Below are 115,343 nucleotides of genomic sequence, written 5' to 3'. Positions count from 1 at the left end.
GGCGACCCCGACCGGAACACCCTCGCCCAAGGCGGCGTGGATTGCGTTCCAGCGAGAGGTGCAGCCTGCCTACGAGTCGCTGCTGCTGACGCTGCGCGGCGTGGTCGCCGCGCCGCCGAGCGTCAGGCCCACGAACCATGTGCGCAGCCTGTGGCACGTGGGCATGGGGCTCCTGGTGCTCGGGCTGATCCAGCTCCTGCCGGAGCGCGGCTGGCTCGTGGCCGCGAGCGGCGCGTTCGTGGTGGCGGTGTGGTCGATGGAGATCGCCCGCCGGGTCAGCGAGCGGGTCAATGAGCGGCTGATGGGGGTCTTCCGGCTCGTGGCGCACCCGCACGAGCGCTACCGGGTGAACTCGTCGACCTGGTACGTGACAGCGCTCTTCTTGCTGGCGCTGTTCGGGACGCGGCTGAGCCAGTCGCTCGCCGTGGTGGTGCTGGCGGTGGCCGATCCGGCGGCGGCCCTCATCGGCCGCCGCTTCGGCCGCACGCGGCTGCGCGACGGCCGCTCGCTGGAGGGCACGCTCGCCTTCTTCGCGGCGGGCGCGCTGAGCGCCCTCGCCGTGATGTGGGCGCTCGGTCCGGCGTCGCTCTCCTCGCGGCTCCTCCTGGCCGCCGTCGCGGGCCTGGCCGGGGCGGCGACCGAGCTGTTCTCGACGCGGATGGACGACAACTTCACGATCCCGGTCGCCGTGGCGGCCGCGGTGACGGTCGCCGGCGCGGTCTGACGTCGTCTGACGTCAGTTGGCGTCAGCTTACGTCAGCTCACGTCAGGCCCCATCTCGCCGCCGATCTCCAGCGCGAGGCGAGCGAGGTACTGTCTCATGAACTCCGCGCGTCGCGCGCCCTCGCGGCGCCCTGCGGCCGTCGTGAGGCTCTCGGCGGTCTTGAACAGCTTCACGTGGAAGTGGTCGATCGCGTTCACCCGGTCGTCCCACGGCCTCCGCTCGGCGAACGGATCCCCGGGATCGTAGAACCGCACGCCGAGCAGGCCGCCCACGGCGAAGCAGCGGGCTATCCCGATCGCGCCCAGGCCGTCGAGGCGGTCGGCGTCCTGGACCACCCTGGCCTCGAGGGTCGTCGGCTCGATCCCTGCGCTGTAGCTGTGGCTCTCGATGGCGTGGGCGATGTCGGGGAGGAACGCCTCGGGGTACTCGACGCTCCGCAGGAACCGCAGCGCCTCCTCCGCGGAGAGCCGCGACGCCTGGGAGCGCCTGGGGTCGTTCTTGGGGACGTTGACGAGATCGTGCAGCCACGCCGCGGGGACGACGATCTCGAGCCTTGCCCCTTCGTCCGCCGCGAGCGCCTTGGCCGTGGCGACCACCCTCGCGAAGTGCGCCAGATCATGGGCCGGATCCTTGCCGAGGTCGGTCTCCTCGAGCTTCTTTGCGAAGAGCGCTTCCCAGTCCTTCATCTCCCGCCTCATAGACGCGGACCCCGACCCGCGCAACGGCTCTGCGCGGCGCCCGAGTCACCGGCACACCTCGAATTGCCCGAGGGGGTGCGCCACGCCGTTGACCATCACATCGATGCTGTGGCGACCGGGATAGTGACGGCGGGTCGTCAGCTCCTCGAAGGAGACCTTGCCGGTGATCTCGGCTCGACCCGACGGCGGCAAGACGAGCTTCCGCAGCTTGAAGACCTTTGGCCGCGTCGCGCCGTTCGCCTTCACGAAGTGCACGGCGCAGTCGACGATCAGCTCCTGGTCGCGCGGGGCCGTCGACGCGAGCTCGAACGAGAAGCGTAGCTCTCCGCCGAGCTTCACCGATCGCGGGGACAGCGCCGCCGAGGCGATCGCGACGCTCGGCGCCGCGCCGAAGCCGAGCGCGTCGAGCGCGCCGCGATCACCCTTCTTGACGAGCGAGCGCAGCGCGTGGCGCACGATCCATTGCCGCCCGGGTGGCGCTCCGTCGAGCCAGCGCCGGCAGAGGCTCGCCGCGACGTCCGGGTGGTCCTTGCCGATGTCATTGATGTTGTTGGCGACGGAGCGCTGCACGTAGCGCTCCGGATCGTCCTTCAGGAGCTCGAGCAGCTCGATGACCGGCCCCGGATCCTGCTGGAAAGCGCGGAGCCGCGGGGCCCACGGCAGCCGCGGGCGCGTCCCCTCGGAGACGAGCCGGCGCACATGGACGTTCGGGTCCACGGCCCACGTGCGGAGCCGGCGGAGCGTCGCGTCGGGGTACCTCGTCAGGAACGCGCGGATGCTGAACTCGGCGGAGAACCGCTTCGTCAGCTCGACTTGCGCGGTCATCGCGTCCTCGAAGTGATCGAGACCGCGCTTCGCCACATAGAACACGTGCGGCATGTACTGCAGCGGCGCGAGGCCGAACACGTCGCTCCGATCGAGCTCGGGCCCGAGGGAGGCGACGATCACCCGAGCTGCCTCCGGAAAGGGCTGCGGAAGATGGTGGTGCATCACGTCCGCGATGTGGGAGGCGCGGCCCGTCAGCTCGAGATCGGAGAGGCCGGCCAGGCAGTCGCGGGCGAAGCCGCGCTCGTCGAGGCCAGGGTGCGCCGAGCGGAGGTTGCGGGCGATCGAGCGGACGCACCGCTCGTCGAAGAGGTCCTTCAGCCGGTCAGCCATGGGCATCTGTCGGTGCGAGGACGACGAGGCCGATTGGCCAGGTTTTCGTCAGGTTGGACATGGGCGTTGACTAGCGTGAGACCCTGACAGATTCTGTCACCATATGTCGCGCGCCGTCCGCGTCATGGAGCTCTCCGACCTGCTTCGCGCGCGGGGAGCGACGACCGTCGGCGAGCTGGCCGCCGCGCTCGGGGTCAGCGCCCGCACCGTGCGCAGGGACCTCGCGACGCTGAGGGAGCGCGGCCTCAACATCGAGGGCGAGGCCGGCCCCGGCGGGGGGATCCGGCTCGACGCCGGCCGGGGCGTCACCGCCGTGCACCTCTCGGTCGCCGAGATCGTGACGCTCTGGCTCTCCGCGCGCCTCTCTCAGGCCGCGAGCGACCTTCCGTGGAGCGACGCTGCCAGCTCCGCGCTGGCCAAGCTGCTCAGCAGCCTTCCTCCTGAACGAGCGCGAGAGCTGCGCGCCCTCTGCCGCAGGGTCATCGTCGGCGATCCGGCGAGCGGGCCAGTGCGCGCCGGAGCCGGGGCGCCCCCTGCAGAGCTGGTGAGGCTCTTCGAGGAGTCGTTCTCCGCCGGCGTCGGCCTCGGGTTCGACTACCAGGACCGCGAGGGGAGGACGTCGAGGCGACGCGTCGAGCCGCACGGCCTCCTGATCCAGAGCCCTGTCTGGTACGTGCTCGCCCTGGACACGGGGAAGAACGAGCCGCGAATGTTCAGGATGGATCGCATCTCGACCCCCCGCGTCCTGCGGGAGATCGCGTTTCGTCCGAGCGCCGATGTCATCTGGACGCTCCTGCCGGAGGAGTGCGCGTGGCGGCCGCTCCTCGGCGACCGACCATGAAGCTCGGCCAAAACGGATGGACACCGTTCAGGCTCCGATCCTGTGCCCCCAACGGTTCGACCCGGCGGAGCCTGGGAGTCCCGGTGTCGTATGGTTGCGCGCATCGGCTCTGCCTGATAGCTTAGGTTTGATACAACACACGACATCCTGGCGAGTGACCAGAACGAAGCGCGACGTCCGGTACACGGGGTGTGTGCTCGATTCCGGGCGATTGCAGAGAGAGCTCCCGCCGAGCAGTGACCAGCGATCGATGGCGCACGGCCCTCATGCCCCCTGAGGCCGTGCTCGCCTGCGTGCGGTGGCCGGTGTCGCGCGGGTAGATACGGGCTTCGTGCTCGCCGAGGTTGTTGATCCACGCCTCTCGTCGCTGGATGGCCCCCCATCCAGTCGACGATCAAGGGGACATTGTGTGTGATGGCCATCCTTGAGGACTCGAACCAAGGAGCTTGAATGAACCGTTCAGCCGCGAGATGGGCGACCATCTCCTTCGCTGCCCTGACTGCCTCTCTGTTCGGCGGTCCGGCGTCCGCGCACGTGCCGGAGGGAGATCCGCCGGACAGGGACGCGGTCCTCGACTGGAACGCCGTCGCTCTGGACGCGGTCGCGGAGGACACCGCCCGCGCGCGCGGGCGGGACCAGCGCGGGCCGACGCGCGTCTCACGGGCCCTCGCGATCGTCCATGCGGCGATCTTCGACGCCGTGAACTCGATCGTCCCGAGGTACGAGCCGTACTCCATCCTCCTCGACATGCCGGATGCGTCCATCGATGCGGCGGTGGCCACGGCAGCTCACCGCACGCTGACGGCTTTGTTCCCGAGGCAGAGGGCGCTGCTCGACAGGAGGCTCGAGGAGTACCTGGCCGAGATCCCGGAGAGCGACGCCAGGGAGGACGGTCGCGCGCTGGGCGGCGCCGTCGCCGACGAGATCCTCGCGGAGCGGGAGAACGACAGATCAGACGCCCCGATGCCTTACACCCCAGACCTCGCCCCCGGCCGGCATCGCGTCGATCCGCTCTATCCCGATCAGGGGTACTTGACCCCGAGGTGGGGGAGGGTTCGGCCGTTCGCCATCGAGAGCGGCGCCGAGTTCCGGTCTCCGCCGCCGCCGCCGCTGTGGAGCCTGGAGTACGCGTTGAGCTTCTATGAGGTCTTCCTGCTGGGTGGCGACGGCCAGCGCACCCCGACCGCGCGCACGCCGGAACAGACCGTCATCGGGATCTTCTGGTCGTATGAAGCCGCCCCGCGCCTCGGGGAGCCGCCCCGGCTCTACAACCAGGTCGCGCGGGTCCTCGCGGTCGAGGAGTGCAACTCGGAGGTCGAGAACGCTCGTTACTTTGCGCTGGTCAACGTCGCGCTGGCCGACGCCGCCATCGCCACGTGGGAGACGAAATACCACTACGAATTCTGGCGGCCGATCGTCGCGATCCGTCGGGCCGACAGGGATGGCAACTCGCTCACCGTAGCTGACAGGCGGTGGACGCCCCTCGGATCCCCCGGCAGCAACCAGGGCCCGCCGCGCATGACCCCACCGTTCCCGGCGTACACCTCCGGGCACGCGAGCTTCGGGGCTGCCATGTTCCAGGTGTTGACCCGCTATTACGGGACGGACCGTATCCCCTTCTGCTTCATGTCCGACGAGTACAACGGGGTAACGACGGACGAGCGGGGCAACGTCCGCCCCGAGATCACGCGCTGCTATTCCAGCTTCGAGGAGGCGTCCCGGGAGAACGCGGTCAGCCGCATCTACCTGGGCGTCCACTGGAGGTTCGATGGCGAGCAGGGGATCCGTCAGGGCAAGCGCGTCGGAGACGCCGTCTTCGACGGGATCCTCCAGCCGCTTCCTTGACGAGCTCGCCAGGGGAGCCGCTCGATCCATCGAGAGGAGATCCGTCGCCTCACCGCGGGTCTCCCCGGCCCCGGCCAGCCTCTCAGTTCATGAGCCGGGAGCGAGCGGGGGCCCACCGCTCGGGCCGCGGCGCGGAGAGCGGACCCGCGTGGTGGTGGACCATCTTCCATTGCCCGTCTTCGAGGACGAACACGTTGGTCGCGCACAGGTGTGCAGGCTCGTCGCCGCTCGCCTCGTAGCACGTGACGAAGGCGAAGTCCCCGAAGAGGTGCGCCGAGGCGCCCTGGCAGCGCATGCGCAGGGGCGAGGTCTGGCGCAAGAGCTGGCTCCAGCTCTCGAGCACGCTGGCGCGCCCCGAGAGCGCCTCCATGCCGGGATGGGCGCAGGCCAGGGGCGCCCGCTCGGCCCACACCCGGCACATCGCCTGGTAATCCCCGGCGCGGAACGCCTCGTAAAAGGCCTCGTTTGCGGCCAGGACAAGCCGTTCCGCCGCGACGCGCTCCTCGACGCTCATGCAGCGACCATGCTCCCCGGCCAGCGCGGGCGCAAGGGCCTCGACGGCGTCGTCTCGGCGCCTCGCCCGTGTAGCGGAGCATCGACGAAAGGAACCGCGCGAGCGCCTGATCCAGGTGCGTCCTGGTCAGGGCCGTGACGGCGAACCGGTACGCCCATTTGCTCGCGAGACCACCCGCGGCGAGGATGATGATGGCGGTGGCGATCGCCCTGAGCGTGGCGGCGGAAGGTACGAATTCCTCGGGGTGCATGGTGCGGCGTGCGCGCCGCCCGGGCGTAGAGGATCTGCCCGCCGGCCTCAAGGGCTGCCGAGCAGCGCGCCGCCGCGCGCGCGGCCGACGCGCGGTCGACAGCGCGTCAGGCCGTCGGGTGAATCTCCGAGCCCGCGGCGCGGTGGGGAGGCGCCGCCGCGAGCTGGTTGATGTGCACGTGCTGGCTCGGTACGGGGAGCCCCAGCTTGCCGAGCTCCTCGCGGATGATCTTGGTCGTGGCGAAGTAGACGTCCCAGTAATGATCGGTGTGGCAGAAGGGCCGGACGGCCAGCACGGGCCCGGCGAGCGTGAAATCCAGGATCTCGACGCTGGGCGCAGGGGTCTTCGCGACGTTGGGGATGAGCGCCAGGTGCGCCTTGAGCCGCGTGATCGCCGCCTCGTGATCCGCGCCGTGGGCGAGCTGCGCGGTGCAGTCGACGCGGCGGACCGGGTTCGTGCTGAAGTTCTGGATCGTGTCGCTGAAGATCTTGTTGTTGCCCACGATGGTGCGGACGTTGTCGGGCGTGTCGAGGGTGGTCGCGAACAGGCCGATCGAGTGGACGGTGCCCGTCACGCCGCCGGCGGTCACGTAATCCCCGGTCTTGAAGGGGCGCAGGAGGATCATGAAGATGCCGGCCGCGAGGTTCGACAGGAGGCCGGACCATGCCATGCCGACGGCGATGCCGATCGCGGCGAGCAGGCTGGCGAAGGTGGTCGTCTCGACGCCGAAGACGCTGAGCACGGCGATGACGAGCAGGATATTCAGCAGCACGGACGCCGCCGACTCCAGGTAATGAGCCAGCGTCGTGTCGAGCTTCTTCAGCGCGGAGCTGCGCTGCATCATCGACAGGATCCCCCGGATGATCATGCGGCCGATGACCCAGACCAGGATCGCGCCCACGATCTTCCCGCCGACGCTCACCCCGAGCGCTACCCCCATGTCCACGTACCGCTGAACCCTCTCGTCCATCTCAAGCCTCCTGACGACGTATGCGCCGCTCGCGGGGGCGTCCGTGCAAGGCGCATGCGCGACACGCCTTGCTGGATCTGCCCCCCGGCGGCCAGCCTTATCACACCGGCGGGCCGCTCCGCGAGGGGCGTGAGCGAGATTTTCGAGCCTCAGCGCTGCGGCCTTCAGACATCAGGCGGCCGCGGAGCGGATACCTCGTTGTAGCGAAGGAGCAACGGGCGGCGGGGCCGCGCACCAGGCGGGCGTGTCCAGCCAAGGAGCAGGCCGAGGCGATCTTCGTCGCCGCCGAGGTGATGCTCGACGAGCGGAGAGCGGCCGCGGGCCAGCGGCATGGGCAGAGAACGGCGTGGCCGGCGTACGGGGCTGTGAACCGGCTCAATGAAGACTATGTCCAAAGGCCCTCGGGTTGATCGGGAATTTCAAACCAATGACCAGCCCGTACTCCGTGCCATACGAAGGTATCGTCGCGCCAGCTCCCCCGTCGAACGGAAGGGCGAGTCGAAAGCCCGCGTAGGCGATGGGGAGCGCGATGAAGGGGACGATCTGCGCCCCATACGTCCGGGCGTTCGACCGGCCCGCGCCCTCGGTATACATCGAGAGCTCGGCGCCGACCGGGCCGAACCCACCCTGGAAACCGAGCGCCAACCTCTCGTGGACCTGCCGGTCGGCGACGAGCTGCGCCTGCACGACGGCGCCTATCCAGGCGAACGAGCGCTGTCCGTACCACGCGAGGCTACCCTCGACGCCGGCGCCAACGGCGTCATCGGCGTTCTCGCGGCCAGTATAGCTGAAGAGGCCCCCCACGCTCACGACCGGGTCGCCAGGGCGCCCCACATTGGGCCAACCTTCCGCGGGAACCACCACGGGGGGAGGGCTCGTTGCGGGGGGCACGCCGTCCGCCTGCGCCGATGCGGAGCCAACGAGAAGGCAAGCGCCGACGAGGACCGCCGTGACCGACGACTGGTTCATGCATCTGTGATCTAGCCCATGCGACTCGGCCCGTCACGATGCAGGCGCAGGCGAGCGGAAGACGCGCTCCGGGAGCGCCGTGCTAGGCTCTCCTGCCATGGTGCAGCTCTCGCGCGCGGAGCAGGTCGCGGCGCTCGCGCGGATGATCTCCGCGCTCGACGCCCGGCCGGCGCCGCACTTCGACGCCTTCGCGGCCCTGTTCCACGGGAAGAGCCTGCGGAAGGGCGAGGCGTTCGTGCGGGCGGGCGAGGCGAGCGACTCGGTGGCGCTCGTCAACTCCGGCATCGCGAGGATGTTTTACACGCGGAGCGATGGGAAGGAGTTCAACAAGGGGTTCATCTCCGCGCCGGACTTCATGTCGGTGCTGGAGGCGCTGATCACAAGGGAGCCCGCCCGGCTGACGATCCAGGCGCTGACCCCGATGCAGCTCTTCGTCGCGCCCTACTCGCGGCTGAGCGAGCTCTGTGAGCGCGACATCTACTGGGAGCGGGTGAGCCGCCGGATCGTGGAGCGGGTGTACCTGAAGAAGGTGCGCCGCGAGGCGTCGCTGCTGATGGATCCGGCCGCCGAGCGCTATCGCGGGTTCCTCGCAGAGCACGGGGCCGTGGCGCGGCGCGTGCCCGACTACCACATCGCCGCCTATCTCGGCATCACACCCGAGGCCCTGAGCCGCCTGAAGCGCGCGGCGACCAGGTCCGCTGCTTCTTGACCTAGGTCAAGGTGCGATCTCGCTCCGCTGGTCATGGTCTCCCGCATGACGACGGAACGAACCAAGCGAGACGGCGAGCGCACAGCGACGGAACCCACGCGCGGCCCGGAGCGCCGCGGAGCGCCGCGGGGCGCGGCCCGAAGGACGGCGCTGATCGCGGGCCTCGCGGTCGTGCTCGCCGGCTCGGCGCTTGTCGCGTGCGGCGCGGCGGCGCCGAGGCTCCACCCCGTGTTCCCCGAGCGCCCGGCGGCAGAGAGACCCAGAGGGAAGATCCTGTTCGTCCTCAGCGCCGCGCGAGAGCAGACGCTCGCCGACAGCTCGAAGCGCGCGACCGGCACCTTCCTCGGCGAGTTCTACGAGCCGTACCTGGCCGTCACCGGCGCGGGGCACGAGGTCGTGTTCGCGACCGACGGCGGCGCCGCCCCGGCGATCGACCCGGAGAGCCTCGACGAGCGGTACTGGGGAGACGGAGCGCGGCGCGCGCAAGCGCAGCGCTTCGTCGAGCGTGCCCCGGAGGTCCGCGCGCCGCTCAGCCTGAAGGCGGCGCGCGCCGCGGCCGACTCGTTCGACGGCATCGTCGTTCCCGGCGGACAGGGGGTGATGGTCGACCTGCTCGACAACGCGGATCTGCACGCGCTGCTCGCTCACTTTGGCGCGAAACACCAGCCCGTGGGGCTCATCTGCCACGCGCCGGCGGTGCTCACCCGCCTGCGGCAGCCGCATCCGCTCAGCGGTCGGACGGTGACGTCGGTCTCGTCGCTCGAGGAGTTTTATATCGAGACCTTCGTGATGGGGGCCGACGCCCAGGTCCGGGGCATCGGCGAGCAGCTCGAGGACCACGGTTACGAGCACGAGGCCGCATTCCCCGGGAGCGCCTATGCGCAGCGGGATTGCAACCTCGTGACCAGCCAGAATCCCTTCTCCACCGATCGGTTCAGCGCGCTGTACCTGGAGGCCCTGGCCGACTACCGGCGCGGCGCTCGCTGCGCCGAGGATGCCGGCGAGGGCCATCGATAGGCCTGCTCGGCGGAGCGAGGGCCATGGATCTCCCTGGCCCGTTCGGGCGCCGGCGCTGCGCTCGCGCGCCGCGATCTCCTCGCGCGACTCGCAGATCACCCGCTCCACATCCCGCAGCGCCTGCACCGCCGGGATCGACCCAAAGCCGAGGTGGACGCGGAGCTTCAGCTCCACGGGCGCCGCGGTCGCGGCTGGGAGCGCGCGGGGAGCGGGCCGCGCTGTTCAGTTCAGCGGGAGCAGCAGGCGATCGGAGTTCACCGCGGGATTGCCGCCCTGGAGCGGCGGAGCCTCCGCCGGAGAGCGGCCCCCATCACAGCGAGGTAGAAGGCGCTCGCGCCGTTGCCGGACGCCCCTTGACCCATGGTGCAGCCAGTGTCTGCCGGCTCGTCCACTCCGGGGCCGCTCGAAGTGCTCGTCGGACCCGGGGTTTCATCGCCGCCGGCGCCGGCAGCGCTGCTGGATGCGGTCGCCGTCCCCGAGCCGCCATCGCCGCCAGCGCCGGCGGTGGTGCTCGTCGAGCTTCCGCTCGCCGAGCCGCCGCCCTCGCCTCCGGCGCCAGCATCGCCGCCCCTGCCGCCTGCACCAGCGACATCGCCGCCAGCGCCGCCCATGCCGCCAGAACCGGACTCACCGCCGCCGGCGCCGCCGGAGCCGCTGGTCCCGGATCCACCGCTGCCAGCGCCGCCAGTCGTGGACGTTCCGCCGCCAGCGCCGCCAGTTCCCGGCTCACCCCCGCCAGCGTTGCCAGCGCCGCCAGCACCGGAATCACCGCCGCCGACGCCGCCAGTTGCCGGCTCGCCCCCGCCAGCGCCGCCCGCGCCGCCAGCACCGGGAACACCGCCGCCAGCGCCGCCCTCTCCGCCAGCGCCCGTGCTGCAGCCGTTGTCCCCGGGGCCGTGCCATCGAGGATCGTACAGCTCCGCGTCCCTGTTGGGGCCGACGATGAGGACATGGCCGCTCGGCAGGAGCGCGGACGTGGAAAAGCCGTGCGAGAGCAATGTCGACGGCGCAGCTGTCCAGGAGTTCGTCGCGGGGCTGTACATCTGCGCCGTCGTCCCTGAGATGACGAGCACCTCGCCTGTCGTCAGCAGCGTGGCAACATGGCTGACACCCGACAGCTGGCTCATGGACCCTGTGGGAGTCCAGACGTTCGTCACCGGGTCGTAGGTCTCCGCGGCTCCCCCGACGACGAGCACGCGACCGTCCAGGAGCCGCGTCGCCGTGGGCTTGCCCCGAGGCACCGTCATGGGCGCCACGAGAGACCAGCGCCGGGTCGCGGGATCGTAGATCTCGGCGCTGGCGATCGGCTCGGCGGTCGAGATGTCGAAATCGTCGAATCCCTGTATCCCGCCGACGACCAGCACCCTGCCGTCGTTCAGCAGCGTCGCCGCGTGCTCCGCCCGGCTTGCTTTCATCGGCTCGAGGGTGACCCAGGTGTCGTCGGCTGGACGATACAGCGCGGCCGATCCGGTCCTGCGGACGCGGAACGGCTCCATCGGGTAATCCATCACCGCGCCTCCCGCGATGAGCACGTCGCCGCTTCCGAGCAACGTCGCCGTGTGGTTGGATCGACGCTCCTCGTCGGGCGCGGCCAGCGTCCAGGCATCCGCCGCCGGGTCGTAGATTTCGTTGTACAGATCCGTCTCGGAATCATCGAAGCGGCCCCCGCTGATCAACACCCTGCCGTCGGCGAGGCGTGTCAGGTCGGGGAGAGACCGCTCGAAGCTCAGAGGCGCCGCCAGGGAAAACGTCGTGCTCGATGGATCGTAGAGCTCGGTTGTCTTCGTACCGGCGTTGCCGCCCGCGACAAGGATCTTCCCGTCCTCCAGCTCCACGGTCTTCGCGTAATTCCGCAAGGCGTTCAGGGGGCCGAGCTGCGTCCCCGAGGGCGCGACCGACGGGTCATAGATCTCGGCGCCCGGCGCGGTCGAAGTCCCGCCGACCAACAGGACCCGTCCATCCGGGAGCAGCGTCGCCGTGGCGCTGCCGCGGCTCACTTCGCTCCTGGGCCCCGTCGAGAAGGTCCGCGTGCTCGGATCGTAAAGGTCGGGCGGCTGGTTGCCAGAGACGAAGACCCGCCCGTCGCACAGCCGCGTCGCCGTGTGCCAGCCGCGCCGAAAGCTCATCTTGTTCTTCGCGAGCGTCCATGTGTTGGCTTCCGGATCGTAGGTCTCGGCCTCGGAATCCCAGTCATAGCCGGTCACCAGCACGTCACCGTCCTCCAGCAGGGTCGCCGTGAGCATCCACCTGGCGCGGAGCATGTTGGGCCCCGGGGTCCACGCGCCCGTCGCGGGATCGTAGATCTCGACGCTCGACACCACGCTGGCTCCGATGATCCTGCCTCCGGCGACCAGCACGCGGCCGTCCTGCAAGCGCCTCGCCGCGTGCTCCCTGCGCACGACCAGCGCCGCGGGCGTCGGCGTCCAGGCGTCCGACACGGGATCGTAGAGCTCGGCGGCGGCCGCTGGTGCGGCGCCAGCCGGAGCGCCCCCGGCGACGAGCACCCGCCCGTCCGCGAGCTCGGTCGCTGTGTGTCCGGAGCGCTCCGAGGTCATGGTCGCGGCGGGGGTCCACGAGTCGGTCGTCGGATCGTAGAGCTCCGCGGTGGCGACCCACGCGGCGCCGGTCATGGCGCCGCCCGTGACCAGCACCCTGCCGTCGGCGAGCAGGGTCGCCGTGTGAGCCGACCGCGGCTGGCTCATCGGAGCAGCGGGCAACCACGCATCGAGCGCGGGATCGTAGATGGCCGCGCTGGCGAGGTGGTACTGGTCTGACGAGCTGAGCCATCGCCGCCCGCCCGTGATGAGCACCCTGCCGTCGGGCAGCGAGGTCGCGGTGTGCTCGTGGCGGAGCGTCGCCTCGGAGGCGGCCGTGACGGTCCATGACGGGTCCACGAGGAGCGGCGAGCCCGTCTCCTCGACCCAGAGCGAGATCTCATCGCCTTCTACCTCCAGGCGCGTCGGGACGCGCTGGAGCGGTGACGCATAGGCCTCGGGAGCCGCCACGATGATCCGCGGCTCCCCTGCCGCGTCGAGGACCTCCACGTTCGCGCCGCGGCGGCGGAGGCGCGCCCCCTCGACTTGCCATGACGCAACAGGTCCCGCGGCGGGCGCACCGTCGGGGAACCAGAGCCACTCTTCCGCGCCGTGCCGCTGCGCCGTCCAGAGCGCGAAGCCGCCCGCGCGCGGGTACGCGAGGGCAGCGCCGATCTTCTGGACCTCACCGAGCGCGCCGCGCTCGCGCACCTCGATGCCGAGGCCACCCGGCAGGTCGAATCGCATGGCGCCGCTCCCGTCCGCGGGGAACGCGAGCGTCAGGCCGCCGCGCGACGGGCTCGCCGCGAGCTCGAAGCCCGCTGGGGTGGGCACGAGCGCGTCGTCGCCGCGGAGCGCGGCGCGGGCGCGCTCCGCGAACTGCGCCTCCAGCGCCTCGACGTCGAGCGCCTCGCTCGAGGGCGCCGCGCAGCCGAGCGCGCATATCAGATAGACGATCCAGAGCAGCGCCACGCATCGCGCGGAGCGCCACCCAGCCCAGGGAACCTTGCTTGAGCCCATACCCTCCTCGATTCTCGCGAGCGAGCCTCGTGCGAACCCATCGGCCTGTCGCGCAGCGCGCCCGGCGCTCCGTGGGGTGCAGCTCGCATCGCAAAAATTCAGAGGTTCGCGACGGAATGTTGCAGCGTTCGCCGGAACGTTCGACTTGTCGCGCCTGCTCGAGGTGGGTGGCATTCAACCGCGCAGGAGGGGGGCGGAGGCCGCGCGGGAGAGCGCCGCCTCCGCTTTTCGCTACGTCGTGAGCGACAGGCCGCGCACGTACTCGGCGAGCGCCCGCTCGGCGCTGGCCACCGCCTCCCGCGCGCCCGGGAGCTTCGCCGACACCGCCGCGATCCGGTCTTCCTGCTCGCCCAGCGTCTTGAGGTAGCGCTCGTGGAGCGCGCTCCCCGGAGGCACGACCTTGAGGTTGTCGCGCACGCGCGCCTGCTCGGCGCGCAGCGCCTCGATCTCGGACTTGAGGGCCGAGAGCGCGCGCTGCTTTTCGGCGAGCGCGGCCCTGAGCTCCGCGAGCCGCGCGAGCGCCGCGCGCAGCGCCTCGGGGATCTCGCGCGACGACAGGACCACCTCGAGCTGCTCGCCGGAGAGGCCCGAGAGCGCCACCGTGTGCGAGATGGGCTGCTCCAGCGCGACGGTCACGCGCGCCGTCTCGCCCGCGGCGACCTCGCGCCGGACGCGGTAGCGGTCGCGCGTCGCCTCGACGCCTTCCCTGGGCTCGGCGAGGTCCCAGCCGGCGATGCGCGGGTGCTCGATGAGCAGGACGCGCGGCTCGCGCGCCGCGCCCACGATCGTGTAGACCGTCACCTTGCGGGCGGTCCTGACGATCTCGAGCATGCCGCCCTGGATCGTGGCGCGCGAGAACACCTCCTCGCCCCGCTCCTCGCGGTCGATTCTCACCTTCCGGTCCACGGCGAAGCTCACGATCCGCGATTCGCCCGGGGGCAGCGGCGAGAGGCGCGCGTCGCCGACGTAGGTGACGATTCCCCGGCTCGAGCGCTCGTAGACCGTGATCGCGCCGGCCGGGAGGGTCGTGTCACCGTCGTTCCTCAGGCGGACCGAGGCGAGCGGGCTGCGCGCGCTCGCCTCCGGCTGATAGAGCCACAGCCGCTCTGCCGGGATCTCGCGCTGGACGATCGGGAGGAGCGCCGTCTGCCCGCTCGCGATCGTGAGCGGCGCCGGGAAGTGGAACACGACCTGCGTCGCCGCCTCCGCGGGCTCCGGCTCGACCTTCTCGGAGGGCACGGTGACCGCCGCGGCGGGCGCGCGGGCCTCGTCGGCGCCCCCGCCGGCGCGGTAGCCCATGCGCCGCGCCGCCCTGGCCGCGAGCCCCGCGGCGCCCTCGTCGAGCCGCGGCAGCACGCGCTCGGCGACGTCGACGGGCACCTCCGGCCGGGCCACATAATAGATCTCGTAGAGCGCCTGGCGGAACGTCACGGGGTCTCCCGACACCAGGGTGAAATCCACGTTCTGCCAGTCGCTGCCGCTCTGGTTCTCGACGACGGCCCACCCGGCGAGCGCCCCGGTCTTCGTCTGCGCGTCTTCCGGCACCGTGAGCCGATACGTCGTCTTCCAGAGCGGCACCTCGATGACGTAGGCCACGCGGACCACCCGCTCGCCCTCGCCGGCCGTGCGCACGACGAGCTCGCGGCGGTTGCGCTCCCGCCGGCTCGAGAGCCCGACCAGCGCCGCGCCGACCTGCTGCCGCAGCCGCTCCTCGACGAGCTCCACGCTCTCGAGCTCCTCCAGGACGACCTGCTTCAGCGCGCCCTCCGACATCAGCGAGAGCCGGTGCCGGTCCTCCGAGCCGCCGTGCGGCAGCGCCGCCTGCGCCGTGGTGACCCCGACGATGCGCCCGGCGATGGCCCCTTGCGCCCCTCGCGTCCGCACCTCGGCGCCGCGGAGCGCGTTCAGCAGGGCGGCCTCGGACTCGAGCGCGCCCTCGTCGAACGGGAGCTCGCGGAACAGATCGCGCAGCGGCTCCCTCCCGGGAAGCGTGATATTCCCCGTCACGCCGCGATCGTCATAGACAACGATGCTCTTCAATACATCGTCGACCTGATCGAGCCGCACCTCGAGCCGGAGCTCGGCGTCGCCGCGCACGCGCGCCTCGTGCTCGAAATATCCGACTCCGCCCGTCGAGAGCACCACCCGCCTTAGCAGCAGCGTGTCCGACGAGGCCCCCGATCGGGCCGGATCCATCGCGGCGGCCCGCAGCGTCGCTGCGGTCCTCAATCCATGGTTCATCGTCGCCTCCCCCGGCGGAGGCGTGCGATGGCCCCGCCCTGCGGGTGTCCATAACGCCCCTCCGGGGGGCGTCAACGACGGTGGCTGGCCGGGAGTTCGGGCGCGGCGCCGCGCGTCAGCCGCGCGAGGCCTCGAGCTGCTTCACGACCGCGAGCGCCTCGTCGACGTGGCGGGTCGCGCGGAGCTGGGAGGAGAAGGCATGTCGAACGATGCCGTCGCGATCGATGACGAACGTCACGCGGCCCGGGAGGAGGCCAAAGAGCGACTTGACGCCGTAGCGCGCGGCGGTCTCCCCGCCAGGGTCGCTGAGCAGCGTCATGGGCAGGCGGTATTTGTCGGCGAATTGCTGGTGAGACCCCGCCGAGTCGGCGCTCACCCCGAGGACCTCGGCGCCCGCCTCCGCGAACGCATCGTAATGGTCGCGGAACGCGCACGACTCCGCCGTGCATCCAGGGGTGTCGTCCTTGGGATAGAAGAACAGGACAACGGTCTTCTTGCCCCGGAAGTCGGAGAGCTTGACCGTCTCCCGCTTCTGCGATTGCAGGCTGAAATCAGGGGCTGTCTCACCGACGGACAGGGTGGATTTTCCGAGCATGGTGTCTCCTCTACCCGATGCGCCGCGCCGCGTCCAAGGCCCCCGCGGAGCGCGGCGGCTCGCCGGCGAGCCGCCGCGGGCCGCCTGCCGTGACGGCCTCCTGCGCCCTGGATCACGAAGAACTTGAGGAAGCGGTCATGAACGCCCGCTGGGCGCGACGGACGCCGGCCGCGGGCGGGAGATCGGGTTACCCTGTGCGCCCCATGGCCACCACGTTCGCTGCGTTGATCTTTCGACCCGCCGACATCCCGGACCGCGCGCTGTCCCAGGGCTTTGCCGTGGCGCTCGGTGGCTGGGACGTCGCCTCGCCGCGCCTGTTCATCGCGCCGCTCCCTGGCGTGCCCGGGCACGCCGCCGCGTTTTACTCGAGCGGCGAGCCCGCCGGCGCCGGGGACGACGAGCTCGACCACCTCGCCGAGCTCTTCGAGGACGAGCTCTCTCCGCCCGTCGCCGTGCTCGACGCGGCCGCCGAGCTCGGCCACCCCGGCGCCACGGTCTTCGCGCTCGTGTTCTCGGAGGACGTCGTCCACGACGACGGCTGGCGCTTCGAGGCGAGCGGGTTCGTCCGCCATTTCGTGAGGGAAGGGGACGAGGGCGTCGAGGCCGGCGTGGAGGCGCCCGACCGCAGCGACATCGTCGAGGTCGACGTCGACCTGCCGGAGGGCGCGACAGCGGCGGAGGAGCGCGAAGCCATGGACCGGGCGATCCGGCCGCACCGCGGCTCGACGTTCCTCGCGGCCGAGCTGGGCGCCCCGGTGCTGGGCGCGCTCATGGGCGGCTTCTTCGCGCCCGAGCGCCGCCTCCAGGTGCACCTCGTCGCGCCGGGGCCGGGGTCGATCGCCGACGAGGTCGCGCGGCTCAACCGGGTGCTCCGCCGCGAAGACGGCCGCGGCGCGCCCGCGTCCCCGCCGCCCGTCCGCGGCGTCGCCCCGCCGGCGACGTATGCGGCGTTCGTGCGCGCGTACGACTGGGCCGATCCTGCGGATCCGGAGGACCTCTACCGCGAGCTCGCGATCGGATCCATCGAGGGCACGCTGCGCTTTCTCCGCGAGGGCGAGCTCCTGGGCCACGACCGCGAGCCGGGCTGGGAGGCGGCGGCGGCGCGGCAGCTCTACCCGATCGCGCGGCTCTCGGGCTCGGCGCTCGGCGGCGGCGCGGCCCATCGGTCGGTCGTCGCGCTCGGGGCCGACGGCGAGCAGCTCTGGGTCGTCCGCGGCGGCACGAGCGCGGCGCCGGCCGGACCGACGTTCGGCGAGCTGCTGCGCTACCTCTCGCTGGGCTGGTCGCGCCGGAGCGACGCGGAGGAAGACCTCATCGGGGCGCTCATGCTGCGCGCGCGGCTCAGGTCGCTCGGGGGTTGAGCCCGCGCCCCGGCGTGGGATCCGCCTGCCGGGGTGAGGCGCTTTGCCTCGCGACGCGCGCCTCGGCTCAAAACGACGTGTCGTACACGTGGTGCCGGTGGGCTTCCGTGTGGAACGACGTCATGTGCGGGTCGTCCAGGACCAGATGGAGCAGGCCGACGTCTCGCTCGCTGCGCGCGAAGACGCTCACCAGGATCCCGCCCTGCCGGACGCCGGCCTGGTAGCGTTCCGCCCAGTGCCTCGGGACGCCCGCGGTGATCAGGATCTCGCGCAGCCCGCCCGTGATCCCGGCGCCGACCGCGCTGGCCACGACCGCGGCCAGCGGCCCGGCGACCACGAACCCGAGGTCGGGGACCACGACGCTCATCGCGACCGCGGCGCCGAACGTGTTCGACGGCGGCGCCACGTCCGGGCTCGGAAAGCACCTGTCGCGTGTCGCCTCGGTCATCAGCAGGCTGACCTCCTGTCGTGTGTAGCCGCAGTCGATGATGCGTTCCGCCGCGGCTTCCGCCTCGTCGTGCGTCTGCACCAGGCCAATTACGAGCTTCTCCATGGAAGAGACCTCCTTCGCGTTGAGCGCGTCCCGCTCTGGGCCCCGGCGACGGATACCGCACGCTCTGTGCCAATCCGAAATTCTCACGCCTCGATGCGTTCGCGCCGATTTCTGTGCCCCTTCCGCTGGAGGAGCGAGGCGGGATGTCGCAGTGCGCCCCGTGGGCCTCACCTTCCGATGTCGACATCGCCCGTGCCAGCGCGGTTGATTCCATCTTTTGCCGTCGAGCGGCGCGAGCGCCCCATTTCAACGGGCTCCGTCTGACCAGGTCGTCCGAAGGCCGCGTGCATGGGCGCCCGGGGCGGCCGGTGCGCGATGAGGCCGGAGCCGCGTCAGAAGCCGATCGTGTCCTCGACCGGCGCGGGCGGCTTCGTCCCCGTCGGGCGGCCCGTCGACGCCTCGCGCGGCGTGGGGCGGCCGCGCCCCTCCGAGGTGCCGCGCGGCGCCGCCGTCGCACCCGGCCTTGCTGCCGCGCCGGTGCGGGCAGCGCCCGCCGGCTGCGCGGTCGCAGCCGTGGCCGCCGGCTGCGCGGTCGCCGCCGTGGCCGCTGGCTGCGCGGTCTCGGCCGCGGGCGTCGCGCTCGCCGGCTCTGCCGGCACCGGCGCGGCGGCGCTCGGCGGCGCCGGCACCACCGGCTGCGCCGGGACGGGCGCGGCCTGCCGGGCCGGCGCCTCCGACGAGGGGGTCACCTCGGCCGTGGGCGATTGCTTCGTTGCCAGGAAGACGACCGCCGCCACCAGCGCCCCGAACGCGAGCGCGGCCGCCAGGATGGCCGGCGCCCACCGCCGGGCCCCGTCCGTCCCCGAGGTCGCCATGCCGGCGAGCGTCCGCCCCGGCGCGCCGTCCGTCGAGAGCCGCGCGCCCGGCGCCGACGACGGCGGCGTGCCGGTCGTCGAGAGCCGCGCGCCCGGCGCCGGCGGCAGCGGCGTCGGCTCCCCGAACAGCACCGGCTGCGACGCGCTCCCGTGGAGGGGTCGCTCCCCCGCGGACGAGGGCTCGGTCGTGAACGCCGTGCGCGCGATCCCGAGGACCGCGCGCTCCAGCGCCTCCGCCATCTGCCGCGCCGACGAGAAGCGCGCCGCCGGATCGTGCGCCAGCGCCTTCTTCATCCAGGCGTCGATCGCCGGAGAGAGCTCCGGCCTCACCTCGCTCGGCGGCGTGAAGATCCCGGTGTGGAGCACCACCGACAGCGCGCCGAGCGTCTCGCCCCGGAACGGTACCTGCTCGGTCAGCGCGTGGTAGGCGACCACCGCGAGCCCCCAGAGATCCGCGCGGAAGTCGACGTGCTTCGCGCTGAGCAGCTGCTCGGGGCTCATGTAGAGCGGCGTGCCCAGCACGCTCCCGGTCGACGTCATGCCGAGCTCGCCCTGGACCCGCTTGGCCACCCCGAAATCGAGCACCTTCACGAACAGCTCGCCCTCGACGTCGAGCAGGAAGATGTTGTCCGGCTTGATGTCGCGGTGGACGATCCCGACCTGGTGGGCCCGGCCGAGCGCCTTGGCCGTCTGCGACACGATCGTGGTGACCTCGACGGGCGGCAGCGCGCCCAGCCGCTGCATGCGGCTCTTGAGGTCCTCGCCCTCGAGCAGCTCCATCACGATGAACGGCACCCCGTCCGGCGTGACGCCGTGGTCGAAGACCTGCGCGACGTGCGGGCTCTTGATCTGCGCGGCCGCCATCGCCTCCCGCCGGAAGCGCTCCACGAAGCCGGTCTGGTCCGCGTAGGCCGGCGCCATGAACTTCACCGCCACCTGCGTCCCGAGCGCGAGGTGATCGGCCACCCACACGCTCCCCATCGCCCCCTTCCCGAGCTCGCGCGCCAGCCTGAGCGTGCTCGTCACCTGCTGTCCGGGGTTCATCGGGGGTCCCTCTTCGATCGGCCGAGCCGGCGACCCTGGGGGGCGTCCTGTGCGGGCGGCGCGGCGCTCTCGGTGTTGGCGCGTGTTGGCGCGTGTTGGCGCGTGTCGGTGCGTGTCGGCGCGCACAGCGTACAACAAACACCCTGGACCGTCACCACCGAGCGCTCGCGCCGCGCACCTGACGGGAGCTCTCGGATAAGCTGGCACCATGCGCGAGGGCACGCTGGTTTCCGGCCGGTTCGAGGTGCACCGCCTTGCCGGCGCCGGCGGGATGGGCACGGTCTACCGGGCGATCGATCAGCTGACCGGGCGCCCCGTCGCGCTCAAGGTCGCGCCCCCGGAGCTCGCCGCCCGCTTCCGGCGCGAGGCGCGCATGCTCGAGGCCGTGCAGCACCCGCTCATCGTGCAGCACATCGCGCACGGCACGGGCGACGACGGCGCCCTGTGGCTCGCGATGGAGTGGCTCGAGGGCGTCACGCTCGACGCGCGCCTCCAGGACGGGGCGCTCCCCGTGGCCGACGCGCTGCTCGTCGCGCACCAGATCGCGGAGGCGCTCGCCGCCATCCACGCGATCGGGATCACGCACCGCGATCTCAAGCCGAGCAACGTGCTCCTGCGCGACGGCAGGGTCGACGGCGTCGTCCTGCTCGACTTCGGCGTCGCCCGGGCGGCGGCGTCGACCTCGCTCGTCACGGAGGCCAGCTCGCTCGTCGGCTCGCTCGGCTACGTCGCGCCCGAGCAGGCGCGCGGCGACGTCGAGGTCGACGCGCGCGCCGACGTCTTCGGGCTCGGCGTCCTGCTCTTCGAGTGCCTCGCCGGGCAGCGCCCCTTCGCGGCCGACGACCCGCTCGCCGAGGTGTGCCGCATCCTCCTCGAGGAGGCGCCGCGCCTCGTCGAGCGGCGCCCGGACGTGCCGCCCTTCCTCGACGAGCTCGCCGCGCGCCTCCTGGCGAAGGACCCGGCGGCGCGCCCCGCGGACGGCCGCGCGGCGGCGTCCGCGCTCGCGGAGGCGCGCGCCCTGCTCGCGCGCGCGTCCAGCGCGGGCGCGGACGGCGCGCCGGCGTCGGTCACGGACGACGAGCGGCGGCTCGTCAGCGTCGTCCTCGTCGATCTGGGCGCCGCCGACCCGGAGCCGGCGAGCGATCGCGGCGTCGAGCGGATCGTCGCGGAGCTCGCCGAGGCGTTCGGCGGCGAGCGCGTGCGGCTCCCGGGCGGCACCCGCATGGTGCTCCTGTCCTCGCAGACCGACGAGGTGTTCTCCGGCCGCGGCGGCGCCGGCACGATGGCCGCCTTCGACCTCGCGGCGCGCGCCGCGCAGTGCGCGCTCGCGCTGAAGGCGCGCCTGCCCGGGCGCCCGGTCGCGCTCGCCACGGGCCGCGCGCAGGTGGGCGAGCGCCTGCCCGCGGGCGACGTGATCGACCGCGCGGTCGCCCGCCTCCGCGAGGCCGAGGGCGACGTGCGCATCGACGAGGTCACCGCGGGGCTCGCGGCGCCGCGCTTCGAGGTGATCGGCGACGGCCCCTCGTTCCTGCTGATGGGCGAGCGCGACGGCACCGAGCCCGAGCGCACGCTCTTCGGCCGCGTCACCTCGTTCGTCGGGCGCGACCGCGAGCTCGCGACGCTGCGCGGCCTCTTCGAGCAGAGCGCCGACGAGCCCGTGGCGCGCGCCGCGCTCGTCCTCGGCGAGGCCGGCATCGGCAAGACGCGCCTCCGCTGCGAGCTCATCCGGGCCGTGCGCGAGCGCGATGCGCGCGCGTCGGTCTACGTGGCGCGGGGCGACCCCCTCGGCGCGGGCGCGCCGTTCGGCATGCTGGGCGAGATCGTCCTCGCGGCCGCCGGCTGCCTGCCCGGCGAGGCGCTCGAGGCGCGCCGCGCCAAGATCCGCGAGCACGTCGCGCGGGCCCTGCCCGCGCCGGCCGACGACGCCCCGCGCGTCGCCTGGTACCTCGGCGAGATCGCGGGCACGCCGTTCGACGACCCCGACGCCGAGCCGCGCGCCGCCCGCGGGGACGCGGTCGCCATGGGCGATCAGGCCCGCCGCGCCGTGCTCGAGTGGCTCGCCGCGCGCTGCGGCGAGGGGCCGGTCGTGGTGGTGCTCGAGGACATGCACTGGAGCGATCACGCCTCGGTCGCGGTGCTGGACGAGGCGCTCCAGGCGCTCTCGGATCGCCCGCTCCTCGTGCTCGGCTTCGCGCGCCACAGCGTGATGGAGACGTTCCCCGGCCTCTGGGGCTCGCGCGGCGTGCAGCACATCAAGCTCGGCGCGCTCAGCCAGCGCGCGGCCGAGCGGCTCGTCCGCAGCGTGTTCGGCGAGGAGCTCTCGCTGCCCGAGGTGGCGCGGCTCGTCGAGCACGCCGACGGCCACCCCTTCTTCCTCGAGGAGCTCATGCGCGCGCGCGCGGAGGGCCGGAGCGACATGCCGCCCACGGTCGTGGCGCTGATGCACGCGCGCATCGAGGCGCTGCCGGCCGAGGCGCGGCGCACGCTGCGGGCGGCGAGCCTGTTCGGCGGCAGCTTCTGGCCGGACGGCGTGCGGCAGCTGCTCGGCGCCGGCACCTCGGCCGAGTCGCTCGACCGCTGGCTCAAGAGCCTGCTCTCGGAGGAGCTCGTCGCCCGGCGCGGCGTGTCGCGCTACCCCGGGCACGACGAGCTCACGTTCCGTCACGCCCTCGTTCGCGACGCCGCCTACGGGATGCTCACGGACGGCGATCGCACCGCCGGCCACCGGGCTGCCGCGCGCTGGCTGCGCTCGGTCGGCGAGACCGACGAGCGGGTGCTGGCCGAGCACGCCGAGCGCGGCGGCGACGCCCCCACGGACGGCGAGGGCCTCGTCGCCCGCGGCCCCGCGCAGGATCGCGGCGGCGGAGGAGGGGGAGGACAGGGGCGCCCCCCGGAGCGCAAATCCGAGCGTGAACGGAAGGAAGCGCAAGGGGGCCAAGGTTGATGAACAACCATTGACGTGATACCCCGCCGCCCGGAGCAGTGAGCATGGATTCTTCTGACCTGGGCGCCGTCGGTCCTTACGAGCTGCTGTTGCAGCTGGCCAGGGGCGGCTCGGCCGAGGTCTTCATCGCGCGTCGCGCCTGCGCTGCAGGCGGAGGGGACGCGGGTCCGGAGCGGGAGTCGCTCGTGGCGGTGAAGCGGATCCGGGCCGATCTGCGGTTCGAGTCGAGCTACGCGAGCATGCTCTTCGACGAGGCGGGCATCGCGTCGCGCGTCGCGAGCCCTCATTTCGTTCCCGTCCTCGATTACGGTCTCGACGAGGGCGCGCCGTACATCGTCATGGAGCTCGTCGTGGGGGTCACCCTCAAGCACCTCACCCGGGCTCCCGAGGCGCTCGGGGTCGGCGACGCGATCGAGCTCATCGCGCAGGCCGCCGAGGGGCTGCACGCGGCGCACGAGGCGCGCGACAGCTCGGGGGAGCTGCTCCAGGTGATCCACCGGGACATCTCGCCATCCAACATCCTTGTCGGCGTCGACGGCCGGGCGTCCATCTGCGATCTCGGGCTCGCCTATGCCCTGCGCCGCACGACGCGGACGAAGACCGGGATGGTGAAGGGGAAGCTGAGCTATTTCTCGCCGGAGCAGGCGAACGCGAGGCCGCTGGATCGGCGCTCGGACGTGTTCTCGCTCGGGGTCGTGGCGTGGGAGGTGCTGGCGGGCAGGCGGCTGTTCGCCGGCGGCAACATGGTCTCGACCCTCCACGCCGTCCTGGAGCGCGAGGTGCCGCCGCTCTCGAGCGAGCGCGAGGGCGTGGGCCAGGCCGTCACGGCCGCCGTCGCGCGGGCCATCGAGCGCGATCGCGACGCGCGCTGGCCCACGGCGGCCGATTTCGCGCAGGCGCTCCGGGCCGCAGCCGAGGAGGAGGGGCACGCGGCGTCGCGCGACGCCATCGGCGCGCGGGTCGCCGAGGTGCTCCCGCCGCCGCTGAAGCCGCTCGCGCCGTCCTACGTCGCGGGCGGGCCGTGCGTCACGGAGGAGATCGTCGCTGCCTTGCAGTCGATGCGCGCGGCGGGACCGGTGGGCGAGGGGGAATCGGGCGGGCTCCTGGAACAGCGGCAGCCCTCGCGCGGCTGAGCCCGCTGCTGCGGTTCCGGCGTCCGCGGGGAGCCCGGAACCTGGGTATTCGCTCAACACCACGACCCGGAGGATCAACACCCTCCGTGCGACGTGGTCGTTGGTCGTGAACGTGGTCGTGGTCGTGGTCGATTACGACACGGTCGTAAACGTGAACGTTCCGCCGCAATGCTTGGTCGACGGAGGGGAGCGGGACGACGGAGCGAGACGTTCACGACCGAGCCGTCGACGACCACGACCACGTTTACGTTTACGTTGACGCTGACATTGATGACCACGGTTCGGCGGCTGCTGTTGACGCGGCGCTCCGGAGGACCGCTTGCCGGCCTTGTCCTTCCTCGGGTTGGCGGACGCGCGCGGAACGGTCGATAGGCGTTGACATCCGGGATGTGAGCGTTCACATTGCAGAGGTATCCTTTCGCTTTGCTCTGGGTGGGTCGCCATGCGTATCGCGAGTTTCGTGGTCGGGTATCGGGTCGATCCTGGTGCCGGTTACGTTCGATCGTTGCGCAGAGGATTGCCGAACGACGGCGGTCGGCGCTTCGCCAGGAGTGAGCCACCGGAGAACGCGACAGACCTCGGTTGTTCCACGATTGTCGTGAAAAATCATGGACGCTGCTCACCGGTAGCGTCGGTGCGCAGGGGGTGGTCCGCGCGAGCGCGGCTACCTCGATGGTCGTGTCACCGCAATCCACATACATCTCGTCATCGTCGTCGCTGATGCCTGCATTGTGAGTCGTTTCCTTACCATCCCGACAGGAGGCCACATGGCTTTGATGACGAGAGGCAGAGGCGGGTGATGGAGGAGCAGTTCACGATGTTCTGGGACCACGAGAACGCCAAGGGCATCACGCTCTGGGGCCACATCCATGGCACGACATGGGTGAGGGAGTCGGGCCTCATCAGGGGCGGCCAGCCGCGCCCCGCCATGCAGTGGTCGATGGATTTTCTCGGCAGGTAGTAGAAATTTCTTCAGGCCGAACTGGCCACGAGCTGTCGCGATACGGGCGAGGGTAGACACCAGATCCCGCCTGCGCTCCACTTTAGCGTGCCCACAGCGGGCGAGGAGAGAGAACATGGTTAGGCCCTCAGATCATGAGAAGGCGCTTCCTCTCCTGGGCTCTCGGTTAGCTGTCTCGATCGCGTTGATCGTGGCCAGCGGCTGCACGGGAGACCTGGGCGGGTTTGGCTCCAAGGATTCCACACCGAACGACCCGAACGACCCGCCGAGCACCTCGACGGGGACGGGGACGGGCACGGGCCCGACGGACCCGGCCGCTTGCGAGGACGGCACGGTGTACCCCGGGCGAGCGCCGCTGCGGCGGCTGACGCGCTACGAATACAACAAGACCGTCCGCGACCTCCTGGGCGACACGACCGATCCAGCCATTTCGCTTCCGAGCGAGGATGTCGGGAACGGCTTCGGCAATGACGCGGACACGCTGTCGGTCTCGGGCCTGCTCGCCGAGCAGCTGGGCACCGTCGCGGAGGGCGTCGCCAAGCGCGCGACCGCCACCCCGGAGGCGCTCGCGAAGCTCGACCCTTGCGCGCGCGGCGTGACGGCGGAGGGCGAGGAAGCGTGCGCGCGCACGATCATCGAGCGACTCGCGCCGCTCGCGTACCGGAGGCCGCTCGCCGACGGCGAGGCGAACGAGCTCCTCGGGCTGTACAGCGCCGGCCGGACGGACGCCACGTTCGACGTCGGCATCGCGACGGTGATCGAGGGGCTGCTTCAATCGCCGGATTTCCTCTACCGCATCGAGTTTGGCGCGCCCGACGCGGAGCGCCCCGACCTCCGCCGGCCCACCGGCGACGAGATGGCGACGCGCCTATCGTACCTGCTCTGGGGCACGATGCCCGACGAGAAGCTGCGCACGGCGGCGCAGGCGGGTGAGCTCTCGACCAAGGAGGGCGTGCGCGCTCATGCCGAGCGCATGCTCGAGGATCCCCGGTCGCGGGCCACCGTCCGGTACTTCTTCGACAACCTGCTCCCCATCAGCAGCCTCGCGGATCTCGAGCGAAAGGCGGAGTTGTTCCCGACCTTCTCGCGGACGATCGGCTCGCTCCTGCACGAAGAGACGCAGCGATTGATCGAGCACGAGATCTTCGAGGAGAACGGCACCTGGGCGTCCGTCTTGACGGCCCCGTACTCGTTCATGAACGGACCTCTCGCGGCGTTCTACGGCGTCTCCGGCGTGACGGGCGACGAGTTCCAGCGGGTGCAGCTCGACACGACCCAGCGCCTCGGGCTCCTCACCCAGGCGGGCGTGATGGCCGGGACGACGCACTCGAACAACACGAACCCCGTGGTCCGCGGCGGGTTCGTGCTCGACAAGCTGATGTGCCAGAAGATCCCGCTCCCCACCGGCGACATCCTGGAGAGGGTGAAGCCGCCGGATCCGTACACCGGCGCGACGGCGCGGGATCGCTTCAGCCAGCACAGCAAGGATCCGGTCTGCGCGACGTGCCACCAGTTCTTGGATCCGGTCGGGTTCCCGCTCGAGAACTACGACGCGGTCGGGCTGTTCCGCACGACGGAGAACGACGTCCCGATCGACGCGAGCGGTGCGGTCCCGGGCACGGACATCAAGGTGAACGGGCCGGTCGAGCTGGTGCAGGGGCTCGCCCAGACCGAGGCGGTGCAGAACTGCTTCGCGACGCACTGGGCCGAGTACGGCTATGGTCTCACGCTTCGCGCCGGGGACGCTTGCACCAAGAAGGCTGTCACGGACGCCTTCAAGGCGTCCGGATACAATGTAAAGCAGCTCCTGATCGAGCTCACGCAGACGGATGCCTTCCACTACATGGCTGCCCAGGAGGAGTGATGGTTATGTCGAACTTTCGTATGAGCCGACGTGCCGTGCTGCGCGGCGCTGGCGCCATCGCCATCGCGCTCCCCTGGCTGGAGATCATGGGCCCCGAGCGCACGGCGAGCGCGCAAGCCACCCCCGCCAAGCGTTTCCTCAGCGTCTACACGCCGGGCGGGACCGTGCTCAACCGCTGGCGGCCGACCGGCAACGAGACGAACTTCACCCTGGGGCCCATCCTGTCGCCGCTCGCGCCGGTGCAGGACAAGCTGATCGTCGTCGACGGCCTCGACATGAAGAGCGCGATCGGTGAGCAGCACCAGGCCGGGATCATCGCCTGGCTCTCGGGCACGACCCAGGCCCCGAACGGCGGCTACGGGGGCGGACCGTCCGTCGATCAGGTGATCGCCTCCCGGATCTCCGCCGGTAAGAAGGCGAAGGCGAGCATCGAGATCGCGGTGCGCTGGGCGACGGGCAAGTCCCACGGCCTGCTGTCACCGATGAACTCCGCGAATTTCGAGAGCGCCGCGCCGTTCAGGCCGATCCCGCCGCGCCTCGATCCGACGGAGATCTTCACCGAGCTCTTCGGGACGCTGGATCCCAGCGCCGGCAACGACGCCGCCCGCCGGCTCGCGCGAAAGAAATCGATCCTCGATTTCCTCGACGGGCGCTACTCCGCCCTGTCCTCGCGGCTCGGCGCCGCCGACGCGCAGAAGATCGACCAGCACCTGACGAAGATCCGCGAGATCGAGAAGAGCCTCGACAGCGTGCCGGTCGAGACGAGCGCGTGCAAGGCGCCGACGAGGGTCGACACGTCCGACTACAACCCGCGCACGGGGCTCAACGCGGACAACGACGGCAAGGTCAAGGACACCTCGACCGACGCGGCGATCCCGAAGGTCGGCAAGCTGATGATGGACATGATGGTGATGTCGCTCGCCTGCGACATCACCGCGGTCGGCACGCTGCAGTGGAGCGACACCGAGGCGAAGCACACCTTCCCCTGGCTCAACCTGAGCGAGCACCACCATTTCTACCAGCACGACGGCGGCTTCAGGGCGGCCGAGTGCGAGCGCATCTGCAACTGGTATTCGCAGCAGCACCTCTACCTCCTTCAGGAGATGGCGAAGATCGACATGGGGGGACACTCGCTGCTCGACGAGAGCGTCGTCTTCTTCGGGTCCGAGCTCCAGGATCCGCCGAGCCACAACAAGTCGAACATGCCGTTCTTGCTGGCCGGCGGCGGCGGAGGCCTGCGCGCTGGACGCTGGCTCCGGTACAACAATCGCCCGCACAACGATCTGCTCGTCTCGATCTTGAACCTGTTTGGCGACAGCCGGAACACGTTCGGCGACCCGAAGTTCTGCACCGGGCCGCTCACGAACCTGACGTAGCCGTCGAAAGGCCGGAGCGCCGGCCGGCGCGAGCTCAACGACGCTGGCCGGCGCGAGCTCAACGACGCCGGCCGGCGCTCCTCGAGGTACTGGCCGGCGCCGTCACGCGACGCGGCGCGAGCAATAGGGTCGCGGGGGGAAGGCGCGACCGCGACGTCGTCTCACCGCAAGAGGTCGCCGATCGCCCCGTACCAGACGTTCGCCACGCGCACGTAGCCGGCCTCGTTCGGGTGGTTCCTGTCCGGGAGCTCCGCTGTCGGAAATCCGGTGTGCGTTCGCCTTTCGATTTCAGCGGAGGTACGGACTCAACGCCTGGAACCAAACCTCGGCCATGCGGTTATACCCTGCCTGGTTCGGGTGGAGATTGTCGGCGAAGAGGGACTGCTTGTAGTTCGTGTCGTTGGTGAACGCTGTGTACATGTCCACCAGCACGATGTGCTGCCCCTTGCTGACGCGCGTCGAAACCAGGTCGGGCATGGCCGCGTTGTAGGCCTTGACGGCGTTGTTCGTGCCGTCCGTTCTCGTCGGCACGATCTGCGCGAGCACCACGAGGATGTTCGGATCACGCATGAAAATCGAGTCGAGCAGCTTGCCCAGGCGATTCGGTGCGTCCGCAAGGTTGATGTTGCCGTTGATGTCGTTCGTTCCGATCATCAACGTAATGATGTTGGGCTTGTAATTCGGAATGCTGGTGCCCACGAGCTTCGCGATGCCGTTGTTGCCCTCGATCGTCCAGCCGCCGTGACCCTCGTGGTCCCTCGGGAACGTCACTCCGTCCACCATGGGCACGCTGTAATCATTGGCGGAACCGACGAAGGTGATGTCGCGGTTCGCTTCGAGCGCGAGGTGGAACAGCGGGGCGCGGTAGCCGCCGGCGACGTTGAAACCCTGCGTGATTGAATCGCCGAAGGGCATGATCTTACAGGGGCCGCTCGCCGGGCAGGGCTGGAATGCCGGGCCGCCGCCCGCGCCAGCGCTGCCCCCTGCACCTCCGTCGCCCGCGGTACCTCCGACACCGTCGGATGCGCCGCCCATGCCACCGGAGCCCGCTCCGCCGGCGCCCCCGGTGCCGCCGTCGCCGCCCGAGCCTGCCGAGCCGCTCGTGGCGACTCCCCCTCCAGCGCTCCCGCTGGTCACGCCGCCGCTCGTCGCCCCCTCGCTGGTCGCGCCCGTCGTAGCGCTTGCGCCGGGTCCGGAGCTGGTCGACGTCGCTCCTTCCGGATCATCGGAACACCCGCTGAACATCGCCACCAGCGCGGCAGTCCCCACCAGCGTGGCCCACCTCGAGCGGCGCGGTCTCCGGATCTCCGCATCGTTCCGCTCGCGCGACCCACACAGCGAACCATTCTCTTGAACCATACGCATCGCATTCCTCCGTCCCACGCACGCCGAAGCGGAGAACCGCAGGATGCGAGCTCCGCTGCGCCGTCGGGATGATCGACTGAGAGCCGCCGAAACGACACGCGACGCCCTCGCGACCTCGCCGTTGCTCGCGTCCGCGACGACCAGGCGAATGGAATCGGCGCAGAGGGCGAGCCCGAGCCCAGGGACGAAGGGCCGGCGCGAACGACGGCCTGTTCAGGGCAACGCGAAAGGAAACCCCGAGGCGCAGAGTGAGCGTTCACACTGCTGGTGTCAAAGAAAATGGACCGGCGCGCGGCCTTCGAGCACGGCGGTCACGCCCGGCGCGTTCGCCAGCGTCGGGGCGAGCTCGTCGCCGGGTCGCGCGCGAAAGTCGCCGCGCGGGGGAGGGGTCTCGGTCTCTTTAGGATGCAGCCATGGCGCGCTTCACCGGGCGACGCGCGGGCGCTCCGTGGGCCGGAGCGCGTAGGCGATGCCGCTCTGCAAGGTGCCCGTCGTGACGATGCCGGTGAGGTCCGCGCCGAGCTCGATCAGGGCGCGCGCCACCTCGGGGCGGATGCCCGTGAGCACCACGCGCGCGCCGAGCATCTGGGCGGCGCGCGCGGTCCGCGTCAGCGCATCGGCGACGAGCGTGTCGACGGCGCGAACGCCGGTGATGTCCAGGATCGCGGTGTGGGCGCGCTGGCTGCTGATGCCGGTGAGCAGCGTCTCCATGATCTGCCCCGCGCGCGCGCCGTCCACCGTCCCGATGAGCGGCATGGCCAGGACGCCGTCGGCGAGCGGGATGAGCGGCGTCGACAGCTCCCGCAGCGCGTCCTGCTGCGCGGCGATGATCTGCTCCTGCAGCGCGGCCCGCTCCGCCTCCGCGCGCCTCAGGTCGGTGTCCTCTCTCACGACGCCGCCGACGCCGATCAGCTCGCCGCGCTCGTTGCGAACCGGGAACTTGACCGTGGAGAAATAGAAATTCTCGCTGCCGTAGTCCAGGACCTCCTGGTACCGCATGGCCTGGCCGCTCTCGAACACCTCCCGTTCCTTCCCCACGATCCGGTCGGCGACGCCGGGCGGCGTGGCGCCGAACTCATGCTCGTCCTTGCCGAGGAACTCGATGGCGTGCCGCCCGAGGGCCCGCGCATAATGGCGGTTGACGAACACGTAGCGCCCCTCCGCGTCCTTGATGAACATGACGTTCGGCGAGTTGTCCACGAGCTGAAGGAGCATCTGATAGCGTTCGTGCAGCAGGCGCTCCCTCTGCCTCGGATCGTCGCCTTCATCCACGATGGCCGCGATCTCTCGGACGTCGCCTCGCTCGTCGCGCAGCACGGCGTAGGTCCACCGGCAGGTGATCTCGTTTCCCTCTCTCGTCCTGCCCGCGCTCGTGGTCGTCGCGAAGAGGCTCTCGCCAGGATCGTGGTTGAACGCCTCCACCTCCTCTGGCGACACCGGATCCGTGGCCACGAGCTCGGAGAGCCGGCGACCCACGGCCTCGCCCTCGCTCCAGCCGAAGAGGTACGCCGCGGCGTCGTTCCAGCGCGTCACGGTGCCATCCTGGCGCCAGTGGATCAGCGCCGGCACCTGCGTGGCGCCCAGAGCGAACGGAGCGTCGAGGTACGCCGCCGCCGCGCTGGCCAACCCTCTCTCGCGCCCGAGCTCGCCGCGCCGACTGGCCAGCTCATTCTCCAGCTCCTCGACGCGCGCGCGCAGCGCCCAGCACGCTGCCTTGTAGTCAATCTCGCCATCGATGCGCGCGGACACCCCGCCGGGCGCGAGGCCCCCGTCGAGCTGGCAGGGCCCGCCCGCCGTGCTCCCTGCGTCCGAGTCGTGGTCCCCTCCCGACCCCCCATCCCCGTCCGCGCGTCCGAACGGTCCGGAGGTCCGCTCGCCCCTGTCGCGACCCATGCTCGCTCCTCCGCGCGCTGATCCACGAGCCCGCCGCCCGAGTCTGGGAGCGCGGGTCGCGCGCCGCACGTCAGTCCATGTTCTTCGACTCGATGGTCCATGCCCGGTCGGTGCACAGGCCGCAATTCGCGCCGACGAACATGCCCTTGCCGGTCGCGCCCATGTCACCCTTCAGCTGCCAGCCCAGCCAGGCGACGCCGACCTTGCCGAAGACTCCGCCGTTGTCCTGGCCGTAGGTGCCGCCGTGGCCCACGTTGGTGCTCGCGAGGACGGCGGGCACGTCGCGGGTGTTCCGGTAGTCTCGGGTCCCGTTCGGGTAAGCGACGTCATCGGGGCCGCCGAGGATGAACGCGATCGGCGCGTGGAGCGCGTCGAGGATCTTCTGATCGGGGTTGATCATCCCGCTGCTCCAGATCACCGCGGTCGTCACGCGCGGGTCACCGGCGGCACCCTCGGCCATCAGTCCGCCGCAGGACCAACCCATGACCGCGGTCTTGTCGGCAGCCAGGCTCCGGTAGTACTGGCTGCACGCTCGCCCGTTCTCCTTGATGGCCCAATCCAGGGACTCGATCAAGGGCTTCCCCATGGCCTTGTAGTCCTCGACCATGGGCCTCGATCCGGAGCCGTTCGGTTCGCCATCGGAGATCACCAGGTACCCGTGCGACGCGAGCTCGCCCAGAAAATCTGGGTTGGTGGTGCCGTTCAAGGAACAGGCGCCCTCTCCCCAGGCAACGATCGGGTACCTCTCGGCGCCGCCCAGGTCCTTCGGCCTGTAAATCGTGCGGCCAGACAGACCAGGATCCTTCTCGACCACGACCTCGTGTGAGCCGGTAAACGCGGCCCCCATGGCTCTCACGTTGACCGGCGTCGGATCGGGGGTCTCGTCCGCGGGGTCACACGTCGCCGCGCCACCGGCGCCTGCCCCCGCGCCACCCGCTCCTGCCCCCGCGCCACCCGCGCCACCGTTGCCCGTCGCTCCGCTGGAGCCGCCCGCCCCTCCGTCGGAGGCGCCCCCACCCGCTGTGCCGCTGGTCGCGCTCACGTCGCCGCCGCCGCTGCCCGCAGCGCCTGTGGTCGCAACGCTGGCGGAGCCGGTGGAGCCGGCAACTCCGCTCGATCCCGCCGGGGTGCCGCTGGTCCCCGAGGGCAGCGCGTCGTCAGCACCGCAGCCGAACAGGATGACGGCGATGGCCGCTGCCATTCCTCGCGTCATTGCTTGCATCAAGATCTCCTCTCGTGCGATCGCCACGCTCACGACGTGCGTCGTCTGCTCACGGGTGTCTCCCGGAGCCCATGGGGGCGTGCACAATTCTGTGTGACAACTTGAGGAGGCACGCCGCGGGCGGTGCCGTTCAGGCGAGCATGCCGTCGATGGGCCCGGAGCCCTTGCCCTCGCCGAAGTTCTCCGTCCACTGGGTCTTGTCCCGAACGGCGGCGGCGATGAGGCCGTTGAAGAGCCGGTTGTTCGTGACGCCTCCGGCGTCGATGTAAGCACCCTGCTTCAGGTAGCCGCCGCCGTCCCCGGCGATGATCGTCGGAACGTTCTGGAAGCTGTGCGACGGGCCGTCCGACACGTGGTTCGTCCACATGATGATGGACTTGTCGAACAGGCCGCGCGCCTTGAACTGATCGAGGCCGTGGAGCAGCGTCTGCATGCGGAGCACGTCGATTTCGGCGTGCGCTTGCTCGGCCGTCGGGTTGCTGCCCGAAGAGGCGTCCGATTGCACACGATGGCTGATGTGGTGGAAGGGCCACCCGAGCGTCGCGTTCGACGGCACCGCATACTTCGTCTGATCCGTGCCGTCGCCGTGCTGCAGCGTCGCCACGCGGTTGAAGTTGCAGGCGAACGCCAGCGCCACGAGCTCGAGGTGGAGCTTCGCGACGTCCTCGATCATGCCGTTCGTCTTGAACGCGAAGCCGCTCTTGAGCGCGTCGAGCTCCGACGTCGAGAGGCCCGCCTGGCTGCAGGCCCCGGCGGCCATCTCGCCCATCGTGACCTCGGCGTCGCGGATGGCGTCGAAATGCTGCTGGAGGCGGTGCTTGTCGGCCGAGCTCAGCGCCGACATGCGCATCAGGCTGTTCAGCTCCTCGCGCACGAAGTCGTTCGCGCTCTTGCGGCTCCGGATGAGCTCATCGGCGACCTGCCCGCCGCTGCCACCGCTGCTGCCGCCGCCGCTTTCCGCCAGGCCGACGAGCTTGGAGTAGAGCGTGTACGGGTTGTCGTCCGCAGAACGCACCTGCCCGGAGCCGGCGCCCTTGAACGAGATGCGCTCGGCGATGTAACCGTTCTTGCGGTTGCCGGCGTAGAGCGTGAGCGGCTCGGCGCCGCCCTCGTTCACCAGCTTGGCGACGACCACGTCCGCGGACACGCCGCCCGAGGATGCTGTCTTGCCGCCGCCCTGCGCCGGGCGCGCGGTGAGCGACTGACACAGACCCTGCGCATGGCCGCAGTTGCTGGGCCCATTCATCGGGAAGTTGATCCCGCGGATGAACAGCAGGTTCGGGGCGTGGGGCGCGAGCACGTGCGTCGCCTTGTCCGTCATGGCGGCGAGCCCGTCGGTCGTGAGCTGGCCAGTCTTGTCCGGGAAGAACTTCTTGCCCACCACGCCGCACGCCGCCACGATGTAGAGGCTGAACACGGGCGTGCTGTCCGCGGCCCAGGCGGAGCGCGACGGCAGACCCTCGAGGAAGGGAAGGGCGATGGCGACGCCGCCCGCGCGCAGGAACGCGCGCCGATTCATGCCGCGCCGGTGCGCTGCGTTCGGAGGAGCGAGGCTCATTGCGATCTTGGGGTTCACAGCGTACCTCCCATGCGAGTCCGGAATGCTTCCTTCTTCACGAGCTCGAGCATCATCTCTTTCACCGAGCCGCTGGCGCCGCGGCTCACCTCGGCGAGCGTCTCGACGAGCGGCAAATCCGACGGGACGACGTCGCGCTGGAGCGCGAAGCTCGCGAGCTTCTTGGCGTAGCAGAGGTGAGCCTGCTCGCCCTCCGCCATGTGGTGCATCAGCTCGCCGGCGTCCGCGAACGACTTTTCCCCTTCGGAGAACGTGTAGACACCGCTGCTGTCGATCGGCAAGCCTCCGTTCTCCTCGTCTCGATATTGGCCCATGCCGTCGAAGTGCTCGAAGGCGAAGCCGACGGGGTTGATGAGCTGGTTGTGGCACGCGCCGCCGCAGCCGGAGGTGAGCCGCGTGATGCGTTGACGGTTCGTCTGCCCGGGCTCGAGGGGCGGGACCGGCGGGATGTCGGGGGCCGGCGCGCCGAGCGGCGCGCACAGCACGTCGAGGTTGATGCTGACGCCGCGGTGGATCGAGTCCGACTCATCGTTCAGGGCGTTCAGCGTCAGGTAAGGGAGCTGCGAGAAGAAGCCGACGCGATCGGGACCGAGGTCTCGCTCCACGACGCCGCTCCCGCTCGGCGAAAGGCCGTAGAGGCTCGCCATCCCCGGCCCCACGAAGCCCTTGGTGGACGTGAGGATCTCCTTGACGCCGAGACCCTCGGCGAAGATCTTGTCGAAGAACAGGTACGCGCTCTCCTCGTACTCCGCGTTCAACGATTCTTTGTAGCTCGGCACGCCGAGCTTGCTGATCGTGGCGTAGCGATCGAAGTGGAGCAGCTCGCGATGGAAGTACCGCATGCCCTCGGCCGCGGTGGGCTCCTCCAGCATGGTCTTCGCGACCGCGGCGATCGCCTCCGGCGTCGTGAGCGTGGGCGCCCTGTCGAGCAGCTCGTCGCTCGGCGCGGCGTCGCGCAGCCAGAGCGAGAGCTTGGCCGCGATCTCGTAGCCATCGAGCGGCTTGCGATCCTCGCCGAGCTCCGTCCGGTAGAGGAAGTGCGGCGACTGGAGCATCGTCCGGATCACGAGCTGCGCGCCCTTGGCGAACGTGCTCTTCGCGCCGGACATCGCCGATCCGGCCTCGAAGAGATCCGCGTACCTGCCGGTCTCATCGTCCGTCAACGGACGGCGATACGCGCGGCGCCCCACGGCTTCGATGAAGCCGGCCGCGTCCGTGCCCGGGTAAACATCGGCGAGCGCCTCCTCCGAATCCGTCACCTCGTCGGCGAGCGCCTCCGCCGCCGATTGGTAGTCGCTCCACGAGCGCTGGTTCACGCTCAGCAGGTGCTCGTTGTTCGTGAAGTCCGTCGTGCCGGCGACGGGCTTCTCGAACCCGTCGGACAGCGACGGCGGCGCGGCGAGGTTCAGGACCACCTGCACGCTGCGCGCCCACTGCGAGTTCGTTAGGCGCACGAACCGGTGGTACTTCGGCCCACCCGGCATGTCGATGCCGCGCGCCACCCCGCCGGTGGGTGGGTCGCCGCCGACGTCCGGAGGAGGGCCGCCGCCCCCCTCCGGATCCGGATCGCCCAAGGCGCCCGTGCATCCCGCCAGCAGGAGCGCGGTGACGCAGAGCCCCGCGCCCAGCGCCCGCATGCCACGTGGCAAGCCGGTCATTAAAAAAGACGGTGGGGTCATCATAGCCTCCTGACCAAGCTCGGGTGACGAATCAGCTATTCCAGCGCAGTTACAATGCAAACATCAACCAGTGACTGTCTTGTTCATCTGAAAATCGAGAATCCATGCATCGAAGAGATCTCGTTCAGTCCACCGCCTGCGGAGGCCGCGTTCACTCACGGCCCGCGCGGCTCACTTGAGCGACTGGAAGAAGCGCCAGGCTCGCCCGCCCGCGCCGGACGGTACGTTGTGACCGCCGGAGTGCGTGCAGTACACGACCGGCTGGCCCTCCTTGCAGCCCTGGTACTCGACGCACGCGTCGCCGAAGCTCGACCGCATCGTGGTCGCCTGGCAGCCGTTCCGGCCGCGCCAGAAGTCTCGGGTCGCCTGTCCCAGCTGGGGGGACACGGTGGTGTCGGAGTCGCCTTGCGTTTGAATGAGCGCGTGCGCGGCGCTGGCGTCGCTGCACGTGGGCTGGGAGCCGTTGGGGCCCCATCCAGCGACCGGGGCGAGGCCGCGGAACACGGAGGCGCGCTCGCAGCCGAGCGTGTTCGTCATGAAACCACCTTGGCTGAACCCGACCGCGAAGACGCGCTTCGTATCCACGCAGTAGTTCGTCTTGGCATGCTCCACCATGGCATCGAAGAACGCCAGGTCGGCCGTCATGCGCGCCTGATTGGCGTTCGGCGGCGGACCGCCCCAGTTGGAGTCTGCAGTGCCCCACTGCGACTCGGTGCTCGGAGGCCTGGATTGCCCGTTCGCCGGCAAGCCCTGCGGGTAGATGAGCAGCGCCTGGTTGTTGGTCTCCTGGATGAGCTGGAATCCGCTGTTGTCGTGCGCGGCCCACACGTTGTTCATGTTCAGGCCGTGGATACCGAAGACCAGCGGCAGCGGCTTGCTCGGATCGTAGTTCTCCGGCACGTGAATCAGGTAGTAGCGCGTCACCCCACCGATCATCAGCGTCTGCTGCGTGCGAGGGTTGGGGCGCGTCACGGCCTTGCCGCAGCCCATCGAGCCGCCGTTGCCAGGGTCCATCGTTCCGCCGTCGCCGGAGCCCGTCGAGCCGCCGTCGCCGGAGCCCGTCGAGCCGCCGTCGCCGGAGCCCGTCGAGCCGCCGTCGCCGGCGCCCGTCGAACCGCCGTCGCCGGCGCCCGTCGAGCCGCCGTCGCCGGAGCCCGTCGAGCCGCCGTCGCCGGCGCCCGTCGAACCGCCGGCGCCGGCCGAGTTGCCGCCCGTGCCGGCCGAACTGCTCGTGCTCGCGGCCGTGCCCGCGCCGCCGCTGGACGTTCCGCCCGACGTCGCTCCCGAGGTGGAACCGCCGCTCGTGGATGCGCCAGAGGAGCCGCTAGCGCCGGGGTCGACGGGATCCGCCTCCGAGCCGCATGCGGCCAGCCCCGCCGCCAGGCCCACGGTGAAAAGAACGTTCAGTCCGAACACAGATCGACTCATAAGGACACCATCTCGCTCGCTTCTGCTCGCCGGGGGCTCGGGCGATGGCGGGTCGTCCGCCGCGCCCCCCGGCTGGTCGATGCACGCGTCATGCACCGGGCGCCGCCGGGCCAATCATGGCTCTCAGTAGGTCGAGAACAGGCTCCAGAGGAACTTGGGCGCGAACGCGGGCCAGCCATGATTGGTGTTGTTGTAGTTCGGGTCTCCGTGCTGGCACCAGTAGACCGGATAGTCCTCGTCACAGCCCTGAGCCAGGACGCAGTTCGAGCGATCGTCCGTGTACCCATCGACCGGCGTCGTGCTCGCCTCGCAGTGGTTCAGCTTGGTATAGAAGTCGCGCGTCTTCGGGCCGTTGTCCGTTCCGACCACAGAGTCGCGCTTTCCGTGGATGACGACCGCCGTGACCTGCCCGGTACACTTCCGGGTGTCGGCGTTGAGCGGGTACTGCTGTACGTTCTTGGTGGCGCACGGGCCCACAGCGCGCAGCTTGTCCGCGTGCTCGCAGCCGAGGATGCTCGAGAAGTCGCCGCCCGAGCTCTCGCCCGCCGCGAACACGCGAGCCTTGTCGATGCACAAGTTGCCGGTGATCTGATCGTAGAACGGCTGAAAGAAGGAGACGTCGTTCGCCCCCCAGCCGGAGCTGGAGTTGGCCGGGTGCGGGTAGACGCGGATCCAGGCTTCCTTGGGGCCGGTCACCTCGAAGCCCGCGTTCTGCTCTGCCCAGCTGATCGGGTTGCCGGTCGGGTTGAACATGATCATCACCGGATACGGCTTGCTGGCGTCGTAGTTGGTCGGCAGCTTCACGTAGTACTGGTGACCCGATACGGTGAGCGGGCTCTGCGCGCTGCCCGTCTGCGGGTTGGCCTTGCCGCAACCCGTGCTCGGCTCCGGGGGGGCCTTGCCTCCCATCGATCCGCCCTCACCGCCCGCTCCCGGCGAACCGCCGCTTCCGCTCGTGCCTCCCTCACCGCCCGTTCCACCGGCGGTCGCGCCGCCGTTGCCGGTCGTGGTGCCGCCGCTGGTCGTGGCGCCGCCCGTCGTGGTGGTGGTGCTGCTGCTGGTGCTGCCTGAGACGGCGGCCCCGCCCGTCCCGGCGTGAGGGTCGTCGCCTGACGAGCTCGCGCCGTCATCGGCGCCACCTGCGCAAGCCGAGAGAGCGCAAGAGCCGGCCAGCGCCGCGAACAATGTGGCTCGAACGAGTGTAGATTGGTTCGTCATCCGAATACCCAGGCGCGATTTTTCCCTCACCAGCGGCGTTCCACGAGGAGGCGCGTCCGCAGCGTGAGGCCGTTTTCAGTTGATTGAAGGATCCGAGTCCGACGGCTGAGCTGGGATTCAGCGAGAGTTCGCGACTTTGATGTAAACAAGCCGTCTCGCTGGATTTTCGCTCGCCGCGCTTGCGGCAAGGTGTTCATTGTGATCGTTCACAAGATCGATGTCAACTCCTGTCGACGGGACCGCGGAGTTCCTCGAGCCTGAGGGAGGACAGGGCCGGCGTGGCTCCTCCGACGAAGCGGCGCGTCAAGCGGGGCACCGGGCCGCGCGTCACTAGATGGCCTGTACGACGAGGGTGCCAATGGCATCGTAACAGTCGCCCCGCAGCGCAACAGAGGCGTCGGCGGCGGACGTGCTCCGCCACGTCATCTCCGACCGGCCTGTGGGCGCTGTGTCGAGAGAAGGCCGGTCGATTCGAGCGCGGTGGTCGCCGTCGACCCGCACGGCGGTGAGGCGGCCGTGAGCCGCCATCTCCCCGATCGGGGCCATCGGACGGTGGGGCACCTCACCACGTCGCGCAACTGGCTCGAAGCCGACCAGCACACTCGGGATCAAGGAGACCCGCGGGCCGGTCAATTTTGTTTGACGCCCTGAATGTGATCGTTCACCGTGCGCCCTCGGGGGTCCTGCTGCTGACATCGTATTTGCGCAGGCACACGAGCCGCGATGCGCGAATCGGTGGTCCAGTGGAACGGCTCAAGGCATCGCGCCGGGAGCCGACGGACTCTGCGGGCGCCAGCAGCTTGCTCGTGACGCGAGCTTGATTGGTGTCAGTGCATTTTTCTGCGATACGTGAACAAGCCATCGAGTCGCGCGCCACGAGGCCTCGGAGAGCCACGATCGCTCGGCAGCGCGTCCAGAACGGGCTGATCTCGTCCCCGGAGTGAGCATGACGACACGTCGATTCCTTTCGTCACTGGCCTGCATCGGCTGCGCGCTGTCGCTCGCCGCTTGCGGGAGCGATGATGCCGGCAGCGGCGCGACCTCCACCGGCCAAGGTGGGGGCGGCGCCGGCGCGCCGGACGCCGCCTCCAGTGGCCCCGGTGGGGGCTCTCCTGGAAGCGCCTCGGCCAGCGCGGGAGGTCAAGCGGGCGCCGGCACGGGCGGCGAAGCGCCCAGCGGCGGGACGACGGCGGCCGGCGGCGAAGGCGGCGCCGCAGGGGTGGGGGGGGCGGGCGGGGCGGGCGGCTCGGACGAATTCGGGCCGGTGACCATCTCGTTCGGGACAACGCTCGATCCGCGCACCCAGGTGCTCGAGGCGCGGGCGCTCGCCGAGTCCGTCGCCGATCCCGGCTCTCCGCAGTGGCGGACCAAAGGGGACCAGCGCAGGACGTATCGCTTTCCAGAAGCGGGCGCCGACGTTCCTTACCGCGTCTGCGTCCCGAATGGCTGGGACGGCTCGTCGAAGCTGCCCCTCGTGATGTTCTTGCACGGCGCAGGGAACGACGAGAGCTCGTACCTGGATCAGAACAACAAGCAGATGGTGAATCTGGCCGACCAGCATGGCGTTCTCCTGGTCTCGCCGCTCGGCTACCAGGGCGCCTACGGCACCTTCCTGCGGCTGCCGGCCGTGTTCGGGCAACCCGAGGAGGCCGAGAAGCTCCTGGCCATGCGTACGCCCGAGCGAGAACGCGCCCAGGAGCTCAGCGAGAAGGACGTCATCAATGTCCTGGAGCTGGTGCTGCACGAGTACCCGATCGATCGCAGCGCGATGTTCCTCACCGGACACTCGATGGGGAGCGGCGGCACCTGGTACATCGGCGCGAAGTACGCCGACTACTGGACGGCTCTTGCGCCCATGTCCGGCCCCTTCGTCCAGGAGTCGGGCTATCCATGGGACCGGCTGCTCGACGTGCCCATCTTCGTGACGGAAGGGACCGGCGCCACGCCTTCCCTGACGGGCAGCCGGGCGCTGCGCGACTGGATGATGGCTGGCGGCTACACGATCACATACAAGGAAGTCGATGCGGACCATGCAGGCATGGTTCCGCTCGTGCTGCCCGACGTCTTCGACTTCTTCGACCGCTAGCTGCCTCCGCGCGCGTCGCGCGCCTTCACGTCGCGCGCCTTCACGTCGCGCGCCTTCACGTCGCGCGCCTTCACGTCGCGCGCCTTCACGTCGCTCAGCGTACGCAATGGCGCTCTCAGCATGCGTGTTGCCGGCGGAAAGTTCCAGTCCTCACGGTCCCTCGGCCATGCCAGCGTCCTCAGCTCGGGCCGGAGGGACCATGTGGGTGGGTCGATTGGGTTTGACATCGATCTTGTGATCGTTCACATTGCTTCGGAGCGGTATCCTCTTGCTTCGTCTTGGGTGGGTCGTCACGCGGACCGAGACCTTCGTCCTTCAATGGATGTCGGCGCCGGCACCGCTCGCTCGGCGGTGCGCGCCGCGGGCGGCGGGTCGGCCCCCCGCAGGCCGTCGGGCCGACCTCTCGAGACCGCGCTCTCTCTCGTGATCGTGTTCGTTTGCGAGCTCACGAGTTCCGATCGTGTTTGAATCGTCCAGTGTTGAACGGCTGCGGGTCCCATGCAACAGGCAAGATCGACGCCGCGCTCGATGACGGAGTGAACACAACGGCCTCTGTTGGATGGTCGTCGCGTTGAGAGCCACGCTGAACTGGCCGCCCGGTCGCCAGCGCTTCACCAGGAGAGAGAGACGATGACCCCACCGTCTATTTCGATGATCCTCCTGCCACGCTGGAGGCGCGCGCTGGGCGCGCCGCTCTGCGCTGCGGCGCTCCTGCTCGCGGGGTGCACGGGCTCTCTGGGCGCCCACGACCACGACGAGGGCGACGGCCCCTTGCCGGGCGGCGCGGCGGCGCCGCAGGTCGCCGAGCGCAGCATGTTCCCGCGGCTGAGCCACGCGCAGTGGGAGAACACGGTGCGCGATCTCCTGCGCCTCGACGACAGGCCCGGCCTCTCGGCGTCCTTCACGAGCGATCCGCTCGGCGGGGTGTTCGACAACAACGAAGCCGCGCTCCTGGTGACGCCGGGCCTCTGGAGCGATTACCAGCGCGCCGCCGAGGAGCTCGCGGCGATGGTGACCGCCGACGAGGACAAGCTCGGCCGGCTCGTGCCCGCCGACCTGCCGGTCGAGCCGGAGGCGCGTGCGCAGGCGTTCATCGAGCGGTTCGGCGAGCGGGCGTTCCGGCGCCCGCTCACGGTCGAGGAGCGGGACACGTATGTCGCGCTGTTCCGTCGCGGCGAGGCGCTCTTCGAGGGCGAGGAGCCGTTCGCGGCCGGCGTGCGCGCGGCGCTCGAGGCGTTTCTACAGTCACCCCATTTCGTCTACCGGGTCGAGCGCGGCGCCGGGCCGGCGAAGGGCGGGCTCATCCCGCTGAGCGGCCACGAGATCGCGGCCAAGCTCTCGTACCTCTTCTGGAACTCGATGCCGTCCGACGCGCTCCTCGAGGCGGCGAAGGCGGGCGAGCTCTCGACCCCCGAGGCCGTCCGGGCCTACACCGAGGGGATGCTCGAGGATCCGCGCGCCCGCGAGATCGTCCGCGCGTTCCACCGGCAACTCTACGACTACGAGCAGTACCACGACCTCAACAAGGACCAGGCGCTCTACCCCGAGTTCGTCCCCGAGATGGGCGACGACATGCAGCGCGAGGCGGAGCTCTTCGTGGATCATGTCGTCTTCGAAAGGGAGGGGGGCCTCACCGAGCTGCTCACCTCGCGCACCGCGTTCGTGAACGACCACCTCGCGGCGGTCTACGGCGTCGAGGGCGACTTCTCGGACGAGTTCGCGCAGGTGGAGCTCGACGAGGCCGAGCGCTCGGGGCTGCTCACGCGCCTCGGCTTCCTCGCGGCGAAGGCGACGGCGCGGCAGCCCGACTCGATCCACCGCGGCGTCTTCGTGAACCTCAGGATCCTCTGCGCCGCGCTGCCGCCGCCGCCCGACGACGCGACCTCGCTGCCGCCGGGCGAGCAGGCGACCAACCGCGAGCGCGTCGAGGCGCACACGGGCAAGGGGACGTGCGGCGCGTCGTGCCATGGGGCGCTCATCAACCCCGCCGGGTTCGCCTTCGAGCATTACGACGCGATCGGCAAGTACCGCACGACCGACAACGGGATGCCGGTCAACTCCGCCGACGCCTACACGCTCGGCGGCCAGTCGCGGGAGTACGCGGATGCCATCGAGTTCAGCCGGCTGCTCGCCGAGAGCAGCGAGGCGCACGCGTGCTACGCGGAGCGGTGGATCGAGTTCGCTCACGGCCGCGACGCGGACGTGAAGGACAGGGCGTTCGTCAAGCAGCTCGGCGAGGCGTCGCGCGGCGGCTCCTCGACCAAGGAGCTCCTCCTCGAGATCGTCTCGTCCACTCCGTTCCTCGCTCGAGTCCCCGCGGAGGCGCCATGATCACCCGACGACGTGTGCTTCGAGGCCTGTTCGGCGTCACGGTCGCGCTCCCGTTCCTGGAGACCTTCGCCCCGCGGCGCGCCTCGGCCGGCACGGGCGACGTGCCGCCCTTCGCGATCTTCATGCGCCAGGCGAACGGCGTGGCGCAGGCGGCCGGCGACGAGCCCGACATGTTCTGGCCCAGCGAGACAGGCGCGCTGACCGCCGCGTCGATGGAGCGGGACAGCGACCGCGCGGTCAGCGAGCTCAAGGACTACGCGAGCAAGCTCATCATGCTGCGCGGCGTGGATTTCGCGTTCAAGGCCAATGGGTGCGGCCACTCCGGCGGTGGCAACCAGTGCCTCACGGCCGCGCGCGTGTCGGACCAGCCGGCGGGCAACGAGTCGCTCGCGATGGGCGAGTCGATCGACAACCGCATCGCGACCGAGCTCAACCCGGCGGGCGTCGAGCCGCTGACGCTCTACGCGGGCAGGATGTCCGGCTACATCAACGAGGTGCTCTCGTACCGCGGGCCGAAGCAGCTGCGCGCAGCCGAGCGCAACCCGGCCAACGCGTACAAGAAGCTCTTCGGGCTCGCCGACGTGGACACCGAGGTCCAGCAGTCGCTCGTCGAGCGCCGCACCAGCGTCAACGACCTCGTGCGCGGGGAGATGAAGGCGCTCATGAGCCGGAAGGACATCAGCAAGAGCGATCGCGAGCGGCTGCAGCTCCACTTCGACAGCATCCGCGATCTCGAGGTCGCGCTCGCCTGCAAGCTCCCGGAGATGCAGGTCGCCGAGATGGAGGCGATCTCGCCGAACGTCGGCAAATCCGAGAACATCGAGGCCGTCACGCGGATGCAGATGGATATCATCGCGCTCGCGATGGCGTGCGGCGTCACGCGCGCGGCGACGCTCCAGGTGGGCGACGGCAACGACGGGACCGAGTACACGATCAACGGCGTCCGGCAGAAGAGCTACCACAAGATCTCCCACCGCATCGACAGCGACGGCACCTCGGGCCCGCCGATCGAGGGCGCTCAGGAGCTGCACCACCAGATCGACCGGATCCACGCGCGGCTCTTCAAGCACCTGCTCGACAGGCTCTCGTCGTACGAGCTCGGCTCGGGGACGCTCCTCGATCACGGCGTGGCCGTGTGGCTCAACGACAACGCCGACAAGTACCACGGGTTCCGGAAGGTCCCCTACATCCTCGCCGGCGGCGCCGCGGACTACCTGAAGACCGGCCAGTTCGTCGACGTCAAGATCACCAACAACAAGCTGCTCAACACGATCGGCGCGGCCGTAGGATGCACCAACAGCCAGGGAGGGCCGCTCGACGACTTCGGCGACGAGAGCCTCGAAGGCGGGCTCGTCGACTCGATCATCGCCTGAAGACATCGCCTGAAGACATCGCCTGAAGAAGCAAAGAATCCGGACTTTCGGAGCTCGAGCCGCTGGCTATAGGCTCGCCGCTCAAAGCATCGCCATCTTCAATCGCTCACTTTGCGGAAATTCAACATGAACAAGAACCGTTCTACTCGATGGCTGCGCGGTACGACGTTGATCGCGCTCGGGCTCGCGACTCTCTCTGCGTGCGGCGATGGGGGCGACGGCGGTGGCTCGGGCGGCTCGGGGGGAGCCGACAGCACCACCACGAGCGCCGGCACGACGGGCCCCGGCTCGACCAGCGCCGGCACGACGGGCCCCGGCTCGACCAGCGCCGGCACGACGGGCCCCGGCTCGACCAGCGCCGGCACGACGGGCCCCGGCGCGACCAGCTCCAGCAGCAGCGGCTCGAACGAGGGCGGCGGCGGTTCGGATGCCTCGAGCAGCACGAGCACGTCCGCCGGAGCCGGCGGCTCCGAGCCCACGGGGAAGTTCGTCGGCAACATCACGACGCGCGGCGCCGTGCGCGACGGCTTCGCGAATTACTGGAACCAGATCACGCCCGAGAACGAGGGGAAGTGGGGCGAGGTCGAGAAGAGCCGCGGGAACAAGGACTGGAGCAAGCTCGACAGGATCTACAAGTACGCGCAGGACAACAACATCATCTTCAAGCACCACGTCTTCGTGTGGGGCTCCCAGCAACCCGAATGGATACGGAACCTCCCCGGCAACGAGCAGCAGGCGGCCGTGCGGGACTGGATGAAGTCGTTCTGCGAGCGCTACCCCAAGACGAAGTACATCGACGTGGTCAACGAGCCGCCGCCCCACACCACGCCCTCGTACAAGAACGGCATCGGCGGTGACGGCGCCAGCGGCTGGGACTGGATCGTCAACTCCTTCAAATGGGCCCGCGAGTTCTGCCCGAACGCGGTCCTGATCCTCAATGACTACAACAACATCGAGTATCAGAACGACCACAACAACTTCATGAAGATCGCGCGGGCGGTGATCGCAGCGGGCGCCCCGGTCGACGCCATCGGCGCGCAGGCGCACGACGCGTACAAGATCAACACCAACACGGTCAAGGGCTTCGTCGACCAGCTCGCCTCGCTGGGCAAGCCTGTGTACATCACCGAGTACGACATCGGCGAGGCGAACGACAACAGGCAGAAGCAGATCATGGAGGAGCAGTTCACGATGTACTGGAACCACCCCTCGGTCCAGGGCATCACCCTGTGGGGCTACATCGTCGGCACCACCTGGCGGGACAACACCGGCATCCAGTATGATGACAACAGGATGCGGCCGGCCATGCAATGGCTGATGGACTTCCTGGATCGTCAGTGATTGATGTCACGCTGAAGAACAACGGCTGGGCGGCGCGAGTGCCGCCCGAGCCGGCCAAGGGCAGCGGCGCGCACAGCTGCGCTTCGTATGCGGGCTGCTCTATCGGGCACCCCACGCGCTGGTGTGCGTTGGACGGGGATCACACCCCCTCGCCGAAGGACAACGGCCAGCCGTCGATCCAGGATCCTCGCGAGGTCTGGGATTTCCTTACGCAGCTCTGAGCTGAGGGTCGAGCGGCGGCGCTCGGCGCGCTTCGTCGGAGGGTCGCCGGGCCGGGGAGCTCGAGCGTCGTCTGCCGCCGATGCTCACCTTCCGCGGAAGACGATCACCCCCAGCGCGCCCCGCGGGCTGTCTTCACGGCGAACCACCCGGCGGGATGCGCCGGAGCGCGGCGAGCCGAGCGACCCACGACATGGACAATGCCTGACCGAGTTTCAGGAGAGCAGCAAGGATTCAAGAATGGCGACGAGCACGAACTCCCTCCAACGTGAGCTCCTCGGGGCGGCGTTGTTGCTCTGTGGCGTGACCGCGTTTCCGTCGGTCTCCCTGGCAGACAACCCCGTCGTACAGACCATCTATACACCCGATCCCGCTCCCATGGTCCACGATGACACGGTATACCTCTATACCGGGCATGACGAGGACAGCGCCACGGACTGGTTCACGATGAACGAATGGAGGGTGTACTCCTCCAAGGACATGGTGAACTGGACGGATCACGGGTCGCCGCTGAAATTCAGCGATTTCAGCTGGGCAAAGGGAGACGCGTGGGCAGGCCAGGCCATCCACAGGAACGGGAAGTTCTACTATTACGTTCCTGTCACGAGCCGCTCACTGAACAGGATGACCATCGGCGTGGCCGTGTCGGACAGCCCCACCGGTCCGTTCAAAGACGCCCTGGGAAAGCCGTTGATCACGGCCGATTGCGGAGACATCGATCCGACGCCGTTCATCGACGACGACGGCCAGGCGTATCTGTACTGGGGAAACCCGAGCGTGTGCTACGTGAAGCTGAACCAGGACATGATCTCCTACCAGGGAGACGTCGTGCGCGTGCCCATGACGGCGGAGAGCTTCGGACAGCGCACCGGGAATGACGATGGTCGCCACAAGACCAAGTACGAAGAAGGTCCGTGGCTCTACAAGCGCGATGGGCTGTACTACCTGGTGTACGCGGGGGGCCCTATCTCCGAATACATCGCCTACTCGACGAGCACCAAACCCACCGGCCCGTGGACGTACCGGGGGGTCATCATGCCCACGGAGGGCAGCAGCTTCACCAACCACGCAGGAGTCATCGACTTCAAGGGGAGCTCCTACTTCTTCTATCACAACGGCGCCTTGCCGGGCGGTGGAGGTTATCACCGTTCGGCGGCCGTCGAGCGGTTCACGTTCAACGCCGACGGCACATTCCCGACGATCAAGATGACCAAGGAGGGCCCGCCCGGCGTCGGCAGCCTGAATCCGTATGTCATGACGGAGGCTGAGACCATCGCCTGGGGATCCGGGGTCGAGACCGAGGTATGCGGCGAGGGGGGAATGAATGTCGGGTCGATCGAGAACGGGGACTACATCAAGGTGAAGGGCGTCGATTTTGGCACCGGCGCGGTGTCCTTCGACGCGAGGGTGGCCTCGGCGACCAGCGGCGGCAGCATCGAGCTGCGCCTCGACAGCGCGACGGGCACGCTGGTGGGGACCTGCACGGTTCAGGGGACCGGCGGCTGGCAGACCTGGGCCACCACGTCCTGTGCGGTCGACGGTGCGACAGGGAACCACGATCTGTACCTGAAGTTCACCGGTGGGAGCGGTTTCCTCTTCAATGTCAACTGGTGGCGGTTCACTCCGCTCGACGCCCCGGATCCGACCGGCGCGGGGGGCGCTGGCGCGGGGGGCGCTGGCGCGGGGGGCGCTCCGGACGTGGGTGAAGGGGGAGCGGCGGGCAGCGGCGGGTCGGGCGAGGGTGCGAGCAGCAGCAGCGCAGCGACGACCGGCAGCGGAGCAACGGTGGGCAGCGGAGCGACCGCGGGGAGCGGCACGGGCGGCGCTGGCGGTGCCCCCGCTGACGGCGAAAGCGGCGACGAGGGCGGGTGCGCCTTCCGGGTCCAACCGGGGCCCAGCTCCCCCGCCGGCCCGCTCGCCGCCATGATCGCGCTGGGCGCGGTCGCCGCTCGGCGGCGTCGTGCCGGAGGAGCCGGGCGGAGCGGATCCGCCGCGAATTGACGGTCTGATGAAATCATTGGAGGTTTGATCATGTTCACGAGAGTCCGCGCAGGTCTGATGCTCGCCGCTGCCTCGCTGGCGCTCGCGGTCAGCTCGACCGCGGCAGCGAAGCCTTACAAGGGCGCAGAGCTTTACTCGGCCCAGAGCTATCTTCATGGCCGCATGGAGATGCGCATGCGCATGGTGCGCGGGAGCGGCATCCTGTCGACCTTCTTCACCTACAAGAACGGCTCAGAGATGTCCGGCGCGTTCTGGGAGGAGATCGACATCGAGGTCTTCGGGAAGAACAACGCCCGGAGCTGGCAGTCCAACATCATCACCGGGATGGGCACGCGGGTGACGTCGGAGGGGGTGCACGACGCGGGCGTCTCCCTCGCGGACGGCTATCACACCTACACGCTGGAGTGGACGCCGGACTACGTGTCCTGGAGCATCGACGGGCGAGAGATCAAGAGGTCGACGGGGGCGCAGGTGACCGCCCTGAAGAATGCCCAGTCTTTCCGCTTCAACACGTGGTCCTCGGAGGCCACCGAATGGGTCGGACCGTTCGACGATTCCGTCCTCCCGGCGCACCAGTTCGTCAACTGGATCAAGTATTATCGCTACAACAACGGGAACTTCGAGCTCGCGTGGCAGGACGACTTCAACTCCCTGGACAGCGCGCGATGGAGCAAAGCGGACTGGACGTTCGACGGGAACCGCGTGGACTTCGACCCGCAGAACGTGACGGTGAAGGACGGCACGCTTGTGCTGTCGCTGACCCGGGAGGGCCAGACCGGGTTCAACGGGAATGTGCCCCGCGATGAGGACACCGGGTCGGGCGCGGGCGGGGCGACGACCGCGGCCAGCACCTCCGCCACCGGCGCGGGCGGGGCGGAGACGGCGGCCAGCTCCTCTGGCAGCGGCCAGGGCGGGGCGGCGACGGCGGCCAGCTCCTCCGGCAGCGGCGAGGGTGGGGCGGCGACGGTGGCCAGCTCGTCCGGCAACGGCGTGGGCGCGGCAGGGACGGCGGCCAGCTCGTCGGGCAGCGGCGACGCATCGGGCGAGGGAGGTGGGGTCGGCGGAACCACGCCGGACGGGGAGTCCTCCGACGCAGGTGGCGGGTGCGCCGCCGCCGGAGCCAGCTCCACGGCGAGCTCGTGGGCCGCGGCGCTCGCCCTGGGGCTCTCCGCCCTGGCGATGCGGCGGCGCCGGCCCCGCGGCTGACCTGATCAGGATGCTCGGAGGCGCCGCGGGGCGGGGGAGGGTGCCCCCGCCGCCGCGGCCGTGACGAGGGCGGGCGCCGCTAGACCTTCTCCCAGCGCCTGCTCTCGGCGGAACGGAACAGCGCGTCGATGACCCGCATGTTGCCGACCGCGACCTCGATCGAGTTCTCGACCGGGCTGCCCGTGCGGATGGCGCGCGAGAACGCCTCGCTCTGCAGGTGGTACTGGTCGACGACGGGGAACGAGGTGACCTTGGCCGAGCTGCAGTTCAGCGTCGAGCCGTCATCGAGGAAGATCTTGCACGGCTGGTCGGCGGGGGCGTTGAACGGGATCTCGATCTCGATGCGGCCCTTGGTGCCGAGCGCGTTCACGCGCTGGTAGGCCACCGCCTGCGTGCTGCACGTGAACGTCAGGTGCGCGCCGCCGTAATCGAGCAAGCCCGAGGTCAACCGATCGGTGCCGAACTCGGGATCGCGCTCGACGAGCACCATCGCCCGCACGGGCTCGCGTCCGAACAGCAAGCGCGACGTGTTCACGGCGTAACAGCCGATGTCGTAGAGCGCGCCGCCCCCGACCTGTTCCCTGTTGCGGATGTTGGTCGCGTCGCGGTTGAAATACGAGAACGCGGCCTGGACGCTGACCAGCTCGCCGATCCGGCCGCTTCGCACCCAGTCCCTGGCCTGCTGCCACTGTGGGTGATAGCGGACCATGAACGCTTCGGCGATCAGCTTGCCCGTCTCGTGCTGGACGTCGGCAAGCGCCGCGGCGTCCTTGGCGCTGAGCGCGATCGGCTTCTCGCACAGGACGTGCTTGCCGGCGCGGGCCGCGCGCGCCGACCACTTCACGTGCAGGTGGTTGGGCAGCGGGATGTAGACGGCCTCGATCTCCGGATCGTCGAGCAGCTCATCGTAGCTTCCGTACGCCTTCGGGATCCCGAGCGACTCCGCGGCGGCGCGCGCCTTGTCGATGTCGCGCGACGCCAGCGCGGCGACCTGGGTCAGGGGCCCCCGCCTCATGCTGGGCAGGCTGACCTTCAATGCGAAGTTGCTTGCGCCGAGGACGCCCCAGCGCACAGGGGTGATGGATTCGCTCGCCTTCGGATCTTGCGCGGATGTGGACATGGACACCTTGCAACGCGCGACGCTGGTGGCCGACGGCGCGCCTGAGAACGCTCGACGTGAATCGACCCGACGGGTCAGGCCAGGCGCTGGAGCGAGAGCGCCCGCCCTGCGCGAGGAGCGGAGAGGGCGAGAGCAGGGCGCGGTGCCTCAGAAGGCGTCGTCACGGCGCTTCGCCTCGTGCTCCGCCTTGTACAGAACCGTTCTGATCCAGCCCCTGTATCGGACAGGCTCTCTGTCCTTTGTCGCCGCAGCTGAAATCCTTCCCTTCGGCGACCGATGCGGGGACGTCCGCCGTCCCGCCAGCGGCCCATGCTGCGCCCGCAAAGCCGCCCGCAAACCCGAAGGCAAAGCCAGTGCCGACGCTCATCATCACGGCACCCACCAGCTTCACGCTCATCCACATCCGATGTCTCCTGATCAGGGAAGGGGCAAGCTCAGCCGCATGATCGCAGCTCCGAGAAGAATTGTGATCGTTCACATGATGAGGGTCAATCAAAAATGACCGGTGCGCGGCCATCCTCCGGCCGCAATCGATGCGTGGCGGCGGCCGGCGACGCGCGGCGGCGGCCGGCCGCGGCGTCCGCGTGAGCTGTCACACGAGCTTGGCTTGTGCGAGATCGTAGGTTCCGGGGAGCCCGGAGGGGGCTCTTGCGCTGTTCCGGCTTGCCCTCGACCAGGACGCGCGCGGCTCTGGAGGACCCCACCAGCGTCGTCCTCCCCCCGGGCTCGAGGGGGGCCCTCGTGCCGGTCGATTGGCGTTGACTCCTGGGATGTGATCGTTCACATTGCGCTCAGGGGCCTCCTTTTGCTTTGCCCTCGGCGGCGTATCCTGCGCGCCGAGATCTCGTCTTCTTGATCGGTCCCGGTGCCGATTCGGTTCGCTCGGCCGTCGCTGAAGCGATTGCCGTTTGATGGTGTTTGGTGTCTCGCCAGAGGTGATTCACCAGAGGCCACGACAAGCCTTGCTGATTCGACGGTTGTCGTGAACCCCTAGGTGCTGTTCACTGGAATTTTTCTGGGTGTCCGGCGAAGCGGCCGGATGGCGGCTTCGGGTGCGGCGTGACCTATGTTGCGGCGGGCTCTGCTCAGCCTCTCCTCGGACGCAGCAGTGTCATCACACCGGCCGGGTCCGGTATCTGGTGCTCCAGGCTCCATCACGCCGGGCGAAATGGGCTCCGTGATGCGAGCGCCTGCTCTGTGGCATGGTCGCGAGATGTGGGTTCCCGCGCGTCGTCACCCCCCTTGCATTATCGGAGAGCAAGATGAAGAAGCCGTCATGGCACGAGCTCCGTTTCTCGAGAGAAGTCGCCGCCGTTTGCGCGCTCGCGTTCGCGGCCGCGTGCACGGGCGCGCTGGGTGATCCGACGGAGGGCCCTGGGGCATCCTCATCCGGGGGAGATGAGCCGCCGACGGGCTCGGACCCGCCGCAGTTCCAACCCGCGGCCGGGATGCTGCGCCGTCTGACGAGGACGCAGTTCCGCAACGCCGTGCGCGACATGCTGGGCGTCGAGGTCGATATCCATCAGCTCGACGCCGACAGCTGGAACGGGAACTTTGCGGTCATCGGCGCCGCGACCGTCGTGACCTCGGAGCGAGGCGTCGAGCAGTACCACGCGGCCATCGAGGGCGCCGTCGACGCGGTGTTCGCGGATCCCGCGAGGCGAGGCCAGTTCATCGGCTGCACGCCCAGCGGCGCGGAGAACGACGCTTGCGTGCGCGGCTTCATCGAGGCGCTGGGGCGTCGTGCGTGGCGCCGCCCGCTCGAGGCCGCCGAGGTCGACCGGCTCGCGGCCGTCGCCGCAAACGCCGCGACCCAGCTCGAGAGCGCCGTCGAGGGGGCCCGCTGGGCGACGGTGGCCCTCTTCACGTCTCCGAACTTCCTGTATCGCCCGGAGCTCGGCGCTCCGAGCGCCGACGGCTCGCTTCGCTTGACGGGCTACGAGATGGCGTCCCGGCTCGCGTTCCTTGTGTGGAACAGCCTGCCAGACGAGGAGCTGCTCGACCAGGCCGCGAGCGGGGGGCTCGCAACGGTGGAGGGGATCCGCGCCGCGGCGACGCGGCTGCTCGAGGCGCCTGCCGGGCGCGAGGCGGTCGGCGCCTTCGCCGAGGAGTACATGCGGCTCGATCGGCTCAGCACGCAGGCAAAAGACACGGGGCTCTTTCCGGAGTATAGCCCCGCGCTGCAGGCGGCGATGGTCCGCGACATGCGAGGCACCTGGGAGGTCCTCGCGTTCGACGATCGAACGAGCGCGCTCGACCTGTTCTCGACAACGAAGGTCGTCGTCAACAGCGAGCTCGCCGAGCTCTACGGTATCGACACGGCCGGGCTCGGCTCGGGCGCCTTCGAGGTCCGCTCGTTGCCCGCGGACGGCCCGCGCGTCGGCATCCTCAGCAAAGCGGGCTTCCTCTCGCAGTTCGCGAACCAGAAGGAGGGCTCTCCCACGTTGCGCGGCAAGTTCATGCGTGACGCCCTCATGTGCACGCCCATCCCGCCGCCCCCCGGCGACGTCGCCCTCGAGCTCCCGGAGCCGCCCGCGGACAGGCCCCTGACGAAGCGTCAGCGGCTCGAGATCCACCGGACCGAGCCCGCCTGCGCCGGCTGCCACTCGTACATGGACCCGCTGGGCCTGCCGCTGGAGACCTTCGACGCGATCGGCCGCTTCCGCACGACCGACCACGGTCTGCCGATCGACCCTAGCGGCGAGTTCGACGGGGTGCCGGTCGCCGACGCGCGCGCGCTCGGCGTGACCCTCAGCTCGGACGCATCGGTCGCGGAGTGCCTCGTCCGCAAGTACTACACGTATGCAGCGGGTCACGAGGAGAGAAAGGTGGACAAGCGCGTGCTCAACGCGCTGACCGCTTCGTTCGAAGGGTCGGGGTACAGGCTGCGCGAGCTGGTCCTCGACGTCGTGACCAACGACGCTTTCTCGTCCGTCGCCCCCCAACCCTGATCGCAGGTACCCCCAATGACGAACAAAGCTTTGAGCCGACGAACTGTTCTCCGGGGCATGCTGGCGACGGGCGCCGCCGTCACCATCCCGCTCCCCTTGCTGGAGATCATGCTGAACGAGAGCGGCACGGCGCACGCTCAGACGAAGACGCCGGTGTCGCCGCTCTACGTCACGTGGTTCTTCGGGAACGGCACGCTGCCCGGTCGCTGGAAGCCGACGCGCACGGGCTCCGGTCAGGCCTGGGAGCTCAGCCCGGAGCTCCAGCCGCTCGCGGATCTCAAGTCGTACCTCACGGTGATCAGCGGCCTCGAGAACAAGCTCGTGGTCTCCGGCGTCGAGCACCCCACCGGGTCGGCGGGGGCCACGACGGGCGCGCCGCTCAGCGGGAACGCCGTGCGGGCCCCGTCCATCGATCAGGTCGTCGCGAACGCCATCTCGGAGGGGGCGCCTTACCGCTCCCTCGAGGTGGGATTGACGCCGGCGACGCCGGGCGGCCCTCAGGACTCGTTGCACACGGTCTCGCACAGGGGGCCGAACGCGCGCAACAACCCGGAGTTCGATCCGAAGGCCGTGTTCAATCGATTGTTCATGAGCGGCTTGCCCGAGCCCAGCGACGACGGCGCGGAGCAGGCCAAGAAGCTCGCGAACGTGCGGAAGAGCGTGCTCGACTCCGTCCAGCAGGACGGCGCGAGCCTGAAGCAGCGGCTCGGGGCGGCCGACAGGCATCGTATCGAGGAGCACCTCGAGTCGATCCGGGCCATCGAGCAGCGCCTCGATACCATGTCGTCCGGCGGCGGTGCGACAGCAGCGTGCAAGAGCCCGACGGCGCCCGCCGTTGGCAAGGACTCGCAGAGCGAGGCGCCCCCTGCGGTGAACTCCGCCATGGTCGAGCTCTCGGCGCTTGCGCTCGCCTGCGAGAGGACCCGCGTGCTCTCGTTCATGTTCTCGCTGCCCGCCGCGCACGTCTACTATCGGCACCTGGCGCAGGACATGAACGACGACTTCCACGACACCATCTGCCACGGAGATGCCGGGGATCAATCGAGCCAGCCTCGCGTCGACAAGGGCGTGATCTACACGATGCGCTGCCTGAACGAGTTCTTGACGAAGCTCAAGAACACGCCGCACGGCAGCTCGAACCTGCTCGACAGCTCGCTCGTGTACGTCACGTCCGACACCGCGTGGGGCAAGGTGCACACGAGGACGGAATGGCCGGTGCTCTTCGCCGGGAAAGCCGGAGGGCGGCTGCGCGGCGACGAGCACCGCAACTTCCCCGGCGACAACCTGAGCAAGGCGCTCCTGACGGTCGCCCAGGTCATGGGCGTGAACGTGACGGAGTTCGGTATCGACGCGGGGCGGGTCACGGCGCCGCTCGCGGGCATCCAGGTCTGAGCGCGGCGCCGCCGCGTCTGGAAGAGGCGCTCGGCAGGCGCTCGCCGCCTGCCGGCGCCGCCCATCGTCCCCGGCTCCAAGACAACCCACCTCGCGAGCGTGCCGGAGGGCTCGCTGGACGTGCCGTTCGTCAAAGGCGAGTGAGGCTCACCGGCACGGGAAGTCGTCGAAGCGGCCGCAAACGGACAGGTCGGTGCGGCCAGCGCCCACGGATAGATCCCACGCGATCGCCGAAGGCGTCCCGACGTAGGGCTCGATCGTGAGCGTGCCGGTGACGAGATCGGGCTGCACGCCCCTGGCGGCCAGCGCCACGCCGTGCGGCGTCTCGACACCGAGCGTGAACGTTCCCGGCTGCCCGTCCCACCTCACGATCCCGAACACGAGCACATCGTCCAAGACGTCGGCCGCGGGCACACAGCCGGAACCCCTCGGCGACATCTCCACGAGGAGCGTCGAGCCGGCGGGCTCGCAATCGATGTGGCTGTAGACCCGATCGGGCGGCACCGTCCAACCGGGTGAGGAGGACGAACTGCTTGTGTCGCTGCCTCCGGCCCCTGGAGCAGACGTTCCGCCGTCGCCGCCGCCGCCAGCGTCGCCGCCGCCGCCGCCGCTCGTGCCATGGCCGTCCTCGCGAACGACGACGGTGCTGTCACAGGCGCTCGCGAAGAGGAGCGCACCCAGGAGGACCACCCGCATCATGCGGTGCCATGTTAGCACGCGCGAAGGATCCCAGCGAGGGTCGCCTCGCAGGCTATGGGGTGAAGGCGGCGATTTTCTCGGGACTCCGACGTGAACAGTGTTCTACAGCGGTTTCCGCCACCTCAGCACCATGGCGATCAGAGCGGCGGTCTCCCGCACAGGAGACGGGCCCAGATCGGCGTTTTCGGCGCGCAAGCGCACTCCTGTGCGCTGAGCACCGAAAACGTCGAGGTGGGCCCGTATCCGAAGCGGGTGACCGCCGCTCTAGCGGACCGCCTTCAGCAGGCCGAGGCGGTACGGGAGCTGCGAGTATTCGCCGCCCGAGCTCGGGTTGCGTCCTTGATACAGGAACTGCAGATTGCAGGTGTCGATCGTCGCGGTCTCGTCGTTGCCATCGCGCACCAGCTCGCCATGGCTCACGTCGTCGCTCCAGTCAGCCACGCCTGACGCGTAAGTGACGTTGTTTTGACCTGCGAAGGGCGCGTTCCAGGTATGCGCGAGCGGGGTCCACGCGCCGTCGAGGCGATCCGCGGTGAACGAGCGATAGAACCTGGCGCCCGTCGGGCCGATGGCCTCGATCAGCGTCAGATACTTGTTCATGCCCTTGATCTTGTACGTGGAGCTCCCCTCGAACAGATTGTTACGATTCGAGTCCTGAAGGGCGATCGAGACCGGGCCGAACCCGTTCGGGAAGTTCTGCACAGTGGTCTGGCTGCGGTACATCCGGCCGTCGTCGCCGGTGAAGAAGAGGTAACAGTTGGCGCTGTCGCAGATCACCCAGTAATCGATGGGCAGGCTGGGCATGCCGGCGGGCGTGGACGCGAAGAAGTTCTGGGGCCTGGTCCAGGTGTCCGGGCGGCTCGGGTCGCTGGTCGTGGAGAACTGCGGCGGCTGCGATTGATAGATGAGGTACCACTTGTTCTGAGGCCTGAAGAAGAACATCTGCGGCGCGCACCGATAGCCGCTGAAGCCAGGCGTGCGATCCATGTAGTAATGCGATGCGGACGCGGCCTGGGACCAGTCGGTGAAGTTCAGGTACGTCATCTGCCAGTTGCCGGCGGTGTTCGCCGTGGTGGCGTAGATGTGCCAGCGATCGTTGAAGAAGGAGACCGTCGGATCCTTGATGGACACGATGTTGTGAGTCGCGTCGGACTTCGGGCTCACCAGCGCGCTGCTCGACTGCCAGCGGAAGGTGGTGGGCAAGCCGCAACCTTCGCCGCCCCCGCTGCCGCCGGCGCCCCCGGTGCCGCCGGTGCCGCCGGTGCCCCCGCTGCCGCCGGTGCCGCCGGTGCCGCCGGTGCCGGTGCCCGAGCTCACGGGGGTGATCCGGAATTGCTGGTTGGTGCCGCCGTTCGATGCCCATTGAATCACGGCGGTGCCGTCCGCGGTGCCGCGGGCGTAGACGTCCAGGGACTTGCCGCTGTTGCGTGCGGTGAGGCGCACGACGCCGCTGGCGACGTCCGTGAAGGACCACTGCTGGTTCTCCCCGCTCCAGCAGGAGTATTGCTGGATGCGGGCGCCGTCGCTGGTGGAGGCGCCGGCGACGTCCATGCAACGGTTGCTGTTGACGTTGCGGATGCGGTAGTAGCCGCCGCCCGCCGATTCCATGCGGAACTGTTGCCGCGTCGAGCCGTTGCAGCTGGCGATCTGCATGGCCGCCGCGTCAGCGGTGCTGCCTCCAGCCACCTCGACGCACTTTCCGCTCTGGACACCGGTGATCGTGTAGGTCGCCGCGGTGTCGATGGTGACGCTCTCGGCGAGCTCGTCGAGCTCGGGGCCGTCTTCATCGAGCTGCTCGGCGGAGACGCACGCGGCCGTGGCGGCCAGCGTCGCGAGCAGCGCCCATCGTCTGAATCGGATTCTCATCATGATCCCCTCTGTTCAAAGGCATAGGAAGCGGGAAGTAAGACACACGAAAACGCGCCCGGGATCGGCTGCGCAAGCGCGGGCCTCGCGGGTCGACTCCGTCGACCTGCGATCGAGCCGACGAGCCTGCGCAGCGATCTCCGGGCGCGTGGTTCTCCGTGAACCGCGCGTCAGCGCGTCCGGCGTCAGCGCCCCAGGTAGCTCATCAACCAGGACATGGCGGGCCGCATCTGGCCGCTGCTGCTCATGAGCCCTGAGTTGGTCACCCACGTCTGGCCGCTGATGTACCCCCACAGCGTGATGCCCTTCACGCTCGGATGCTCGTAGAACATGGGGAACTGGCTCTGCATCACGTTGAGCTGCTGCGTGTCGTTCGCCAGGTTGATGTCGTACTCGGTGATGTAGACCGGCAGGCCGGTGCCGGCGAGTTTATCGAGGAAGCCCTTGACGGTGCTGGTGTTGAGCTTGTACGCGTCGTGAGCCTGAGCGCCGATGCCGTCGATGGGAGCCCCCGCCGCCCGGATCCGATTGACGATGTTGAGCGTGTTCTGATTGTCGCTGTTGTACTCGATGTTGTTGTAATCGTTGAGCAGCAGCTTGGCGTTCGGGCAGTACTGCCGCGCCCACTTGAACGCTTGCACGATCCAGTCGTAGCCGCTCGATCCCGCGCCGCCGAGGGCGTTCATGTACGACGGGGTGGTGTGCGGGGGCGGCTCGTTCACGACGTCGATGACGGCGACGTCCGGGTAGCGCTGGCAGAACGCCTGGATCCACTCTTCTACCTCTGCGCGCTGCTCGCTCTGCGACAGATTGGCGATCCAGCCCGGCTGCTGGGCACCCCAGATCAGGGTGTGGCCCTTGTAGGGAATGCCCTTCTGGCGAGCGTAATCCCGGACTCGGTCCATGCCGGCCCAGTTCATGACGTCCCGCGTGGGCTCGACGGAGCCCCACTTGCCCTCGTTCTCCGGGCTGAGCTGGTTCCAGTACCGGGACAGATCCGCTCGCACCTGCCCGCCGGTCGTGATGTTGCCGACGAACTTGCCGCCGCTGCTGCTGCCGCCGCCGCTGCCGCCGGCACCGCCGCTGCCGCCGCTGCCGCCTGTGCCTCCGGTGCCTCCGGTGCCGGTGCCTCCGGTGCCGGTGCCCGAGCTCACGGGGGTGATCCGGAACTGCTGGTTGGTGCCGCCGTTCGATGCCCATTGAACCAGGGCGGTGCCGTCCGCGGTGCCGCGGGCGTAGACGTCCAGGGACTTGCCGCTGTTGCGTGCGGTGAGGCGCACGACGCCGTTGGCGACGTCCGTGAAGGACCACTGCTGGTTCTCCCCGGTCCAGCAGGAGTATTGCTGGATGCGGGCGCCGTCGCTGGTGGAGGCGCCGGCGACGTCCATGCAACGGTTGCTGTTGACGTTGCGGATGCGGTAGTAGCCGCCGCCCGCCGATTCCATGCGGAACTGTTGCCGCGTCGAGCCGTTGCAGCCGGCGATCTGCAAGGCCGCTGCGTCCGCGGTGCTGCCTCCAGCCACCTCGACGCATTTTCCACTCTGGACGCCGGTGATCGTGTAGGTCGCCGCGGTGTCGATGGTGACGCTCTCGGCGAGCTCTTCGAACTCGTAGCCGTCTTCATCGAGCTGCTCGGCGGAGATGCACGCGCTGAGCGCGATCGTCGTCAGCAGGGTCCAGCGTTCAAATCGCATTCTCATAAGGTTCTCCTGTGCTTAAGCGGGAATTTCGTAGTGGCGTGAAACCGGCCCCTGCGACGCGTAGATAAGTTGTTGAGTTGGCGTCGCTCTCCCGTGGAGCCGGATCACATGGAAATATGTTCTGTCAACGCAGGGCAGCTCCCAAAGGTGGGGCTTGACGTCTCCGAAGCGTTTGGATCTCCTTCTCCCCCGACGCGCCGGTCCAGGTGTGCCTGGTCGAGCCGGTGTCGGCCGAGTCGAGCTCCGCGCGCGGGTCATCGTCGGACGTGCCGACCCCCCTCGGGGCGGCGTCGTCGCCGGCGCCGGGGCTCAGCGTGCCGAAGAGCTCGGTGGAGATCGACGTCTCATGGATCAGCCCACTGGCCCGCGTGGCCCGTTCTCGTGGAGATCTCAGTGCGCATGGCCACCCTTCCGATGCGAAGCAAAAGAATACCGACGAGTGCCAATGTGAGCGCTCACATCTCCGATGTCAATCGCGGAAGGCTGTTGAGGGAAGGCGGCTCCTTCGATTCATGGGTAAGTTGTTGATATGCTGTCTCTTTTTCAGGGAGGCTGGATTGCGTGGAAGAATGTTCTGTCGGTCCAGGGCAGCTTCCGCAGTTGGGACTTGACGTCTCCGGAGGGTTTGGACTTCCCTCTCCGTCTCTCCACATCGGGCTCCCTTCTCCCACATCGGGTCTCCCTCGTTTCCTACATTGGAGTTCCTTCTCCCCCCAGCAGGCGCGAGCTGCGCCGCGCGCAGACGCCGCTCGTCCTGAGGGTGTCCTCTGGGCGGTAGGGGACAGAGCGCGAGATTCACCTGACACGGCCGCGTGTCCCGCGATATCTCGGCTCGTCATCGGTGCTGGCCCCGCTCTCGCCATGTCCTGCAGCGAATCGTGGCGAGTTATTGCAGCCCGAGCAGCGTTGATTCCGATCTTTGCTGGACCAACAGCGCCGTCAGCCGCGCGGTCACGGTCAACGGCACCAGGTGCGATCCACGGCGATCGGTAGGCGGCGGCCCGCCGCGCTCTTCTCCGCGTCCGCGGCGAGCCGCCCAGGCGAGCTCGGCCGCCCTCGGGCCGGTCTCGCCTGGGCGCACCCTCGCGGGGACGATACCCTGGGCGAGGATGGAGCCCATCTTCGTCCTGATGATCATCTCGGGGATCGCGGGGCTCGCGCGCTTCTTCGCGTACGCGCGCAACGACGCGCGGCGGGCGGCCGAGGCCCGCTGGCGGCTCGCACGGCCCCTGTGGCAGCGCGCGGCGGCCCTCGTCGGGGGGGAGTTCCGGTCGGGTCCGGGCCCATCGGGAGACCCGCGGATGCAGATCTCCGTGGTGCTCGACGGCGTCGCGCTCCTCGTCGACCACGACGTCGATCGCGGCGGCGCGGCCGTCGTGCGCTACAGCACCCGCATCACGGGCACGGTGAGCAACCCGTCGGGCCTCAGGCTCCGGGTCAACGAGCAGCAGCTCGACCGGCCGAGCGGGGGGGGCTTCCGGGCGCGGCGGGTGGACGCCGGCGACCCGGCGGACGACGGCTCCTTCGTCGTGCAGGCGAGCAGCCCGGCGCTCGCGCGCTGGTGGCTCACACGGGAGCTGCGCGAGGCGCTCCGCGCGGCGACCGAATACCAGCTCACGCTCGAGGCGCACCGGCTGACCGCGATCCGCGCCGGGCTGGAGGACGACGCCGAGAAGCTCGCGAGCGCCATCCGCGCTGCGGCGCTCGTCGCCGGCCGCGGCCGGGGGCTCGCGAAGGAGCTGCGCGCGCTCTCGCAACAGCTCGGCGGGCGCCTCCTGTCCGGCGCCGGGACCACCTCGCCCGGAGGCATGACCATCGAGCTCGAGCACCGCGGCCGGCGCCTCGCCGTGACGTTCGGCCGGGATGGAAGGCGGGGGGCGTTCGGCACGCAGGTGCGCGTCGCCCGCGCCGCGTCCCCGTCGGAGCGGTTCATCGTGAGGCGCCGGCAGAGGCGCGGGCCGGACCGGGCGAGCTCGGGGCAGCCCGACGACGGCGGCCTGTCGCGGGCGTACGAGGTGCAGGCCGAAGCGCCGGACCGGGTGGCGTGGCGCCTCACCGACGAGGTGAGGCGCGAGATCGCCGCGCTCCGCCCGGCGGCCGTCGTGGGCGATGAGGCCGCGGTCAAGCTTGTGTTCGGCCGCATCGAGACGGGGCGCGACCGGATCGAGCGCGCGATCGCGATCGTCTCGTCCCTCGCGGCGCCCGCGCCGCAGGGGCCCTACCGCTGACGGTGCGGCGAGCCGCCCCGCCGGCTCGGGGCGCCGCGACAGGACGACGAGCGCGTGAGCTTCGCGCGCCTGAGCTTGCTCCACTGGCTGGCGGGGCGTGGTAGATCGTGGCCTGCGGCATGCAGCCTCGGGTCGATTCCCTGGCGCCTCCTCCGTGCGCGGCCTGCCAGGGGCGGAGAGGGGCAGGATGAGCGCGGGTCGGGACGAGCCGTCGACGCTGGTCCGCACCCGGCGGCGCGCCGGCTCCGCCGCCGAGCCGCGGCCGTTCCTCTTCCTCGTCTTGCAGTGCCAGCGGCCGATGGATCCGCCCGCGCGGCTGGCGCTCGACGGGGTCGACGAGGTGCGGTTCGGGCGAGGCCCGGTGCGCTCGATCGACCGGCGGACCGAGGCGGACCGGGCGCTGCTCGACGTGCGCCTCGAGGACGGCTGGGTGTCGTCCCGCCACGCGAGGATCACGCGCGACGGCGGCCAGCTCTGCCTGGAGGACCTCGGCTCGACGAACGGCACCTTCGTGAACGGCGTGCCACGGCGGAGCGCGACGCTCGCCGAGGGGGACCTGATCGAGCTCGGGCACACGTTCTTCCTGTTCCGCCAGGTCGCGGTGCCCGACGAGGCGGCGAGCGACGCGGCCCAGGCGGCGGATCAGCCGTTCGGCCTCGCCACCTTCTCGCCCGAGCTGGCCGAGCGCTTCGCCTCCCTCCGGGCCGTCGCGCCCGCGCCCATCCCCGTCGTCCTCCAGGGCGAGAGCGGCACCGGCAAGGAGGTCGTCGCGCGCGCCGTCCACGCGCTGTCGGGGCGGCCCGGCCCGTTCGTCGCCATCAACTGCGGCGCGCTGCCCGAGAGCCTCATCGAGTCCGAGCTGTTCGGCCACAAGAAGGGCGCCTTCTCCGGCGCCGCCGAGGACCGGCCCGGTCTCATCCGCGCGGCCGACCGCGGCACGCTCTTCCTCGACGAGATCGGCGATCTGCCCGCGGCGTCGCAGACCGCGTTCCTGCGCGTGCTGCAGGAGTCGGAGGTCGTCGCGGTGGGCGCGACGCGCCCCGTGAAGGTCGACCTCCGCGTGGTCGTGGCCACGCACCGCGATCTCCCTGCGATGGTCGAGCGCGGCGACTTCCGGGGCGATCTCTTCGCGCGCCTCTCGGGCTTCGTGCTCGAGCTGCCGCCCCTGCGCAGGCGCCGGGAGGATCTCGGGCTGGTCATCGCCGCGCTGCTCCGCCGCGCCGCCCCGGACCGGGCCGCGTCGATCGCGCTCGGCTGCGAGGCGGCGCGCGCGCTCCTCCTGCGCGAGTGGCGGCTCAACGTCCGCGAGCTGGAGAAGTGCCTGGCGACCGCGATCGTGCTCGCCGGCGGCGGCCGGGTGGAGCTCGATCACCTGCCGCCGCCCGTCGTCGTGCCGCGGAGCAGCCACCCGCCCGAGGCCTCGAAGCCCGACGCCCAGCCCGCCGAGCGCCAGCGGCCCGCCGAGGAGGACCAGCAGCGGCGCGAGGCGCTCATCCGCCTCTTCCGCGAGCACCGCGGGAACGTCAGCGCCGTGGCGCGGGCGATGGGGAAGGGGAGAACGCAGATCCACCGGTGGATCGCGCGTTATGGCATCGAGCCAGGCGACTACAGGGACGGGTGAGCGCGCGATTGGGTGACCGCGCGACCGCGCGGCCGCCGGTCAGGGACAGTACAGCGCGCCGACGGGCAGCACGCTGCCGGGCAACATCGGCGCGAACGGGGAGAACGGGAAGTCCCGGACGACATCCGACGGGTGGTTGAGAAACACGGTGATCGGATGGCGCCATGTGCGCCCGCCGCCCTTGCACTGCTGGAAGTCCCTGTCGCCCTCCACGAGCACCCCGTCGTCGACGGCGCACTGGTGGAGCGTCGGACACTCCGCGACGAGGAGCGATTCGTCGCAGGCGCCGACCGGGGTCGCGACGCAGTCGACCTCGCCCTCGGCGCCGGCGCAGAGGCGTTCCCCCACGTACGCGGCGTGATCGGTCCAGTATTCACCCGTGCAGGCGAAGGCGTTCTGATAGATGGCCTGCCCGGAGTCCTCCCCGGGGGTCGGAGCAGGGTGGAAGTTGCCCTTCTCGTCCATTTCATTCATCCCCACCTGGAGCCGGGGGTGGAGGGGCTCATTGCCCCACAGGTTCCCGAAGAACGCGCCCTCGCGCCAGCCGAAGACATCGACCTCCGCCGCCGGATACACCGCAGGGCGGAACGTCGCCTCGTTGATGGAGACGGCGCCGGGCGGCGGCGGGGGGCTCGGCCGCGGGTGGCTCGCGACGCTGAAGCGGCGGCTCCTCTGGAGCACCGCGGCGACGCCTCCGCCCGGCGCCAGGAGGCCGGCGCGACCGCTCGTCCGCGGGCCGCTCATGAGGCTGAAGTAGCCGAGTTTAGGGCAGACGAAGCGGAGCGCCGGCTCGGCGCGGCTGTCGCAGCGCACCTCGCTCGGATCGATGTGATCGGGTGAGTCGGCGTCGCAGCCCCGGATACCGCTGCAGACGCGAAGCACCGTATCGCTGACGGGCAGCCCGGCGGCGCTCGCCGGGTCGTCGGAGCAGTCGGTCAGGGGCGCGTCGCCGGTCGCGATGAACACGGTCGAGCCCGGGGTGCACGAGCCGACGTCCTGGGCCGTCCATCCACAGTTGCGCGACGCTCCCTGGGACTCGATCGCGCACCGCCTGAAGCTCGGAATGGTGTCGCCGTCCTCCGTGTTCCTCACCACGCGGACGGAGGGCGCCGGCGTGAGGAGCCCCGGCCGGTGCTCCGGGAACGCCTGGCCTCGCAGCGAGACGGTGATCGAGCGGCCCAGGGCGTTCACGAGCGAGAGCATGCACGCCGAGACGAGCTGCTGGCACTTCGGCCCCGCCTTGTCGACGGCCCAGATAGGGCAGACCCCGATCTTGCCGTCGAATGTGAATTTCTCGCCTGTCGACGTGTCGGTGTACGAGACGCTCTGGTCCTGCTCGAGGGCGCAGGCGACGAGGTAGTCCATCACCTCGCGCGTGGGCTCGTGGCGGAGCTGATAGCGGAGCTCCGGGTACTTGCTGTCGTCGGCGTAGCTCTCGGTCGCGAGCGGGACGGACACCATGACGGGGTTGGCACGCGGGTTCGTGATCAGGGCGTTGCGGGTGAGCGCCTCGGCGGAGAGTCCGTTGCCCCAGACGCCCTGCACCGCGTCCGCGATGTCCGCCACCAGCCCGCTGGCCGACCCGCCGCTGGCCGACCAGCCGCTGGCCGGCCCGACGACCGACCCGGTCGACGAGCCGCTCCCCGCCGGCGCCGCGCGCGGCGGCCCGTCGAGCGGGGAGGCGTCGCCGCCGGCGACGGCGCAGCCCGCGCCCACGAGCGAGAGCCCGAAACACAGCGCAATCAACCCTCGTGTCCGGTAGATCTTCACGCGGTCAGATTCCTTTCTTGTCTCTGGTCCGGGCGATCCGACCGGTCGGTTCACGCGGCGCCGTTCGCTCCGGGCGTGAGCAGGGCGCGCTCGATCTCGTCGAACCGCTGCTGCCAGAAGCCCGCCGACATCGCCCTCGCTTCGGCGAGGAACAGGCGCGCTTCGCCGCCCTCGCCCGCGCGGAGCGCCGAGAGGGCCGCGCTGTGGAGCGCCTCGGCGTGCTCGTGAAGGATCGCGGTCTGCCGCGCCTCGTCCACGAGCGTGCGCCATGCCGCAGCGTCGAACCGACCGGCTGCCCGGTCGTCTAGAGCCTGTTGCACCAGGCGTGCCAGCGTCCGGGCGCAAGGGGTGAGGTCGGGTTCGGGGAGGCTCGCGCGGGCCTCGGCCAGGTGGCGGGACGCCTCGTCGTGCTCGCCCCGGGCGAGGTGGATGCGGGCGAGGAGGAGGACGTCGTCCGGCGAAGGGCGCTTGTTGAAATAACGCCGCTGGAGGTCGAGGCTGCGGCGCGCGAGCGGGAGAGCCTCGTCCGGCGCGCCCAGCCAGTACCGCAGCTCCGCCAGGTTCAGCGTGGCCCAGCGCTCGAGCTGGGCATGCCCCAGCTCGCGGGCGAGGCGGACGGCCTCCCGCTGGTCCGCGACCGCGCGCCCTTCCTCCCGCCGCTTCACCCACATGAAGACGCGGTTGATGTACGCGGTGCACAGGTGGAAGACGTCGCCGGCGCGCAGGCAGGCCTCGACGACGGCCTCGGCGTGGCGCTCGGCCTCGTCGAGCCGGCGGGCCATCGAGAGCGACGCGACGAGCACCAGCCGGGCGATGACGTGCGCCTCGTGGTCGCCGACGGCGAGCGCGCCGCGGGCGGCCCGCTCCAGCTTGGGGATCCCCTCGTCGACCCGCTGGTCGCGGCAGTCCGAGCGGCCGCCCGCGAGCAGGCAGCGCGCGTCGAGGCGGGCGTCGCCGAGGCCGGCGCAGAGCTCGGCGGCGCGCGCCGCGATCGCCGCGGAGGCGGGGAAGTCCTCGAGCCAGTCGAGCGCGGTCGCCTCCTCGAGCAGGAGCTCGGCCGCGCGGGCCCGGTCGCCCGCGGCCTCGGCCAGCGCCCGGGCGGCGCGCAGATCGGCGAGCGACTCCTCGAAGCGCTGCAGGCGGTAACGCGCGCGGCCTCGGCCCGCGAGCGCGCGGGCGCGGGCGCGGGTCGAGGCGTCGTCGCGCTCGAGGAGGCCGGCGAGGCGCAGGGCCGCGGTGAAGCGCTGCTCGGCCTCGACGACGTCGTGCCGGGCGAGCGCCTCGTCCGCGAGCTCGGCGTGCGCCGCCGCCGCCGCGGCCAGGTCTCCCGCGGCGGCCGCGTGGCGGGCGATCCGGGCGCGCGCCCCCGCGGCGCGCGGCGCGCCAAGGAGGCCCTGGAGGACGGCGGCGTGCAGCGCGCGGCGGCGGGCGGGCGGGATGCGCGCCTCGATGGCCTCGCGCAGGAGCGGGTGCCGGAAGGCGTAGCGCGGCGGCGAGGCCGAGCGCGCGACGAGCACGCCGGCCCGGGCGAGGCGCGCGAGGCCGACGCCCGGGTCCAGCGCGCCGGCCGGCGGCGGCGCGTCGGCGGCGCGATCCAGCGCGCGCAGGGCGGCCTCGAGCTCGGCCGGGGAGAGGTCGTCGCCGAGGATCGCCGCGCGCTCGAGCAGGTCGACGAGCGGCGGCGGCAGGGCCGCGAGCGCGCGCTCGGCGAGGCGCTCGCCGAGCGGCGCGGCCGACAGGGAGAGCAGCTCGTCCGGCGCGAGCGTCCAGCCCTCGCCGCCCCGGGCGCGCTGGATCGCGCCGCCGACGCGCAGCGCGTACGCCACCTCGACGAGGTCGCGCGGGACGCCGCGCGCCAGCGCGTGGAGGCGATCGAGCACGGCGCGGGGGACGAACTCGACGGGGCGGAGGCGGTCCTGGAGCAGCGCGCCCGCGGCCTCGGCGTCGAGCGGGCCGAGGTCGAGCGCCACGCGGCGGGCGGCGCGCTCCCCGAGCCCCGGACGGAGCGACGCGATCGAGGGCCGCGCGGCGAGCACGATCGCGAGGCGCGCCGCGCTGCCCTCGGCCGTGGCGAGCTCGATCGCGTCGAGCGCGGACGCGTCGGCGAGGTCGGCGTCGTCGAGCAGCAGCGCGAGCGGCGCGGCGGCCGCGAGGGCGGCCGCGAGCGCGCGGGCCTCGGCGTGGCGGCGCGCGCCCGGCGCCGCGAGCAGCGGCGCGGCGGCCGGGTCTCCCGGGGCGAGCCGCCCAAGGGCGAGCCCGACGGCCGGCCAGGCGCGCGCGGCCTCCGCCGCGCCGAGCCGCTGGACGAGCGCCTCCTGGGCGCTCCCGTCGCGCTCGCCGCTGGCCGGGAGATCCAGGGCCGCGCGCAGGAGCGCGACGAGCGTCGCGCCGTGCTCGGCCGCCTCCGGCCGGAGGGCCGCCGCGGCGTGCACGGCCGCGCCGCCGGCGCGGAGCGCCGCCGCGAGCGCCCCGAGGAACCGGCTCTTTCCGTGCCCTTCCGCGCCGAGCGCGGTGACGAGCGCCGGCCCGCCGCCGGCGAGCGCCTCCTGCGCCGCGGCGAGGGCCGGGCAGAGCGCCGCGTCGCGGCCGCGCAGGGCGGTCTCGCCGGGCTCGTCGGGGGGCGCGTTGCGCGGATCGGGGGCCACACCGCGCGGAGAGGGCGGGGTATCGTGCGGGCCGTCCGCGAGCGCGCGCCGCGCTTCGGCCGTGAGGATCGCCGGCGGCATGGCGTCCGCGTCCCCCAGGCCGGCCCCCCAGGTCTCCGCGTCCTCGAGCGCAGCGCCCGCGAGCGTGACGCCGTGCGTGCCCTCGCGCACCCGGAGCGGAGCCAGGTGGACCACGAGGGGCGGCTCCGCTGCGCCGGCCGCGGCGACGCGCTGGGCCACCCGCACCGCCGCGCGCACGCCGTCGCCCGGCGCGTCGGCGGCGGGGAAGGCGAGCACCATGCGCTCCCCGCGAAAGCGCGCCAGGATGCCGCCTCCGGCGCGGGCGATGTCGACGAGCGCGTCCGCGCGCTCGCGCGTGCGCACGGCAAGCAGCGCCACCGCGCGGCGTGGCCCGGGGGCGGGGGCGGGCGCGCCGGAGGAAGCCGCGCGCCCCCGGGGCGGGGCGACGCGCGCTTCGAGCGACGCCGCGAGCGCGCGCGCCACATCGCTGGCGCGGGGCGGGCGGGCCTCGGGATCCTTCGCGAGGCAGCGGAGGACCGCCTCGTCGGCGCCCTCCGGCAGCGGCGCGAGCGAGGAGGGCGGGTCGGGGCGGCGCGCCACGTGGGCCTGCCGCACCTCGGCCGCCTCGCCGACGAACGGCGGCCGGCCGGTGAGCAGCTCGAAGATCATCGCGCCGAGCGCGTAGATGTCGGCGCGCGCGTCGACGGCGCGCGCGCCGAGGCACTGCTCCGGGGCCATGTACGCCGCCGTCCCAAGGATCGCCCCGGTCTGCGTCAGGTCGGGGCCGAGCGCCGCGCGCGCATCGCCGCCGGCGCGCGCCTGCGCGGCCAGGCCGAAGTCGATCAGCGCGACCTCCCCGCCCGGCCGCAGCCACACGTTCTCGGGCTTGAGATCGCGGTGCACCAGCCCGGCGTCGTGCGCAGCGTCCAGCGCGACCGAGAGCGCGCGCGCGATCGCCGACGCCTGCTCGATCGGCATCGCGCCGGTGCCCGGCAGGTCCGCGAGGCAGCGCGCGAGCGAGCTGCCCTCGAGCCGCTCCAGCACGAGGAACGGGCCGAGCTCTCCCGAGCGCCCGCGGCCGAGCAGCGCGGGGACCAGCGGCGGCGCGAGGCGGGCGAGCGCCGCGGCCTCCCGCTCGATCCGGCCGTCGTCTCGCCGGCGCGCCACCTTGAGCGCCACGGCGTGGCCGTCGCCCTCGCGCGTCGCCGCGTAGACGCGCGCGAACCCTCCTTGCCCGAGCAGCCGCTCGATACGGAACCCTTCGACGAGGAGCCCGGGGACCAGCGGCGACGGATCCTGCTCGAGCGCCTCGTGCTCGCGCTCTTCGGCGCTCGTCAGCGGCGATGGAGCCAGAGGGTGCGCCGGGCACGCGGCGCCAGCCCGCGCTGGGAGGCGGCGATGGCACTCGGAGCAGCGCATCGGGCGCGAGTATACTGGGGTAGGTGCCATGCGGACGCCTGCCGAGCCCAACCAGGACGAGACAGCCGTCATCTCGGGCCGACCGCTGGAGCTCGAGGCGAGCGCCGCCGGCGACGCGCTCCCCGCAGGGGCGGTGGTCGGGGGTTACGTGCTCGACGACGTGCGGCTCGGAGGCGGCTTCGGCGTCGTTCACCGGGCCGTCCCGGTCGGGGGAGGCGCGCCGGTCGCCCTGAAGGTCCTCCGCCGCGGCCTGTCGCTCCTGCCGGCGATCCTCCGGCGCTTCCAGCGGGAGGCGGAGGTGCTCGCGCGGCTCAAGCACCCGGCGATCGTCGAGGTCCGCGGCGTGGGCGCCCTGGACGACGGCCGGCCGTACATCGCGATGGAGTGGATCGAGGGCCGGAGCCTCGCGGCGGAGCTGAGCGCGCGGGGCGCCTTCTCGCCGCCCGAGGCGGTCGCCCTGCTCGAGGGGGTCGGCGGCGCGCTCGCCGCCGCGCACGCGATCGGCGTCGTGCACCGCGACGTGAAGGCCCAGAACGTCATGGTCTGCCCTGGCGCGGGCGGGATCGGGGCGCCGGGCGTGAAGCTCGTCGACTTCGGCATCGCCAAGCTCCTCCGCCCTCTTGGCGCCGCGCGCGGCGCCAAGAGCAGCAGCCTGATCCTCGGCACGCCGCTCACGATGGCCCCGGAGCAGATCCTCGGCGGCGCGGTGGACGCGCGCACGGACATCTACGCGGTGGGCCTGCTCGCCTACCAGCTCGTGACGGGCGAGCTGCCGTTCCAGGGCGCCGATGCGGTCGAGACCGAGGAGATGCACCTGCGCGCGCCGCCGCCCTGCCCGAGCGACCGCGCGCCCGTGTCGGCCGTGTTCGGCGCGGTGGTGCGCCGCTGCCTCGCCAAGGAGCCGGCGGACCGGTACGCGGGTGTGCCCGAGCTGCTCGCCGCGCTCCGCCAGGCGGTCGCCGTGCCGGGCCGCCAGACCGTGGCGCCCGCGGCGCGCTCGCCGGCCGACGCTCGCCTCGCGGGCGCCTGCGCGCAGGGGCGGTGCGCGCCGGGGGAGCCGCGCGCCGCGCTGCTCGTCGAGGCCCGGCTCTCGGCGCCGGACGACGCCGGCGACGAGGCGCTCGCCGACGTGGAGCGCCTGGTCCAGGCGGCGCGCGCGGCGCTCGTCGGGCTCGGGGCGACGCTCGTCGTCGAGAGCGCCGACGCGCTGCTGGCGGCGCTGCCCGCGCCGTACGATCGCGCGCCGGAGCGGGCGCTCGGCTGGGCCCTGGAGCTCTGGGCGGAGCTCGGCGCGCGGGCCGGCGCGAGCCCCGAGGTCCTCCCGCGCCTCGCGCTGCACGCGGCCGAGCCCGAGGCGCTGCGCGGCTGGGCGCCCGCCGCGACCGGGGCGGGCGTGTTCGTGACCGACGCGTTCGCCGAGGGGCTCGCCGGGGACGCGGGGGAGATCGACCGCGCGCCGCTCCGGGGAGAGGGCGGCGCGCTGCGCCGGGTGGTGTCGTGAGCGCCGCGGCCTGACGCGGGCGGCGCGTTGACACGGCCGCTGCCACAGGGTGTCACAGGGGCGGTGTGACAGGGGACAGCCGGGATGTGGCAGGCGGGGCACCCCTGCGGCGCGGAGCCGTCCTGCTGCGAGCACGGCGAGGGGCGCGTCGGCGGCGCGTCGCTTTCGGGTGATCGGTGGGAATCGCCCTCGGGGGGCAACGCGAGGTCGCCAGCGCCGCGCGCTGGCAAGGCGCTTGCGATGAGGCTCCGCCGCGAGGCGCCGCCGCGGCCGCGCCGCTCCCGGCGCGCTGCGCGGCGGGCTGCCTCCGCTTCGACAACCAGAAAGCTCGAGAGAGCTGAGGAGATCTCGTCATGCGCATCATTCGCTCTGCGTTCCCCCTCGCCGCCCTGTTCGCCGCCGGCTGCGCCGTCGAGGCGGCCGACCCCGAGCTCATGGAGGACGCCCCGTCCCTCTCGGAGACCTGGACCGTCAGCAACGCCGCGGACAACGAGCGCTGGGACTCGGGCCTGAACGCAAACCTCTCGGCCTGGGAGTATATCCACTGCCACATCGATAATGGCGCTGGATTCATGTTGACCGACCTCAGCGCGTTCCAGGAGCCCCTCGCCGAACCTGACGAGTTCATCGCCCGGATGTCCGGCGTGTGCCGGGAGTTCGACCTCTTGCTGCCCAACCTCCCGCGGACCGGCGCGATCGACGCGGAGACCATCTTCTCGTGGCCGGGCGGCTTCCGCACCGGCGCGCTCAGCACCGCCATCCCGGTCGCCAACTACCCCACGGGTCTGCGGCTCAAGGTGGACGGCGCCAACACCTATGTGAAGGACGTGCGCATCAACTACGCTCCCAGGAACGCGGCCAATACGGCCCTCGACCTCGCCGCGTCTTCCCACACGAGCTATGCGATCGGGTACGCCGGGAACAACGTGACCCTGAACTGCCCGGCCCAGCAGGTGCTGACGGGGCTGGATCTCAGGTACGATACGGTCGAGGGGAAGATCCGGGTCCTGGAGATCCACTGCAGAGCGCTGCAGCCCTGAGGGGGGCCAGCGAGGGGCAGCGCGCTTTCGTTCTGAAAAAAGGAAAAGAGAGCTTGCCGCACATGGCAGCTGCCCGCTCTTCCGCCCGCGGCGTTCCACGAGGCCGAGCGAACACACGCTGACGACGACGTGGGGTGATCAACGCAGCCTTCATCACCAAGGTATTCCACGAGGGCCCCGGGGTTCCGTCGAAGGCGGCGCAGCCGGCGACATTCACGATCGACACCTTGACCGACGTGTCGTCGTAATCCACGATACCGCGCTTCCGTCGGCCGCATTCACGAGGATTGCGCCCGCCGCGTGCCATCGAGGTGCTTGGACATCATCTCTGTGTCGCTGGGAGGCGACCGGCGACGCTGCCGCTTGACGCGCTCGACGTCGGGCACCAGAGCGGACCGATGTTGGGTATCCGAGCGCGACAATGGCTGGGTCGAACGTGGCAATGGCTAGGTCGAACGCGGCAATGGGTGGGCGTCGGCCTCCTCGCGGCGCTCATCGTCCTCGGCACACAGCTCCTCAAGCGGCGCGCAGGCGCTGGAGCCCGCTCCGCAGCCACGGTGACATACGCCTGGATGCAGCGGAAGGGGCCTGATGGGCCGAACGTCAGCGTCGATCTCTACGCCCCGCCGCGCGCGAGCAAGCGCGGCCCGCTGGTCGTCCTCTTGCAGGGGAACGAGCCCTCGCAGCCCGACGAGCGACTCGCCTTCGCCGCGAACGTAGGCGACTCCCTGCAGCGAAACGGGGTGGCCGCCGCCGCCCTCTCGTTCAACATCCACGCCGGCTACACGCTGCGCGCGTGCGCGGCGGACGTCGCCCGGGTCTTGCAAGAGATCACGAACGCGCGCAACCCGACGCGCGTGGTCCTCGCCGGCCGCGGCCTCGGCGCGTGGATGGCATCGCTCCTTGCGCTCGATCGGCGGCTCCTCGAGGGGGCCGGCATGGATCCCGGGCGCGTCGATGGCGTCATCCTGTTGCGTGGCACCTACGACCTCGGCGAGGCGGCGCTCGAGGGGCACCCCGACGCGGCGTTCTTCGCGGCCTCGGTCGAAGATCGCAGGGAGTCCTCGCCCATCACGTACGCGCGGTCCGATGCGCCGCCGTTCCTGATGCTGTTCGGCGCGGAGGAGGACGTCGGCTGGGCGCGCCTCGCTCGCCCCTTCGCGCGCGCGCTCCAGAACGCGGGCGCGCCCGACATCGACTACTTTGTCGTCCCCAGGCGCGATGCGCACAGCATCGTGCACTGGGGCGGAAGGGGAGACATGGTCGGCGATCTTGTGTTCCCCTTCGTCGCCTCGGGCCTCAAGGACCTCCCCATCGACAACCCCTTCGGCGTGCTCCGCCGCTGGGGTTCACGGCCGCCGCGCGACATGGCGGAGCTCCGCAAGGATCCCCGGGCCATCGCCACCTACCCGGTCGACGCCGCGCTGCGGGAGACGATCAGCGGCCTCCTCGGCAAAGGGGGGCTCGAGCGCTACCCCCTGCCCGGCAAGACGTATCAGGCCATCGATCTGCTCGCCTACCTGGCCGAGCGGCCGAAGTCCGAGGTGGGCGAGGGGGACTGGCTGGTGGTCTCGAACCTTCGGGGCGAGCAACAGTACTTCTCTCGCGAGGTGCTGAAGAAGGCGCAGGCGGTCATCGTGGTCGGACTCGACGACGAGGACAATCTCTACCGCATCGTCGACTTCTACCGGCTGAAGCGCGCCTACTCGTGGATCAAGGGCGAGGAGCCGATGCCGATGATGATCCGGCCGCTCGGCGCGTTCCTGCACTTCCGGACGCCGCTGCCCGCGGACCTGGGGAACAAGACCTACGCGGCATTCGGGCTCGATGCGGCGAGCTTTCACTGGGTAGAGAGCGATCCGCTCGCGCCGCTCCGCTCGCTCACCGGCGGGCTGCGCGAGGCGCTGATCGGCGAACAAGGGTGCGTCAAGTGCCACAGCTTCCGCGGCGTCAACGCACGGGCGCACCACGCGCTGGCGCTCGACGGCACGCCGTACGGGGCGTACGCGCTGCCGCTCGAGGAGTATCCGACCGAGGTGCTGCGGCGCTTCTTGTTCGAGCAGGACGCGGTGGCAGAGGGCTTCGGGGTCATGCCGATCCGGGTGGAGGAGACCGTCGCCGGGCAGCTCCTCGACATGGTGAACCACGAGAAGAACGAGGAGAAGTAGCGGCCCGAAACCTCAGGGTTCTACTTGCTCGTAGAGCGCCGCCGCCCACTCGGCGTGCGCGCGCGCCGAGGGGTGCAGGCCGTCGCTGGCGAGCATCTTCGCCTCCGCCTGCTTGTGCATGAGCGGATAGAGGTCCACGTAGCGCACGCCGGCGGCTCCTGCCTCGTCGCGCAGAATGGTGTTGAAGGCGACGATGCCCGCGCCGATCTGCCGCGGATCTCCGAACGAAGCGGCGGCCGGAGAGAGCGACCAATCGGGCTGCGGGAGCGCCACGATCCGATCCGGCCCGACGCCAGCGTCGATGATCGCTCGGAGGAGCGCGCGCACGCGCGAACGGTAGACGTCCGCGCTCCAGCGACGCACGTAGTCGTTGGCGCCCACCGCGAGCGTCACCAACGTGGGGCGAAATGGCGCCACCTCCGGGATCTCCCGCTCTTGCACGTCTTCGGTTGTGTAGCCGTTGACCGCCACGTTCTTGAGGGTCACCCGGCGGCCCTGCGCGCGCCAAAGGTCAGCGAGGCGCGAGGGGAACGCGTCGGACGGCGGGTTCCCGGTCCCCGCCGTGAACGAGTCGCCGAGCGCCAGATAGCGGATCTCCTCGAGCCCGCGCGTGGGCGCGACATCCTCGCTGGCACCGATGATCGCGCTCCGTGGATAGCTGCCGAGCAGAAGCAAGGCGAGGAGAACCCCGCCGAGCAGGAGCAAAACGGGCAGGAGAAGCGGGCGGATCGAGCGCATCAAGAAGGATAGCATCACGCGATCGCCGATCTAGATATCCTTCGAATCGCTCCTCGCGGTCTGAACACGGGCCCAGTCAAGGGGCATGGTGACGTGGACGATCCGTCGATTCACGGCGCGCCATCCGTCCGAACCGGGCTGCGGCGCCACCCGCGAGCCTCGTGGTGCCCACACAATCAGCCTCACGCCGTTCGACTGGACGGCGGCGCCGCTCGCCGAGCTTCAGGCGCTCCCGAGGGGCGGAAGCCCGTTGTCCTGTGAGACGAACGATCGGAATGAGGAGTGGACCGATGTCGTGACGGGGATCCGACGCTCGGTCGACACGCTCGCAGGGCGAGCCAGGGTGAGGTGAGGGGAAGGACGTTGCCCATCGGGTGCGCCCCCGGGGCGTATCTTTCCACGGCGGGATCGTGCATCATCGAACGATGGTGCCCTGCGGATGCGCCGCGATCCCGCGGCGGGGTTGGACGGAGGACATGAGCACATGACGACCCCCCTCCGCCCCGAGGAAGCGCTCGCGAGCCTGCGCCGCGCGGGCCTCGCGACCCAGATCGACGCCGCGGCCTTCGCGGCGGCGTGCGACCAGGAGCGAGGCGGCGCGCCGCTCGACGCCGAGATCGCGCTCTCGGCGCTGGCCTCGGTCTACGGCGTGCGCGGTCCCTCGGAGGCGAGCGCCGTGGACCGCGCGTTCGTTGTGGACGAGCACGCCGCGGCCGACCCGGCGGTCCTCGGGGCCGCGTGGCTCGCGCTCGAGCGATGGCTGGAGCACCCGATCCCCGTCTCGGTGGCGACCGACCTCGACGAGCTCGTCTCGTATGCGGGCGACGTGGGCTTTCTTCGTCGGCACGCCGACGCCGCGGGCGAGGCGCCGTATCTCTTCTCCATCGACGGGTGGCGCACGGGCGATGACACGCCTTACTCGCTTTACGTGCTGCGGAGCGACGGCGCGCCGCTGGTTGCGCTCGGCGTGCCGGTCCAGTTCCACGTGCACCCGGACACGGAGGCCGCGGCTGCCGGCATCTTCCGCACGGACGGCCTCACGCCGAGCTACCGCGAGCACGCGCCGGGGTGCGCCGCGTGCCGCGACGCGCTCGGGCGCGCCGCAAATCGAGGTGTCCTGCCCGATGTGTTCCGGCCGCTCCTTGGGTAGCGGCACGGACAGGTGGCGTCAGGGCGCCTTCACCTCGACGGGGACCGTGGAGCTCGCCCCGGCGCCGTCGCCGAGCTGACCCAGGGTGCCTCTGCCCCAGCACAGGACCTGGCCAGGGCCGGTGGGGCCGCACGCCCCCTCGACGATCGCGCAGGTGTGGAAGAAGCCGGCGCTCACCGCGACGACCTTGGCGAGCGCGGTGCCGTCGCCGAGGACGACGGGGTCCATTCGCATGGGATCGGCCCTGGTCGGCGTGCTGCGACCGAGCTGCCCTTGCTCGTTGCTGCCACGGCAGCGGAGCTGCCTCTGGTCGTCGATCGCGCAGACGAAGACGTAGCCGGTGGACATCGGACCCCAGACACCCGGGATCGCGGCCGCCGTCCCGGCCGGGGGAGCCTCGGCGCCGTGCTGACCTGAGCTGTTGTTCGTCCCCCAGCAGAAGAGGCCTCCCACGTCATCGCGCGCACAGCCGAAGTTCGTGCCATAGGAGATCTCGGAGAAGGGCAGCTTCGCTCCCGCCGCGATCAGCGGCATGTGCGCGCTGTAGTTCGCGCCGCCCTCGGAGCCGGCGGCGGTGTTCGTGAGGATGTATCCGCCGCCCATCGCGCCCCAGCAACGCAGCCCGTCCTCCGCGGCCCCGGTCGAGAAGCAGGTGCCTATCGAGCCGATGCCCCGCGCGAGGATGGCCCTCGGACCGGCCGTCGCGGTGAAGTTGAACGCCTTCACCGGGACGAGGCTCTCCTCGCCGGTCGCCTCCGGCCCGAGGCTCGAGAACAGGTTGGACCCCCAGCAGTAGATGCTGCTGGTCGAGGTGAGCGCGCACGCCGAGTACCACTCCGGTGCGATCTTGCGCACGAGCAGCGGGGCCGCACCGTCATTGACGATCGCGGGCACGTCGTGGGCCATCGCGTCCTTGGAGCCATTCCCGAGGATGCCGGTCTCGTTGTTTCCCCAGGCCCAGAGTCGGAGCTGGCTGTCGATGGCGAAGGTCGCCTGCTCGGTCAGCGCGATCTGCGTGATCGTCGCCGCGCCGAGCGACGCGGGAAACCGCACGCTCACCGGCGTGCTCGAGGAGACCGCCATCGCCTGCGGAACACCCAGCTGGCCGAACGAGTTGTCCCCCCAGCAGGCGAGAGAGCCGTCATGCCGGATCGCGCACGTATGGCTGCCGCCCGCGGCCACCATGATGGCGTCGGCGAGCGTGGGGCTGTCCGGCGGGATCTGGCATCCAGGATCACCCCCGCCGCCGGACGCGCCCCCGCCGCCTTCGCCCCCGCCGCCGGACGCGCCCCCGCCGCCCTCGCCCCCGCCGCCGGACGCGCCCCCGCCGCTGCCGCCAGACGCGCCGGCGCCCCCGCCGCCCTGCGCATCGATCGGACCGCCGCCCGTTCCGCCACCCGCGCCGCTGTCCGAGAAGCGCCGGTCAGCAGCGGTGCATCCCGCCCCCGCAGCGAGGGTGGCGGCGACGACGAGAAAGGAGCAGAAGTTCGGTCGCGTCTGGGTGTTTCTCTTCATTTCAAGCATCCGGCTACACTCCCAGCGTCCCTCAAACAGCCTTACCGCACGGAGGGCAAGAGGGGAAGGGCCACGCTGGCGACCCGCGGCGGGCGCGGATATACACCGGGCCGATGTCCCCCGCGCCGTCGCCGGTCGATGCCGTCCACAGCCTGATCTCCGCGTTCGGCGCGAGCTTCGCGCCCGGCGACACGGCGCCTCCGTACGAGGTGAGCCTCGATGGGCCAAGGATCCGCCTGACCACGAGCCGCGGCGTGCTCGAGGAGCACGCGTCCGAGTGGAAGCGCCTGTGCGGCCGGCTCTGGGCGCAGGCCCTGCCGGACGAGCGCGCGCGAGCGCTCGAGGTCCTGCTGCCCACGCTCTCCGACTTCGACGGCGCGGTGTGGGCGCCCATGCAGCGCCTGCTCGAGGCGGACGCCGTGGCGTCGGCGCTGCGCACGCTCGAGGCGTCCCTGCCGGATGCGCTCGAGGCCCTCGCGTGTCGATGCTCCGCCTCCTTCGCCGAGTCGATCCACGGCGAGCACCCGTTCGCCCGCGGCGCGATCCCGGCCGCGCAGAAGGAGGCCTTCGCGAGGAAGAGCGCGCTCTCGACCGTGGAGCTCGTGAAGATACCGCTCGAATTCCTGGGCAGCGCCAGCCCCCTCGAGCGCCTGGAGGCGCTCTACTGGCTGCGCGATGCCATGCGCGAGAACCCGACGAAGGTGCTCGGCATTCATCGCTTGCTCGTGCAGCACGTGCTGCCCGTGTGCCGCCAGGGCGTGGGGCTCTGGCGCGAGGGCGCCATGGGCGTGATCGAGCGCTGGGTCACGCGCCTGGTCTCGCGCGCTGCCTACCCGGAGGCGCTGCCGATGCTCGACCTCCTGCTGGCGTACGGGGTGGCGATCCCAGGCCTCCTGCCGCTGCGCTACGAGGCCCTGCTCGCCTCGAACGAGCCGGCCGAGGCCGAGCGCACGCTGCTGCGCCTGCGCGCCATCGCCGACGGCTCGGGGCACCTGCGCTCGCCCTGGGTGCGGGCGGACAGCCACGTGGACGACCTCTGCGCCATCACCTCGTGGAAGGTCGCCAAGGTGTTCCGCCAGGTCGCCGACGGCGCGCACCCCTTCGCGGAGCGGCGCCTGAAGAACGAGCCCGGTCCGCCGGCCGTCACCGCGTCGGAGGCGGCGGAGATCAGCCGTGGCCTCGCCGCACACGCGCTGGAGCTCTTCCGGCGCCGCGCCGCCCAGCCGCCCACGGTCGCGTATCCCCCGCGCTACGATGTCTACATCGCGTGGGCCAGGCAGCTTGCCGACTAGAGCGACAAACGGGTTGAAGCCGCACGCAAACAGCGAGAAGTTGAGACGCCAAGAGACGCCAAGATTTATTGTTTTCTTGGCGTCTTTTCTCCCGGCGGCGAGCGAATGCACGCCCCCGATCCGCCGATTCTTCTCGTCGAAATGGGAGGACCATGAGGCCTGGGTCTGCGCGACGCTCGATGCCCGATCCGTGCATGGCTCGCCCGACACGAAGGCTTCGTGCGCCTCGATTCGCGGCCTCAGCAGATGCGCGGGAGCTGCTCGCCGGAGAGCAGATCGAGCGTGCGGCGGGTCCCGAGCCGGGTCCTCAGGACAACGCTCCCTTTCCCCTCGCCGACGACCCGACCGATGCGCGCGGCCCCGCGGCCGAGCCGGTGATCGCGCAGGCTCGCCAGGGCGCGCTCCGCCTGGGCTTCCGGCAGGAACGCGACGAGCCGGCCCTCGCACGCCACGTACAGCGGGTCGAGCCCGAGGAGCTCGCACGCCCCGAGGACCGCAGGTTCTACCGGGATCTGCGCTTCCTCCACCTCGACGTGGACGCTCGCGTCGCGCGCGATCTCGTTGAGCACGGCCGCGAGCCCGCCGCGGGTCGGATCCCGCAGGCAGTGGACGTCGATCCCCGACGCGAGCAGCGCCGCGGTGAGGCCTTGGACTGGCGCGCAATCGCTCTCCACGGGCTCCTCGAACGCCAGCGCCTCACGCACGGACAGCACCGCGATCCCGTGCCGCCCCACGTCGCCGGACACGAGCACGGCATCACCCGGCCGGACGCGGCGCGGCGCGATCACCACACCTTCGGGCACCACGCCGATGCCGGCGGTGTTGATGAACAGCCCATCTCCCTTGCCCCGATGGCCTGGATCCGCCGTGCGAGCAGCATGCCCAGCGGACCCCCCTCTCGCGTCGGCGCAGAGCCTGCTGGTCCTCCTGGTTGAGCTGGAGCCCCTGAACCTAGACCTCGGCTGCTTTCGTTCTTGGCTCACACCCGCCCAGACGCACGAGCCGGCAAAATGGATCGTCAGTACTGAGGGGCGGCACTCGAGTAGACGGCCCGTAGCGCAGGGAATTGCATGGCGGACGACATGGTCATCGTCGGCGTCGCGGTGGCGACGCTGAGCCGCCGCAAATTCCAGGAGAGGGTGGGACCGTGGCTCAAGCTGCTGAGCGGCGCGATCATGGTGCAGTTCGGTCCGCTTCTGCTGCTCAAGTCCGACTGGCTAGCCACAGAGCGCCGCGGCAGACACACCAACTCGAAAGCCGTCGCGAGGCGTCCGATGGCCGCGTCGTGCATACTCCGGGTATGCACAGGGGCTCGAGCGCGGAGCGCGGGGCCACTTCTGCAAACGCCGATGGGCACTCACGGGCCACCTCGCTGCCCATGAGCATGCCGCGCACGTGCACCGCTTCAGGGGGATGAATCGCGGTCGTGCGACCTCGTTCGCAAATTGACCGGCACGCATCTTGCTAACAATATTGACGAGAGAGCCAGCGTCGCAAACAGGGCTCTTCTCAGGGGTAACGATGATCTCCCAATCCATCCTGCTGCTCGCTGCGTCAAGCGCAGCTCTGCTGACGTCAAGCTGTTACGAGATCGATCTGGGGCTCGGCGGGGACGGCTTCTCGGGCGGAGACGAGGACGTCGTCACGGCCTTGCGGGCTGCGACGACGTTGTACGACGTTGGCATCATCCCCGATACCCCCGACTGCCCTCACGAATCCGAGCTCATCCACATCTACATGGACGATGAGGACAAGAACAACAAGAACCATACATGGGGCTACACCGGAGCGATCGTGAATGACAAAAATACTAGATTTAGCTTCTGCCGACTCGACGGAAGGCAACTCAAGCCGCTCACGTCGACCCCCGATCCGCGGCGCTACTACGCTGTCCTCCAGCTTGGTCCCTATTGCCCGACGGGATCGACCAGCTTCTCGCGTCACTTCGACAACGAGGACGACGACAACAAGAACTCGAGCAGCGCCAGCTTCGGGAGTTCGATATTTCCGAACGTCAGCAATCGAAACACCACGCTCTATTTCTGCCTCTTCACCCACGGGAGCGACACCATGGCCAGCTTCCCCGACATCGGGATCGGCTACGGCGTGCTCGCCGCGAGCGACTTCCTGGGCGACCTCGGGAAGGGGGCCATCGACATCGACGACGAAGACAAAGACAACAAGAATAAATACGATGTGCCTGACAGCATTCGCGACGACGCGCAGAGGATCGTCTCATCTGGACGAAACACGACGATGAGCTTTGCCAAGGTCCGCTAGTCCAGCAGTCACGGCTCGGGTTCTCGGGGTTAGTGATGGGAAGCTCGCCGGGGCTCGCATCGAATGCCACGCGAGAGAGCTCGACACGACCCAGCTCGGTTCATTCCCACCCCGTGGTGTGTGCTTCCCCACGGCAGAGCACGCACACGACAGGCTCGATGGCGAGGAGTTCGCCAGTGCTGTGGGCGGCGATGCCGCGGGCCGCTGCTGCATCCGTCGAAGAGCCTATCTCGTCGGCAATGAGGCGTGCTCCGGTGTGCGCGCCGGGACCGAGCGCGGGACACCGCGGTGCTCGCGCACCGCCTCGAGCTCGTCTTCGAGCGTCATCTCAATGATGCATGCAGAGCGTCGAGCCGGGTGTGAGGTTGGTCATGATGACGTCCGTTCCATGGAACGAACGACGTTGCCTGTACGGTCTGCCGACAGGGACGTCGATTTCCCGGTCCGAGAACCCGTACGAGAAGATGAGCCTTGCCCTCGCATCAATCGAGCCGCCGTTCTCGACGATGATTTTTGAGCTGCCAACGAGGGAAGTGCCGCAACGCACCGAATTGCCGAACGTCGCGCATCCACCGCAACTTTGCTCGGCGGCGCTGGCGACTGATCCTGTCTCTTCATGTTCGGGCGTTTCGAGCTCGGCTGCGCACGCCAGCATGCTGGAGACAACAATTCCGAGAGCAGCAGCTCTCCATTCGATAGCCATGGATCCCCTCCCTTGCCCCTGGAACGACCATCAACCTCGAGCGAACGACCCATCGGAGCCGCTTGTCGCGCTCCGACGTTGAGAACACGTGTTGTGACATGCCGCACGAGATCGCGCGGCGCCGGGCGGCGCATCGGCGAGCACCCGTGGCCTCAGCGGGTGCACCTCCGCCACATGAGACGGTAGGTCTGCTCGCTCACGGTCATCCGACCTGTCCCCGTGAGATTTCGCTGGTTGTCGATATCGACGGACGTCCTGATCACGAGCGGCGCGATGGCGCCGCACGGCGACCATACAGCAGTGTGTGGCCCGAGCGCGTCGCGGTGGGAATAGGTGGCATTGTAGGGTCCACGAAGCACCGTCCTGAACTCGGGCTCCTCGCCGGGAGGGGAACCGGAGAAGTAGTAGGAAGCTCGCTGCGTCCCGACGATCCCGGCGCCGAGGTCCGCAAAGCCTCGAAAGTCGACATCGGCGACCGAGAAGCTGAAACCCTCCGGGAAATCCAGCTCGACAGTGAGCGCGCAGAATTTCCGCTTCTCGACGACCTCGACCGAGGGGCCGACGCTCGCGACGAACCTGTCGAACGAGAGGATGGATCCGTCGGCGGTGATGCTCGCGGCGACGCTCCGTTCGGGGCACCCCGATCCGCCGTGCGTGAAGGAGCGGACGCGCGCGTACGGAGGAGTGTCCTGCGCGTGGGAGGAGCCGGTGATTCCGATCCCGGCCAGCCCCGCCGCAAGGAACGCCATCGTGGTGAGCTTGTGGTTCATCGTCGTCCTCCAGCAATGCAGGCTGACGCGGCGAGCGCGGGACCGCAGAGCCGCGTGACGCGGGCCTGGTGACCCCGCCCCGCGCGACCGAGCGCACCGGCGAGATCCGGTGGCGTCAGCGGGGGCACCTCCGCCACCTCAGGTGGTAGATCTGCTCGACCTTGAGATCCGTTGTGTCCACGCTCATAAGGCCCGTCCCGGTGAGATTTCGCTGGTTGTTGATATCGACGGACGTCCTGATGACGAGCGGCGCGATGGCGCCGCACGGCGACCATACGGCGGCCAGCAGCCCCAGCGAGTCGCGGCGCGAGTAGTTGTCATTGTAAGGCCCCCTGAGCACCGTCTTGAACTCGGGCTCACGGCCGGGGCGGAAACCCGCGAAGTAGTAGGAAGCTCGCTGCGTCCCCACGAGCCCGGCGCCGAGGTCGGCAAAGCCTCGAAAATCGACATCGGCGACCGAGAAGCTGAAACCCTGCGGGAACTCCATCTCGACAGTGAGCGTGCAGTTTTTTTCGCTTCTCGGCGACCGCGACCGCGGGGCCTACGGTCGCGACGTATTTGTCGTACAAGACCGTGAGTATGCGCCCGTCAGCCGTGATGTTCGCGCCGACGCTCCGTTCCGGGCATCCCGAGCCTCCGTGTGTGAAGCTCCGGATCCTTGCGTACGAAGGATTATCCTGCGCGTGTGCGGTGCGAGTCAATCCGGTGCCGGCAAGGCCCGCGGCAAGGATCGCGAGCGTGATGATCGTGTGCTTCATCGTCGTCCTCCAGCAATGTACAGACTCGCGCGGCATGCGCCGCTCCGCCGAGCCGTGCGACACGGGCCTTCTGATCCCGCCCCACGCAGCCGGCATGAGTCCTCCGGCGGCGAGGAGGGGACGCATCGAGATCTCGAGGCCCTCCCACTACAGCATGTAGTCACCACGGCCGTGCAGTCGCAAGAGGGCCGAAGGCGCGGAGAGGACCGTCTTGAGCTCGGGCTCCTGTTCCCGCCGGGATCCGGAGAAGCCGTAGTGCGCGATACTCGCTGTTCACCCGCTCATCGAGCGGTGCTCATCGAGCCGATTCGCTGCGTCGCTCGCCCGGCCCGCATGCTTCGCGCGCTCCGCCCCGCGCTCTCAGCAGATGCGCGGGAGCTGCTCGCCGGAGAGCAGATCGAGCGTGCGCCGGGTCCCGAGCCGGGTCCTCAGGACAACGCTCCCTTTCCCCTCGCCGACGACCCGACCGATGCGCGCGGCCCCCCGGCCGAGCGGGTGATCGCGCAGGCTCGCCAGGGCGCGCTCCGCCTGGGCTTCCGGCAGGAACGCGACGAGCCGACCCTCGCACGCCACGTACAGCGGGTCGAGCCCGAGGAGCTCGCACGCCCCGAGGACCGCAGGTTCCACGGGGATCTGCGCTTCCCCCACCTCGACGTGGACGCCCGCGTCGAGCGCGATCTCGTTCAATACGGCCGCGAGCCCGCCGCGGGTCGGATCCCGCAGGCAGTGGACGTCGATCCCCGCCTCGATCAGCGCCGCAGCGAGCTCGGCGACAGGCGCGCAGTCGCTCTCCACGGGCTCCTCGAACGCCAGCGCCTCACGCACGGACAGCACCGCGATCCCGTGCCGCCCCACGTCGCCGGACACGAGCACGGCATCACCCGGCCGGACCCGGCGCGGCGTGATGACCACGCCCTCGGGCACCACGCCGATACCGGCGGTGTTGATGAACAGCCCATCTCCCTTGCCCCGGTCGACCACCTTGGTGTCGCCCGTCACGAGCTCGACCCCGCACGCGTCCGCAGCGGCGCGCATCGACAGCGCGATCTGCTGGAGCTCGCCGATGGACAGCCCCTCTTCCACGATGAAGCCGGCGCTCAGGTAAGCGGGCCGGGCGCCCGTCATGGCCAGGTCGTTCACCGTGCCATAGACGGACAGCTTGCCGATGTCACCTCCGGGGAAGAAGCGCGGATGCACGACATAGGTGTCCGTGGTGAACGCGAGGGACGCGCCGCCGAGCCGCACCACCGCGCCGTCGTGGCGGGCCGAGAGCGGAGCGCTGTCGAACGCGGGCAGGAAGACGTGCTCGATGAGCTCACGCATGAGCCGCCCGCCGCCGCCGTGAGCGAGCTGGACCGTCCTCTGGCGCAGCGGCGCGGGGCAGCTCATCTCGAACCGCACGGCGGGTCCGCCCTCCGGTAACGGTAGTAGGCCGCGCACGCGCCCTCCGAGGAGACCATCGTGGCGCCCAGCGGAGTCTCCGGCGTGCAGCGCACACCGAACGCGGGGCAGTCCGGCGGCTTGATCACCCCCTGGAGCACGAGGCCGCTCTTGCAGTCGGTCGACGCCCGGGGCTCCGGGTCGCCTGCCGGCGCCCACCGCCGCTCAGCATCGTGGTCCGCGTACGGCGCCCGGAGCCCGAGCCCGCTCCCGGCGATGGGACCGATGCCTCGCCAGGTCCGGGGCACGATCTCGAAGACCTCCCGGATCATGCGCTGCGCGGCCTCGTTGCCGGCCTCACGCACCGAGCGGGCGTACTGGTTCTCCACGTCGGTGCGGCCCTCCTCGAGCTGCCGGACGCACATGAAAATGCCCTGGAGGATGTCCAGCGGCTCGAAGCCCGTGACCACGATGGGGACGCGGTGCTCGGCGGCGAGCGGACGGTAGGCGTCGATGCCCATCACCGTGCACACGTGGCCCGCGGCGAGGAACCCGTCGACGCGCCGATCCGGCGCCCTGAGGATCACCTCCATCGCGGGCGGGACGAGCACGTGCGACACGAGGAGGGAGAAGTTCCGGATGCCGCGGCGCCGCGCCTCGAACACCGCCATGGCGTTCGCGGGCGCCGTGGTCTCGAAGCCGACCGCGAAGAAGACGACCTCGCGATCCGGCAGGCGCTCGGCGAGCGCGAGCGCGTCGAGCGGCGAGTAGACGACGCGCACGTCACCGCCCCTCGACTTCACCGCGAACAGGTCGTCGGTGGAGCCGGGGACGCGCAGCATGTCGCCGAACGAGCAGAACGTGACCTCGCGGCGCGAGGCGATCTCGAGCGCACGATCGATGAGCTCGACCGGCGTGACGCACACCGGGCAGCCAGGGCCGTGCAGGAGCGTGATCTCCGGGGGCAAGAGCTCGTCCAGGCCGAAGCGGACGATGGAGTGCGTCTGACCGCCGCAGACCTCCATGATCGACCAGGGGCGAGAGACCACCCGCCGGATCGCCTCCACGTACGGCCCGACGCGCTGCGCGTCGCGGTACTCGTCGATGAACCTCATCGCGGCTCCTCCCCATCGCCCGCTGCGCCGAGCTCGTCGAGATAGGAGAGCGTCCGTCGCGCCGACGCCTCGTCGATGCGGCTGATGGCGAAGCCCGCGTGCACGATCACGTAATCGCCGGCCTCCGCCTCCGGCACGTAGGCCAGGCAGATCTCCTTGACGATCCCGCCGAAGGCGACGCGGCCGAGCCGGAGGTCGCCGCCCGTGACGCCGAGGACCCTGCCGGGGACGCCGAGGCACATCGTCACACCTCCACCACGTCCGATTCCGCGTCTGTGCCGCGCCGCGCGGCCACGAGGACCTGGCCGAGCGACAGGCCGCCGTCGCCCGGCGGGTAGAGCCTCGGCGTGAAGACCTCGACGCCCCGCGCCGCGAGGCGCTCGCGGATCGACGCGGCGAGGAGCGCGTTCTGGAAGCACCCGCCCGCGAGCACGACGCGCCCGAGGCCGCTCGCGGCAGCGAGCGCCTCGGCGACGTCCACCAGCGCCGCGTGAAAGCGGGCCGCGATGACGCCCGGCGGCACACCGTCACGCCGATCGCCCAGCACCGCGTCGATCAGCGGGCCGAAGTCGAGCACCGCCGGCATCCCGGGCGCGCCGGCGCGCAGCGGCAGCGGATAACCCGCCTGCTCACCGGCCGCCTCGGCCAGGCACTCCAGCTCCATGGCGGCCTGCCCCTCGAAGCTGGCCGCCCCGCGCAGGCCCGCGAGCGCCGCCACCCCGTCGAACAGGCGCCCCACGCTCGTCGTGCGCGGCGAGCCCGTCCCGCGCGCGAGCATGGAGAACAGCGGGCCGAGCTCGGCCTCGCGGAACCAGGCGCGCGCGTGGTCCCGGGCGCCCTCGCCGAGGAGCTCCCAGAGCAGCCCGAGCGCGGAGCGGCGCGGCTCCCTCATCGCGCGCTCGCCGCCCGGCAGCGGGAAGGAGCGGAGGTGCGCCGCGCGGCGGAAAGACGCCCCGTCCACGACCAGCGCCTCGCCGCCCCAGAGGGCGCCGTCGAGCCCGTAGCCGGCGCCGTCCCACGCGAGGCCGAGGACAGGTCCGTCGAGGCCGTGCTCGGCCACGCAGGCGGCGACGTGCGCGTGGTGGTGCTGCACCCGGACGAGCGGCGCGCGGAAGGCCGCCGCGAGCTGCTCGGCGATGCGGCTTCCGGCGTAGTCGGGGTGGAGATCGCAGGCGATGCGCTCCGGCCGCACCCGGAACAGGCGCGCGAGGTCGAGGGCCGTGCGCTCGATGAGCGCGGCGCCGTCCGCGGTGTGCGCGTCGCCGAGGTGCTGGCTGACGACCACCTGGCCGTCGAAGAAGAGCGCCGTCGTGCTCTTCAGGTGGCCGCCGAGGGCGAGGATCGGCGGGGCGGCGACCCGCAGCGGGAGAGGCAGCGGGGCGAAGCCGCGCGCGCGGCGGAGGAGCTCGACGCCAGCCGGCCCGAAGCGGGCCACGGAGTCGTCGAGGGGGCGCACGATCGGCCGGTCGTGCACGAGGAACAGGTCGGCGATGCCGCCCAGGCGCTCCAGCGCGTCCGATGTGTCGGTGCAGATAGGCTCGTCCGAGAGGTTGCCGCTCGTGCAGACGACGGGCCGGCCGACGAGCTCCAGCACCAGCCGGTGGAGCGGCGTGTAGGGGAGCAGCGCGCCCAGGCGCGGCGTGCCCGGCGCGACCGCGTCGGCGAGGGCGACCCGCGCGGCGGCGGGCGAGAGGCGCCGCAGCAGCACGATCGGCGCCTCGGGGCCGCGCAGCGCGTCCGCCTCGGCGGGAGACACACGGCAGGCGCCGCGCACGGCGTCGAGCGAGCCGAACATCACCGCGAACGGCTTGGCGTCGCGGCGCTTCCGCCGGCGCAGGAGCGCGACCGCGTCCTTCGATGTCGCGTCGACGAGCAGATGGAAACCACCGAGCCCCTTCACCGCGACCACCTTCCCCGCCAGCACCGCGGCCGCGGCCTCGCGGAGCGCGCCGTCCGGCGACCCGGAGCCCCGAAGGCCGGGCTCCATCGGGTCTCCGGCTGCGGTGACGAGCTCGACGCGCGGGCCGCATGCCGGGCAGGCGATGGGCTCCGCGTGGAAGCGCCGGTCCGAGGGATCCGCGTACTCCGCGGCGCACGCGGGGCACATCGGGAAGCGATCCATCGTGGTCCTGGCCCGGTCGTACGGGAGCCCCGAGAGGATCGTGTAGCGGGGACCGCACTGCGCGCAGCTCGTGAAGGGGTAGCGGCGGCGGCGGCCGGTCTCGCTGTCCACCTCGCTGGCGCACTGCTCGCAGACGGCGAGATCCGCGGGCACCGACGGGCGCGCCCCGCTGCCCGCCTCGCTGCCGAGGATCTGGAACGGGCCGGCGTCCTCCTCGGCCCGCTGCTCGAGCTCGATGCGCTCGACGCGCGCGGGCGCGCTGGGCTCGTGGGTCAGGTCGGCGATGAAGGCGTGCAGGCTGCGCTCCGGCCCCTGCACCTCGATCTCGACCCCGCCGGGGCGGTTCCGCACCCAGCCGCCCAGGCCGAGCGCGGACGCGCACCGGTAGACGAACGGCCGGAAGCCCACCCCCTGGACGATGCCGTACACGCGGAGCGCGAGTCGCGGCACGGCTACTCCACCTCCATGGCATCCAGGCCGAGCCCCAGGCGCCCGAGGAGCGTCGCCTGATCGCCGCCGCAGCGCGGGCAAAGCAGCACGTGATGGTCGGGCGCGTACGTGCCGCCGCACGAGAGGCAGCGCGCCTCGACGCGGTGGAGCCGCAGATCGAGGCGCGCCCCCTCGGCCGGCGTGCCGCGCGCGTGCGCCGCGAAGTGGAGCGAGAGGCTCTCCGGCGAGAGCGCCTCGGCCTCGGCCACCCAGCCGCGCACCGAGACGACCCGCGTCGCCCCCTCGGCCGCGGCGCGCTCCAGGGCGGCGGAGAGCAGCTGTCGAGCGATGGACGACTCGTGCACGGGCTCACCCTCCGAGGAACGAGAGGACGCGGGCGACAGCCCGGGGGACCGCCGCGGCCACGTCGGGCGACAGGCCGGGCTCGTCCAACGCTCGGGGCTCCGGGTCGCCTGACGGCGCCCTGTGCCCCGAACCCCGCTGATGAGGCATCATGCCGATGCTCACGCCGACGATGCGGATGTCGGGCGAGAGCCGGTCCGGCGCCGTGATGCGAGCGAGCTCGATGGCCTGCCCGACGCCGAGGCCGTGCGTCGAGACCGGGACAGGCGCACCGGCGGCGAGGTCCGAGGGCGAGAGATCGAGCACCTCCCCGGGCGGTGACGCGAGCACGGCGTCGACGACCACGACCGTCGAGGGCGTCTGGAGGAGCGAGACGAGCGCGGTCGCGTCCCTCGCCTCGACGACCTCCGCGTCGCCCGGCAGACCCCGGCGGCGCAGCGCCTCGAGCACGGCGAGCCCGGCAGCGTCGTCCCCGGCCGCGCGTTGCCCGAGGCCGATGATCCGCGCGGTCATCGCGGCGCCTCCTCGACGCGCAGGGTGAGGAAGTGCGTCGCGCAGGAGATGCAGGGGTCGTGGTTGCGCACGGCCTGCTCGGCGCGCGCGGTCGCCTCGCGGAGCGGCAGCGACGCCAAGGACGGCGACAGCGCGCAGAGGTCCTCCTCGATCGAGAGCTGGTTCTGCGACGTGGGCGGGACGATCTTGGCGTCCAGGATCGTCCCCTCGGCGTCGAGCGTGTAGCGGTGGTACAGGAAGCCGCGCGGCGCCTCGGAGCCGCCGTAGCCCTTGCCCGCGCGGACCGCGCGAGGCGCGACGAACGGCGCCGGCGGGGGCGCGTACGCCTCGATGATCCGGATCGACTCCTCGAACGCCTGAAGGATCTCCACGAGGCGCACAAGCAGGCTCCGGAACGGGTTGCGGCACGGGACGGCGAGGCCGGCGGCGCGCGCCGCGTCCTGGACCTCGGGGAGCAGGCGATCGAAGCTCAGGTTGAAGCGCGCGAGCGGGCCGCACAGATAGCTGCCACTGCCATGGATCCTCGACCTCAGCGCGGTCGACCAGGAGACGTGCTCCTCGACGAAATGGGCGTCGTAGTCGCGCACCTCGATGTCGAGCCCGCCCGAGGAGACGAGGCGCCCCTCGGCGATCGCGTACACGTCGTCGCTGCGAAGCGCGACGAACTCGTAGGGCCGCTCGAGCTCCGGGCACGGCAGCGTCGCCATCCAGGAGAGGCACGCGCGCGCGCGCTCACGCCCGGCGCGCAGCTCGGGGAGCAGGCACTCGAGGTCCGCGCGGGACGGCGCGCTGTAGAAGCCGCCGACGCGGGTGTTGACCGGGTGGATCTCGCGGCCCCCGAGGAGCGCGACGATGGCGTTCCCCGCCTTCTTGATGGCGAGGCCCTTCGCGACCCAGTCGCGGTGGTCGCGCGCCATGGCGATCGCGTCCGGGTAGCCGAGGAAGTCGGGGGCGTGCAGCAGGAAGACGTGCAGGGCGTGGCTCTCGATCCACTCGCCGCAGTAGAGGAGGCGCCTGAGCGCGCGGAGCTCCGGGCCGAGCTCGATGCCGAGCGCGTCCTCCATCGCGCGGCACGCGCTCGTGATGTACGCGACCGGGCAGATGCCGCAGATGCGGGACGTGATGTCGGGCGCCTCCGCGTAGCCCCGGCCGCGGAGGAACGCCTCGAAGAACCGCGGGGGCTCGAAGATCGAGAGGCGCGCCTCCTTCGCCCGCCCGTCCTCGAGCACGAGCGTCAGCGAACCCTCGCCCTCGACGCGGGCCAGGTAGTCGACCGCGATGGTGCGCGTCTCAGCGCTCATGCCGCTCGCTCTCCGCGCGGAACGCCGGGGCGTTCGCGTTGAAGGTGCGGTGGAGCCGCACGAGGTCGCGCTCCGGCACGCCCGCCGCCTGGAATGCGCGCGAGAGCGACTCCATGTTCGGCGCCTCCATGGGCCCGAAGCAGCCGTAGCAGCCGCGCTGGTAGGTCGGGCAGAGCGCGCCGCAGCCCGCGTGCGTCACCGGGCCGAGGCAAGGCGTGCCGGTCACCATCACGCACACGTTGCCGCGGATCTTGCACTCGACGCAGACGCTGTGGCTCGCGACATTGGGCCGGCGCCCGTGGAGAAAGGCGCTGATCACCTCCAGGAGCTGGCGCTTGTTCACCGGGCAGCCGCGCAGCTCGAAGTCGACGGGGACGTGGTCGGCTATCGCCGTGGAGGTGGCGAGGGTCTCGATGTACGCGGGAGAGGCGTACACGACCGACAAAAACTCACGTACATTCGCGAAGTTGCGCAGCGCCTGGATGCCCCCGGCCGTCGCGCAGGCGCCGATCGTGACGAGCGCCTTCGACAGCCGCCGGACCTCGCGGATCCGCTCGGCGTCGGCGGGCGTCGTGATCGACCCCTCGACCAGCGACAGGTCGAACGGCCCCGCGCGCTCGAGGCTCGTGGCCTCCTTGAAGTAGGCGATGTCGATCGCGGCGGCGAGCGACAGGAGCTCGTCCTCGAGGTCGAGGACGCTGAGCTGACAGCCGTCGCACGAGGCGAACTTCCACACGGCGAGCTTCGGCTTCGCGCTGCGCGCCATGGCGCTCACAGCTCCCGGACCGCGAGCAGCGGTCCCACGCGGTCGTAGCGGAGCACGGGGCCGTCCTTGCAGACGAAGCTCGGCCCGAGCTGGCAGCGGCCGCAGATCCCCACCGCGCACTTCATGTTCCGCTCGAGCGAGGCGTGGACGCGCTCGCCGGGGACGCCGCGGCGCTCGAGCTCGCGCGCCGTGAAGCGCATCATCACCTCCGGCCCGCAGACGAACGCGACCGCGCGGCCCGGATCGACGTCGGCGAGGCGCAGGAGGGCGGGCACGACCCCGACGTGCCCGCGCCACCCGGGGCCTGCGCGGTCCACGGTCACGAGCACCTGCAGGTCGGCTCGACGGCTCCAGCGCTCGAGCTCCCTGCGGTAGAGCAGGTCCTCGGGCCCGCGGGCGCCGTAGAGCAGCGCGACGCGGCCATAGGCGGCCCGGTGCCGGAGGATGTGGCAGAGCGCTGGCCGCAGCGGCGCCATCCCGAGCCCGCCGGCGAGGAGCAGCACGTCCGCGTCGCGCGCCTCGTCGACGGGCCACGGATTGCCGAACGGGCCGCGCAGCCCGAGCGCCATGCCCGAGCGGAGGCGCCCGAGCGCGCGCGTGACCGAGCCCGCCTCGCGGATCGTGTGCAGGAGCCGATCGGGCCGCGCGGGATCCCCGCTGATCGAGATCGCGACCTCGCCGACCCCGAAGGCGTAGAGCATGTTGAACTGGCCGGGCGCGAAGACGAGGCCACCCGGGCGGCCCGGCAGGTCGATCGTCGCCGTGAAGGTCGTCTCCGTCTCGCGGTGGACGCGCCGCACGCGCGCCGGCTCCGGCGCCCAGGGGTCTGGGGCGGAGGGCGCCGTCAGGCGACCCGCAGCCCCAGGCGGCGAGCCGGGGTTCGGCATCGCGGCGTCCGGAGCGAAGGGCAGCGGGATGTCCCGCGGCACGAACGTCATGGCTCGGCCCCGTAGACATCGAGCCGCTGCATCCGCACGCGCTCCAGCCGCGCGTAGAGCTGCCGCAGGAGGCGCAGGGACACGGCGTACCCGAGCGCGGGATCGGCGTCCGAGCACGCCCGCAGGTGCGCTGCGTCGAGCCCGATCGAGCGGACCGGCGTGACCGCCCGCGCGTCGAGCACCCATCGTCGCGGCGGGAAGAGCCAGTGCAGGCCCAGGATGTCCCCGCCCGCCAGGCTCTCGACCTGCACCGCGTCGCGGCCGGGGCGGTGGATCTCGAGCGTCACGCGCCCCTGCGCGAGCAGGTAGAGCGCGTCCGCCTCGCCTCCCTCCCGGAGGAGGAACGCCCCCTCCGGGAAGCTCCGCGCAAATGCGCCCTCGGCCAGGCGCGCGAGGTGCGCGGCCGGGAGCCCGTCCAGGAACGGATGGGCTCCGAGAAGGGGGACGAGCTCCTCGGCCTTCATCGGCGCCTATCCCTTCCCGGCGGCGACGGCGCCGTCTCCGGCCCGGATGGCGGCCGCCTCTTCGGTGATGTCGATCCCGACGGGGCACCACGTGATGCACCGGCCGCAGCCGACGCAGCCGGACGTGCCGAACTGATCGATCCACGTGGCCAGCTTGTGCGTGAGCCATTGCCTGTAGCGGGCCCGGAGCGAGGCGCGGACGCTGCCGCCGTGCAGGTACGAGTGGTCGAGGGAGAAGCACGAGTCCCAGCGCCGGAAGCGCTCGGCCGTCTCGCCGGAGTCCCGACCCATGTCCCGGCCCTCGTCGACCGGGAGGTCCGTCGCGTCCTCGATCGTGCTGCAGAAGCACGTCGGGCACGCGAGCGTGCAGCTCGTGCATCCGAGGCAACGCTCGGCCACGTCGTCCCAGCGGGGGTGCTCGAGGTTTCGATAGAGGAGCTCCTTGATGCCGTCCGTCTCGAGCTTCCTGCCCATCTGGCTCGCCGTGCGGCGCGAGACCTCGGAGGCCGCGCGGGCGTCGTCCTCGCCCGCGCGGGGCGCGCCCACGCGCGCGAGCAAGGAAGCGCCGGCGTCGCTGCCCACCTCGGCGAAGAAGCGGTGGCCACCGTCGAGGAGCTCGGTCAGCGCGAGGTCGAAGCCGCGCTCGGCGCGCGGCCCCGCCCGCATCGACACACAGAAGCACGTCCCGCCGGCCTGCCCGCACTGCACCGCGATCACGAAGAGGCCCCTGCGGCGCGCCACATAGTCGGGATCCGGATGCGGGCCGTCGACGAAGACGCGGTCCTGGACGTCGATCGCCGCGAGATCACACGCCCGCGCGCCGAGGACGGCGAGGCGCGGAGGGGCCTCGGCCTCGTCGGTCCGGGAGATGGCTCCGCCGCGCCGCCTGAGCTGCACCAGGCGCAGCCGGGGGACGAACAGGAGGTGCTTGAGCGACCGCGGCCCGACCGCGTAGCCGAACAGCGCCTCGTCCGCGCGCCTGGCGAGCCGGTAGCGGCCGGCCTCCTGCTGCTCGGTCCAGCCGGCAGGGAGCTCCTCCGCGCCCTGGATCTCGTCGTACACGATGGCCCCGCCGCGGAGCGTGGGACCGATGAGGCGGTACCCGTCCTCGCGCAGGCCCTGGAGGAGCGCGGCGATCCCCGGCCGGCCGAGCACGGCGCGATCGCCAGGATGAAAGCCGGTCTCTGCGCCGCTCATGCGGGGCCGGTGAGCACGGTCCGTGCCGCTGGGTTCGAGCAGCAGACGACCAACACGCGCACGGCGGCGGGTCCGCTTGTTGCTCCGACGCACGCACGGGCGATCGAGCGTCCGCCGGCGCATCAGCGCCGAGCGGAGGCATCCAGATCTCGATGAGGAGACACGGTGACCGCGCACGTCCTCTGGTTCGATTCATTGTCTCGCGCGGATGTCGCGTCCGCCGGCGGAAAGGGCAGCAACCTCGGGGAGCTCACGCGCGCCGGCCTGCCCGTGCCTCCGGGCTTCGTCATCAGCGCGGACGCGTACCTCGCGGCGATGGACGCCGCGGGCGTGCGAAAGCAGCTCGTCGCGCTCTTCACCGAGGCCGATCCGAGCGACCCGGCCGCGCTGCGCGCGACCTGCGCCGCGCTGCAGCGCCTCGTCCGGGCCGCGCCGCTCCCGGCAGAGATCCAGGCGGAGATCGTCGATGCCTACCGGAGGCTGGGGCTCGACACCATCGTGGCCGTCCGGTCGTCCGCCACCTCGGAGGACTCGGCATCGACCTCGTTCGCCGGCATGCACGAGACGTACACCAACGTGACCGGCGATCAAGCGTTGCTGGATCGCGTGCGCGACTGCTGGGCCTCCGCCTTCGGCGAGCGCGTGGTCAGCTATCGGAAATCCCAGCGCCTGACGGAGGAGCCCGCCCTGGCGGTCGTCGTGCAGCGCATGGTGAGCTCCGAGCGCTCCGGCGTCATCTTCACCGCGGATCCCGCCACGAAGGACACGTCACGCGTCGTCATCGAGGCGGCGTTCGGGCTCGGCGAGGTCGTGGTGGGCGGGCAGGTCGAGCCGGACACGTACACGGTCGCGAAGCGCGGGCCGCAGCTGCTGGAGGCGCGCGTCGGCCACAAGGCGTTCAAGCTGGTGCGCGCGCCGGACGGCGGAGAGCTGCGCGTGGATCTGCCGGCGGACGAGGGCGCGCGGCGCGTGCTCAAGGACGACGAGGTGCTCGAGCTCGCGCGCCTCGCGCTGCAGGTCGAAGGGCATTACGACGCTCCCCAGGACATCGAGTGGGCTGTCGAGGGCGGGGCGACGTACCTGGTGCAGACCCGCCCGATCACCACGCTGGGCGCGCCGCACCCCGCCCCCGGAGAGCTCCTTGTCTCGGGGCTCGGCGCGTCCCCGGGCACGGCCTCCGGGACGGTGCGCGTGCTCCGCTCGCCGGAGGAGGGGCAACGGCTGAAGGCCGGGGAGGTCCTCGTGGCGCCCATGACGTCGCCCGACTGGGTGCCCGCCATCCGGCGCGCGGCGGCCCTCGTCACGGACAGCGGCGGGATGACCTGCCACGCCGCGATCGTCAGCCGCGAGCTCCGCATCCCCTGTGTCGTGGGCACGCGCGCCGCCACGCGGACCCTGCGGGACGGCGAGATCGTCACCGTCGACGGCGCGCACGGCAAGGTCCTCGAAGGGGCCCGGCCCGCCGCGGAGGCGCCCAGGGCCGCTCCGGACGGGGCGCCCGCGGATGCGGGAGCCGGGCCCGCCGCGAAGGCCGAGGCGCCGGCCGAGCGCGTGCCGGCCGCCGCCGGCTCGCGCGCGGCTTTGCCGGCGGTGCTCGGCACGCGGCTCTACGTGAACCTGGCGATCGCCGAGCGCGCCGAGGAGGTGGCCGCGTTGCCCGTCGACGGCGTGGGGCTGCTCCGGGCCGAGTTCATGCTGCTCGACGCGCTCGGCGGCGTGCATCCGAAGGCCCTGATCGCGTCGGGCGGCCGCGACGAGTTCCTCCAGAAGATGTCGGCCTCGCTGCTCCGCATCACCCGCGCCTTCCAGCCCCGTCCGGTCATCTACCGGACCTACGATTTCCGCACCAACGAGTTCCGCGGGCTCAAGGGGGGTGAGCAATTCGAGCCCGCCGAGGAGAACCCGATGATCGGATACCGCGGCTGCTACCGGTACGTCCGCGAGCCCGAGCTGTTCGCGCTCGAGCTCGAGGTGCTCGCCCGCGTCCGCGAGGAGACGCCGAACCTGCATGTCATGATCCCGTTCGTCCGCACGCGCTGGGAGCTCGCGGCCTGCCTGGAGCTCGTCGATCGGAGCCCGCTCGGCCGCCAGCGCGGGCTGCACCGATGGGTCATGGCGGAGGTGCCTTCCGTCGCGTTCTGGATCCCGGAGTACGCGCGCATGGGCATCGACGGCGTCTCGATCGGCTCGAACGATCTGACCCAGCTCATGCTCGGGGTGGACCGCGACTCCGCGGTGTGCGCCGAGCTGTTCGACGAGTCCGACGCGGCGGTGCTCGACGCCATCGGGCGGATCATCCAGGCGTGCAGGGCGGCCGGGATCACCTCGTCGCTCTGCGGCCAGGCGCCGTCGAACCGCCCCGAGTTCGCCGAGCACCTCGTGCGGCTCGGCATCACCTCGATCTCGGTGAACCCGGACGCCGAGCCCGCGGCGCGCCAGGTCATCGCGGCGGCCGAGCGGCGGCTCTTGCTCGACGCGGCGCGGCGGCCGTGACGGCGGCGACGAGCCCTGCTCGCTACCCGCCGCCTCGAGACCGCGCCTTCTCCGCGGCGCGCAGCGCCTCGCGCTGCGGCTCGGTCAGCTGCGGGAACGAATAGGTGAGCCAGCACAGCGCGGCGATGGCGGTGCCGTACTTGTTCTGTACCTGGCGCGAGGCGATCGCCGGCTCGGCGTACTCGAGGTCGACCTGCGCGGCGCAATAGCGGCGCAGCGCTATTCCCTCCAGCTCGCGACGGAGCGTGCTTGCGGCCGTGGCGGCGTCGTCGTGCCCCTCGTACTCGGCGGCGAACCCGCCGAGACAGGCGCCCGTCGACCGATCGCGGACGCGCACGCGGCCCAGCCCCGCCGTGACGGTCTCGCCGACCTTCCCGTTCACGGAGGCCATGATCACCTCCATCACCGCACCGTGGCGGAAGTGGGGCTTTGCGACCTCGATGGGGATCTCGTACGCCTCCGGCGGGATCACCGAGCTGCAGAGGACGACATTGAAGTTCTCGATCCCGCCCATCGCCAGGGCCAGATCGAACGACCCCGTATGCCATGGATCGAGCCCACCGCCGAAGTCGGTGTCTCCGTATCCCGAAGTGACGAAATAGGCCAGCGGCACGCGGGTGAGGTAATCTGGTTCTCGCTGCATCGGCCTCGCCTCCGGGACGTCCAGGTTCCGCGCGGCACGTCCCGGCGTTTGCTCGCGAGATCCGTGGTGCTCGCGCGCGTGCCCGGGCACGCGCCCCGGCAGCATGAGATGCCGGCGCTGCCCCCCGCGTCTCCGGCGCCCGCGAGGACCACGGCGACGGACTCGCGCTGTCCTCGCTGCCCGGCGCGACGAGCGGAGCGCTGGCTGGAGCGCGCGGGAGCGGTCAAGATGGCGCGGGTCCCCTCATCGCAGGAGCGCCTCATGACCGCACCGGAATCTGGTTTTGGCGCCGAGCTCGAGCCCTTCGCCGGGATAACGTCGTTCATGCGCCTTCCGGTCACACGCGACCTGACCGGCGTGGACGTGGCCGTCGTCGGCGTACCGTACGACGGCGGCACGTCCTACCGCAGCGGCGCGCGCCTCGGGCCGCGACGGATCCGCGAGGCGTCCGTGATGCTGTGGGGGTACAACAACGCCCTCGCGGTCAAGCCGCTCGACGTGCTCAAGGTGGTGGACTACGGCGACGTGAACGTCATTCCTCCATCCATCACCGAGTCGATGGCCAACATCGAGGCCAGAGCCGACGCCGTGCTGGCAGCGGGAGCGAGGGTGCTGGCCCTCGGCGGTGATCACTCGGTCAGCCTGCCGCTGATGCGCGCTCACGCCAGGAAGTTCGGCCCGCTCGGGGTCCTGCACGTCGACGCGCACCCGGACACCTGGCACCGCGAGTTCGACGAGCAGCCCTACAGCCACGGCACCTCGTTCCGCCGCGCCATCGAGGAGAAGATCATCGATCCTTCGCGCTACGTCCAGGTGGGGCTGCGCGGTCCGACGCCCGAGGCGGTGGACTGGCAGTGGGCGCGCGAGCGCGGCGTGCGCGCGATCACGATGGATGACGTCGCGGAGCTCGGCCTGCCCGCTGCCATCCGGACGATCCGAGAGGCCCTCCGCGGCCCGATCTACGTCTCGCTCGACATCGACGTCGCCGACCCGGCCTTCGCGCCCGGCACCGGCACGCCGGAGGTGGGCGGCTTCACCAGCCAGCAGCTGCTGCAGATCGTGCGAGGGCTGCGCGGGGTCGAGCTCCTGGGGTGCGATGTCGTGGAGGTGTGCCCGCCGTACGATCATGGGGATATCACCTCGATCCTGGCCGCCAACCTGGCGTTCGAGCTGCTGTCGCTGATGGCCGTGCGGCGGGCCCGGCGGTCCTGAAGGCGACGTCGAGCCCGGATCGGCGGGCTTCGCGCTCGAGCGCGTGAGACCGTCCTGGTCTGCGATCCGGCGAGGAGAGCGAACGCGAGCGTTCAGTCCCGGAAGCCGCGCCCGTTGTGCGGTACGTGGAGACGCCTGCCGCGCGGGGCGGCGGCGCTGCCGTCGCTCGGCGGCGGGGGCACGGCGGTCTCTTGCTCCGGGAACGCGCCTGGCTGCGCCAGATCTTCGATGAACGCGTCGATCTGCTCGGCGGTCACGTGCTCCATCGCGTAGATAGGGTTGTACGTCCGCTTCTCGCCATCCACGTAGAGCGTCTCGACCGCCAGCGTGTACTTGAATTCCAGCGCGGCGTTCACGGCCTTGAAGCGGATCGCCAGCGAAAGATGGGCACGCCAGCGCGCTCGCCACAGCGCGGCGTAGTAGTCGAGCACGGCGCGCTCTATCCACTTGACGTTCGTCGTGACCCTGCTGCCGCGGAACGGATCGCCGATGTTGTTCACGGCGCACGGGTCCGCGACGGGAGGAGTGGGTGGCGGACCGTACGCAGGCTCGACCGCCGAGCTCGGGGCCGGTTCATCGCCGGGGCCGGCCTCCGCGCCAGCCGGCGTCCTCCCCGTTTCATGGTCTGCGCTCATGCCCGCTCCACCCGCGCGGGGGGCCTCGGGGGCCATCGAGAGCACCGCTTCAGCGAGCCTGGCTCCGCCCAGGCTCATCCACCCGGCGGTTGAACTCCTGATTCTCGATGTCCGCCTCGGCGTCCGCCTTGGTCTGCTGGACCCGACCGTGGAGGTGGTTCGGCGGCGAGTAGATCGTGTAGATCTTCAGCGGCGTCGAGCCGTCGTTGACGAAGTTGTGGCGCACCCCGGAAGCCAGGAACACCACGTCTCCCTGCCGGAAAGGCGTCTCGACGCCGCGGATGACGGCGCGGCCGGTGCCCTCCGCGCAGAACAGAATCTGCTCCACCCTCCGGTGCTCCTCCTCGCCGATGTCGCCGCCCGGGGGGATGCTCATGAGCACGATCTGCATCGTCGCGCCGGTGAAGACGACCCGTCGATACGCCGTGTTGCTGCGCGCAGCTTTCAGGATGTCCGCGTGGTAGATGCTGCCGCTCGTCGCGGGCACGGCGGGAGGCGAGGCCGCCTGGCGGTGGGCGCACGCCGTGAGGCCGACGACCATCAGCCCTGCAACGAGAAGGCTCCTCGTCCCTTGTGCATCGAACATAACCCCTCCCTCTCGGCGACGCCAACTTGCGTGCAGCTCGGGATCGGCGGGTGGCAGCGGCACAGGCCGACACCCGGAGCGCTCATGGGCGGCCTGAAGGCGGCCGTCCTTCGCAACGCGGCGCTTCCTCTTCGTGGAATGTAGTTCGACCGGCCGCGTCCGCCAGCCGGGCGGGATCGGCGAGACCGTCGCGAGCGGGAAGGGGATCGGGAAGAAGACGTAGAAAAAGAACGGGACGATCTCCGCGACAGCGCCGCGGGCGTACGATGCGCGCGCGGTGCGAGGGGGGATGGCCCCGCTGCGCGAGCGCGTCGCAGCTGTGTGAGTCCCGTGGCCCAGATCCCTCTCCCGGAGGACCCGCGGGTGCACCACGTTCGCGACGGAAGCAGACGATCCCGCCAGCGACGGGCCCGGGCTCACCTCGGGCGTCATCACGACACTCGGATGGGGAGGGAATCATGAAGAAATCCATGGCGATGCTCATGGTGGGCATTTCTGCGGTGGTGCTCCAGGGGAACGCCGCCGCGAAGATCGACGAACCGGAGATGACGGACGTGGACAGCGAAGCGCTGACGGCGGAAAGCCCGGGTCTCGAGCTGTGCCTCAAGCGGTGCAGCGAGGTGAACTACTGTAGATTTCCTGGCCCTCCCCCTCATTCCCCCTTCAGCAATCCGGCTGTTCTTGCAGCCTATCGGGTCGCTCTTGTGGCCTATCGGGAGTGCGTGAACCGCAGGAATCAGTGCGAGGTGCACTGCTACAACATTTATAGCTGAAGTGCGTCCTGGGGTGCGCGGGGCCCGCCAGACCGCCGACGAGGCGTATCTCGTCGCCGATCCGCCTTCTCCCGGTGCACCCCGCGGAGGCCGAGCATCTCGTACGCGTGGGTCTGCGCACCGAGCTGCCCGGCGGGAACAGCGATGCCGACGTGATCGATGAGCAGAGAACCGGGGCTCTGGTCGTGCATGCGTCCTCCTTGCTCCACGTCGCTCGATCGCCGGGCTCGCGGCCCGGCGATGTCGTCTCGTCGATGAGGGACTCGCCGGCCAAAACCACCGCGGCACGACTGATGCGCCGGCGCGAAGAGCAGGTGATTCTTGCCCAGGTGTCCGGCAGGGAGCGAGCGATCTCCGGCTGATCACGATGGTCGTCCCGGTGATCATCACGCGCGGATCTCGGTCGTCCCGGTGTGCAGGTCCCAGTGAGACCGGCTCTCACACCGGCTCCGCTCGGATCGACAGGCGTTCATCGTCGACTTCTCCAGGATGGTGCCGTGCTTGTTCTGTACCTGGCGCGATGCGATCGCCGGCTCGTCGAACTCGAGGGCGACCGTGCGTGCCGGGCTCCGGCCGGTGGACCGCTTCTTGCTGAGACCCGCGGAGCACGGGAGAAGGCGCACCATGCAGCAAACGGTCACGGACTGGCAAACACGCTTCGCCGACAAGATCACGACCGCCGAGCAAGCGATCCGCGCGATCCCGCGGGGGCGCCGCATCCTCGTCGGCTCGGGCGCCGCTGAGCCGAGCGATCTCGTGAACGCGATGGTCGAGTCCGGCGACCACCTCGCCGACAACGAGATCGTCCACCTGATGACCGAGGGCCCCGCGCCCTACGTCCGCCCCGGTCTCGAGCGGCGCTTCCGTCACACGGCGTTCTTCATCGGCCAGAACGTCCGCGAGGCGATCCACGAAGGGCGCGCCGACTTCATGCCGGTCTTCCTCTCCGAGATCCCGGCTCTGATCCTGTCGCGCCGGGTGCGCATCGACGTGGCCCTCATCCAGGTGAGCCCCCCGGACGCCCACGGCTTCGTCAGCCTCGGCGTCTCCGTCGATATCGTCCGCGCCGCCGTCGACGCGGCCGATCTCGTCCTCGCCGAGGTCAACCCGCGAATGCCTCGCACCCACGGAGACTCGTTCTTGCACGTGGACCGGATCACCCACCTCATCCCGGTCGACCGGGAGTTGCCCGCGCGCGAGGCCGAGCCGCTCGACGAGATCGACCGCGCGATCGGCCGCCACGTGGCGTCGCTCGTGCCCGACGGCGCCACGCTCCAGACGGGCATCGGCAAGATCCCGAACGCCGTCCTCGCCGCGCTCGGCGACAGGAACGATCTCGGCGTCCACACCGAGATGCTCTCGGACGGCATGATGGATCTCGTCGAGCGCGGCGTGATCACGAGCCGCAGGAAGACCCTCCTGCCGGGCAAGCTCGTGACGTCGTTCCTCCTCGGGAGCCGAGCCCTCTACGAGTGGGCCCACGACAACCCCGTCATCGAGATGCGCGGGTCCGCCTTCACCAACGATCCGCTGACGATCGCCAGGAACGACAGGATGGTCGCCATCAACGCGGCCCTCGCCGTCGACCTGACCGGCCAGGTCGCCGCCGACACGCTGATGGGCCGCTTCTTCTCCGGCATCGGCGGTCAGGTCGACTTCATCCGGGGCGCTGCCCGGAGCCACGGCGGCAAGCCCATCGTCGCGCTCCGATCCACCGCGAAGGACGGCAAGATCAGCCGGATCCAGCCGGCGTTCGAGCAGGGCGCCGGCATCGTTACGAGCCGCGGGGACGTGCACTACGTGGTGACGGAGCACGGCGTCGCCGATCTCTGGGGCCGGAACATCCGGCAGCGCGCGCTCGCGCTCATCGAGATCGCCCACCCCGACCACCGCGCCGACCTGCTCGCCGCGGCCAAGCAGCGCCGCTACGTGTTCATCGATCAGGTCATCTCGCGCGCGGATTACCCCTGGCAGGAGACGCGCGCCGCGCGCCTGCCGTCGGGAGAGGAGCTGCTCTGCCGGCCGGTCCGGCTCTCCGACGAGGCCGCGCTCCAGGACCTCTTCTATCGCCTCTCGGACGAGAGCACCTACCGCCGCTTCATGAGCCACAAGCGGGAGCATCCTCACGAGGAGATGCAGCAGCTCGTGAACTTCGATTACGATCAGAACATGGCCATCTTGGCCTGCGCCGGCCCGGAGCACGAGACCCTCATCGGGATGGCCCGGTACGACGTCGATCCGAGGAACAACCTGGCCGACGTCGCCTTCGTCGTCCGCGACGAGTGGCAGGGCAAGGGCGTCGGCACCCTGCTCATGCGGCGGATGGCGGAGGTCGCGAGAGCCCGGGGGATCTCGGGCTTCGAGGCGGACGTCCTGCTCACCAACAAGGCGATGATGCGGGTGCTCGAGAAGAGCGGCCTGCGCCTCTGCCTCGATCTCCAGGCCGGCGTTTACCATGTCACCGCCCACTTCGAGGCGTCCGCCGCCGGCGCGCCGGTGGCCGGCCCGAGCAGCTCCGGACCGCGCCAGGCGTGACTCGCCACGCTGCCCGGCCTCCTCGTGGGTGGCGTGCTGCCGCAGCGCCCGAATGAGCTTCTCCCGTTGCGCACGCGCGCACGGCTTGCACGCGGCGTCCGAGCCGGGCGGGGGAGCCGAGGTTGGCCACCGCTCGATCGAGCTCAGCTGCAAGTGCCGACGCGTCCTTCGTACCTCCCGTGCTCAAGGTAATGAGTCAGCCCTGCGCGATAGTTCTTCGCCCCAAAGCTCATTCGCAGATCGCTGTAGCGATTCAGGTAGCACATTACATTGAAGTCAGGATGGCTGGCCCGGCCCTCGGAAATTCCATAATTGTGCCAGTGCTCCACCGCCGCCGCGCAGTTGTTCTTGCCCAGAGCCATTTGCAAGTCACCGTGAGCATCGAGATAGTGCCGCACATCGAAGACCGGGGAGCTGCGCCGGCATTCATTGATTCCGTAGCTGAGCCAGTGGGCCTTCAGCGCGTCGTGGTTGTAGCCAAATGCTCGATACAGGTCCGGATAGTGGTCGACGTAGTAAACCGCATCGAATACTGGCCATTCCGTTCTCCAGTCGCCCGCCCGCGCGGTCGTCGTCGCGAGCGTCAAGGCGGAGGCCAACGGCAGCATGAAAACGGCGATCTTCAACATGGGAATGCCCTTTCTACGGGATTGAGAAGCGCCTGAAATACCAGCGTCGTGGATGACAGCGGCGTATCGGCCGGATTGATGACCCGCCGCGGCCGGCGCCGCACGCACGATCCTTCATACCGACCAGGTTGGATGTCGAGACCGGTACGCGGCAAGCCCCTCGGACTGTGCTGGGTGAGACGCATCGCCAGGCGAATCCGGCGCGGGCGTCGGTCCGGCGCTCGCCGCGTCAGCCTGCATTGCTGGAGGACGACGATGAACCACAAGCTCACCACGATGGCGGTGGTCGCCGTGCGGCGCCGTCGCGCCGCTCGTCATCAGGATGTCCGTCGATATCGACAGCAGTCGTGTAGGCAGGCGAGGCCCAGGCACGGGAGCGGGCCGCCGGCCTCCCTCACGTAGGGTTGTGATGATTTGGCGTCCGGTTGACGCGCGATGCGCCGGTGGGCAGGTTGGTAGTGACGAACGCGAGGCCCATGCTGTGCTCGCGGGGCACGCCGCGCAGTCAGGGAGAACACGATGAAATCGCACGCGTCACCGAGGTCATACAAGAGCAAGCTCGTCGCACCACTTGCGCTCGGCGTCGTCCTCGCGGGCAGCTTGACGGTCGCCGGCTGGGGCCGCCTTGCCAGAGCGAGTATCCCTGAGCGACCGCCGGAGGTGACAACCCGATGGCATGACTGGCCCGGTCTGAACGATCAACTTCTATCCAAATGCACGAAGAATGCAGAAAAATCCCTGAAGATTGCAGGGTTCCCGGAGCCCGACACATTCACGGCGTCGGGAGGGGCCGGCGCTAGAGCAGTGGGCGGACTGTATGTTGGATACGTTCGATGCATCAAAAACAGGGGCGTGATCTTCGTCGTCGCGGGACCTGACCAGAAAAAGGCCGAAAATTATGCGTACGATCTGGAGAAATTCTTTCAGTAGCGCATGACCCGCAGCTGGAGGAGCGCCACCGTTCGGGGCCTGTGCCTGACGGCGACCGCACAGGAACAGGGCGCCTTGGTCGTCCTGTAGCCGTGTCACGACACGAAAGAGCAGCAATGGCGCGCCGTCCTGTCGGGTCCCGAGTATTACAGGATATGCAACCAGGCCACCCCGGGAACGGATTACTGTCTGCAGGCCCCCCCAGGACCGGGCTACAAGGTCACCGTCCGCCGCTGGAGCCCCGACCACCACCAGCTCTGGGCCTTCGAGCCCTGACAGTCGTCGTCCGGAGCGCCCGGTCGGCTGCCGCGGCGCTGCGTGAAGCGGGCTCGTGGAGAGGCTGCACCTGTCCGGCAGGATGCCGTTACGAGGAGCAGGTGCTGAGCGGCCCCTGCAGCAAGTCGATTCGAGGTGGATTCTCGTCGCGATCGTTCGTCAGGCGCCCCGAGACCCAGCCGGAAGCGACGGCTCGCGACGGCTCCCGCGCGCCAGCGCGACGCGTCGCAGCGCATCAACGAGCACCATCGCCGCGGCGCCCCCGGGCAGCCAGAGGAGCCACGGCGGCCCCACCGGGGCCATCGCAAACATCCGATTCAGTCCAGGCACATAGAGCAGCGCGATCGCCAGCGCGACCTCGATCGAGAGCCCCGCGGCCACCCACGGGTTCGACCAGAACGCGAGACGCTTCAAGAGCGGCCCGTCGCGCTGCGCCAACAGACACCCTATCTGGCCCGAGACGATCCCGACGAAGGTCATCGTCGCCGCCTCTCGCTCCAGGGCACGAAACGGATCGAGCGACGCGAAAGGTCTCCAGCCGTGTGCCCAATAAAAGCTGAAATACGCCAGAACGCCGAGCAACGCCTCGACGGCCCCGTAGAGGAAGAACGTTTGCAGCGCGAGCTCCCGGGTGAGGATCGGCTTGCGGGGCGGCTCCGGAGGGACGAGCAACGTCGCGGGCGACGCCGGCTCCACGCCGAGCGCCAGCGCGGGGAGCACGTCGGTCCCGAGATCGATCGCGAGCACCTGCACGATCCCGAGCGGGAGAGGGATCGGAAAGAAGATGTAGAGAAGGAACGGGACGAGCTCCGCGACGTTGCTCGTGAACACGTAGCTCACGAAGCGGCGGATATTCTGCTTGATGGCCCGGCCTTCCTCGATGGCCGCCACGATCGTGGCGAAGTTGTCGTCGGACAGGATGATGTCGGCCGCCTGCTTGGCCACCTCCGTGCCGCGCAGGCCCATCGCAACGCCGACGTCGGCGGCGCGGAGCGCGGGGGCGTCGTTCACGCCGTCGCCGGTCGCCACGACCACCTCGCCGGACCGCTGCAGCACCTGCACGACCCGCAGCTTCTGCTCCGGCGTCGTGCGCGCGAGGCTCGCCCCGGCCTGGAGCAGCTCGAGCAGCGCCCGGTCGTCCATCGCGTCGATCTCGGGCCCCTCGACCATTCGGTCCGCCGCATCCAGCCCGATGGCGGCGGCCACGGAGCGCGCCGTTGCGGGGTGATCGCCCGTCAGGATCACGACCCGCACGCCCGCGCGCCTGCACGCGGCGATCGCCGCGGGGACCTCCGGTCGCGTCGGGTCGTGCAGGCAGGCGAGGCCCAGGCACGTGAGCGGGCCGCCGGCCTCCCTCACGGCGAGCAGGAGCACGCGCTCGCCGCGCTCGGCCGCGCCCACCACCGCCTCGTCGAGGCCTGCGGGCGCCGGCGCGCCGCTCAGCGCGACGACCGCCTCGGGCGCCCCCTTCACGAAGTCCCGCGTGGCGCCGCCCTCCGCGCACGTCACCGCCATGTAGCGCCGGCGCGCATCGAACGCGGTGTCGGCGATCCGAGGCCACCGGGCGCGCGCGTCGGCCAGGTCCACTCCGCCGGCCGCGGCCCAGCGCGCGAGGGCCACGTCGACCGGATCGCCCTCGCAATCGCCGCCCGCCGGCGCCGGGCGCGCGTTGTTGCACAGCGCGGCCGCGAGCCGCGCCGCCTGTTCCGCGTCCGGGGGCGCGCCGCGCGCGGGGATGAAGCCGCGCACCGAGAGCGCGTTCTGCGTGAGGGTCCCGGTCTTGTCCGTGCAGATGGTCGTCACCGACCCGACCACCTCGACCGCGGAGAGGCGCCGCACGGGAGCCCCGCGCGCCGCCATCCGCTGCGCGCCGATCGCGAGCGACACGCTGAGCGTCGGGAGCAGCCCCTCGGGGACGAGCGCCACGATCACGCCGATCGCGAACGTGAGCGCGCCGAGCGGGCCGACGCGATGGAACGCCTGCGCGAGCACCAGCGTGGCCGCGCCGGCGATCACCGCGATGGCCGCGGTGACGTGCGAGAGCTGCGCGACCTGGCGCTCGAGCAGCGAGCCCTCGCGCCCGCCCTGCTCGAGGAGCCCGGCGATCTTGCCCGCGGCGCTCTCCGCGCCCGTCGCGAACACGAGCGCCTCGCCCGCGCCGGTCACCACGGACGCGCCGCTCGGGAGCAGGCTCGGGAGCGTGAGCTCCTCCGCGCCGCGGCCCGGCGAGGCGATCGGCGCGGCGTCGCGATCGACCGGCGCCGTCTCGCCCGTGAGCATCGAGAGGTCGAGCGAGAGGCTGTCCGCGCCGAGCAAGATGCAGTCGGCCGGCACGATCTCACCTGCCGCGAGCCGGACCACGTCGCCCGGGACGAGCTCGCGCGCGGGGACACGCCGCTCGATGCCTGCCCGGACGACGCGGGCACGCACCGCCACACGGCGCATCAGGCTGCTCACGACCTGCTCGGCGCGGTGCTCCTGGATGAACGCGAACGCGCCGTTGAGCACGACGACAGCGATGATGGCGAACCCGAGCTCCGGGGCGCCCGCGGCGAAGGCCAGCCCGGCGCCGAGCCAGAGCAGCAATGCGAGCGTATGGGTGAGCTGAGCGAGCAGCGTCCGGAGCGGACGTGAACGCCGGGGCGGCGCGAGCTCGTTGTCGCCGTGAGCGAGCCGCCTCCTCGCCGCCTCGACGTCGCTCAGCCCCTCCGGAGCGGACCGCAGTGCCTGGATTCGCCCCTCGACGGGGAGCGCGGCGAGCTCCAAAGGACGGATGCGTGGCTGAGCGCAGGTGCCGTGAAGCGGCTTTGCCTGTCCGGCCGCGGCGCCAGGAGGACCAGGAGGAGAAGACGAGCGACTCACTTCCGCGCGCCTCGGCCGAGCCCCCTTGCCACGCGGTAGCGCGGGGACCCAGGGATCAGCGTCACGGGCTCGCCGTCATCGCGCTGTGCTTGCGGCTGTAGCCGAAGTAGATCGCGAACCCGAGCAGGAGCCAGGCCGCGAGGCGCAGCCAGTTCTCGGTGGGCAGCGAGAACATGAGGAGGAGACAGATCACGATCCCGAGGATCGGGGTGAGCGGGTAGAGCGGCACCCGGAACGGGCGCGGCGCGTCCGGCGCCGTCCGGCGCATGATCAGGATCGCCGCGCAGACGAACAGGAACGCAAGGAGCGTCCCGATATTGACGAGCTCCGCGAGGATCCGCAGCGGGAGGAGCGCCGAGAGGGTGGCGACCACGAACCCGGTGAGCAAGGTGGACTTCCACGGTGTCTTGAAGACCGGGTGCACCGATCCGAAGAAGCGCCTGGGCAGGAGCCCGTCACGGGCCATGGCGAGCAGCACGCGCGGCTGGCTGAGCATGAGCACGAGCAACACGGAGGTGATCCCGGCGACCGCCCCGAGGGAGATGATGAACTGCGCCCACGGGAGGCCGACGCGCGCGAAGGCATCGGAGACAGGCGCGTCGATGCTCAGCTCGGTGTAGGGCACCATGCCCGTCAGGACCGCCGCGACGGAGACGTAGAGAATGGTGCAGATCACGAGCGAGGCCACGATGCCCGTGGGCAGATCGCGCTGCGGGTGCTTCGCCTCCTCGGCGTGGGTCGACACCGAATCGAACCCGATGTAGGCGAAGAAGATGGTCGCGGCGCCGGCGAGCATCCCGAGCGGCTCTCCCCCTTTACCGGTCTCGCCGAAGACCGTGTGACCGAAGAAGCTGAGCCCCGCGAGCCCGAACGGCGCGAACGGCCGCCAGTTGTCCGGGTCGACGTAAAACGCGCCCACCGCGATCACGAAGAGCACGACCGCGAGCTTGAGCGCGACCATCACGGCGTTGAGCGTCGCGCTCTCGTGGATGCCCTTGAGCAGGATCACCGTGACCGCGATCGTCACGAGAGCGGCGGGGAGATCGATGATCGCCCCCGTGGGCACGAGCTCGCCGAGCGCCGGTTGGTAGTCGAACGGCGCGCTCCTGAGCTCTCTCGGCAGCTCTATCCCGAAGATCCCGATGAAGTCCTGGAAATAATGGGACCACCCGTGCGCCACGGTGGCGGCGCCGACGGCGTACTCGAGGACGAGATCCCACCCGATGATCCACGCCGGCAGCTCGCCGAGCGTCGCGTACGAGTACGCGTAGGCCGAGCCCGCGACCGGCACCATCGCCGCGAACTCCGCGTAACAGAGGGCCGCGAACACGCAGGCCATCCCCGCGACCACGAAGGAGAGCATCAGGGAAGGACCTGCCTTGTCGTGCGCGGCCTGGCCGGTGAGCACGAAGATGCCTGTCCCGATGATGGCGCCGATCCCGATGCTCGTGAGCTGCAGCGGCCCGAGGACCCGCCGGAGGCGGTGCTCCCCCTGCAGCTCTTCTCTCATGACCGACAGCGGTTTGCGGACGAAAAGCCGGCTCCCCATGGCCTTCGGTCTGCTGGCTCTGCGGCCCGGCCCCCGGCACGTCAAGCCGGAGGCACGTAGAGCCAGGAGCGGCCCCGCGCCGCCGGACAAGCGGAGCCTGCCGCGCCGAACGCACCCGCGCCCGGAGACGGCCCCGCGACGCCCGCAGCTGGCTGCGGCGTGAAGGCAGCCCTTCGAGACGCAGCCCGGGCGGCTGAGGACCTCGCTCTCTCATCGACCCGCGCCGATCCCCGGCGTCGGAGGGCTCTCCGCGCTCAACATCGATCCCGAGAAAGCGGCCGACACGTATCGAGAGCGCGTGATCGTCGACACAGCGCCGACCGGACACACGCTGAGGCTGCTCAGCTTGCCGCGCGCCTGGTCCAGCTTTCTCGGGTCGGCCACGCACGGCGCTTCGTGTCTGGGCCCGCACTCGGGGTTGAAGATGCAAGCCACGCGGTTCGCCGCCGCGGTCGAGGCGCTGGCTAACGGGGAACGGACAACCATCGTCCTCGTGACGCGGCCTGATCGCGCTGCGCTCCGCGTGGCGCGCGCGGCCGATCTCAGCGAGCTCACCGGGCTCCTGCTCGACCAGGCGATGGAGCTCGGCGCGCGCGGTGCCTACCTGCTCCTGGCTTCTGAGGACACCGGCGAGCTCTGGCTCCATTCCCACCGCCACGTGCCAGCCGACATCCGTCTCTGCCTCGCGCGGGTGGCGCGGGGCGCGCCGCTGCTCGATGCGTGGGCGGCGAGGCTCTTCGCCCGCTATTACCGGACGCGCGAGGCGAAGGCAGGAGGCGCCGCCGGGCTGGGCCTCGGCCTCTACATCGTGCGAGGGCTCGTCGAGGCCCACGGGGGGCGGATCTGGGCCGAGAGCGCGCCCGGGAAGACGACCTTCCAGTTCACGCTGCCGCTGCGGCAGCGCGCCCCGTCTGCAGACCGGGAGCCCTGGTGACACCCCGGCGCGGCGGGCGAGAGCCCGCGCCACAACACAAGAGGAGCCGGAGCGCGCAGCACGCCCTGGCCCGAGCCGTGCAGCCATGGAGCCCATGGCCGGGTGGATCAAGCCCAACCTCGATCTCGTGCCCAAGCAGGAGATCTCCAGCTTCCGCAAGCTGGCGATCGGCACCTGGCACACCGCATACGATCCATCGGTGTACGGCACGCTCACCCTGCGCATGGATCGCGCGCTCGAGTACATCAAGGCGTTCCGCCACAGCACCGGCCGCCGGCTCACGGTGACACACCTGGTCGCCAAGGCCTGCGCCGAGGCGCTGCGCCGCTGCCCCGACGCCAATGCGATCTTGCGCTGGAACAAGGTCTACCTCCGGCGCGGCGTCACCGTCTCGGTGCTGGTCGTGCAGACGGCCGGCGGCGACGGCGAGGTGGATCTCACCGTGACCACTATCGAGCGGGCCCATGAGAAAAATCTGGTTCAGATCGTCGACGAGCTGGACCGGACGATCGAGCGCGCCCGCCATCGGCGCGACAGGGCGGTGGAAGAGACGAAGCGCGCGATAGGGCACATCCCGTTTCTCTTCATGAACGCCTTCCTTCGCCTGCTCTCGTTCGTGATGTACACGCTCAACCTGGACCTGTCGAAGCTCGGGCTTCCGCGCGATCCGTTCGGCGCGCTCACGGTGACCAACGTCGGCTCGCTGGGCCTGGAGAACGCCTATGTGCCGCTCGTGCCCTATACGCGGACGCCGGTCCTCGTTGTCCCGGGCGCGGTGAGGGACGAGCCGGTGGTGGAGGACGGCAAGGTGGTGCCCGGCAAGGTGATGCGCGTGAGCGCCACGTTCGATCACCGCTTCATCGACGGCTTCCACGCGAGCATGCTGGCGCGCACCGTGCGCGAGATGCTGGAGGACCCGTTCCGCTGCTTCGATCGGCTGGATGCCGAGATTTCCGCTTCTCGCTGACACACATCACGGCCGCCGGCGCCGCGGGCGCAGGCGAGCCGTCGATCTCTCGGGAGACGACGATCGGAGCGCGCGATCGGCACCCGACAGAGCCGGCCCTGAGGTTGCATCCTCGACGGAGGCCACAGAAGGTCGGCCGCGCTCGTCCAGGAGGTCTTCAGCGATGCCCCACAAGCAACTCCTTTTCCACGCCGCTGCTCGCGAGAAGGTCCTGCGCGGCGCCACGGCGCTCGCCGACGCGGTCCGCGTGACGCTCGGCCCGAAGTCGAAGAGCGTGCTCATCGGACGCGCGTGGGGGCGCCCCACCGTGTGCAACGATGGTGTCTCGATCGCCAAGGAGCTGAGCCTCAAGGACCCGGAAGAGGACGTCGGCGTGCAGATCATCCGCGAGGCGGCCGAGCGCACGGGCGACGCGGTCGGCGACGGCACGACGACCTCTACGCTGCTGGCTCATGCGATCTTCGCGGAGGGGCTCCGCAACATCGCCGCGGGCGCGAGCGCGATCGACCTCAAGCGCGGCATCGAGCGGGGACTCCACGCGGCCGTCGACGCGGTGCGGTCGCTCTCCCGCCCTGTGCAGAGCCGCCAGGAGAAGATCCAGGTCGCCACGGTCGCGGCGCACAACGACGCTGCCATCGGCGAGCTCATCGGCGACGCGGTGGAGAAGGTCGGTGGAGAGGGCGTCATCAGCGTCGAGGAGGCGAAGGGGACAGAGACGGCGGTCGAGGTCGTGCAAGGCATGCAGTTCGACCGCGGGTATCTCTCGCCCTACTTCGTAACGGACCCGGAGCGCATGGAGTGCGTGCTGGAGGAGCCGCTCATCCTGATCCACGAGAAGCGGATCGGCGGCATGAAAGACCTGCTCCCCCTGCTCGAGGAGGTCGCAAAAGAGGGGCAGAGCTTCCTGCTCATCGCGGAGGAGGTCGAGGGCGACGCGCTGGCCACGCTCGTCGTGAACAAGCTGCGCGGCACGCTCGCGTGCGTCGCGGTCAAGGCGCCCGGCTTCGGGGACCGACGCAAGGCGATGCTCGAGGACATCGCGATCCTGACCGGGGGAGAGGTGATCGCCGAAGAAGCAGGGGTGAAGCTGGAGCACGTGACGCGGGACCAGCTCGGGCGGGCGGCGCGGGTCGTCGTGAAGCAGGAGAACACGACGATCATCGGCGGCGCCGGCGACGCGCACGCCATCCAGACGAGGGTCGAGCTGCTCCGGCGGCAGAGGAGGGAGGCGAAGAGCGACTACGATCGCGAGAAGCTCGAGGAGCGCCTGGCGAAGCTCGTGGGGGGCGTGGCGGTCGTCCGGGTCGGGGCGCCGTCCGAAACGGAGATGAAGTCTCGGAAAGAGGCCTTTGAGGACGCGATCAGCGCGACCAAGGCGGCGGTGGTCGAGGGCGTCGTGCCCGGCGCGGGGCTCGCGCTCCTGCGCGCGAGCGTCGCGGTGGAGCACGAGGAGCAGCGCTGCGACGGCGATGAGCGCACCGGCGTGCGCATCCTGCGCCGCGCGCTCGAGGCTCCGACGCGGCAGATCGCGGAGAACTCCGGCGTCGACGCCGGCGTCGTGCTCGAGCGGATGCGCGCCGGCAGCGGCAATCTCGGGTTCGACGCGGCGCACGGCACCTACGTCGATCTCGTCGAGTCGGGCATCATCGACCCGACCAAGGTGGTGCGCGTCGCGCTCGAGAACGCCGTGTCGGTGGCGAGCGTGCTGCTCCTGACGGAGGCGACGTTGACCGATGTGCCCGAGCCGGCGGCGAAGGAACGGGCGGCCGCGCCCCCGCTCGAATGAGCGGCGCGTCGGGGTCATCAGCCGTCAGGCGACCTTGTCCATCCGAGCTCTCGAGAAGAGGACCGGCAATCTACGAAAGCCGCGGAACATGACGCTCTCGCATCTCCGCACCGGCGGGCTCTGTTCGTCGAGCTTCAGGCCTGGCATGCGGCGAATCAGGCTGGCGAGCCCTACCTCGAGCTCCCGGCGCGCCAAGCCGGCACCCAGACACCCGTGCGGACCAAAACCGAACGCGATGTGCTTGCCCGGCGCGCGGGTGATGTCGAAACGATCGGGCTCGTCGAAGATCTCTGGATCCCGGTTCGCCGATGCTATGCCGAGGAAGACCGTCTGGTGTCGCTGGATGCGCTTGTCGCGGATCTTCAAATCTTCTGCCGCGACCCGGCAAACGAACGGCACCGATCCGTCGTAGCGCAGGCACTCCTCTACAGCGGATCTGATGAGCGCCGGGTCCTCACGCAGCTGGTTCAACTGGTCTGGGTGCATGAGGAGCGCATGGACCGCATTGCCAAGCTGGTCGATGGTCGTGACGTGTCCGGCCGCGAGGACCAGGATGCACTGAGCCGTGATCTCCTCCGCCGACAGCTTTCCTTCCTGCTGGCCGGCCACGAAGAGGCTCACCAGGTCGTTGCTCGGGCGCATGCGCCGCCCGTCGACGATGGCGAGAAAATAGCGCTCCAGATTGCATATCGCCTCGTTGGCTGATCTGGCGTCCTCCTCGACGTCCAGCGTCGTGCCGCCGAAGAACCGCGCGACGTCCTCAGACCACTTCTGGAACGACCCCCGATCTGCGTCAGGGATGCCGAACATGTGGGCGATCGCCGTGGCTGGCAATGGCTGAGCCAGGTCGCGCACGATATCCATGCGACCGAGCGGCTCTACCTTGTCGAGGATCTCGTCCGTCACGCGCTGGAGGATCGGCCGGAACCCGTCCAGAACGCCCTGCGTGAACCCCTGGCTGCCCACACGGCGCAGGCGGGCGTGTTCCGGGCCGTCTTTCATCAGCATCATGCCTCCGAGGAGGCGCACGAAATCGCGGGCGACCTCGCGCTTCCCCGGTGGCAGCTGCGCGTCGACGATCGCCTGCGGCGGCCTCTGGCGCAGGCGTGGGTCTCGGAATGCCTCGACAACATCGTCATAGCGCGTCAGCACCCAGCCGTGCAGCGATTCAGACCAGCGGACCGGCTCATCGTGGCGCCAGCGGCGGAAGTAGGGAGAGGGGTCGAGCAGAAACTCCTGGATTGCCACGTCGTCTTGGATGAGCGCTTGCATGATCGTTTGGGATGAATGCCTCGGATCGGTGTGGTGACGCCTGCTTTTGACGAGAAGACGACCGATGCCCGCTCATGGGGTTCAGCGCGCCTGATAGCGCCCCGTCTTCTCCACGGGCTCGATGCAACCGACGACCGCGCCGCGCGCCCCCACGTAGGCCCGGTGGCCAAGCCTGTCGTCGGCGGACGCCTCGGACGGGCGGGGCCATGCGTCCTCCTCGGCGAGGGACGCCAGCCGGTCGTGGATGCGCCGCAGGCCCTCGACCGCCTCCTGCGCGGTGAGCTCGCGGAACACCCCGAACACGATGACGCTCTCCCAGTCAGCGAGGCTCTGGATGTGGTCGACCTGGAAGCAGACCTCCGGATTTTTACGCATCATCCGGATCTTGGTCCCCTCCGCCGAGCGCAGGTAAAGGCGGCCTTTCTCGTAGGCGTAGCTCATGGGCACGACGTACGTTCGTCCTTCGGCGTGGCAGCCCAGCCGGCCGAAGGCGCCGCGCTCGAGGAGCGCCTCGATCCGCTCCGCGCTGAGGGGGCCCGCCGCAGGGGCCTCGGGAGGGCCCCCTCCTGCGGGCACATCGAGCATGCGGAAATGGGCCCGGCACGCGGCGCAGAACTGGTACTCCGAGCGCACGCCGCAGCGCAGGCAGCGAAACCGCGAGGCGTACGGCGGCGGACCCATGATCACCCCGGTCCCGCGGGCTTCCTTCTCCGGGGGCACCATCAGCACGGGGCAGCCCGAGGTCCGCGCGACGCGCTCGGCGACGCTGCCCATCAGCACGGCCGTGGTGCCGGTGTGCCCGTGGCGGCCCATCACGATCAGCTGGACGTCGTCTTCCTCAGCACACGTGACGATCTCCTCCGCGGCAGACCCGACCCGGACGAGCGGGACGATGTGAACGTCGCTGCCGAGCTCTGCCACGAAACCGAGCAGCGCGTCTGCCACGCTCGGCTGCGCTTGCGCGGACGCTGCGACGTGGAGGATCCGGAGCTCGGCGCCCCAGGAGCGCGCTTGTTCCAGCGCGACCTTCACGGCCGCGATCGAGAGCTCCGAGAGGTCCGTGGTGGCCAGGATCCGCTGCACAGGCCGCATGCTGTCTCCGCTGGTCCATGTCCCATCGCCGTGGGACCGGCGCTTGGCGCGTCCTATCCACCGATCGCAGCAATCACCGTGCCCGGCCTCACCCCACCCGCACCTCGCGCTGTCTGTGCGCGTCCTGCGCGCCAAGGAGACGACGGGTCACTCCTCCTCGAGGAGCCCGCGAAAGACGTCCACATAGCTGACGATGCCGACCAGCGCACCTTCTCCGTCGACGACCGGGAGCGCGCCGATCTTGTTGTCGAGCATGAGCTCCATGAGCTCGGTCACGTCCGCGTCCGGACTGGCGCTCACGACATTGCCGCTCATGATCGTGGACACCGGCCCGCGGGCCTTCCGCAGCGCCCTGTCGACCACCGCGGCGTCCTCCGAGTAGGGCAGCTGGAGCGCGCGCAGGTCGCGATCGCTGAGCATCCCGACCAGCTCACCCTGCTCGTCGACGACCGGCACGTGGCGGAAGTCCATCGTCTGGAGCACGTCCACCGCCTCGCCGATGGGGTCGTTGACCCGCACGGTCCGGGGGTTCTCGGTCATGAGCTCGGCGGCGCAGATCTTGGATAACGGCATCTCCTCCTCGCTCAAGGCAACTCGCGGGCCGATCGATCCGTCGATGAGCCGCGCCGCCCGCGTGAGCCACCTGGTCTCTCCCTTGCAACTCGTGCAGGTCGATGGAGCGGCGACCCATGACGCAAGACGCGGCGAGGGAGCGGCCCCAGGGCACGTCGACTGCGGGTGATGTCACCATCTCTCTCTGCGGTGACGTGATGACCGGCCGGGGGATCGATCAGATCCTGCCGTGCCCCAGCGATCCGGTGCTGTACGAGCTGGCCGTGGAGGACGCGAGGGGTTACGTCGAGCTCGCCGAGCGCGCGAGCGGCCCTATTCCCCGGCCCGTCGATTCCTCCTACGTCTGGGGGGCCGCGCTCGACGCGTGGAGCCGGCGGGCGCCCGCCGTCCGGCTGGTCAACCTCGAGACGGCGATCACGACCAGCGATGAGCCGTGTCTCAAGGGCATCAATTACCGGATGCACCCGGGGAACGTCTCGTGCCTCGCCGCGGCGCAGATCGGCTGCTGCGCGCTGGCAAACAACCACGTCCTCGACTGGGGAGTTGCCGGGCTGATTGACACGATCGCCGCGCTCCGGTCGGCGAAC

89 protein-coding genes and 3 pseudogenes (2 of these 92 running past the window's edge) are annotated in these 115,343 nt (G+C 70.6%); 40 read left to right on the top strand and 52 right to left on the bottom strand.

From position 1 onward, the window contains the following. A protein-coding gene (locus WMF11_RS26430) for a diacylglycerol/polyprenol kinase family protein (RefSeq protein WP_437972673.1) crosses the window boundary here: on the top strand, positions 1-724 show its 3' portion. Its footprint begins 224 nt before the window's first position; 724 of the gene's 948 nt are visible here — the last part of the coding sequence; its start codon lies off the left edge, out of view; its stop codon occupies positions 722-724. 32 nt (positions 725-756) lie between these two features. Here WMF11_RS26430 and WMF11_RS26425 read toward each other — a convergent pair whose 3' ends face one another. Continuing rightward, a complete protein-coding gene (locus tag WMF11_RS26425) occupies positions 757-1,410 on the bottom strand; it encodes an HD domain-containing protein (protein ID WP_437540709.1) in 654 nt (217 codons plus the stop codon). A gap of 57 nt (positions 1,411-1,467) precedes the next feature. Then, positions 1,468-2,580, bottom strand: a complete 1,113-nt coding sequence (locus WMF11_RS26420; RefSeq protein WP_437902078.1) for a DNA alkylation repair protein — start codon at positions 2,578-2,580, stop codon at positions 1,468-1,470. A 103-nt stretch (positions 2,581-2,683) separates the two neighbouring features. On the opposite strand from WMF11_RS26420, the gene WMF11_RS26415 reads away from it, so the two are divergent. Continuing rightward, positions 2,684-3,421, top strand: coding sequence for a helix-turn-helix transcriptional regulator (locus WMF11_RS26415; RefSeq protein WP_437972672.1), 738 nt, complete (start codon positions 2,684-2,686; stop codon positions 3,419-3,421). 450 nt (positions 3,422-3,871) lie between these two features. Continuing rightward, positions 3,872-5,266: a phosphatase PAP2 family protein gene (locus WMF11_RS26410; protein ID WP_437972671.1), complete on the top strand. Its 1,395-nt coding sequence runs from the start codon at positions 3,872-3,874 to the stop codon at positions 5,264-5,266. 82 nt (positions 5,267-5,348) lie between these two features. Here the strand turns inward: WMF11_RS26410 and WMF11_RS26405 are convergent, their stop codons facing one another. The 3 genes from WMF11_RS26405 to WMF11_RS26395 all read right to left on the bottom strand — a co-directional run bounded on the left by WMF11_RS26405 (position 5,349) and on the right by WMF11_RS26395 (position 7,969). After that, the gene (locus WMF11_RS26405; protein ID WP_437540703.1) at positions 5,349-5,780 is read right to left on the bottom strand and encodes a nuclear transport factor 2 family protein; all 432 of its coding nucleotides are present in this window, start codon (positions 5,778-5,780) and stop codon (positions 5,349-5,351) included. Between the two features lie 356 nt (positions 5,781-6,136). Next, on the bottom strand, positions 6,137-7,000 hold the full coding sequence (locus tag WMF11_RS26400) for a mechanosensitive ion channel family protein (RefSeq protein WP_437540699.1): 864 nt from the start codon (positions 6,998-7,000) through the stop codon (positions 6,137-6,139). 375 nt (positions 7,001-7,375) lie between these two features. Then, complete coding sequence (locus WMF11_RS26395; RefSeq protein WP_437972670.1) at positions 7,376-7,969, bottom strand: hypothetical protein; 594 nt, start codon at positions 7,967-7,969, stop codon at positions 7,376-7,378. A 97-nt stretch (positions 7,970-8,066) separates the two neighbouring features. Between WMF11_RS26395 and WMF11_RS26390 the strand changes: the two genes are divergently transcribed. Both WMF11_RS26390 and WMF11_RS26385 read left to right on the top strand, forming a co-directional pair. After that, positions 8,067-8,678, top strand: coding sequence for a Crp/Fnr family transcriptional regulator (locus WMF11_RS26390; RefSeq protein ID WP_437540697.1), 612 nt, complete (start codon positions 8,067-8,069; stop codon positions 8,676-8,678). 45 nt (positions 8,679-8,723) lie between these two features. Continuing rightward, the gene (locus tag WMF11_RS26385; protein ID WP_437902074.1) at positions 8,724-9,695 is read left to right on the top strand and encodes a DJ-1/PfpI family protein; all 972 of its coding nucleotides are present in this window, start codon (positions 8,724-8,726) and stop codon (positions 9,693-9,695) included. 254 nt (positions 9,696-9,949) lie between these two features. Here the strand turns inward: WMF11_RS26385 and WMF11_RS26380 are convergent, their stop codons facing one another. The 3 genes from WMF11_RS26380 to WMF11_RS26370 form a co-directional block, all read right to left on the bottom strand. Beyond that, a complete protein-coding gene (locus WMF11_RS26380; protein WP_437972669.1) occupies positions 9,950-13,249 on the bottom strand; it encodes a kelch repeat-containing protein in 3,300 nt (1,099 codons plus the stop codon). Positions 13,250-13,480: 231 nt separating this feature from the next. Continuing rightward, on the bottom strand, positions 13,481-15,490 hold the full coding sequence (locus tag WMF11_RS26375) for a DUF4139 domain-containing protein (RefSeq protein ID WP_437902072.1): 2,010 nt from the start codon (positions 15,488-15,490) through the stop codon (positions 13,481-13,483). 115 nt (positions 15,491-15,605) lie between these two features. Next, positions 15,606-16,085 carry a peroxiredoxin gene (locus WMF11_RS26370; RefSeq protein WP_437540689.1) on the bottom strand — a complete coding sequence of 160 codons (480 nt, stop codon included), beginning with the start codon at positions 16,083-16,085 and terminating at the stop codon, positions 15,606-15,608. 203 nt (positions 16,086-16,288) lie between these two features. On the opposite strand from WMF11_RS26370, the gene WMF11_RS26365 reads away from it, so the two are divergent. Continuing rightward, complete coding sequence (locus WMF11_RS26365; RefSeq protein ID WP_437972668.1) at positions 16,289-17,446, top strand: hypothetical protein; 1,158 nt, start codon at positions 16,289-16,291, stop codon at positions 17,444-17,446. Between the two features lie 67 nt (positions 17,447-17,513). Here the strand turns inward: WMF11_RS26365 and WMF11_RS26360 are convergent, their stop codons facing one another. Beyond that, positions 17,514-17,999 carry a hypothetical protein gene (locus WMF11_RS26360; RefSeq protein ID WP_437540685.1) on the bottom strand — a complete coding sequence of 162 codons (486 nt, stop codon included), beginning with the start codon at positions 17,997-17,999 and terminating at the stop codon, positions 17,514-17,516. Between the two features lie 332 nt (positions 18,000-18,331). Beyond that, a complete protein-coding gene (locus WMF11_RS26355) occupies positions 18,332-19,858 on the bottom strand; it encodes a serine/threonine-protein kinase (protein ID WP_437972667.1) in 1,527 nt (508 codons plus the stop codon). A 208-nt stretch (positions 19,859-20,066) separates the two neighbouring features. On the opposite strand from WMF11_RS26355, the gene WMF11_RS26350 reads away from it, so the two are divergent. From WMF11_RS26350 to WMF11_RS26330, 5 genes are all read left to right on the top strand, one after another. Beyond that, positions 20,067-22,802, top strand: a complete 2,736-nt coding sequence (locus tag WMF11_RS26350) for a protein kinase domain-containing protein (RefSeq protein ID WP_437972666.1) — start codon at positions 20,067-20,069, stop codon at positions 22,800-22,802. Between the two features lie 44 nt (positions 22,803-22,846). Next, positions 22,847-23,935 (top strand): serine/threonine-protein kinase, encoded by a 1,089-nt coding sequence (locus WMF11_RS26345; RefSeq protein WP_437972665.1) that lies wholly within the window; start codon positions 22,847-22,849, stop codon positions 23,933-23,935. Positions 23,936-24,734: 799 nt separating this feature from the next. Beyond that, on the top strand, positions 24,735-24,896 hold the full coding sequence (locus tag WMF11_RS26340) for a hypothetical protein (RefSeq protein ID WP_437540677.1): 162 nt from the start codon (positions 24,735-24,737) through the stop codon (positions 24,894-24,896). Between the two features lie 115 nt (positions 24,897-25,011). Further along, the gene (locus WMF11_RS26335) at positions 25,012-26,760 is read left to right on the top strand and encodes a DUF1592 domain-containing protein (protein WP_437972664.1); all 1,749 of its coding nucleotides are present in this window, start codon (positions 25,012-25,014) and stop codon (positions 26,758-26,760) included. A 20-nt stretch (positions 26,761-26,780) separates the two neighbouring features. Continuing rightward, entirely contained in the window at positions 26,781-28,136 is a 1,356-nt protein-coding gene (locus tag WMF11_RS26330) for a DUF1552 domain-containing protein (RefSeq protein ID WP_437972663.1), read from the top strand. 288 nt (positions 28,137-28,424) lie between these two features. Here WMF11_RS26330 and WMF11_RS26325 read toward each other — a convergent pair whose 3' ends face one another. From WMF11_RS26325 to WMF11_RS26295, 7 genes are all read right to left on the bottom strand, one after another. After that, a complete protein-coding gene (locus WMF11_RS26325) occupies positions 28,425-29,501 on the bottom strand; it encodes an SGNH/GDSL hydrolase family protein (RefSeq protein WP_437972662.1) in 1,077 nt (358 codons plus the stop codon). Between the two features lie 423 nt (positions 29,502-29,924). After that, positions 29,925-31,394: a PAS domain-containing protein gene (locus tag WMF11_RS26320; RefSeq protein WP_437972661.1), complete on the bottom strand. Its 1,470-nt coding sequence runs from the start codon at positions 31,392-31,394 to the stop codon at positions 29,925-29,927. Positions 31,395-31,464: 70 nt separating this feature from the next. Continuing rightward, a complete protein-coding gene (locus WMF11_RS26315) occupies positions 31,465-32,616 on the bottom strand; it encodes a poly(ethylene terephthalate) hydrolase family protein (RefSeq protein WP_437972660.1) in 1,152 nt (383 codons plus the stop codon). A 130-nt stretch (positions 32,617-32,746) separates the two neighbouring features. Continuing rightward, positions 32,747-34,192: a DUF1552 domain-containing protein gene (locus tag WMF11_RS26310; RefSeq protein ID WP_437972659.1), complete on the bottom strand. Its 1,446-nt coding sequence runs from the start codon at positions 34,190-34,192 to the stop codon at positions 32,747-32,749. Further along, complete coding sequence (locus WMF11_RS26305; RefSeq protein ID WP_437972658.1) at positions 34,189-35,829, bottom strand: DUF1592 domain-containing protein; 1,641 nt, start codon at positions 35,827-35,829, stop codon at positions 34,189-34,191. The genes WMF11_RS26310 and WMF11_RS26305 overlap by 4 nt, the downstream gene beginning before the upstream one ends. A gap of 213 nt (positions 35,830-36,042) precedes the next feature. Further along, positions 36,043-37,287, bottom strand: a complete 1,245-nt coding sequence (locus WMF11_RS26300; protein ID WP_437972657.1) for an alpha/beta hydrolase family esterase — start codon at positions 37,285-37,287, stop codon at positions 36,043-36,045. Between the two features lie 135 nt (positions 37,288-37,422). Then, positions 37,423-38,208: an alpha/beta hydrolase family esterase gene (locus WMF11_RS26295; protein WP_437902060.1), complete on the bottom strand. Its 786-nt coding sequence runs from the start codon at positions 38,206-38,208 to the stop codon at positions 37,423-37,425. A gap of 46 nt (positions 38,209-38,254) precedes the next feature. Between WMF11_RS26295 and WMF11_RS26290 the strand changes: the two genes are divergently transcribed. The 8 genes from WMF11_RS26290 to WMF11_RS26255 all read left to right on the top strand — a co-directional run bounded on the left by WMF11_RS26290 (position 38,255) and on the right by WMF11_RS26255 (position 49,074). Continuing rightward, positions 38,255-38,398, top strand: a complete 144-nt coding sequence (locus tag WMF11_RS26290; protein ID WP_437540660.1) for a hypothetical protein — start codon at positions 38,255-38,257, stop codon at positions 38,396-38,398. 1,065 nt (positions 38,399-39,463) lie between these two features. Further along, complete coding sequence (locus tag WMF11_RS26285) at positions 39,464-40,603, top strand: hypothetical protein (protein WP_437972656.1); 1,140 nt, start codon at positions 39,464-39,466, stop codon at positions 40,601-40,603. 630 nt (positions 40,604-41,233) lie between these two features. Further along, positions 41,234-42,934 (top strand): DUF1592 domain-containing protein, encoded by a 1,701-nt coding sequence (locus WMF11_RS26280; protein WP_437540656.1) that lies wholly within the window; start codon positions 41,234-41,236, stop codon positions 42,932-42,934. Beyond that, positions 42,931-44,307, top strand: coding sequence for a DUF1552 domain-containing protein (locus WMF11_RS26275; RefSeq protein WP_437902058.1), 1,377 nt, complete (start codon positions 42,931-42,933; stop codon positions 44,305-44,307). Before WMF11_RS26280 ends, WMF11_RS26275 begins: the two co-directional genes overlap by 4 nt. A gap of 126 nt (positions 44,308-44,433) precedes the next feature. Continuing rightward, a complete protein-coding gene (locus tag WMF11_RS26270; protein ID WP_437902057.1) occupies positions 44,434-45,648 on the top strand; it encodes an endo-1,4-beta-xylanase in 1,215 nt (404 codons plus the stop codon). After that, positions 45,645-45,869 (top strand): hypothetical protein, encoded by a 225-nt coding sequence (locus tag WMF11_RS26265; RefSeq protein WP_437902056.1) that lies wholly within the window; start codon positions 45,645-45,647, stop codon positions 45,867-45,869. The genes WMF11_RS26270 and WMF11_RS26265 overlap by 4 nt, the downstream gene beginning before the upstream one ends. Before the next feature lie 238 nt (positions 45,870-46,107). Continuing rightward, entirely contained in the window at positions 46,108-47,868 is a 1,761-nt protein-coding gene (locus tag WMF11_RS26260) for a glycoside hydrolase family 43 protein (RefSeq protein ID WP_437972655.1), read from the top strand. Between the two features lie 30 nt (positions 47,869-47,898). Next, complete coding sequence (locus WMF11_RS26255; protein ID WP_437972654.1) at positions 47,899-49,074, top strand: family 16 glycosylhydrolase; 1,176 nt, start codon at positions 47,899-47,901, stop codon at positions 49,072-49,074. Positions 49,075-49,153: 79 nt separating this feature from the next. Here WMF11_RS26255 and WMF11_RS26250 read toward each other — a convergent pair whose 3' ends face one another. Together WMF11_RS26250 and WMF11_RS26245 are read right to left on the bottom strand one after the other, a co-directional pair. Then, entirely contained in the window at positions 49,154-50,194 is a 1,041-nt protein-coding gene (locus WMF11_RS26250) for a Gfo/Idh/MocA family protein (RefSeq protein WP_437540644.1), read from the bottom strand. 160 nt (positions 50,195-50,354) lie between these two features. Continuing rightward, positions 50,355-50,591 carry a hypothetical protein gene (locus WMF11_RS26245; protein ID WP_437902052.1) on the bottom strand — a complete coding sequence of 79 codons (237 nt, stop codon included), beginning with the start codon at positions 50,589-50,591 and terminating at the stop codon, positions 50,355-50,357. An 865-nt stretch (positions 50,592-51,456) separates the two neighbouring features. On the opposite strand from WMF11_RS26245, the gene WMF11_RS26240 reads away from it, so the two are divergent. Together WMF11_RS26240 and WMF11_RS26235 are read left to right on the top strand one after the other, a co-directional pair. Next, the gene (locus WMF11_RS26240; protein ID WP_437972653.1) at positions 51,457-53,145 is read left to right on the top strand and encodes a DUF1592 domain-containing protein; all 1,689 of its coding nucleotides are present in this window, start codon (positions 51,457-51,459) and stop codon (positions 53,143-53,145) included. Positions 53,146-53,160: 15 nt separating this feature from the next. Next, the gene (locus WMF11_RS26235) at positions 53,161-54,537 is read left to right on the top strand and encodes a DUF1552 domain-containing protein (RefSeq protein WP_437972652.1); all 1,377 of its coding nucleotides are present in this window, start codon (positions 53,161-53,163) and stop codon (positions 54,535-54,537) included. A gap of 147 nt (positions 54,538-54,684) precedes the next feature. On the opposite strand, the gene WMF11_RS26230 is transcribed toward WMF11_RS26235, so the two are convergent. From WMF11_RS26230 to WMF11_RS26220, 3 genes are all read right to left on the bottom strand, one after another. Next, the gene (locus WMF11_RS26230; RefSeq protein ID WP_437972651.1) at positions 54,685-55,236 is read right to left on the bottom strand and encodes a hypothetical protein; all 552 of its coding nucleotides are present in this window, start codon (positions 55,234-55,236) and stop codon (positions 54,685-54,687) included. A 264-nt stretch (positions 55,237-55,500) separates the two neighbouring features. Continuing rightward, positions 55,501-57,105, bottom strand: a complete 1,605-nt coding sequence (locus WMF11_RS26225) for a non-reducing end alpha-L-arabinofuranosidase family hydrolase (protein ID WP_437972650.1) — start codon at positions 57,103-57,105, stop codon at positions 55,501-55,503. A 182-nt stretch (positions 57,106-57,287) separates the two neighbouring features. Beyond that, positions 57,288-58,802, bottom strand: coding sequence for an endo-1,4-beta-xylanase (locus WMF11_RS26220; protein WP_437972649.1), 1,515 nt, complete (start codon positions 58,800-58,802; stop codon positions 57,288-57,290). Between the two features lie 1,109 nt (positions 58,803-59,911). Between WMF11_RS26220 and WMF11_RS26215 the strand changes: the two genes are divergently transcribed. After that, on the top strand, positions 59,912-61,030 hold the full coding sequence (locus tag WMF11_RS26215) for a hypothetical protein (RefSeq protein WP_437902046.1): 1,119 nt from the start codon (positions 59,912-59,914) through the stop codon (positions 61,028-61,030). A 187-nt stretch (positions 61,031-61,217) separates the two neighbouring features. Next, the gene (locus tag WMF11_RS26210; RefSeq protein WP_437902045.1) at positions 61,218-62,651 is read left to right on the top strand and encodes a sigma 54-interacting transcriptional regulator; all 1,434 of its coding nucleotides are present in this window, start codon (positions 61,218-61,220) and stop codon (positions 62,649-62,651) included. A gap of 39 nt (positions 62,652-62,690) precedes the next feature. On the opposite strand, the gene WMF11_RS26205 is transcribed toward WMF11_RS26210, so the two are convergent. Together WMF11_RS26205 and WMF11_RS26200 are read right to left on the bottom strand one after the other, a co-directional pair. Next, positions 62,691-64,421, bottom strand: coding sequence for a hypothetical protein (locus WMF11_RS26205; protein ID WP_437972648.1), 1,731 nt, complete (start codon positions 64,419-64,421; stop codon positions 62,691-62,693). A gap of 50 nt (positions 64,422-64,471) precedes the next feature. Continuing rightward, on the bottom strand, positions 64,472-68,506 hold the full coding sequence (locus tag WMF11_RS26200) for a protein kinase domain-containing protein (RefSeq protein WP_437972647.1): 4,035 nt from the start codon (positions 68,504-68,506) through the stop codon (positions 64,472-64,474). Between the two features lie 28 nt (positions 68,507-68,534). Between WMF11_RS26200 and WMF11_RS26195 the strand changes: the two genes are divergently transcribed. The 3 genes from WMF11_RS26195 to WMF11_RS26185 all read left to right on the top strand — a co-directional run bounded on the left by WMF11_RS26195 (position 68,535) and on the right by WMF11_RS26185 (position 73,215). Next, complete coding sequence (locus WMF11_RS26195) at positions 68,535-70,007, top strand: serine/threonine-protein kinase (RefSeq protein WP_437972646.1); 1,473 nt, start codon at positions 68,535-68,537, stop codon at positions 70,005-70,007. Between the two features lie 353 nt (positions 70,008-70,360). Next, positions 70,361-71,047 (top strand): hypothetical protein, encoded by a 687-nt coding sequence (locus WMF11_RS26190; protein WP_437972645.1) that lies wholly within the window; start codon positions 70,361-70,363, stop codon positions 71,045-71,047. 467 nt (positions 71,048-71,514) lie between these two features. Then, positions 71,515-73,215 carry an alpha/beta hydrolase family protein gene (locus WMF11_RS26185; RefSeq protein ID WP_437972644.1) on the top strand — a complete coding sequence of 567 codons (1,701 nt, stop codon included), beginning with the start codon at positions 71,515-71,517 and terminating at the stop codon, positions 73,213-73,215. A gap of 12 nt (positions 73,216-73,227) precedes the next feature. Here the strand turns inward: WMF11_RS26185 and WMF11_RS26180 are convergent, their stop codons facing one another. Continuing rightward, positions 73,228-73,953: an SGNH/GDSL hydrolase family protein gene (locus WMF11_RS26180; protein ID WP_437972643.1), complete on the bottom strand. Its 726-nt coding sequence runs from the start codon at positions 73,951-73,953 to the stop codon at positions 73,228-73,230. Positions 73,954-74,437: 484 nt separating this feature from the next. Here WMF11_RS26180 and WMF11_RS26175 point away from each other — a divergent pair, with 484 nt between their 5' ends. Then, positions 74,438-75,103 (top strand): hypothetical protein, encoded by a 666-nt coding sequence (locus WMF11_RS26175; RefSeq protein ID WP_437902036.1) that lies wholly within the window; start codon positions 74,438-74,440, stop codon positions 75,101-75,103. 18 nt (positions 75,104-75,121) lie between these two features. Here WMF11_RS26175 and WMF11_RS26170 read toward each other — a convergent pair whose 3' ends face one another. Next, the gene (locus WMF11_RS26170) at positions 75,122-76,618 is read right to left on the bottom strand and encodes an RCC1 domain-containing protein (RefSeq protein WP_437972642.1); all 1,497 of its coding nucleotides are present in this window, start codon (positions 76,616-76,618) and stop codon (positions 75,122-75,124) included. A gap of 113 nt (positions 76,619-76,731) precedes the next feature. Here WMF11_RS26170 and WMF11_RS26165 point away from each other — a divergent pair, with 113 nt between their 5' ends. After that, entirely contained in the window at positions 76,732-77,910 is a 1,179-nt protein-coding gene (locus WMF11_RS26165; protein WP_437972641.1) for a hypothetical protein, read from the top strand. Positions 77,911-78,149: 239 nt separating this feature from the next. Here WMF11_RS26165 and WMF11_RS26160 read toward each other — a convergent pair whose 3' ends face one another. Continuing rightward, complete coding sequence (locus WMF11_RS26160) at positions 78,150-78,716, bottom strand: HypE family hydrogenase expression/formation protein (RefSeq protein WP_437972640.1); 567 nt, start codon at positions 78,714-78,716, stop codon at positions 78,150-78,152. A 715-nt stretch (positions 78,717-79,431) separates the two neighbouring features. Between WMF11_RS26160 and WMF11_RS26155 the strand changes: the two genes are divergently transcribed. Beyond that, positions 79,432-80,190 (top strand): hypothetical protein, encoded by a 759-nt coding sequence (locus WMF11_RS26155; RefSeq protein WP_437972639.1) that lies wholly within the window; start codon positions 79,432-79,434, stop codon positions 80,188-80,190. 328 nt (positions 80,191-80,518) lie between these two features. Here WMF11_RS26155 and WMF11_RS26150 read toward each other — a convergent pair whose 3' ends face one another. From WMF11_RS26150 to WMF11_RS26080, 15 genes and pseudogenes are all read right to left on the bottom strand, one after another. Continuing rightward, a complete protein-coding gene (locus WMF11_RS26150) occupies positions 80,519-80,893 on the bottom strand; it encodes a hypothetical protein (RefSeq protein ID WP_437902020.1) in 375 nt (124 codons plus the stop codon). Positions 80,894-81,045: 152 nt separating this feature from the next. Further along, on the bottom strand, positions 81,046-81,663 hold the full coding sequence (locus tag WMF11_RS26145; RefSeq protein WP_437902018.1) for a DUF4360 domain-containing protein: 618 nt from the start codon (positions 81,661-81,663) through the stop codon (positions 81,046-81,048). Positions 81,664-81,778: 115 nt separating this feature from the next. Then, positions 81,779-82,183, bottom strand: a pseudogene (locus WMF11_RS26140) (DUF4360 domain-containing protein); the annotation flags it as partial. Between the two features lie 25 nt (positions 82,184-82,208). Further along, positions 82,209-82,421 (bottom strand): annotated as a pseudogene (locus WMF11_RS26135) (DUF4360 domain-containing protein); the annotation flags it as partial. 360 nt (positions 82,422-82,781) lie between these two features. Next, positions 82,782-83,810, bottom strand: coding sequence for a hydrogenase expression/formation protein HypE (gene hypE, locus WMF11_RS26130; protein WP_437979349.1), 1,029 nt, complete (start codon positions 83,808-83,810; stop codon positions 82,782-82,784). Further along, positions 83,807-84,916 (bottom strand): hydrogenase formation protein HypD, encoded by a 1,110-nt coding sequence (hypD, locus tag WMF11_RS26125; RefSeq protein WP_437972638.1) that lies wholly within the window; start codon positions 84,914-84,916, stop codon positions 83,807-83,809. The genes hypE and hypD overlap by 4 nt, the downstream gene beginning before the upstream one ends. After that, positions 84,913-85,158 (bottom strand): HypC/HybG/HupF family hydrogenase formation chaperone, encoded by a 246-nt coding sequence (locus WMF11_RS26120; protein WP_437911028.1) that lies wholly within the window; start codon positions 85,156-85,158, stop codon positions 84,913-84,915. The genes hypD and WMF11_RS26120 overlap by 4 nt, the downstream gene beginning before the upstream one ends. 2 nt (positions 85,159-85,160) lie before the next feature. Continuing rightward, positions 85,161-87,488, bottom strand: coding sequence for a carbamoyltransferase HypF (hypF, locus tag WMF11_RS26115; protein WP_437972637.1), 2,328 nt, complete (start codon positions 87,486-87,488; stop codon positions 85,161-85,163). 2 nt (positions 87,489-87,490) lie between these two features. Beyond that, the gene (locus tag WMF11_RS26110) at positions 87,491-87,832 is read right to left on the bottom strand and encodes a hydrogenase maturation nickel metallochaperone HypA (protein WP_437902008.1); all 342 of its coding nucleotides are present in this window, start codon (positions 87,830-87,832) and stop codon (positions 87,491-87,493) included. 4 nt (positions 87,833-87,836) lie between these two features. Beyond that, positions 87,837-88,343 (bottom strand): hydrogenase maturation protease, encoded by a 507-nt coding sequence (locus WMF11_RS26105; RefSeq protein ID WP_437902006.1) that lies wholly within the window; start codon positions 88,341-88,343, stop codon positions 87,837-87,839. Further along, complete coding sequence (locus WMF11_RS26100) at positions 88,340-89,644, bottom strand: Ni/Fe hydrogenase subunit alpha (RefSeq protein ID WP_437972636.1); 1,305 nt, start codon at positions 89,642-89,644, stop codon at positions 88,340-88,342. The genes WMF11_RS26105 and WMF11_RS26100 overlap by 4 nt, the downstream gene beginning before the upstream one ends. Then, entirely contained in the window at positions 89,634-90,410 is a 777-nt protein-coding gene (locus WMF11_RS26095) for an oxidoreductase (RefSeq protein WP_437972635.1), read from the bottom strand. Before WMF11_RS26095 ends, WMF11_RS26100 begins: the two co-directional genes overlap by 11 nt. Before the next feature lie 5 nt (positions 90,411-90,415). Further along, on the bottom strand, positions 90,416-91,348 hold the full coding sequence (locus tag WMF11_RS26090; protein WP_437972634.1) for an FAD/NAD(P)-binding protein: 933 nt from the start codon (positions 91,346-91,348) through the stop codon (positions 90,416-90,418). Next, the gene (locus WMF11_RS26085) at positions 91,345-91,812 is read right to left on the bottom strand and encodes a cyclic nucleotide-binding domain-containing protein (RefSeq protein WP_437972633.1); all 468 of its coding nucleotides are present in this window, start codon (positions 91,810-91,812) and stop codon (positions 91,345-91,347) included. Before WMF11_RS26085 ends, WMF11_RS26090 begins: the two co-directional genes overlap by 4 nt. Before the next feature lie 6 nt (positions 91,813-91,818). Continuing rightward, positions 91,819-93,009: a 4Fe-4S dicluster domain-containing protein gene (locus WMF11_RS26080; RefSeq protein ID WP_437972632.1), complete on the bottom strand. Its 1,191-nt coding sequence runs from the start codon at positions 93,007-93,009 to the stop codon at positions 91,819-91,821. Between the two features lie 165 nt (positions 93,010-93,174). Here WMF11_RS26080 and ppsA point away from each other — a divergent pair, with 165 nt between their 5' ends. Next, positions 93,175-95,502, top strand: a complete 2,328-nt coding sequence (gene ppsA / locus WMF11_RS26075; RefSeq protein WP_437972631.1) for a phosphoenolpyruvate synthase — start codon at positions 93,175-93,177, stop codon at positions 95,500-95,502. 22 nt (positions 95,503-95,524) lie between these two features. Here the strand turns inward: ppsA and WMF11_RS26070 are convergent, their stop codons facing one another. Continuing rightward, positions 95,525-96,145, bottom strand: coding sequence for a pyruvoyl-dependent arginine decarboxylase (locus tag WMF11_RS26070; protein WP_437972630.1), 621 nt, complete (start codon positions 96,143-96,145; stop codon positions 95,525-95,527). A 261-nt stretch (positions 96,146-96,406) separates the two neighbouring features. On the opposite strand from WMF11_RS26070, the gene speB reads away from it, so the two are divergent. Continuing rightward, positions 96,407-97,357 carry an agmatinase gene (gene speB, locus WMF11_RS26065; RefSeq protein WP_437972629.1) on the top strand — a complete coding sequence of 317 codons (951 nt, stop codon included), beginning with the start codon at positions 96,407-96,409 and terminating at the stop codon, positions 97,355-97,357. Positions 97,358-97,449: 92 nt separating this feature from the next. On the opposite strand, the gene WMF11_RS26060 is transcribed toward speB, so the two are convergent. Further along, positions 97,450-97,992, bottom strand: a complete 543-nt coding sequence (locus tag WMF11_RS26060) for a hypothetical protein (RefSeq protein WP_437972628.1) — start codon at positions 97,990-97,992, stop codon at positions 97,450-97,452. A gap of 49 nt (positions 97,993-98,041) precedes the next feature. Continuing rightward, on the bottom strand, positions 98,042-98,578 hold the full coding sequence (locus WMF11_RS26055) for a cupin domain-containing protein (protein ID WP_437972627.1): 537 nt from the start codon (positions 98,576-98,578) through the stop codon (positions 98,042-98,044). A 458-nt stretch (positions 98,579-99,036) separates the two neighbouring features. Between WMF11_RS26055 and WMF11_RS26050 the strand changes: the two genes are divergently transcribed. Continuing rightward, on the top strand, positions 99,037-99,351 hold the full coding sequence (locus tag WMF11_RS26050; RefSeq protein ID WP_437972626.1) for a hypothetical protein: 315 nt from the start codon (positions 99,037-99,039) through the stop codon (positions 99,349-99,351). A 107-nt stretch (positions 99,352-99,458) separates the two neighbouring features. Further along, positions 99,459-99,713, top strand: coding sequence for a hypothetical protein (locus tag WMF11_RS26045; protein WP_437972625.1), 255 nt, complete (start codon positions 99,459-99,461; stop codon positions 99,711-99,713). A gap of 24 nt (positions 99,714-99,737) precedes the next feature. Here the strand turns inward: WMF11_RS26045 and WMF11_RS26040 are convergent, their stop codons facing one another. Next, entirely contained in the window at positions 99,738-99,977 is a 240-nt protein-coding gene (locus tag WMF11_RS26040) for a hypothetical protein (RefSeq protein ID WP_437972624.1), read from the bottom strand. Between WMF11_RS26040 and WMF11_RS26035 the strand changes: the two genes are divergently transcribed. Next, positions 99,976-101,886 carry a GNAT family N-acetyltransferase gene (locus tag WMF11_RS26035; protein WP_437972623.1) on the top strand — a complete coding sequence of 637 codons (1,911 nt, stop codon included), beginning with the start codon at positions 99,976-99,978 and terminating at the stop codon, positions 101,884-101,886. The genes WMF11_RS26040 and WMF11_RS26035 overlap by 2 nt on opposite strands. A gap of 143 nt (positions 101,887-102,029) precedes the next feature. On the opposite strand, the gene WMF11_RS26030 is transcribed toward WMF11_RS26035, so the two are convergent. Further along, positions 102,030-102,515 carry a hypothetical protein gene (locus WMF11_RS26030; protein ID WP_437972622.1) on the bottom strand — a complete coding sequence of 162 codons (486 nt, stop codon included), beginning with the start codon at positions 102,513-102,515 and terminating at the stop codon, positions 102,030-102,032. A gap of 519 nt (positions 102,516-103,034) precedes the next feature. On the opposite strand from WMF11_RS26030, the gene WMF11_RS26025 reads away from it, so the two are divergent. Further along, on the top strand, positions 103,035-103,445 hold the full coding sequence (locus WMF11_RS26025) for a hypothetical protein (protein WP_437972621.1): 411 nt from the start codon (positions 103,035-103,037) through the stop codon (positions 103,443-103,445). Positions 103,446-103,880: 435 nt separating this feature from the next. On the opposite strand, the gene WMF11_RS26020 is transcribed toward WMF11_RS26025, so the two are convergent. Both WMF11_RS26020 and WMF11_RS26015 read right to left on the bottom strand, forming a co-directional pair. Then, positions 103,881-106,487: a cation-translocating P-type ATPase gene (locus WMF11_RS26020; protein WP_437972620.1), complete on the bottom strand. Its 2,607-nt coding sequence runs from the start codon at positions 106,485-106,487 to the stop codon at positions 103,881-103,883. A 157-nt stretch (positions 106,488-106,644) separates the two neighbouring features. Continuing rightward, a complete protein-coding gene (locus tag WMF11_RS26015; RefSeq protein ID WP_437972619.1) occupies positions 106,645-108,132 on the bottom strand; it encodes an APC family permease in 1,488 nt (495 codons plus the stop codon). 193 nt (positions 108,133-108,325) lie between these two features. Between WMF11_RS26015 and WMF11_RS26010 the strand changes: the two are divergent. The 4 genes and pseudogenes from WMF11_RS26010 to groL form a co-directional block, all read left to right on the top strand. Beyond that, positions 108,326-108,661 (top strand): annotated as a pseudogene (locus WMF11_RS26010) (ArsA-related P-loop ATPase); the annotation flags it as partial. A gap of 48 nt (positions 108,662-108,709) precedes the next feature. Continuing rightward, on the top strand, positions 108,710-109,066 hold the full coding sequence (locus WMF11_RS26005) for an ATP-binding protein (RefSeq protein WP_437911027.1): 357 nt from the start codon (positions 108,710-108,712) through the stop codon (positions 109,064-109,066). 94 nt (positions 109,067-109,160) lie between these two features. After that, positions 109,161-110,033 carry a 2-oxo acid dehydrogenase subunit E2 gene (locus WMF11_RS26000; protein ID WP_437911026.1) on the top strand — a complete coding sequence of 291 codons (873 nt, stop codon included), beginning with the start codon at positions 109,161-109,163 and terminating at the stop codon, positions 110,031-110,033. A 163-nt stretch (positions 110,034-110,196) separates the two neighbouring features. Next, positions 110,197-111,819, top strand: a complete 1,623-nt coding sequence (gene groL, locus WMF11_RS25995) for a chaperonin GroEL (RefSeq protein ID WP_437972618.1) — start codon at positions 110,197-110,199, stop codon at positions 111,817-111,819. Positions 111,820-111,843: 24 nt separating this feature from the next. On the opposite strand, the gene WMF11_RS25990 is transcribed toward groL, so the two are convergent. From WMF11_RS25990 to WMF11_RS25980, 3 genes are all read right to left on the bottom strand, one after another. Beyond that, positions 111,844-113,091, bottom strand: coding sequence for a cytochrome P450 (locus WMF11_RS25990; protein WP_437901982.1), 1,248 nt, complete (start codon positions 113,089-113,091; stop codon positions 111,844-111,846). An 81-nt stretch (positions 113,092-113,172) separates the two neighbouring features. Beyond that, the gene (locus WMF11_RS25985) at positions 113,173-114,183 is read right to left on the bottom strand and encodes a universal stress protein (protein WP_437972617.1); all 1,011 of its coding nucleotides are present in this window, start codon (positions 114,181-114,183) and stop codon (positions 113,173-113,175) included. A gap of 147 nt (positions 114,184-114,330) precedes the next feature. Then, entirely contained in the window at positions 114,331-114,756 is a 426-nt protein-coding gene (locus tag WMF11_RS25980; protein WP_437972616.1) for a CBS domain-containing protein, read from the bottom strand. Positions 114,757-114,872: 116 nt separating this feature from the next. Here WMF11_RS25980 and WMF11_RS25975 point away from each other — a divergent pair, with 116 nt between their 5' ends. Then, positions 114,873-115,343: the start of a CapA family protein gene (locus WMF11_RS25975; protein WP_437972615.1), read on the top strand. Its footprint extends 687 nt past the window's final position; 471 of the gene's 1,158 nt are visible here — the first part of the coding sequence; the start codon lies at positions 114,873-114,875; its stop codon lies beyond the right edge, outside the window.

Source organism: Sorangium sp. So ce295, assembly GCF_051527405.1.
In the GTDB taxonomy this organism is placed as follows: domain Bacteria; phylum Myxococcota_A; class Polyangia; order Polyangiales; family Polyangiaceae; genus Sorangium; species Sorangium cellulosum_B.
The sequence above is the reverse complement of the archived record's forward strand: the minus strand, read 5'-3'. Positions and strand labels throughout refer to the sequence as shown.

What these genes read in the sequence shown, in the direction of transcription:
- WMF11_RS26425 (WP_437540709.1), bottom strand. Translation starts at nt 1,410, where the DNA reads ATGAAGGACTGGGAAGCGCTCTTCGCAAAGAAGCTCGAGGAGACCGAC.
- WMF11_RS26420 (WP_437902078.1), bottom strand. Translation starts at nt 2,580, where the DNA reads ATGGCTGACCGGCTGAAGGACCTCTTCGACGAGCGGTGCGTCCGCTCG.
- WMF11_RS26415 (WP_437972672.1), top strand. Translation starts at nt 2,684, where the DNA reads ATGTCGCGCGCCGTCCGCGTCATGGAGCTCTCCGACCTGCTTCGCGCG.
- WMF11_RS26410 (WP_437972671.1), top strand. Translation starts at nt 3,872, where the DNA reads ATGAACCGTTCAGCCGCGAGATGGGCGACCATCTCCTTCGCTGCCCTG.
- WMF11_RS26405 (WP_437540703.1), bottom strand. Translation starts at nt 5,780, where the DNA reads ATGAGCGTCGAGGAGCGCGTCGCGGCGGAACGGCTTGTCCTGGCCGCA.
- WMF11_RS26400 (WP_437540699.1), bottom strand. Translation starts at nt 7,000, where the DNA reads ATGGACGAGAGGGTTCAGCGGTACGTGGACATGGGGGTAGCGCTCGGG.
- WMF11_RS26395 (WP_437972670.1), bottom strand. Translation starts at nt 7,969, where the DNA reads ATGAACCAGTCGTCGGTCACGGCGGTCCTCGTCGGCGCTTGCCTTCTC.
- WMF11_RS26390 (WP_437540697.1), top strand. Translation starts at nt 8,067, where the DNA reads ATGGTGCAGCTCTCGCGCGCGGAGCAGGTCGCGGCGCTCGCGCGGATG.
- WMF11_RS26385 (WP_437902074.1), top strand. Translation starts at nt 8,724, where the DNA reads ATGACGACGGAACGAACCAAGCGAGACGGCGAGCGCACAGCGACGGAA.
- WMF11_RS26380 (WP_437972669.1), bottom strand. Translation starts at nt 13,249, where the DNA reads ATGGGCTCAAGCAAGGTTCCCTGGGCTGGGTGGCGCTCCGCGCGATGC.
- WMF11_RS26375 (WP_437902072.1), bottom strand. Translation starts at nt 15,490, where the DNA reads ATGAACCATGGATTGAGGACCGCAGCGACGCTGCGGGCCGCCGCGATG.
- WMF11_RS26370 (WP_437540689.1), bottom strand. Translation starts at nt 16,085, where the DNA reads ATGCTCGGAAAATCCACCCTGTCCGTCGGTGAGACAGCCCCTGATTTC.
- WMF11_RS26365 (WP_437972668.1), top strand. Translation starts at nt 16,289, where the DNA reads ATGGCCACCACGTTCGCTGCGTTGATCTTTCGACCCGCCGACATCCCG.
- WMF11_RS26360 (WP_437540685.1), bottom strand. Translation starts at nt 17,999, where the DNA reads ATGGAGAAGCTCGTAATTGGCCTGGTGCAGACGCACGACGAGGCGGAA.
- WMF11_RS26355 (WP_437972667.1), bottom strand. Translation starts at nt 19,858, where the DNA reads ATGAACCCCGGACAGCAGGTGACGAGCACGCTCAGGCTGGCGCGCGAG.
- WMF11_RS26350 (WP_437972666.1), top strand. Translation starts at nt 20,067, where the DNA reads ATGCGCGAGGGCACGCTGGTTTCCGGCCGGTTCGAGGTGCACCGCCTT.
- WMF11_RS26345 (WP_437972665.1), top strand. Translation starts at nt 22,847, where the DNA reads ATGGATTCTTCTGACCTGGGCGCCGTCGGTCCTTACGAGCTGCTGTTG.
- WMF11_RS26340 (WP_437540677.1), top strand. Translation starts at nt 24,735, where the DNA reads ATGGAGGAGCAGTTCACGATGTTCTGGGACCACGAGAACGCCAAGGGC.
- WMF11_RS26335 (WP_437972664.1), top strand. Translation starts at nt 25,012, where the DNA reads ATGGTTAGGCCCTCAGATCATGAGAAGGCGCTTCCTCTCCTGGGCTCT.
- WMF11_RS26330 (WP_437972663.1), top strand. Translation starts at nt 26,781, where the DNA reads ATGAGCCGACGTGCCGTGCTGCGCGGCGCTGGCGCCATCGCCATCGCG.
- WMF11_RS26325 (WP_437972662.1), bottom strand. Translation starts at nt 29,501, where the DNA reads ATGCGTATGGTTCAAGAGAATGGTTCGCTGTGTGGGTCGCGCGAGCGG.
- WMF11_RS26320 (WP_437972661.1), bottom strand. Translation starts at nt 31,394, where the DNA reads ATGGGTCGCGACAGGGGCGAGCGGACCTCCGGACCGTTCGGACGCGCG.
- WMF11_RS26315 (WP_437972660.1), bottom strand. Translation starts at nt 32,616, where the DNA reads ATGCAAGCAATGACGCGAGGAATGGCAGCGGCCATCGCCGTCATCCTG.
- WMF11_RS26305 (WP_437972658.1), bottom strand. Translation starts at nt 35,829, where the DNA reads ATGCGGGCGCTGGGCGCGGGGCTCTGCGTCACCGCGCTCCTGCTGGCG.
- WMF11_RS26295 (WP_437902060.1), bottom strand. Translation starts at nt 38,208, where the DNA reads ATGGGAGGCAAGGCCCCCCCGGAGCCGAGCACGGGTTGCGGCAAGGCC.
- WMF11_RS26285 (WP_437972656.1), top strand. Translation starts at nt 39,464, where the DNA reads ATGACGACACGTCGATTCCTTTCGTCACTGGCCTGCATCGGCTGCGCG.
- WMF11_RS26280 (WP_437540656.1), top strand. Translation starts at nt 41,234, where the DNA reads ATGACCCCACCGTCTATTTCGATGATCCTCCTGCCACGCTGGAGGCGC.
- WMF11_RS26275 (WP_437902058.1), top strand. Translation starts at nt 42,931, where the DNA reads ATGATCACCCGACGACGTGTGCTTCGAGGCCTGTTCGGCGTCACGGTC.
- WMF11_RS26270 (WP_437902057.1), top strand. Translation starts at nt 44,434, where the DNA reads ATGAACAAGAACCGTTCTACTCGATGGCTGCGCGGTACGACGTTGATC.
- WMF11_RS26260 (WP_437972655.1), top strand. Translation starts at nt 46,108, where the DNA reads ATGGCGACGAGCACGAACTCCCTCCAACGTGAGCTCCTCGGGGCGGCG.
- WMF11_RS26255 (WP_437972654.1), top strand. Translation starts at nt 47,899, where the DNA reads ATGTTCACGAGAGTCCGCGCAGGTCTGATGCTCGCCGCTGCCTCGCTG.
- WMF11_RS26250 (WP_437540644.1), bottom strand. Translation starts at nt 50,194, where the DNA reads ATGTCCACATCCGCGCAAGATCCGAAGGCGAGCGAATCCATCACCCCT.
- WMF11_RS26245 (WP_437902052.1), bottom strand. Translation starts at nt 50,591, where the DNA reads ATGAGCGTGAAGCTGGTGGGTGCCGTGATGATGAGCGTCGGCACTGGC.
- WMF11_RS26240 (WP_437972653.1), top strand. Translation starts at nt 51,457, where the DNA reads ATGAAGAAGCCGTCATGGCACGAGCTCCGTTTCTCGAGAGAAGTCGCC.
- WMF11_RS26235 (WP_437972652.1), top strand. Translation starts at nt 53,161, where the DNA reads ATGACGAACAAAGCTTTGAGCCGACGAACTGTTCTCCGGGGCATGCTG.
- WMF11_RS26230 (WP_437972651.1), bottom strand. Translation starts at nt 55,236, where the DNA reads ATGATGCGGGTGGTCCTCCTGGGTGCGCTCCTCTTCGCGAGCGCCTGT.
- WMF11_RS26225 (WP_437972650.1), bottom strand. Translation starts at nt 57,105, where the DNA reads ATGATGAGAATCCGATTCAGACGATGGGCGCTGCTCGCGACGCTGGCC.
- WMF11_RS26220 (WP_437972649.1), bottom strand. Translation starts at nt 58,802, where the DNA reads ATGAGAATGCGATTTGAACGCTGGACCCTGCTGACGACGATCGCGCTC.
- WMF11_RS26215 (WP_437902046.1), top strand. Translation starts at nt 59,912, where the DNA reads ATGGAGCCCATCTTCGTCCTGATGATCATCTCGGGGATCGCGGGGCTC.
- WMF11_RS26210 (WP_437902045.1), top strand. Translation starts at nt 61,218, where the DNA reads ATGAGCGCGGGTCGGGACGAGCCGTCGACGCTGGTCCGCACCCGGCGG.
- WMF11_RS26200 (WP_437972647.1), bottom strand. Translation starts at nt 68,506, where the DNA reads ATGCGCTGCTCCGAGTGCCATCGCCGCCTCCCAGCGCGGGCTGGCGCC.
- WMF11_RS26195 (WP_437972646.1), top strand. Translation starts at nt 68,535, where the DNA reads ATGCGGACGCCTGCCGAGCCCAACCAGGACGAGACAGCCGTCATCTCG.
- WMF11_RS26190 (WP_437972645.1), top strand. Translation starts at nt 70,361, where the DNA reads ATGCGCATCATTCGCTCTGCGTTCCCCCTCGCCGCCCTGTTCGCCGCC.
- WMF11_RS26180 (WP_437972643.1), bottom strand. Translation starts at nt 73,953, where the DNA reads ATGCGCTCGATCCGCCCGCTTCTCCTGCCCGTTTTGCTCCTGCTCGGC.
- WMF11_RS26175 (WP_437902036.1), top strand. Translation starts at nt 74,438, where the DNA reads ATGACGACCCCCCTCCGCCCCGAGGAAGCGCTCGCGAGCCTGCGCCGC.
- WMF11_RS26170 (WP_437972642.1), bottom strand. Translation starts at nt 76,618, where the DNA reads ATGAAGAGAAACACCCAGACGCGACCGAACTTCTGCTCCTTTCTCGTC.
- WMF11_RS26165 (WP_437972641.1), top strand. Translation starts at nt 76,732, where the DNA reads ATGTCCCCCGCGCCGTCGCCGGTCGATGCCGTCCACAGCCTGATCTCC.
- WMF11_RS26155 (WP_437972639.1), top strand. Translation starts at nt 79,432, where the DNA reads ATGATCTCCCAATCCATCCTGCTGCTCGCTGCGTCAAGCGCAGCTCTG.
- WMF11_RS26150 (WP_437902020.1), bottom strand. Translation starts at nt 80,893, where the DNA reads ATGGCTATCGAATGGAGAGCTGCTGCTCTCGGAATTGTTGTCTCCAGC.
- WMF11_RS26145 (WP_437902018.1), bottom strand. Translation starts at nt 81,663, where the DNA reads ATGAACCACAAGCTCACCACGATGGCGTTCCTTGCGGCGGGGCTGGCC.
- hypE (WP_437979349.1), bottom strand. Translation starts at nt 83,810, where the DNA reads ATGAGCTGCCCCGCGCCGCTGCGCCAGAGGACGGTCCAGCTCGCTCAC.
- hypD (WP_437972638.1), bottom strand. Translation starts at nt 84,916, where the DNA reads ATGAGGTTCATCGACGAGTACCGCGACGCGCAGCGCGTCGGGCCGTAC.
- WMF11_RS26120 (WP_437911028.1), bottom strand. Translation starts at nt 85,158, where the DNA reads ATGTGCCTCGGCGTCCCCGGCAGGGTCCTCGGCGTCACGGGCGGCGAC.
- WMF11_RS26105 (WP_437902006.1), bottom strand. Translation starts at nt 88,343, where the DNA reads ATGACCGCGCGGATCATCGGCCTCGGGCAACGCGCGGCCGGGGACGAC.
- WMF11_RS26100 (WP_437972636.1), bottom strand. Translation starts at nt 89,644, where the DNA reads ATGAGCGCTGAGACGCGCACCATCGCGGTCGACTACCTGGCCCGCGTC.
- WMF11_RS26095 (WP_437972635.1), bottom strand. Translation starts at nt 90,410, where the DNA reads ATGGCGCGCAGCGCGAAGCCGAAGCTCGCCGTGTGGAAGTTCGCCTCG.
- WMF11_RS26090 (WP_437972634.1), bottom strand. Translation starts at nt 91,348, where the DNA reads ATGACGTTCGTGCCGCGGGACATCCCGCTGCCCTTCGCTCCGGACGCC.
- WMF11_RS26085 (WP_437972633.1), bottom strand. Translation starts at nt 91,812, where the DNA reads ATGAAGGCCGAGGAGCTCGTCCCCCTTCTCGGAGCCCATCCGTTCCTG.
- WMF11_RS26080 (WP_437972632.1), bottom strand. Translation starts at nt 93,009, where the DNA reads ATGAGCGGCGCAGAGACCGGCTTTCATCCTGGCGATCGCGCCGTGCTC.
- WMF11_RS26070 (WP_437972630.1), bottom strand. Translation starts at nt 96,145, where the DNA reads ATGCAGCGAGAACCAGATTACCTCACCCGCGTGCCGCTGGCCTATTTC.
- speB (WP_437972629.1), top strand. Translation starts at nt 96,407, where the DNA reads ATGACCGCACCGGAATCTGGTTTTGGCGCCGAGCTCGAGCCCTTCGCC.
- WMF11_RS26060 (WP_437972628.1), bottom strand. Translation starts at nt 97,992, where the DNA reads ATGAGCGCAGACCATGAAACGGGGAGGACGCCGGCTGGCGCGGAGGCC.
- WMF11_RS26055 (WP_437972627.1), bottom strand. Translation starts at nt 98,578, where the DNA reads ATGTTCGATGCACAAGGGACGAGGAGCCTTCTCGTTGCAGGGCTGATG.
- WMF11_RS26050 (WP_437972626.1), top strand. Translation starts at nt 99,037, where the DNA reads ATGAAGAAATCCATGGCGATGCTCATGGTGGGCATTTCTGCGGTGGTG.
- WMF11_RS26035 (WP_437972623.1), top strand. Translation starts at nt 99,976, where the DNA reads ATGCAGCAAACGGTCACGGACTGGCAAACACGCTTCGCCGACAAGATC.
- WMF11_RS26040 (WP_437972624.1), bottom strand. Translation starts at nt 99,977, where the DNA reads ATGGTGCGCCTTCTCCCGTGCTCCGCGGGTCTCAGCAAGAAGCGGTCC.
- WMF11_RS26030 (WP_437972622.1), bottom strand. Translation starts at nt 102,515, where the DNA reads ATGTTGAAGATCGCCGTTTTCATGCTGCCGTTGGCCTCCGCCTTGACG.
- WMF11_RS26025 (WP_437972621.1), top strand. Translation starts at nt 103,035, where the DNA reads ATGAAATCGCACGCGTCACCGAGGTCATACAAGAGCAAGCTCGTCGCA.
- WMF11_RS26015 (WP_437972619.1), bottom strand. Translation starts at nt 108,132, where the DNA reads ATGGGGAGCCGGCTTTTCGTCCGCAAACCGCTGTCGGTCATGAGAGAA.
- WMF11_RS26005 (WP_437911027.1), top strand. Translation starts at nt 108,710, where the DNA reads ATGGAGCTCGGCGCGCGCGGTGCCTACCTGCTCCTGGCTTCTGAGGAC.
- WMF11_RS26000 (WP_437911026.1), top strand. Translation starts at nt 109,161, where the DNA reads ATGGCCGGGTGGATCAAGCCCAACCTCGATCTCGTGCCCAAGCAGGAG.
- groL (WP_437972618.1), top strand. Translation starts at nt 110,197, where the DNA reads ATGCCCCACAAGCAACTCCTTTTCCACGCCGCTGCTCGCGAGAAGGTC.
- WMF11_RS25990 (WP_437901982.1), bottom strand. Translation starts at nt 113,091, where the DNA reads ATGCAAGCGCTCATCCAAGACGACGTGGCAATCCAGGAGTTTCTGCTC.
- WMF11_RS25985 (WP_437972617.1), bottom strand. Translation starts at nt 114,183, where the DNA reads ATGCGGCCTGTGCAGCGGATCCTGGCCACCACGGACCTCTCGGAGCTC.
- WMF11_RS25980 (WP_437972616.1), bottom strand. Translation starts at nt 114,756, where the DNA reads ATGCCGTTATCCAAGATCTGCGCCGCCGAGCTCATGACCGAGAACCCC.